This is a genomic window from Campylobacter sp. CFSAN093227 (assembly GCF_012897855.1).
Lineage (GTDB): Bacteria > Campylobacterota > Campylobacteria > Campylobacterales > Campylobacteraceae > Campylobacter_D > Campylobacter_D jejuni.
Genome location: NZ_CP040610.1, coordinates 1,434,234 through 1,549,576 on the forward strand (window position 1 = coordinate 1,434,234; position 115,343 = coordinate 1,549,576).

The window sequence follows — 115,343 nt, forward strand, 5'->3', positions numbered from 1 at the left end:
ATTTTACTATAGTTTCAACCTATGCAAGTTTTATACAATATTTAAAATTAGATTATTTTGGATATTTTAACATGGGATTTAGTGTTGCACATATGGCTTGTTATCTTTCCTTACATTTAAATCATAAAAACATCATTTTTATAGGACAGGATTTAGCTTATGCTGAAAATGGCAATTCTCATCCTGATGATTATCAAAATTCAGCTAGCTATGAAAGCAGAAGGTATCCGCATCTTTACACTCTTGCTTATGGCGGAAAAGAAAAAATCAAAACTCACCATGTCTGGCTTATGTTTAAACGAAATTTAGAGCAAGATGTGCAAAAAATACAAAAGTATTTAGATACTAAAATTTACAACTGCACCGAAGGTGGAGCAAGGATAGAAGGAACCATAGAAAAACCTTTTCTATGGGCTTGTGAGAATTTACTTCATAAAGATTTAAATAAACCTTTTGAAAAATTAGAACCTTTAAGTTTAAATAAACAAAATGAGTTTTTACTTAAGGCTTATTATAAAGTTTGTAAAAGTATTAAACATTGTAGAGATTTTAGTAATAAATTTATTAAAAGCTATGATAAAATAAAAAATTCTTTTATGAGTTTACAAAATTCTCAAAAAAATGAAATTTTTATTCAAGAAATTATTCAAGATATAGATAAAACCAAAACTCAAATCGATGAGCTTTATAATACTCAAAAAGATTTGATACAAATTTTAGGTCCCCTACTAACTCAATTTGAACTTAATCTTGCTAGAATTTATGTCTTAAATCCTAAAACCAAAGAAGATGCTTTTAATAAAAGTATTCTTTGGATAAAAGAACATTTAGAATTTATGGAATTAGTTTATGGACATATTAAAGCACAAGAAAATGCTTTGATTAAAAATATACTTCCTTTAGAAGAAAAACTTAAAGAAAGAAAATTAGATAAATGGATGGAAAGGGTGAGAAGGTGAGAGAAGAGCTTTTTTTAAAAAATACTCAAGCTTTGTTTGAGGTCGATGAGTTTTTAGCTTGTACACTAAGATCACTTAAATACTTAACTTTTGCACTTATCCAAGATGAAAATGGAATAAATTTTAAAAAAGATGATATTTTTCTTTATGAAAATCCCAATAAAGAGCTTTTAGAAAACCTTACTCTGTTTAAAACCGAATATAACAAATATCCTGTTTTGTTTTTTTATGGCTTTGGAAATGGAATGTTTTATAAAACTTTATGTAAAAACAAACAACATAAACACATTATCATTTTTGAAGACAATCTTGAAATTTTAACTTTAGCTTTTCATTTATTTGATTTTAGCGAAGAATTAAAAAAAGAACAACTAATACTTTTTTATACTCCAAATATTAATACAGCACAACTCACCACACTTTTTACTTATGAAATCATTCAAAAAAGTGTAAAAATTTTTAATCTTTTTATTCATAATGATTTTTATCAACAATTTTATAGCACTCAAATACAAAATATAAATACTCAACTGATAGAAATAATACGATTTATCGTTTTAAACAAAGGTAATGATCCACATGATTCTTTAGTTGGAATCAAACATACCCTAGATAATCTCCCTAAAATGTTAAATCATGGAATTTTTCAAGAATTTCTCAAAGAAAGAAGAGCTAAGGTTGAAAATGCTATCATTGTTTCTACAGGACCAAGTCTTATAAAACAACTTCCTTTATTAAAAAAGTATGCTAATAAAGCTACGATTTTTTGTGCAGATAGTGCTTATGTTATCCTTGGAAAATACGGTATAAAGCCTGATTATGTTTGCATGCTAGAACGTGATGATATAGTTTCTAAATGTTTTGATAATGATTTTGGCGATTTTAACAAAGGCATACTTTTCATACTTGCTTCTGTGGTTCACAAAGAAGTATTAGATTTTTTAGAAAAAGATCAAAGAACTTATATGCTTGTACATCGCCCTTTAAATTTTGCGGCTAGTTTAAAACTTGATGAATATGGATATCTTGGAGTAGGACACAGTGTTTCAAATATGATCTATGAACTAGCAGGAGCTTTAAGATTTGAAAATATCATTTTTATAGGACAGGATTTAGCTTATGGCGAGGATGGAAGTTCACATCCTAAAGAGCATATACATGGAAGTCAAGGTGAAGAAATCAGAGGAAAAAAATATACACTAGCTTATGGGGGAAAAGGCAAAGTAAGAACACAACTTACTTGGAATTTATTTCGTCAAGCTTTTGAAAAAGATATATTTTGGGCAAAAGAAAAACTCAATATCACCACCTACAACTGCACCGAAGGTGGAGCAAGGATAGAAGGAACCATAGAAAAACCTTTTCTATGGGCTTGTGAGAATTTACTTCATAAAGATTTAAATAAACCTTTTGATTTTCCAAAATTTCTAGATAAAAAACTAGCCAAAGAAAAATTAGAAAAAATAAAAAAATATCTCCAAAAAAGCATTTTAGAATCTAAAGAATTTATAAAAAAAACTCAAACTCAGCTTCAAAAGCTTAGATACACTTTAGAAAAAAATGACAAGAATTTTCAAACTCTTGAAAAAATCAAAAATGATCTTTTAAATCTTTTTAAAGAATTTAAAAAACTCAAGCTTTTTAATGAACTTTGTCAAGCTATTTATTTTCATAACGAATGCGAAATTTTAAAATTTGAAGTTTTAAACACAAATAAGCAAAAAGAAAATTTAATAGACTTTTTGAAAATACAACACAATTGGTTTATCCAAGGTTTAGGATATCTTGATACTCAAAACAAAACCATAGAAAAAAGTTTAGAAAATTGGAATTTTGACGATATAATCAAAAAATAATTAGGATTTCCAATGACCTTCACCCCTACCCAAAAAGAACTCTTTAACAAAAACATTGAGGCTTTAAGCAATATTCTTTTAAAAGAAAGTTTAAAAGAAATTAAATCAAGTAAATTTGAACTTATCTTAGGTAAAGATAATCTAGATATCAATTTAAAAGATACAAGTATAAAAAATAATGGGGGGGGGTATAATGAAAATTTACTTTATCAAGATCCCATTAAAGAATTGCAAACTATGCTAAATACTTATAATGACAAATACCTACTTTATCCTGTATTGTATTTTTATGGTTTTGGAAATGGAATTTTATTTAAAGCTTTATTGCAAAATAAAAATCATCAACATATTGTTGTTTTTGAAAAAGATATAGAAATCATTTGGATAATGTTTCATATCTTAGATTTTTCAAGTGAATTGCAAAGTGCAAGATTGATGGTTTTGGAAAATGATAAATTACAAGCTCAAGATTATACTGAACTTTGTTCTTCTAAACCTTTCTTTCAATTTTCTAGAATTTATTTTTTAGAACTGATGAGTCATTATTATGAAAGATTTCATGAAGATATTTTAGGATTGAATAAAAAATTAGCAGAAAATTTTAAAAATATCATTTTAAGAAATGGTAATGATCCTCTTGATGCTCTTCAAGGCATAGAACAATTTGTCTATAATCTTCCTCAAATGATTACCCATCCTAGTTATAAAGAATTACTTTCTAAAAGAAAGGGTATAAGTGATACAGCTATCATTGTTTCTACAGGACCATCTCTTACTAAACAATTGCCTTTATTAAAAAAATATGCTAATAAAGCTACAATTTTTTGTGCGGATTCTTCTTATCCTATTTTAGCTAAACATGGTATAAAGCCTGATTATGTTTGTATGTTGGAAAGAACAGAAATTACTGCTGAGTTTTTTAATCATGATTTTGGGGAATTTGATAAGGATATTGTATTTGTTTGCGCAGGGGTTATTCATCCAAAAACAATTGAATATTTAAAAAATAAAACTTTTATCATAACTCAAAAAGTTCTTGCCTTTCCATATTATATAAATCTTAAAAATTTTTGCTATGCTGCTGTAGGATTTAGTGTTGCACATACATTATCTTATCTAGCAACTTATCTAAGTCATAAAAACATCATTTTTATAGGACAGGATTTAGCTTATGCTGAAAATGGCAATTCTCATCCTGATGATTATCAAAATTCAGCTAATTATGAAAGTCAAATGTATGAACATATTTTAACTATAGCTTATGGAGGCAACGGAAAAGTTGAAACTCATAGTATATGGCTTTTATTTAAAAATTGGTTTGAAAATGAAATGATTCCAAATACTAGAAAAATGGGTATCACCACCTACAACTGTACCGAAGGTGGAGCAAGGATAGAAGGAACCATAGAAAAACCTTTTTTATGGGCTTGTGAGAATTTACTTCATAAAGATTTAAATAAACCTTTTGAAAAATTAGAACCTTTAAGTTTAAATAAACAAAATGAGTTTTTACTTAAGGCTTATTATAAAGTTTATCAAAGTATTAAACATTGTAGAGATTTTAGTAAAATACTCAGCAATGATTTTGAAAAAATACAAAGTGTATATTTGAGTTTAAATGAAAAAGAAGAGGATATCAATTTAGCTATTGAAAAAATAGATAAATTTAAAAATAAACTTGAAGATATAAAACAAATGCAAGATTTATATGAAATTTTACAACCTTTGCGTACTCAATTTGAACTTAATCTTGCTAGAATTTATGTTTTAAATCCTAAAACCAAAGAAGATGCTTTTAATAAAAGTATTCTTTGGATAAAAGAACATTTAGAATTTATGGAATTAGTTTATGGACATATTAAAGCACAAGAAAATGCTTTGATTAAAAATATACTTCCTTTAGAAGAAAAACTTAAAGAAAGAAAATTAGATAAATGGATGGAAAGGGTGAGAAGGTGAGAGAAGAAAATAATTTTAACAAAAATTTAAAAGCTTTAAGCGGTTTTGAGTATAACGACTTACGCAAAAAACTTGAGGATCTAAAAGAGCTTAGAGAATTTACTTTCACTCAAGGAAAAGATAATCTTGATATCAATATCATAAAAAAAAGAAATTTAAAAAAAATGTATCAAGATCCCATCAAAGAGCTTGAAAAAAATTTAGAATATTTTAAAGATTTTACACGCTATCCTGTGCTTTTTTTTTATGGTTTTGGAAATGGAATTTTATATAAAATTCTACTTCAAAATCAAGCACTTAAAAGAATAATCATCTTTGAAAAAGAATTAGAACTTATCTTTTTGGCTTTAAATTTCATAGATTTTAGCAAAGATTTAAGCTTAGGGCGACTCATTATTTTACATCATGATGATATTAATCTTCCTAAAATGGATAAAGTTTTTCGTTTGATAGGGGATTTGTTTTATCGTTCTTATAATCTACACATTGCTAATGATTTTTATGAACACTATAAAGAAGATATTTTAAAACTTAATAAACTCAACATGCAAATCATCAAAAATCACAATCTTATGCGTGGTAATGATCCTAAAGATGCCATGCAAGGTATAGAACAATTTGTTTATAATCTTCCTCAAATGATTACTCATCCTAGTTATAAAGAATTACTTTCTAAAAGAAAGGGTATAAGTGATACAGCTATCATTGTTTCTACAGGACCATCTCTTACTAAACAACTTCCTTTGTTAAAAAAATATGCTAATAAAGCTACAATTTTTTGTGCGGATTCTTCTTATCCTATTTTAGCTAAACATGGTATAAAGCCTGATTATGTTTGTATGTTGGAACGCGATGAAATAGTAGCTGAATGTTTTAACAATGATTTTAAAGATTTTGATAAAGACATCATTTTTCTAGTAGCTTCTTTGGTGCATAAAAAAACCATTTCTTATCTTAAAAAAAATAAAAGAAAATACATTTTAATCATAAAAGGCCAGCCTTTTGCGAGATGCTTGGGGCTAGACGATTATGGATATATTAACGCAGGCATGAGTGTATCTCATATGGCTTATGAACTGGCTGAAAATTTAGGACATAACAACATCATTCTCATAGGTCAGGATTTAGCTTATGCCAAAGATGGGCAAACACATTCTCAAGGTTTCATCCATGCTAATTTACACAATGGAGACTATGAAAGGGACTTAGATAGATTTAGCACTACAGCTTATGGAGGAAATGGAAAAGTTCAAAGTTCTGAAATTTGGACACTTTTTAGACAAATTTTTGAAAATTTCATTGCTTTTAGCAAAAGTAAAACTTATAATTGCACTGAAGGAGGTGCTAGGATAGAAAGCGCTATAGAAAAACCTTTTAAAGAACTTTGCGAAAATTTACTCGAAAATAAAAAAGATAAAAAATTTAAAAAATTACAAGTTTTAAATACTAAAGAACAAGTAAAACTCGGATTAAAAATCTATCAAAAAATTAAAAAAAATATGAATTTATCCTTAAATTTTAAAAAAGAGTGTAAAAAAGTTCAAAAACAAATTCACAATCTTACCCATGGAAAAAACAAGCTCTCTCTTGAACAAATAAACCAGAATATAGACAAAATCAAAGAAAAACTTTCAAATAAAAAATATCTCTTTTTACAAGAAATTTTAGGCCCTACTTTACATCATGAACAAAGTATATTAACGCCTTTATATCTTAAAGATATCAAAGATGAATCTGATAAACAAAATAAACTTTTTGCTTGGATTTATGCGCATGAATCTTTGATAGAAAATATCATAGAACTTTTAGAAGCTCAAGACAAAAGACTTAAAATCGCTATTTTACCTTTGCAAGACTTTTTAGAAAAGAAAAAAGCACTTTAAAAGCTTAGATGCATAAAAGCATCTAAGAAATTATTGAAGAAGTTTTAAAACATTTTGCTGCACTGCATTAGCCTGACTCATAGCATAAGAACCTGATTGCGCAAGGATGTTATATTTAGAAAAATTTGCACTTTCAGCTGCAAAGTCTACATCTCTTATGGTTGATTCTGCTGCTTTAACATTTACCTGAGTAACAGTGATGTTGTTTATAGTTGATGTAACTTGATTTTGCACTGAACCAATGTCGGCTCTGATTTGATCAAGATTTGTTATAGCCGTTTCAGCTATATCCATCACAGCCATAGCGCCTTTAAGTGTAGTTACACCTGCTGTTTCATCTTTTACACCAAGAGTATTCCCTGCTGAAGTTTTCATGGTTGCAAACTGAGAAAGATTTGATCCCGATGAAAAACCTGAACCTGCAGAAACATTATATACCGCAGAAAGTTGCGAAGCAGCTGAAATAGCTATAGTGTTTGCAAAACCTGTAGAATAATTTTTACCGCTACCTACAGAAAAACCTGAACCTGAAGAAAATCCACTTCCTTGGCTACTCATATAAGCGCTAACAGAAGAATAACCTCCTAAAATATTTCCTTTATTTGCGGAATTAAAGCCCATAGCATCAGCTACATTTGCATCGATTTGCCCTTTAGACTCTCTTAAAGAAACGGAAGCTTGAGAAATCATATTGCCTGTTCCAAAACCTATAGCAGAAAGATTTGTTCCACTGATTAAAATATCTTTACCATCATTTTTAACTAAAGATAAACGACCATAATTTTCCAGCATATTTGGATTGATAAAAGCACCTCTGCCTATATTACCTTCAATTTTAATCCCTCTTCCCTCTCTTGAAGTAAGTAAAAGCTTACCATTTTCATCGATAGAAGCTTCAACTCCGGTTGTATCTTTAACCGAATTGATTGCAGAAACCAAGGCTCCATTAGCATCACCATCTTTATATTCTATCTGACCGATTTTTACCCCATTGATAGCAAAATCTTCTGAAGTAGCTCCAGCCCTAACTGCTCCCATGCCTCGAGTCTCTACTGTAAAAGTAGCTCTAACACCGGTTTGATCAGCACTTTTATTGATCTCTTCTGCTAAAGCTCCAAGTCCTGTTCCAACTGAAGTTGAAATCACAACTTTTTGAAATTTAAAATCATCTATACCATTGTAATTTTTAAGGGTAAATTGCACTTCACCACCAACTGAAATCCTTGATCCTGTTTCAAAACGAGTTAAACCTATCTTAGAAGACTGGGTTGCTCCTATACTTGCTTTTACAGTTTGATTTGAACTCGCACCGATTTGAAATTCTTGATTGATAAAATTTCCACTTAAAAGTTGCTTACCGTTAAATGAAGTAGTATTTGCGATATTGTCAAGTTCTTCCATTAAACGGTTGATATCTGCTTGAAGCATGGTTCTTGTTTTTAAACTTTGTCCATCTTGAGCCGCTTGAGTTGCCTTAGTTTTGATTGTATCTAAGATTTTAAGTTGCTCATCCATAGCCTTATCAGCAGTTTGTAAAATACCTATAGCATCATTACCATTGTTTATAGCTTGACCTAAAGTAGCTGCTTGTGAACGCAAAGAATCTGCTATAGCCATCCCTGAAGCATCATCTGCTGCGGAGTTGATTCTAAGACCTGAACTAAGTCTGCTTAAAGACTTATCCAGCTCTCTAGCATTAACAACTGAATTTGCATGTGCGTTTAATGCACCGATGTTGGTGTTTATCCTAAAACCCATTTTAAATCCTTTCAAAATATTGCATCGAAAAGATTAAAGCAAGAAGTGTTCCAAGTTTAGTTTGATTAAAAAATTTTAGAGTTTAAAATAAAAAAGCCTAGTTTAAACTAGGCTTGGATTTGTATATATTGCAGCTTTTGTAAACTACTGTAGTAATCTTAAAACATTTTGCTGAACAGAATTAGCCTGTGCCATGGCATAAGAGCCACTTTGAGCTAAGATATTTGCTTTAGAGTAGTTTGCACTCTCAGCTGCAAAGTCTACATCACGGATTTGTGATTCTGCTGCTTTAACATTTACCTGAGTAACAGTGATGTTGTTTATAGTTGATGTAACTTGATTTTGCACTGAACCAATGTCGGCTCTGATTTGATCAAGATTTGTTATAGCCGTTTCAGCTATATCCATCACAGCCATAGCGCCTTTAAGTGTAGTTACACCTGCTGTTTCATCTTTTACACCAAGAGTATTCCCTGCTGAAGTTTTCATGGTTGCAAACTGAGAAAGATTTGATCCCGATGAAAAACCTGAACCTGCAGAAACATTATATACCGCAGAAAGTTGCGAAGCAGCTGAAATAGCTATAGTGTTTGCAAAACCTGTAGAATAATTTTTACCGCTACCTACAGAAAAACCTGAACCTGAAGAAAATCCACTTCCTTGGCTACTCATATAAGCGCTAACAGAAGAATAACCTCCTAAAATATTTCCTTTATTTGCGGAATTAAAGCCCATAGCATCAGCTACATTTGCATCGATTTGCCCTTTAGACTCTCTTAAAGAAACGGAAGCTTGAGAAATCATATTGCCTGTTCCAAAACCTATAGCAGAAAGATTTGTTCCACTGATTAAAATATCTTTACCATCATTTTTAACTAAAGATAAACGACCATAATTTTCCAGCATATTTGGATTGATAAAAGCACCTCTGCCTATATTACCTTCAATTTTAATCCCTCTTCCCTCTCTTGAAGTAAGTAAAAGCTTACCATTTTCATCGATAGAAGCTTCAACTCCGGTTGTATCTTTAACCGAATTGATTGCAGAAACCAAGGCTCCATTAGCATCACCATCTTTGTAATCTACTTTACCGATTTTTACCCCATTGATAGCAAAATCATCTGAAGTAGCTCCAGCCCTAACTGCTCCCATGCCTCGAGTCTCTACTGTAAAAGTAGCTCTAACACCTGTTTTATCAGCATTTTTATTGATCTCATCAGCTAAAGCTCCAAGTCCTGTTCCAACTGAAGTTGAAATCACAACTTTTTGAAATTTAAAATCATCTATACCATTGTAATTTTTAAGGGTAAATTGCACTTCACCACCAACTGAAATCCTTGATCCTGTTTCAAAACGAGTTAAACCTATCTTAGAAGACTGGGTTGCTCCTATACTTGCTTTTACAGTTTGATTTGAACTCGCACCGATTTGAAATTCTTGATTGATAAAATTTCCACTTAAAAGTTGCTTACCGTTAAATGAAGTAGTATTTGCGATATTGTCAAGTTCTTCCATTAAACGGTTGATATCTGCTTGAAGCATGGTTCTTGTTTTTAAACTTTGTCCATCTTGAGCCGCTTGAGTTGCCTTAGTTTTGATTGTATCTAAGATTTTAAGTTGCTCATCCATAGCCTTATCAGCAGTTTGTAAAATACCTAAAGCATCGTTACCATTAGATATAGCTTGACCTAAAGTATTAGCTTGAGATCTTAAACTATCTGCTATCGCCATCCCTGAAGCATCATCTGCTGCGGAGTTGATTCTAAGACCTGAACTAAGTCTGCTTAAAGAAGCATCTAAACTTTTACTATTTAAATCAGCGTTTGCTTTAGCATTTAAAGCTGCAACATTGGTGTTAATACGAAATCCCATTTTAAATCCTTTTAAAAAAATTCAAGCTCATCCATGAACTTGTTAAATGCTATATCGTGCAATCAAAAAAATATTTTATACTTTAGCAATAAAATTTCATACTTTTGACAAAGACTTGTATTTTTGTTCTAATTTTTCTATAAAATAAAGCAACCATTCATGGTAAGCTTTAATATAAGCTGTGATGAAATGCGTTTTATCTTGTATATGAAGTTTTAATACATCAGCAATCATTTTTCCACGATAAGCAAAAGCTCCTCTTAAAACTTCATCCTGTATAAACTCATCTTCATCTAAAGAGTGATTAAAATTTTCTATATTTTGATAGACTTTTTCTAAAAATTCTAAAGGCAAAAGAAAATCTTTACTGAGTATATTTTCTAAAATTTGTTTTAAAGCTAAGGCATCGTCTAAAAATCTTTTAGCATTATCTTGATCTTTTTGTATTTTTTCTTTGAATTTAACTAGGAGTTTATCACTTCTATTTTTAGTTAAACTTTTTGGAAGTTCAAATTGAGGTTTTTCTTTTGTAAGGAGTTTTTCACAACATTCTTTAAAGGAAAGTTCTTCAGTGAAATTAATCCTTGCTCCACCTTCAGTAGCATTGTAAAACTTTGCTTTTTGTTCATTGCAAGCAAAAAGATATTCAAGTTTTATACGATAATCATTCCAGGTTATATGAGTTAAAACTTCACCTTTACCTGCATAGGCAGGGACTTTAAGTTTATCTATATTTTCTTCACCACTAAATTTCTCTCCAAAATCAAAACCTTTTGAATGTGAATTTCCTTCTTCATCAAAGGCTAAATCTTGCCCTATCATAATAATATTTTTAAATCCTAAAGCTAAAGCTAAAGTATAAGAAAAATGACTTACATGAGTACCCGTATCAATATAACCAAAGTCATTAAGATTGAAGCGTTGATATAAAGCTTTATTTCTTAAAACAATCATACAATTTTCAGCATTTAAACTACGCACGATATTAGGATGCGTAGCACACTCAAGAGCAATGATGCTTTGTTTTAAATTTTCTTTATTTTGAAAAAATTTCATTGCTAGATCAGTAAAATCTAAATTCGTAACATAATCAGGTATTATGCCTTCTTTTTCAAGCATGCTTAAAGCCCCATCAGCACAAAAGATCACTGCTTTATCTTGATAAGCTTTAAGTAAAGGAAGTTGTTTAGCTAAACTAGGTCCTGCAGAAACTACTATAGCATTTTCGAATTTGTTTTTTCTTTCACTTAAGATTCTTTGAAAAGGAATGCTTTCAAGCATAGAAGGGATGTTTTGTAAAAACTGTCCATGTGTTAGCAAAGGTAAAAAACAAGTAATATCTGCATTCCTTATTGCTACACTTGCACTTTTAATACAAAGTTCATTTAAAGATAAAATAGAAGTTTCATAGTATTTAAGATAATAATGCGAGCTAATAAACATTTCATATAAACTTAAATACTCTAAAATACTTTGCTGATCAAAAATCATAGCAATTTGAATTTCTAAATCCTTTGCAACACAGTCAAATAATACAACCTTATAAACTTTCAACTCTTCACTCAAATCTATCGTACTTAAAGCTAGGATAAAAAGTTCTATTTCACTTTCAAATACAAAAAGATGTTTATAGTGTTTAGCTAAATTTTTAATCAGTAAAGCATTGCCTATACCATAAATACATATAAAAGGATATCTAGGAGTTTTTTCTAAAATACTTTGATAGAAAAAATTTAATTCTTCTTCTAAGTTTTCATACATGAAAACATTATGAGTTTTATCATAGATATTCAAATTTTCATCTATACTAAAACGAAAACAAGTTTTATTTTGTATGAATTTTAAAAGTTTATTTCCTAAGGGTTCATTTACCCCACTTAATAAAGCTTGTATGTTTTTTTCTAGCAAATTCATGGAAGTTCCTTAAAAGAATTGATGATAATATTTATTCTTTGCTCTAATTTTTCCATAAAATAAAGCAGCCATTCATGGTAAGCTTTGATATAGGCTGTGATAAAATGTGTTTCATCTTTTATATGAAGTTTCAATACATCAGCAATCATTTTTCCACGATAAGCAAAAGCTCCTCTTAAAACTTCATCCTGTATAAACTCATCTTCATCTAAAGAGTGATTAAAATTTTCTATATTTTGATAGACTTTTTCTAAAAATTCTAAAGGCAAAAGAAAATCTTTACTGAGTATATTTTCTAAAATTTGTTTTAAAGCTAAGGCATCGTCTAAAAATCTTTTAGCATTATCTTGATCTTTTTGTATTTTTTCTTTGAATTTAACTAGGAGTTTATCACTTCTATTTTTAGTTAAACTTTTTGGAAGTTCAAATTGAGGTTTTTCTTTTGTAAGGAGTTTTTCACAACATTCTTTAAAGGAAAGTTCTTCAGTGAAATTAATCCTTGCTCCACCTTCAGTAGCATTGTAAAACTTTGCTTTTTGTTCATTGCAAGCAAAAAGATATTCAAGTTTTATACGATAATCATTCCAGGTTATATGAGTTAAAACTTCACCTTTACCTGCATAGGCAGGGACTTTAAGTTTATCTATATTTTCTTCACCACTAAATTTCTCTCCAAAATCAAAACCTTTTGAATGTGAATTTCCTTCTTCATCAAAGGCTAAATCTTGCCCTATCATAATAATATTTTTAAATCCTAAAGCTAAAGCTAAAGTATAAGAAAAATGACTTACATGAGCACCTGTACCAATATAACCAAAGTCATTAAGATTGAAGCGTTGGCATAAAGGATCATCTCTTAAAATCACACTTTTATTATCTAAAAAATGAACCAAATTAGGATACGTAGCACATGAAAGTATATTTAAAGAAGTTTTATTTTCTTTATTTTGAAAAAATTTCATTGCTAGATCAGTAAAATCTAAATTCGTAACATAATCAGGCACTATACCTTCTTTTTCAAGCATACTTAAAGCCCCATCAGCACAAAAGATCACTGCTTTATCTTGACAAGCTTTAAGTAAAGGAAGTTGTTTAGCTAAACTAGGTCCTGCAGAAACTACTATAGCATTATCAAATTTGTTTTTTCTTTCATTTAAGATTCTTTGAAAAGGAATGCTTTCAAGCATAGAAGGGATGTTTTGTAAAAGATGAGAATAACACTCAAAAGAAAGATCAGAATTAGAACCTAAATTTCTTATCACAACTTTAATATTTTTCTCGCAAAGCTCGTCTGCTTTATGCCAAATATCCTCATAAAACTTTTTATAATAAACATTATTTACAAACATTTCATATAAACTTAAGTACTCAGATATATCTTTCATATCAAAAAGTATAAGCAGTTGAATATCTACTCTTTCTTCTTCGATATCCACAAGATAAATTTTTCCACTACAAAGCTCTTCACTCAAATCTATCGTACTTAAAGCTAGGATAAAAAGTTCTATTTCACTTTCAAATACAAAAAGATGTTTATAGTGTTTAGCTAAATTTTTAATCAGTAAAGCATTGCCTATACCATAAATACATATAAAAGGATATCTAGGAGTTTTTTCTAAAATACTTTGATAGAAAAAATTTATTTCTTCTTCTAAGTTTTCATACATGAAAACATTATGAGTTTTATCATAGATATTTAAATTTTCATCTATATTAAAACGAGAGCAAATTTTATTTTGTATGAAATTTAAAAGTTTATTTCCTAAGGGTTCATTTACCCCACTTAATAAAGCTTGTATGTTTTTTTCTAGTAGGTTCATTAGGTTTCCTTAAATTTTATCTATTTTTAGTGATATTTTGTCATCTTTTTCGCTAAATTGATACAACAAATCCTCACAAGGATAAGAGATACATTTTTCTTTATAATCTTTTTTTAGATTTTGTTTTATTTTTTCTAACATTAAAGGAAGTTCTTTTTTAATCAAAAGTTTTACTGGAATTCCCATGCCATGATTTAAGTTTTTAATAAATTTTCCATCAACTTGAGATTCTTTAGTAACAGAACACAAAGTTGCATCAAAGCCAAGTTTCTCAAGCTCTTCATAAAGCATAGTTTTTTCTTTTAAAGAAACATACTCATCATATAACGAATGATAACTTATAAAGCAAGTTTTTAAATATTTTGATTGTTCTAAAAGATGATCTTCCTCTAAAAGATTTCGAATTTTTCTTCTTGCGGGAGAAAAAAAACAAGGCGATGAAGAATTACTTGTCCAAAAAGTTTTTGTCGAACAATGTGTTTTAATATGATGAAAAAAATCAAAAGTAGCAAATTCGCTATACTGCATAAAATCTATTTCCTTTCCAAAACCTACAACTCTCCATAAAAACTTAGCGTATGCAGAATTATCCAACACTCCATCTATTAACCAAGGTGCAATCTTAGCCGCCAAATGTGCTAAATATCCCCCGTGAGAACTACCTATCATAATAACTGGTATACCCCCCCCCATAGTATCAAAAGGAGCATGTTTTTTAAGGTAAAGTGTGACATTTAAAAGATCTTGAGCTTGCATAATCCCAAAATTTTGATATTCGTTTTTTGCAGGTTGTAAACTCACATGTAAATTTAAAAAATAATTTGGTGTAAAATTACCTTTTTGCTTGCCTTCAACTATTTGATTATTTACAAAATGAAAAATCTCACTCATTTGTTTATAGTCTTGAATTTTATCAACATCATAAGGAAGCTTGATATCCGCAGCTTCACAACTTACTTTTAAAATAAGCTTGTCTATATCATCTAAATAAAAAGTTGATCCAGTTTGAGGACGATTACCAATACAATGATAATTTACTCCAACTACAGCAGTATTAAATTGCCTTACCATATAATCACCAACATATTGGATCGATGATATATCATCGCCCATACCTTGCACCACAAACACCAAGGCTTCAGGTGTTTTTTCATCATCATACCAAAGCTTAAATTCAAGCTTTGATTCTCTTTTTATATCAAGTTCTACATCATCACAAGAGTCAATCTCATAAGTTTTACTCACTATCATTACATTCCCCCTATTAAAAGATAAGTTTTACTCGCTAGGTTTTTAAAATTTTCATTCTTACTTAAGATCACACAAGCTTTATTACTAGAAGAGCTTGTAAAGTCTATATTTTCTAAATCTTCATGGCTTTGATTGGCTGCGTTAATGATAGCATTTTTACTTGCTTCATTGCTTGAAATTCCCATGAGTATAAAATCAGCTTTATTTATAAAAAGAAGTTTTAAGCATTCTTTATCATCGCCTACGCGAAAATTTACTTCTTTTGTGCCATTAAAATTGCCAAGATCGACATTTTCAACCCCACTTACATTACTCATCGTTTTTATAGAGCTTAAATGATCATTTTTTAAAGTATAAATACTTATATCATTAATCAAAGTTTTAAGGTTATTTAAAGACTTACTAACTTCAGCTTCATCCTTGCTTGAACTCATTTTTGGTAAAGCAATAGCGGCTAAAATTCCTAAAATAACAATCACAAAAACAAGTTCTAATATGGTAAAAGCTTTTTTCATCTATATCCTTGAAAAATTTTTATTTTTAGGGCTTAAAATATCTTCTTCTATGCTTACAAATTCCTTTTTTTCATAAGCATCAACCGCAGCTCTTGCTATCATCAAAGCATTATCAGAGCAGAATTTTAAAGGAGCTAGTTTTAAATTTGTATTATATTTTTGACATAAATTTTGCAAACGCGAACGCAAGTTAAGATTTGCACTAGCTCCACCTACAACGCCAAAATTTTTAAATTTATAAAGATTAAAAATTTTTTCTAATTTATCCATGATATGATCACAAGCTGTATTTTCAAAGGCATAAGCTATTTCTGCTTTTGTGTCTTCATTTAAATTTTCATGCTTTAAAATTTCCAAACGCACTGCATTTTTAAGCCCTGAAAAACTATAAGCGAGTTCTTTAGAATGCTTTAAAGGTATATTAAAAGAGATATTTTTAAGTTTGGCGTTTTTTGCTAAATTTTCTATGATGACCCCACCAGGATAACCTAAATTCATCATTTTAGCCACTTTATCAAAACTTTCTCCAAAGCTATCATCATTTGTACTTGCTAAAAGCTCTAAGCTTGCATCATCTTTAAGATAAAGCACCATGGTATGCCCACCACTAACAAGCAAAATTCCCATATCTAAAGAAATTTTTTCTTCCAAAAAAAGACTATAAATATGACCTTTAAGATGATTTATAGGGATTAAGGGTAAATTTAGCGCACTTGCTAAGGTTTTTGCCATAGAAATTCCACTGAGCAAAGAAACACTAAGTCCAGGTTCATTTGTCACAGCTATGGCACAAAGATTTTTAAAATGCTCTTTGCATTGCTTAAGTATCTTTGGTAAAGCCTCGCTATGAAGTCTTGCAGCAAGTTCAGGTACCACTCCCCCATAGATACTATGATCTAATTCTTGGGAAATTTTTTTATGAAATTTACATTCTAAGGTATTTTTATCAATGATAGCTATAGAACTATCATCACAAGAACTTTCTATAGCTAGGATAAGATTTTTCATTCAAATTCCACTAAAATAGAACCTAAGAATTTATCTTTTGATCTTGCCATTTTAAGAGTGTTTAAATCCAAATTTTTAGCATTTTTGATCAACTTGCTATTGGTATTTGCTTCTAAAAGTTGTTGCAAATTCGCCCCCCTTAACTCATAAAATTCCACTCTATAAATTTTACCTGCCATATCTAAAGAATATTGTGTTTGCATATTTTTTTTATGAACTAAAATACCACTTTCATCTTTTGAGTGATCAAAGCCTATGATATTTACGCGCACATTAGCTATCTTTGGAATAAGAAAATTCTCTTTTACTTTCACCTTGGTTCCAAAAGGAACGGTGGTTTCATTGCCATCAACTTGAAAAGTTACTTCATTAAAAGCATCGCTAAATTCTAAATACTCAGGATATAATCTTGTTTGAAAACGATTGCCATATTGGATATAAAAAGAATTTCCTTCTGCGATAACAGCCGTAAGTTCATTGCTTGTGTTATAATTTAACTCTTTATTTACCGGAAAAGGCACATAGTTGATAATCTTTCTTGGATTTTTTAAAGAAAGTAAAATTCTATCATTAAAAAGCTTCACTTCAAGCTCTCGGTTTATGGCTTTATCAACCCCTTGTGGAGTGAGTTCAAAATCTCTGCTAAATTCAATTCCTGCGGTTTTTAAATAATTTTCAATTGCCAAAAGATGATAATAAGCTCTTAAATTTACAGGCAGATTTTTACTTGCTTCATTTGCAAAAGCGGCTTTGTGATTTGAAATCACAAAATAAGTTAAAGCTTTAAGCATTTCCGTATCGCCAAGCTCTTGGGTTTTGGTGTTTTTAAGATGATAAGCATGCTTTGGATCAGCAAGTGAAGAATTGACACTATTTACGGTTTGAGTGGCGATATTTTCAAGATCAGGGTATTTGCTTGCATTGATTTCACTTGTGTCAATCACGCTTGAATTTCCCCAACGCTTAGGATTTTGCATCGCATCGATATAAGTAGGTTTATAAAAACCCCAACCATCGTGAAGATTGATCACCATACTAACTTCAGGAAGTAAAATAAGCTCTTTAATGCGTTGCACGGTTTTATAATCAGGATCCTTTGGGCTAATGCTTGCAAATTTACGGTTTAAATCCCCATTATTCCCACGCGAACGCTTGATAATGCTATCAAAAGCTAAATTTGGAGCCACTATAATCTTACCCTTGGTGATATTATAATCACTCAAAAGCAAACTTGCCGCATGAAATCCACCAGGCTCATCACCTTGAATTCCACCAAAAATTAAAACTGTATTATTATCATCTAGACTTTTTCCATTTTCTCCTACGCTAAAATCTAGCTCTAAAGCAAAAATGCTTGTTATAAAAAATAAAATTGTTAAAAAAATTTTCATTTTAACTCCTTAAATACTCTCTTGTTTTAAAATCATACTCAAAAACCTCTTCTATACTTGAAATTTTAGGCACTCCAAAATGATCAAGGGCTTTAAAAATGCATTTAGTGATATCTAAAAATCCACTTTTATTTTCTAAAAAATTATAAACACCAACTTCATTAGCAGCATTGATGATAACACCTAAATTTGGCTCTTTTAAAAATGTATTTTTAAGCTTAAAAATAGGATATTTTTTTGTGCTGATTGGATGAAATTTTAAAGCAGGTATTTTACTAAAATCAACAGCCTCTAAAATAGGCGTATCTTGTTTTTCAAATATAGCATCTGAAATAGCTAGTTTCATATCTGCTTTTGAAAAATACGCCGTGCTAGCTCCATTTTTAAATTCACACATTGCATGCACTAAAGATCTTGGTTCTATTAAAGCATCAATTTCTTTAAAATCATATAAATGATAAGCCTCTATAATCTCAAAAAGCTTATTTGCCATAGTCGCACTATCTATAGTGATCTTTGCTCCCATGTTCCAATTAGGATGTTTTAAAGCATCTTTGACACTGACTTGATTTAAATCTTTGATTTTATACTTATAAAAAGCTCCGCCGCTTGCTGTGATATAAAGTTTTGCTATATTTTTTTTACCTTCGAGTAAAAATTTTAAAGCTGCATGCTCACTATCAACGGGTAAAAATTTAGCCCCTTTCAAAAAACTCCCAGCTACTACAAGACTTTCTTTGTTAGCTAAAGCTATGTTTTTGCCAAGCTCTTTAGCCTTTAAAGTGCTTTTAAGTCCTGCAAAACCTACAATGGCATTGAGTAAAAGTTTGTCTTGACATTCTGTTAAAATTTGCTCTAAACCTTCTTGCCCTATAAAAACTCTATTGTGTTTAACTAAATGCTTATTTTTTGAATCTTTTATGGCAACAAATTTGGGTTTAAACCTTGCGATTTGCTCATTTAAAAGAGCGATGTTATCCCCACAAGCTAAAGCAGAAATGGGAATGTTTTTTAAAGCAGCAAGTTTAAGAGCATTTACTCCTATACTGCCCGTACTTCCAAAAAGTATCATAAAAGAGCAACCATCACAAAAGCAGCAATGATCACCGCATCGATCCTATCGAGCACGCCCCCATGACCAGGGATAAGATCTCCACTATCTTTTACACCTGCTTCTCTTTTAAAATAACTCTCAAGCAAATCTCCAATCACTGCAAAAATCGCTACAAAAAACGAACAAAGCAAAGAAAGCCAAAAACTATAAACAAAAACCCCCAAAATAGTTCCAATAACACTCGCACAAATCAAGCCACCTATAACACCTTCTAAGGTTTTGTTTGGACTTGTTGGAGAAAAAGGAGTTTTACCCATAAGTTTTCCGATAAAATACGCCCCACTATCACAAGCTGCAACGATAATGATAAGCCAAAAAAGTGCAAACATACCCTGATCTAAATACACTTGCCAAAGTGCTAAAATAGGCAAACTAGGATAAATATAAATAAGAGCTGGTTTTAAGGAAGCCTTTTTATAAACCAAATATCCAACGACTAATAACAAAGCTAAAATCCCAAAAAGCAAAGCTTTATGCGATAAACTTCCCAAAATAAAAGCTATAGCCAAAGGGATAATAGAGATATTTTCTAAAGCAAAAAGTTTTTTTGCTTCACTAAAAGATAGATACAATAAAACCGCAAAAACGATAAAATTGATAAAAAATTGATCAATCAACGCGATAATAATAATAGCCCCTATCATCACAAGAGCTGAAATAATTCTAGTTGTATTAAACATATTTTTCCTTATATACTAATATCTAAGCGATGAATGCTTTGTGCGTCTTTAAAATTTGGATCTTTAGACTCATCTTCTTCATTTTTCTCATCATCGCTGGTTTTAGCTTCTTGATTGTGTTTTTTCTTTTTTTCTTCTTGTTCGGCTTTTTCTTTGATCTCTTCTTTGATTTCATGAGTCTCATTGACTTTTTCAAGCTTGTTTAAAGTTTTTTCTTTTTCATTAAATTCAGCCATATTTAGCGTAGCTGCAAAACCTTCTTTTGCAAGCTCATTGCTTGCTTGTGTAGCTGGATAAGCCATATTCTGATTTATATAATTGATATTTCCTAAAGGGCTAACTGGCATTTTAATCCTTTGTGATATTAATACTTTTAAAATTTGTATAATTTACAAACGCCTTTTGCTGAACCTTGACAAAATTTTTTAAGGTATAATCGACCCAATACGAACCTTTCTTTAACTTAGAAAAGCTTACACAAAGCCTTGCAGCAAATTCTATCACATCGAGGCTGATTTTTTGCTTGTTTGATACAATCAAAGTATGTGCGCTAGGAATATCCCTTACATGAAGCCACAAATCATCTTTTTTAGCATTTTTAAGTAAAAATTCATTGCCTTTTTCATTTTTACCCACGCAAATTTTAAACTCGTTAAAATAAAAATTTGCCACAAGATCTTCTTGTTTATGATCTTGATTTTTTTTGCTATTTTTTTTAGGTAGTAAAATTTCAAGCTCTATCTCACTCTTAGCTTGAAGCAATAATTCTTTCAAACTCAAGGTAAAATCTAACTTTTCTTTTAAATTTTGTCTTTGTATGTTTAAATTTTTAGCTTTTTGTTCTAATTTTTTAGCATTTTTATAATATAAATTAGCGCTTTGCTTAGGATTAAATTCAAGCTTAAATTCAAGCTCTTTGCCTTCAAAATCATCAAGCTTAAATTCCCTTTCATAATCTTTTAAAACACTCAAATTTGCAAACAATACATCAGCCCTTTTTCTGTATTCTAAAGCTTTTAAGAGTAAAGAATTTTCTTCATCTAAACTAGAAAAAAGTTCTTGTAAATTTTGTATTTTTTTATCCACTTGTGCAAGTTTTAAATTTTTTATTTGTTTGATTTTACTCTCATAAATGCTTGTAAATTTGCGAGAAAAATAATCTGCAAAGTCTTTGATTTCCTCAAAATTTTCATCCATTTTATAAGGCTTTAAAGACTCTAAAATCACATTAGGTTTTACAACACGATAACTTTTATCAATGTGTCTTAAAGCCTCTATGATCAAATCTTTTTCATCTGTAAGAATAACATTGGTATTTTTACCCGTAAATTCAAAATAAATTTTGCTCTCATAGCTTTTATAAGCCTTATTAGCTTTTACACTAAAACATAAAATACGATTGCCTTCAAGGACTTTAACTTCCTTTATAAAAGCATTGCTAAAATACTTTTTAAGCATAAAATCAAAAGGTGCATTATAATTTTTTGCATTAAATTTAGCTGTATAAATCGCACTCATTGCACGAGTAAGATCAAAAATAAATCTTTCTCTATCAAAGCTTAATTCCAAAATATTGTCATTGATACGCTTGATAAAATCGATTTTTTTAAACCGAGAAAAAAAAGTTTGTAATTGTAAAAGTTCTGTGTATTTCATAAAAGAAATTATAAAATATTTTGGCGAATTTTGTGGTAGAATTACATTAAAAAGGAAATTTGTGCAGCTTAATGAGCTAAATTGCGTGATTTTATGTGGTGGTAAATCTAGCCGTATGGGACAAGATAAAAGCAAATTGATTCTTAAAAATCAAAATTTAACTCAATTTCAAGTAGATAAATTTTCTAAAATTTTTAAAAATGTCTATGTGAGCGCGAAAGAAGACAAATTTGAAAACCATTTTAGCTTGATAAAAGATTCTTTAGAATTTGAAGTTTACTCTCCTATGCTTGCGCTTTACTCTATACTTTCAAATTTTAAAAATGAATTTGTTTTTGTTTTAAGTGTAGATAGTCCTAAAGTAGGTGAAAATGAACTTTTAAAAATGCTTCCTTTTTTAGAACAAAACTATAAAATAATCATAGCAAAAACCCCTTTGCATAAACATCCCCTATGTGGCTTTTATCACAGCTCTTTAGCTCAAACTTGTAAAAATTTCTTAGAAAAAAATGAACAAAAAATAGGACTTTTATTTTCTGAGATTAAAACCAAATTTGTAGAATTTGAAGATGAAGATGCTTTTTTAAATCTTAATTTTTATGAAGAATATGAAAAATTTAAAAGCAAGTTAAAATGAGAAAAATTGCTTTATTTTTAAGCTTATGCGTTTTTATATGGGCTAGTGATTTACAACAAGCTTTAGAGTATGAAAAACAAGGCGATTATAAAAAAGCTATGGAAATTTACAAAAAACTCGCTTTAAAAAATTCATCTGTTTTGATTTCTCAAGAACAAAATAACTCAAGCGAAGCAACACAAATGCAAAATTCTATCACTATAAAAAAAGAAGAAAAACAAGACTTTTCTCGCTTAGCTTTGGCTAATTATCTTGGTGAAAATGAAAGTTTTAATCCCCTTGGCATTAGCTCTTATAAGATGAATTATTTTTTACCTTTTGCTTATAGTTTTAATTCTTTAGGAACAAATAATAATAAGAGTGAGGCGAAATTTCAACTTAGTGTTAAAAAAAGACTTTTTGAAAATTTACTAGGACTAGATGAAAAATATTATATAGCCTATACTCAAACTTCTTGGTGGCAAATTTATAAGCATTCTTCTCCTTTTAGAGAAACCAACTATCAACCAGAATTTTTTATAGATCTTCCTTTATATCTTAAAGATTATGAATTTTTTAACAATCTACGCGTAGGTATATTGCATGAAAGCAATGGCAAGGGAGATGAGAATTTACAATCTCGCTCATGGAATAGAATTTATGTATCTACTGCTATTTTATATAATAAATTTTTATTTGTTCCACGCCTTTGGTATAGAATTCCTGAAAACAAAAAAGATGATGATAATCCTGCCATCTTGCATTATATGGGAAATTTTGATGTGAATTTAGCGTATTTAGGTGATGATTATTTTATCAATCTTATGCTAAGAAATAATCTTAAATTCCACAATAATAAAGGCGCTATACAAGTTGATCTAGGATATGATATTTTTAATAACGGAATTTATTGGTATTTACAATACTTTAATGGCTATGGAGAAAGCCTTATAGACTATAACAAACACTTACAAAGACTTTCCACTGGATTTTTGATTTCTTACTAAAATATCCTTTGTAGTTTTATCATTTCTTAAAACAATTTTCATTACAATTTCATTTTTGATAATTATTATTACTATAAGGAAAGATTTGTTTTTTAAGCATATATTGAGTTTAAAAGTGCTTATAGCTTTACTTTTATTCTTTGGAATGATAAGTTTATTTATAGGAGTTATCAGTATCAATGTAAAAGATATCCTTAATCTTAACTCCACTCAACTAGAAATCATAACCCTTACAAGAATTCCTAGACTTATAGCGATTTTACTCACAGGAATGAGTCTTAGTATATGCGGGCTTATCATGCAACAACTCACGCAAAATAAATTCGTTTCTCCAACTACGGCAGGAACTATGGATTGTGCTAAATTTGGCATACTTATTTCTTTAATATTTTTTACTGGAGCATCTTTTTTCATTCAAGCTATCATTGCTTCTATATTTGCACTTTTGGGTTCTTTTATATTTATCCAAATTTTAAGAAAAATCAAACTCAAAGATGTGATTTTTGTACCTTTGATAGGCTTGATGTTTGGAGGCATTATTAGTGCTATAACCACTTTTTTTGCCTATGCTTTAAATTATATACAAAATATCCAAGGCTGGCTACAAGGCAGTATGGCAAATGTTATGCAGGGAAATTATGAATTACTTTACATTTCTTTGCCACTTTTTATACTTGCTTATTTTTTAGCTCACAAAATCACCATAGTTGGCATGGGTGAAGATATAGCTTTAAATCTTGGAATTTCTTATAATGGGATATTATTTTTAGGCTTGATGATTGTAAGCATTATCACTAGTTTAGTGATTGTAAGCGTTGGGATTATCCCTTTTTTAGGGCTAATTATCCCAAATTTAGTAGCTCTTTATCTAGGTGATAATCTTAGAAAAAATCTTATCTATATAGCACTTTGTGGAGCTTTGTTTTTACTTGTTTGCGATATCATTTCAAGACTTGTCATCTTTCCTTTTGAAATGCCTTTAAGCATCACTACAGGTGTTTTAGGATCTTTAATCTTTATCTTTCTTTTGCTAAAAAGGAAAGTTTATGCGTAAAAAAATGCTAATTTTAAGCTTTTTAACACTTGGTATGATAGGGATTTTTATACTTGTGGGTTTAAATGGCTTTGATGAGTATGCTTTAAAAAGTCGTTTTTTACAAATTGCAGCTATTATCATAGTAGCTATTTGTATCGCTGTTTCAACAGTGATTTTTCAAACTTTATGCAATAACAAAATTCTAACCCCTGCTATCATAGGATTAGATTCTTTATATATGTTGCTTCAAAGTGCTCTTATCTTTTCTTTTGGTGCGGCTAATTTAAGTGTTTATAAAAACGATATCAATTTTTTAATCACTCTAGTTTGTATGGTGGTTTTTTCACTAGGACTTTATAAAATTTTATTTAGTAGCGATAGAAGTATTTATCTTATCATGCTTTTAGGTTTAGTTTTTGGAACACTTTTTAGCACTTTAAGCTCTTTTTTTGAAGTGCTAATCGACCCTGATGAATTCATGGTAATACAAGGAAGAATGTTTGCTAGTTTTGATAATATTGCTTTTGATGTTTTAATTCTTGCTTATATTATTAGCTTTTTAAGTTTTATATGGATTTTTCGCTATATGAAATTTTTAGATCCTTTAAATTTAGGCAAAGATTTAGCGATAAATTTAGGGATAAATTATCAAAAAATTTCAAAACAATTAATGATTATCATAGCTATTTTAACTTCTATTAGCACCGCACTTGTAGGTCCTATAACCTTTTTAGGGCTTTTGGTGGTAAATATCACTTATGAACTATTTAAAACTGCAAAGCATAGTATTTTGCTAAGCGCTTGTATACTTATTAGTATTTTGGCTTTACTTGGAGGGGTGTTTTTTGTCTCTAGAGTTTTTGATTATAATGCCACTATAAGCGTGGTTATTAATTTCTTAGGTGGGATATATTTTATCTATCTTGTATTAAAGGGTAATAAATTATGATTAAACTAAAAAATATCACCAAATTTTATGATAATAAAGTCATTATTTCAGATCTTAGCCTTGATTTTCATAAAGGCAAAATCACTTCTATAATAGGAGCCAATGGCGCTGGAAAATCCACTCTTTTAGCTCTAGCAAGTCGTTTGATAAAACCTAGTAGTGGAGAAATTTATATCGATGGAATGAATTTAAAAAATTATAAAGAGCAAATCTTAGCACAAAAAATTTCCATTCTCAAACAACAAAACAATATCAATTTAAGATTAAAAGTTGAAGAATTAGTCGCTTTTGGGCGTTTTCCGCATTCTCAAGGAAGACTTAATACAAACGATAAAATCAAAATCAATGAAGCTTTAGAATACATGGAACTTAGCAACTTAAGAAATGAATTTTTAGATACATTAAGCGGGGGACAAAAGCAAAGAGTTTTTATAGCCATGATCATCGCTCAGGATACTGAATTTATAATGTTTGATGAACCTTTGAACAATCTTGATATGAAGCATAGCGTACAAATCATGCAACTAATGAAAAATTTAGTCAAAGACTTTAACAAAAGTATAGCTGTTGTATTACATGATATTAATTTTGCTTCGATTTATTCTGATGAAATCATAGCCTTAAAAGATGGGAAGCTTTTAAAACAAGGCTCAAAAGATGAAATCATCAATCAAGAAAATTTAAAACAAATTTATGATATGGATATACCCGTAAGTCAAATTAATGGTAAGAAAATTTGTATTTATTTTTAAAAAGGAGAAAATATGAAAAAATCTTTAGTTTTTGCATTTTTTGCATTTTTTTTAAGTCTAATCTTAACAGCTTGTAATTCAAACTCAAATGAAAACAACGCAAGTTCTACAACAAAAACCAACACTGCTACGGTGAAAGTTTTGCCTATTAGTATGAGCGATGAGGGTGATAGTTTTTTAGTGAAGGATAGTCTAGGAGAAAATAAAATCCCTAAAAATCCTTCTAAGGTAGTGATCTTAGATCTTGGAATTTTAGATACTTTTGATGCTTTAAAATTAAATGATAAAGTCGTTGGCGTTCCTGCTAAAAATTTACCAAAATACCTACAACAATTTAAAAACAAACCTAGTGTAGGTGGAGTACAACAAGTTGATTTTGAAGCCATTGATGCTTTAAAACCTGATCTTATCATCATTTCTGGACGCCAAAGTAAATTTTATGATAAGTTAAAAGAAATAGCTCCAACTTTATTTGTAGGTCTTGATAATGCAAATTTTTTAAGCTCTTTTGAAAACAATGTCTTAAGCGTTGCAAAACTTTATGGTTTAGAAAAAGAAGCTTTAGAAAAAATTTCAGATATTAAAAATGAAATTGAAAAAGCCAAAAGTATAGTTGATGAAGATAAAAAAGCTCTTATCATTCTTACAAATTCTAACAAAATTTCAGCCTTTGGTCCTCAATCTCGCTTTGGGATTATTCACGATGTTTTAGGGATTAATGCAGTAGATGAGAATATAAAAGTAGGCACACACGGAAAAAGTATCAACTCTGAATTTATATTAGAAAAAAATCCTGATTATATTTTTGTTGTTGATAGAAATGTCATCGTAGGCAACAAAGAACGCGCTCAAGGCATACTCGATAATGTGCTTGTCGCTAAAACCAAAGCAGCACAAAACAAAAAAATCATCTATCTTGATCCAGAATACTGGTATTTAGCAAGTGGAAATGGACTAGAGTCTTTAAAAACTATGATTTTAGAAATCAAAAACGCTGTAAAATAATATAACTTCGCAAGGGCTAGTCTCTTGCTTCGATACTTAATAAAATACTTGGGATTTTCAAGAAAGTTTTAGTGGCGGACAGAGAGGGATTTGAACCCTCGAGACCCGTTAAGATCTGCACCCTTAGCAGGGGTGTGGTTTCAGCCGCTCACCCATCTGTCCAATAAAGTAAAGTGTAATTATACAAAAAAATAAATAATACCTAGCTTAAAAAGCTAGGAAAAATCAAAGGCTAAGATAAGCCAAAAGCAAAGTTACAACAACCCCTACTCCAAGAACTGCAAATTGTTTACTTCTATCTTTTTTATTTGCAAACAAAGTAATCATAAGCCCTGAAATATAAAGCATAAATAAAGTAATACCAAAACCTACACTAAGCACAGAAAAATACCAAGCACCCTTATCTTTATGAAGCATAATCATATCTCCAAGCAAAGATCTTGTTTTTAAGGTAATATTGTATTCATTAGTAGAATTTTGAGTTATATTAGCACTATAATGAGTTCCACCTATTGTTATACCTTTATCTTTACTTTTAATTATATTTGTATTAGATGGCACTTTTAAACCATTTGTTTTTAAAAACTCTATTAAAGCTTCTCTTTCTTTACCACTTTCTATAACTTTTGACAATTGATACTGCTCAACTTTTAAGCCCACATCTTGATTAATACCAAAAATATACACTATACCCGTTAAAGCAAAAAGCAAAGCACAAGGCAAGAAGAACAAACTAAGATAGATATGAACCTGTCTAAACAATTTATTTTTATTGATCATTTTAACTCCTTTTTGATTATCAAAATTTGTGATATTTTGACAAAACAAAGTGAAGCAAAAGTGAATTTTAAATAAAAAGTTTATATTTTTTAAAATAAAAAAGAAAAAGCCCCATAATTTATAGGGCTTAAGAATTATTTTTTATCAATCACTTGATAATTATAAGGAGCGAGCTCTTTATCATGCTCTAAAAGTTCTTTTGGAGGATTACCATTAACATCTTTTTCATCTGCATAGTAACGCTCTCCAGCTTTATGATTATTAACATCTACTTTATAATAAAGCTCTCCTGGATTAAATTTTTGAATATCTTCAAAACCTAAATTTGAAGTTTTAAAATCTTTAATTCCATTTGCTGCGGCGATTTCTACAAGTTTAGTTTGTCCCATTCTTGCCATATCAACAGCTTGCAATAACATTCTTGAAGCTTCGCGAGGATTATGGAAACCAGTTGAGTTTTCAGCATTAACAAAATCTGCTCTCATTTGAGCTTTGCGATGAAGTTCTAAAACTTCTTTTAGTTCTTCGCTAATTTTTTTCGCATCAGCTTTTCCATCGCTTTGGAATTTTTCCATATTACCTAGTTCATCGCGTAGTTTTTTAGTATCCATAATCAAACTAACAATTGCATACTCTGCAGTTCTTTGATCATGCGCAACGCTATTTTGTATGTCAAGCACTTGAGCTTTTAAATAATCTTCGCTTTGTTTATGACAAGACTTGCAAGCAGAGTTAATATCTCTTAAAGGAGAGGTGATATTGTGTTGAGTAACCTTTTTAGCCCCTTCTCTAACATAAGGCATATGACAATCCACGCAACTTACTCCATTTGCAGCATGCACACCGCCACTATAAAGTTCACTTTCTGGGTGTTGAATTTTAATAATTTGTGCCCCTGTTAATTTATGAATAAAATCAGCTCCAAATACTCCACGAACTTTATCATAATAATCATCTAACATTTCAATTCTAAATGGTTGCCCTTTTTTCCACTCACTCCAAGGAAAAGTTAAAACTATACCATCGGTTTCAATCTCTTTAGCTTTATTACCATCTCTCCAAAATTCATACTCATCATAATTTTTCTGAGTTCCATTCCACCATTTTTTAGAACTATCATCTACAATAGTTTCACCCATTACTTTTACTTTTTCCCCTGTTGGTTTAAAATAGTATTCAACATGGCATTGAGAGCAAACTAAAGTTCTCATTTCTTCTCTTGTAGCTTTTACGCCTTGCACTGGATCTTTTTCATATCCTCTAGAAACTAAAGCATTAATAGCTGCTGGACGAGTAAGTCTTAAACTCATATCATTTGGATTGTGACAATCTGCACAAGTTACACCCATTCTTTTACCACCATGTGGACCTGCATGTTCAGGTGAATTTTCCACTATACCATCAACGGCTGGGATATTTTTAATCATAGTCCAATAATTTGTAGAGTTAAAAGCAGTAAAATCTCCTTTAGCAACATTTTTTATAAGCCATGGAGTCCATCCACTATGACAATTCATACAAGCTGCGGGCTGACCTTTAAAAGCAGCAAGGCCGTGAGCATTAAGAAAATCTTTGTTGTTTCTTGCTGTTTTCATTTGATCTACTTGAACCCAAAAATGCCCTCTTTCTTCATTGAAATCAAGACTAAAAGGATATCCTGCCCAAAGTATGGTTAATTGAGGAAAGCGAATTAATTTTGAATAAGCTAAATTACCACCAAATTCAGTAGCTTTAGGCTCTTCTTTTTCAACTGTTAAATACATTTTTAGCTGCTCTGGAAAAACCTTACCCCATTTTTCAAAATTTGGATCATCATCACTAAGCAAAGAAAAATCAGCATTTGCTGCAATGGCATTTTTATTTGCTTCATCTTCTTTTTTTTGATTGATATCATTATTTAGCCATAAAACTCCCACTATAAGTAAAACCAAAACAACAATACCCAAGCGTAAAATATTTTTTTTCATTCATCTTCTCCTTATTAAATTCCGTGTTTATGTCCAACATCTTTATGACAAGAAGCACAATTTAATGACTTGTCTGCATGTGGATTTGTTGTAGCATTGATAGCTGTTTGAGCAAAATCTGCATGACAGCGTATGCAGTTTTCTTGCACCATTTTTCTGCTTTTTTCAGTCGCACTCAAATTTGTAGGCAACTCATCAAGTTTAAAAGTAAAAGCATAAGCATGTCCTAAACCACTTTGCGCTTTAGCTATCCACTTAGCTACAAAATTATGTGGCAAATGACAATCCACACAAGTTGCTCTTGGTTCGCCTTTGACTTTTTGAGAGTGTGGTCCTGCCATGTATTCGTTATAAACTTCATTCATAATATGGCAGTTATTACAAGATTCACTTGCATTGCTTAAATAAGATGTGCCCTTAGCGTTATAAAAAGTATAAAACCCAACCGCAAAGAAAACAAAAAGCAAAACAAGAAAAATAGTAAAAAGATTCGAAGTTTTCTTCAAAATTTTCCTCCTTAAAATTATCATTTCTTAAAATCTTCAATGAAACAACAATGTCACAGAATTTCCCAGAAATAAATTTTTTAATTTTAACATAGATGAATTTAATATAATTTTAAAGATATATTTACTCTTAATTAACCTAAAAAATTTAAAACTTTTATTCAATAATTTCAAAATAAATGATAAAATACAACTAAAAAAGGAAAAATTAATGCAAACAAGTCCTGATATGTTTATCAATCGCGAACTTTCTTGGCTTCGCTTTAATTCTCGTGTTTTAGACCAATGTTCTAAAAATTTACCCTTGTTAGAAAAATTAAAATTTATAGCTATATATTGCACTAATTTAGATGAATTTTATATGATACGCGTCGCAGGCTTAAAACAACTTTTTTCAGCTGGAGTTAATGCAAGCAGTAGCGATGAAATGACACCGTTGCAACAATTAAAAGCCATACGCAAATACTTACACCAAGAAAAAGAGCTTTTGGAGCGTTATTTTAATGAAATCACAAGTGAATTAGAAAAAGAAAATCTTTTCATAAAACATTATGAGAATTTAGATGAAAATTTAAAACAAAAATGTGATGAGTATTTTTTCTCCAATATTTTTCCTGTTATTGTTCCAATAGCTGTTGATGCTACTCACCCTTTTCCGCATTTAAACAACTTATCTTTTTCACTAGCGGTTAAAATTTGCGATAAAGCGCATCCTGAACTTGTAAAATTTGGAATGATTAGAATTCCGAGAGTTTTACCTCGTTTTTATGAAGTAAGTGCAAATATTTATGTTCCTATAGAAAGTATAGTCCATCAACACGCAGAAGAAATTTTTCCAGGCTATAAACTCTTAGCTTCAGCAGCATTTAGAGTGACTAGAAATGCAGATATGGTAATAGAAGAGGAAGAAGCTGATGATTTTATGATGATTTTAGAACAAGGCTTAAAACTTCGCAGAAAAGGAGCTTTTGTAAGATTGCAAATTCAAAAAGATGCAGATGAGCAAATCGTAGAATTTCTTAATACTCACATGAAAATTTTTCATAAAGATGTTTATGAATATTCTATTTTACTCAATCTCCCTAGCCTTTGGCAAATCGCAGGAAATAAAACCTTTACGCATCTTTTAAGCCCACTTTACACGCCTAAAACTTTACCACCTTTTGATGAAAATTTATCTATTTTTGACGCTGTAGAAAAAGAAGATATACTCATCATACAACCTTTTGAAAGTTTTGATCCAGTTTATAAATTTATCAAAGAAGCAAGCAAAGATCCTGAAGTAATTTCCATAAGAATGACACTTTATAGAGTTGAAAAAAATTCCAATATAGTTCAAGCTTTAATTGATGCTGCAAATGATGGAAAACAAGTAACTGTGATGGTAGAATTAAAAGCACGCTTTGATGAAGAAAATAATCTTCATTGGGCGAAAGCTTTAGAAAATGCCGGAGCTCATGTTATTTATGGCATTACAGGTTTTAAAGTCCACGCTAAGGTTTCTCAAGTCATACGCAAACAAGGAGATAAACTTAAATTTTATATGCATTTAAGCACAGGAAATTATAATGCAAGCAGTGCTAAAATTTATACTGATGTGAGTTATTTTACAAGCAAAGCAGAATTTGCAAGAGATACGACAAGCTTTTTCCACATCTTATCGGGCTTTAGTAAAAATCGTCGCCTTCAAACTCTTTCAATGAGCCCAAATCAAATCAAAGAAAAAGTTTTAGAAATGATACGCATTGAAACAAGCAAGAAAAATGAAGGTGTGATTGTAGCTAAAATGAATTCTCTTGTGGATAGTGATATCATACAAGCGCTTTATGAAGCAAGTATGGAAGGAGTGCAAATCGATCTTATCATACGCGGAATTTGTTGCTTAAAACCTGATGAAGAATACAGCAAAAACATACGCGTTAGAAGCATCATAGGAAAATACTTAGAACATGCTAGAGTATTTTATTTTAAACATAGTGAGCCAAATTATTTTATATCGAGTGCAGATTGGATGCCAAGAAATTTAGAACGCCGTTTAGAACTTATGACTCCTATATATGATGAAAGAAGCAAAGCTAAATTAGCTCAATTTTTACGCTTGCAACTTAGTGATAATGTTTTAGCTTATAAGCTTAAAAATAATGGAGAATATGAAAAAATTCCTTCTTCTGAAAAAATCATAGATTCTCAACAAACCTTAGAAGAATATGTAAGTAAAATTTATAAAACACTTAAAAAAGATACAGATCAAAGTCGTGCAACGCACTTAGCTTCCAAACTTTTCAAAGAAAACTAAAAGTTTTTAGGGTTTTTTACTCTAAAGACTTATTTACTTGTTTGTTATAAAAAAGGGCTTTAAGATAAAGCCCTAGGAGATTTCCCATAGAAATAAACAATTATTTCTAAACTATAAAAAGATTTAGAAATGATTTTTAAGATTAAAATTTATACTTAAGTCCTACTTGACCACTTAAGTAAGTTTCATTTTTATTATCTACTTTACCTGCTAGTATTTGTTTAGCACCAAAGCCAAGATTCATACTGAGTTGATTTGTAAAATCTACATTACCCCCTACGATAATTTGTCCGTATGTTTTTTTCTTGTTGTTAGCTTCTACACTAGTAAAGAAAGCATTATTTACAGCTAGGTTAGCTGTGTAATCATCACCACTATTGATAACAAATTGTTCTATTTTTGGAGTTACAAAAATATAAGAGTTTTCATTCATATATTTTCTAAATTCAGCACCCACTTCAATACTTACAGAATTGTTTTTCATAGAATCAATATCTTTAGCAATAGCACCATTTTCTGTATGAGATGGAGTATAACTAAAATAATAATTTACTCCCGCAAAAGGTTTAATAAATAAAGTATTATCACTAAAGTCAAACACACGACCTGCATTAGCACTAAGTCCTAAGAATTTACTTGTATAATCTGAGTTATATGCACCATCTATTTGAACATTGTCTTGTTAAGTTGGAGAAACTTGAGCATAAGCTTTAAGATTAAGTTCCCATTGTGGAGCTATATTGATAGTAGAATACATACCTAATTGGAAGTTATCACTTTTTTGTTCTAGATTATTGTCTTTGATTTTAGCATTTGCATAAGTAAAATAAACACCCCATAAAACATCATCATTAGCTTGTTTATCTACACCTATAGTAGCACCATACATTGCACCACTATCTCCATCGATAATGTTAGCACCACCAAAAGCATTAGCCCAAACACTATTGGTATATTCATTTACATAGTTTGGTCTCATATCGCTATCTAAAGCAGCAAATTTAAGGCCATTCATTTTAGAAGCATAAGTTCCAAAAGGATTGTTTAACATTGCTACACGAGAACCTATAGAAACATCATTAGAAATATTCATAGTGGTATTTACTGCACTAGAAGCTGAATTTAGATTAGATACAGATTTACCTGTATTGTCTGTATCTTTTTTGATATCTAAAGCTAGTTTTACACCTTCTCTACTTGCTAAATCTGCTCCTATACTTCCTAATTGTTCTGTGATAGAACGAAGTGCTAGGATAGAAGCTTTATCATTAGAGTTAAGATTTCAATTTGAATTTTTATTTACTAAATCAATGTATTTTTCATCATCGATTTTACCGCCGTTTTTCTCAGCTTCTTCTAACATTGTTTGAAGTTCAGTTTTTTGTTTTTCAAGAGCTTCTTTGGCTTTTGCCCATTCTTCATCTTGATCGGAATCAAATTCATTTTCAAGCAATTTATCGATAGTATCTATATCTACTTGAAGTTGAACTAGCTTATCTTTAGCCGCTGCAGTAGCACCTCCATTGATCACTAAGCATTTATTGCCACCGCAGTTTTGAACGCTAAGTTTATAATCTACTAAGCCTTTTTCTCCATCGCCGTATTTATCTTCATCGCTAATATCTATTATAGTTCCTGCTTCCAAAGGATCTTTGCCTTGAACATCGGTTGAGATATAATCACTTGCGAATTTTAAAAGTAATGCACCCGCGTTATTATTTGATTTTTCTTCTAAGATATCTTTGTTAAAATCTTTAGCTTGAACTATTACTACATTATTTGCTTCTAAGTCTGTATAAGAGCGTTTCATAAGTCCAAAATTTGAATTTGTAAGATTTGCAGCTCCATTTACCTTAACAAAATTTCCATAAGTAGCAAAAAGAGTTTTATCGGCAGTAAAATTTCCATTTATAGTTAAACTACCATTAGCACTTTTTCCTTCAACTGTTCCATTATAAAGAATTATACCCGAGCCTTTTTTCATCCTCGGTAATGGCTTCATCTAATGAACTAGTCATAGTTAAATCTCCATTAATCACCGAAGGTGCAAAAGCTTGTAAAACTATATCTGTTGTTTTAACCTCTTTAGCAGTAGCGTTTAGATTTGTTACATAAGCAGGATGTTCGCTATTATTGTGTTTAAAGCTTAAAGTATTGTTTTTGCCGATACCAATGTTAAATCGATAATCAGCGCTATCATAATCATCGTTTGGTAAATCCCAAACACTCATTTTGATACTTAAATCTTGCCCTTTGTAATTATCAGGATTTTTGAGATTGATATCCTTACCATTTTCTTCAAAATAATTTCCTATATCTGAAGACTCTGTAAGATTGATTTCTTGCGCAAAAGCACCTGAATAAAGCAAAGTTGCTACACCTAAGCTTAGCAATATCTTGCTCGAAGCATTTTTCTTCATAAGTTTCTCCTTCAATAAATTTAAACTGAAGGAAAATTATACCCCCCCCCTAAAAATAAGCTTAAAAATAAAACTATAAATTTTTAATGAAAAATTATAAAACCTAATATATCAAAGTTTTAAGGGTAATAAATCGATCTTAACTTCATATAAAAAATTCTAAAAATTTGAAATAAACTTATGATTTACTTAAAATTAGCGTGATGGTGGAAGCGAGGGGAATCGAACCCCTGTCCAAAAATAATCCCACAAAGACCTCTACATGCTTAGCAAAGATGACTACTTCACCCTACTTCGCTCATCTTCCAAAACTCAAAAGCAAGGCTAAGACTTTATTTCACCTCAACGCTTGTCAAACGCAAGGCTACACTATCAAAGATGACCGAAAATTAAGCTAGATAGTATGACTTAAATTTCAGGCTCAACTGAACTTACGCAGCTTTAGCGTAAGCAGGAGCGAATTTAACGTTGTTTGCGTTTAATTTTATTTGGGCTTTTTACGCTTTGCCCAAAGCGACATGCCATCTAAGCAGACTTACTCCTGTCGAAGCCAAGTCGCTCCCTTATTTAGAAATAATATTTGGAACATTAACAATTAAAGGATTAAAAACCGCTAAAACAGAATCATCATTTTCATATGAACGACAATATTTTTCAAACTGATCACTCATCAAAAGCATCCAATCCGTAAATTCATCACTAGCAGGCCCATTAAAGCGATTTGCTTGCGCCATCATCTCTTCACAAAATACACAAAAATCAGTCACTTCTTCAAGATTTAAGCGTCTTGCTGCCCAAGCGGTATTGTGTGCTAAAGTTTCAAGCTCTTTTATGGCTTCTTTATAACGCACGCTATCGCTTCCAAGCTTGATGATTAAAGGTTCAAACCTATCGCACATGGTTCTAAAAAATTGTAAAAATTTTTCTATATCGTCAATTTCATAATCTAATTCTAATTTTGTTAAAATTCCCATTTTTAAACCATAATCATTAAAGTTTAATATAAATTCTAGCAAATTTTAGCTAAAATCTTATTTTAATTTTTCCAAAATATAAGCAAAGATATGGATAGAATAGTAGAAATAGAAAAATACTCCTTTGATGAAACTTACGAAACTTCGTTGCGTCCTTCAAATTTTGATGGTTATATAGGTCAAGAAAGCATTAAAAAAAATTTAAATATCTTTATAGCTGCAGCCAAAAAACGCAATGAATGTTTAGATCATATACTTTTTAGTGGTCCTGCAGGACTTGGAAAAACAACACTAGCTAATATCATCTCCTATGAAATGGGTGCAAATATCAAAACAACCGCCGCTCCTATGATAGAAAAAAGCGGAGATTTAGCCGCTATTTTAACCAATCTTAGCGAAGGAGATATACTTTTTATCGATGAAATTCATCGCTTAAGTCCTGCTATCGAAGAAGTGCTTTACCCTGCAATGGAGGATTACCGCCTTGATATTATCATAGGTAGTGGTCCAGCTGCTCAAACCATAAAAATCGATTTACCAAAATTTACTCTTATAGGGGCTACAACGCGTGCAGGTATGCTTAGCAATCCTTTACGTGATCGTTTTGGTATGCAATTTAGATTAGAATTTTACAAAGATAGCGAACTTGCCCTAATCTTGCAAAAAGCAGCTTTAAAACTTAATAAAACTTGCGAAGAAAAAGCCGCACTTGAGATCGCTAAAAGAAGTCGTTCAACTCCTAGAATAGCTCTAAGGCTTTTAAAAAGAGTTAGAGATTTTGCCGATGTTAATGATGAAGAGATTATCACAGAAAAAAGAGCTAATGAGGCCTTAAATTCTTTAGGAGTTAATGAGCTTGGTTTTGATGCGATGGATTTAAGATATCTTGAACTTTTAACCGCTGCCAAACAAAAACCTATCGGACTTGCAAGTATTGCTGCGGCTTTAAGTGAAGATGAAAATACCATAGAAGATGTAATCGAGCCTTATTTACTAGCTAATGGCTATATAGAACGCACTGCAAAAGGGCGTATAGCAAGTGCAAAAAGTTATAGTGCTTTAAAACTAAACTATGAAAAAACTTTATTTGAGGAGTAAATTTTGCAAAATGGAAAATTCTTTCTTATAAGCTTTATTTTAGTTATTTTATTTCTTTTACTTTACCTTTTTAAAGGTTTTTTACTTGTAATTATCATAGCTAGTTTAATGGCGGTAGCTACCTCAAACATCAATGCAAAATTTTTAAATCTTACTAAAGGACATAAATTTTTAGCTTCCATTCTTACAACAGCTTGTATGGTTTTGCTTTTCTTTGCACCTTTTGTTTATGCTATGATAGAACTTGCCAAAGCTTTAAAGAATTTTGATATTAATTTAGTTACACAAACACTTGATTATGTCAAAAACTATCAATTCACCTTGCCTGAAAGCTTTAATTTTTTAGAACCTAAAATTAAAGAATTTTTAGCTTCTATAGATTTAAATAGTATTTCTAAACAAATTCTAAGTTATGCTTCAAGTTTTACAAAATCAGGAGCTAAATTTCTTATAGATATGGTTTTAATTTGTGTGTTTTATTTCTTTGCAAATCTATATGGAACAGAACTTGTTATCTATCTTAAATCCATCATTCCTATTGATAAAAAAGAACTCGATGATGTTTTAAGCGAAGTGGGTAATGTTATGGCTGTTGTGCTTTACTCTATGGTAATTGTAGCAATATTTCAAGGTGCACTTTTTGGTTTAATCACAATATTTTATGGTTATGATGGAATTTTAATGGGAGTAATTTTTGCTGTAAGTTCTCTCATACCTGCTATAGGAGGAGCTTTAATTTATGTGCCTGTAAGTCTTTATGAATTTGCCTCAAACAATCTTAACTCAGCTCTTGTTATTTTTATTTATTCTGTAATTGTAATTTCTTTTATAGCAGATACTTTAATCAAACCTTTAATCATCAAATGGATCAACAAAAAACTTGTAAAAACTCCCACTAAAATCAACGAACTTTTAATTTTCTTGGCCATGATAGCAGGAATTTCAACCTTTGGTTTTTGGGGTATTATACTAGGTCCTGCGATTTTAACTTTTTTTGTATCAACTTTAAGAATGTATGTGATTTTAAAAGATAAGAATTTAATTTAACTTGCCTTAAAAAAGGCAAGTTTTATGTTCTAGGCTTTTGGGCCTATCATTTTAGTAGGATCAACAAATTTATTGAAATCTTCTTCGCTAACCAAACCAAGCTCCATTGCGCTTTCTTTTAAAGAAATACCTTTTTTATGGGCATTTTTGGCTACTTTAGCAGCGTTTTCATAACCTATGTATGGGTTTAGAGCGGTAACTAGCATTAAAGAATTATGAAGATTATGATCGATTTTTGCACGATTTGGTTCTATGCCTACAGCACAATGGATATTGAATGAATGCATAGAATCAGCTAACAAATCAAGACTTTGCAAGAAATTATAAATAATCACAGGCTTAAACACATTAAGTTCAAAATTTCCTTGACTTGCTGCAAATCCGATAGCTGCATCATTTCCCATCACTTGTACAGCAACCATAGTAACAGCTTCACACTGGGTAGGATTTACCTTACCTGGCATAATCGAACTTCCTGGCTCATTTTCAGGGATGATAAGCTCACCAAGACCGCATCTTGGGCCTGAAGCTAACCATCTTATATCATTTGCAATTTTCATTAAATTTGCAGCCAAACCCTTCATAGCTCCATGAGTAAAATTGATCGCATCATGACTTGTTAAAGCATGAAATTTATTTGGACTTGAAACAAATTTCGTACCTATAAGTTGAGTTAGCTCTTCACTTACTTTTTGGCTTAATTCTGGATGCGCATTAAGCCCTGTTCCTACTGCGGTTCCTCCTATGGCAAGTTCTCTTAAAGTTGGTAAAGAAGCGATGATTTGCTCTTTTGAATGCAAAAGCATAGAAAGATATCCACTAAATTCTTGTGCTAGAGTAAGTGGAGTAGCATCTTGTAAATGCGTGCGTCCTATCTTGATAATACTATCAAATTCTTTTACTTTTTTTTCAAAAGTTGCAATAAGCTCATCAAGCGCAGGGATAAGCTTTTTCTCTACTTGCTCAACCGCAACGATACTCATAGCTGTTGGAAAAGTATCATTTGAACTTTGACTCATATTAACATGATCATTTGGATGTACAAGCTTTTCTTTGCGAAAATCCCCGCCCATGATTTCAGTGGCACGATTTGCAATAACTTCATTCATATTCATATTGCTTTGTGTGCCTGAACCTGTTTGCCAAATCGCAAGTGGAAAATTATCATCAAATTTACCTGCGATAATCTCATCGCAAGCTTGAACTATAGCATTTTTCTTAGCATCATCAAGTTTGCCAAGTTTGTTATTGACCAAAGCTAAAGATTTTTTAAGATTTGCAAAAGCATAGATTAAAACCTTTGGCATTTTCTCGCAACCGATTTTGAAATTTTCAAAACTTCTTTCAGTTTGAGCTCCCCAATATTTGTTATTTGGGACCTTAACTTCACCCATGGTATCATGTTCAACTCTGTATTCCATAATTTTTTCCTTTGATTAAAATTTTATTTATTATAAGCTAAAAAAATAAATACTTTCAAAAACGTTTTCCTACTGAACTCATTAAATGCAATTCATAGGCATTATGAGAAAATCTATTCATTAACATAAACTGCCAAAATACATTGTTTTTATATAAAAATTCTGAATTAAAACCTTGACTTAAAATATTATCTTTTAATTTATATTTTTGAATAAAAGTAATAGGAAAATCAACAAAACTAGCCTTATTTTCTAAAGTTCTTCCATAAATTCTTTTTTCAAAAATTACAAAAGTAGAAAAAGAAGCTTGATAATCATCTTGCTCTATATTTTTAGCAAGATTAAAACCTAAATTTGCATTTATGCTATGATGTTTTAAACTTTCATAATTTTTAGCAAAAGGACTTTTATTTTCTTTAAAATCTTCTTGATAAAAAAAACTATGTGTAAAATACATTAAAGGATTAAAAATAAAATCTTGACCTAAAATAATATCTTTAGTTACACCAAGCTGGACTGAAGTTTGCAATGTTTTATATTTGCCTTCAATTGGCTGCTCTACTACAAAACGATTAAGAGTATTAAATCCTACACCTATACCTAATCCACTTAATATTTTTATAAAATCTAAATCATGGTTATAATTAAGCAATAAATCCATGTTATAACTCTTCAAATCACTACCATTATTAAAATTAAATTTAGCGCTAGAAAGAGATAAAGCATAAGCTAAAAAGCCTGATGAGAAATTTTCTCCTAAAGAGATATTAGCACCTGTTTTTTGACCTGAAAAATCTTTATCTTTATAGTATTTATAACTTGGAGTAAGATGCCAAAAATATTCTTCATTGCTAAAAATTCTAGGTAAATAAGTACTAGCAAGTAAGATATTATTGTTTTGTGCAAAATTATTAATATTAAGAGGATGAAGGGTAAATAACATATTATTTTGCATTAAATTAGATTGATTATGATTACTAAAAGTGCTTAAATACCCTGAACCTTCTATTCTATTTAATTTAGTCTTTACATCTATTCCATTATCTAAAGAAGCAAAAAATTCCTGATAAGTCTGACTCAAGTCTGCCCTAGATCGCAATTGTCTTAAAGCATTTCCCAAGCTTGTATTAGGAATTTCGTAAGCATTTGGCTTTAAATTAGGTTTTATTAAGGTTTTATTAATACTCACTAAATCATCACTTAAAACAAAATCAAAATTTAAAGCATAGGTATTTTGTATCAAAACATGATTAAAAGATGATAAACTTTTTTCCAAATCTCCTAAATTAATTTTCACTGGCTTATTTAAGATATAGTATTTAGGTAAAGGAATATATTCTAAATTCCCGCTCTTAATATCATAAGTTTTTGCAATCAGTTTAGAATTTTTATAATTACCAAAATCAAGTTGCAATTTAGAGTCAACTCCTTCTTGAGTATAAGTTCCTTGCACGGTTAAATCATTCAAATCTTCATTTCCAGGTCTAACTATGCCTTTATTGTTTAAATTTTGCCCTACAATACCATTACCGCTTAATATTGCTTTTTGTTCTACATAAGCATTATTTTTAACTTTTCCTTTAAGCTTTAATTCTCCTTGTTTGATTAAAGTTGCACCCTCATAAGTATTTTGACCACTGATAATCAAAATACCTTCACCTTCTTTAGATAATCCTATGTTAAGATTAGCTAAATGTGTAGGTTTATTAATAGCACTTGATAAATGAGTACTTTCATCCCATTTTCTTTGACTAATATCATTAGAAAATTCAGCATCATAACCTGCAGTGTTTATAGTATAATAAGCTGTATTAGGTTCTTGCTCATATTTTAATACATCCTGATCACTGAGTCTGTTTGCATCTAAAATACTCAGTCCTTTTAACGCCTTTTGTGCATCTAAAATTCCTTGTCCAAATAATTCTTCTTTCTCAACTCTAACTACTCCATTAATAGAACTAATAGTAGAAGTATTAAGTTTTTGTGACTGCGCACTATCTCTATTATCCCAAATATAATCACTATAATCAATCCATTGTCCATTAACTTGAACTTGTATTCCATTGTAAAGCTGTTTTAAATCCCGTTTTATTTCATCTTCTATCCTAGGCGGATCTTGCGAAATATACACAATAAGAAATTTAGGTTGATTTGTTCCATCGGTTACTTGTTTAACAGTAAATTTTGGAGCCTTATAATTTTTATTTGCTGTACTTAACAGTATATCAGCAATTTGCTTACCATCCAAAAAGGGGAAATTTTGCTTGACCAGTGCCGCTGTTCCACTTACCATAGGTGCTGCCATAGAAGTTCCACTTTTTTTTGTAAACTTATCATTAGTGCTTGAATCAACATTATTAATATTTACTCCAGCAGCAACTAAAGAAAAATTCGTAGCTCCCTTAAAACCATTACTAAAATCAGCCAAACCTTGACTTTTAATTATTAAAGTCCCATCTGATTCTAAAGTAATCTCATTTGCATCCAAAGCTCCAACAGCCAACCAAGCTCTTAAAGATTCATCATAACTTGGTAAAATCGCATGCAAAGCAGGGCTAAGAATTCCTTCATTACCAGCAGCAAATACATTTAATACTCCCTTGTCCTTGCTAAGCCTCATCATATCATTAGCAACCTTATCTGCTTTCATAACATATTCCAAAGGAGTATTACAGATATTATAGCTTGTCCCTTGATTAGTTTGAGTACAATCTACTAATCCAGAATTTGAAGCCTTAAGATTAAAATAAGGATAAAAATTAATACCCCAGCTATTATTAATAATACTCACATCTTTGAAAAAATTATAAATATCAGGAATTTGAGTGTAAGAGCCATTTGGAAACACCCCAGCTCCATAAAATTTTGCCCCATAAGCCACTCCATAAGGTTTGCTATCGCCTATCTTTGCTCCAACAGCTATACCTGCTACATGACTTCCGTGTGTTGATTTTTTCAAATCAGGTATAAGCTGTTTCCCAGCTGTATCAGTAGGATAAGTAGACTTTAAAATCTTATCCTTTAAACTAATATGATCTTGATTAAAAGCATCATCGGCTACACCTATTATAATAGTATCTCCACTATACCCTAGCTTATGTACTTTATCAATATGATGAAGTTCAAATTCGCTTAAAGCAAAAAGTTTACAAACTAAAGTTAAACAAAAAAATTTTTTCATTTCTATTCTACCGTTACGCTTTTAGCCAAATTTCTTGGCATATCCACATCATTGCCAAGTCTTATGGAAATTTCCATCGCCAAAAGTTGAGTAATGACCATCATTTCAAAAAATTCACACATATAATGATCTTGCTCATTGGTTTTTATAAAATCATCACTTAAATCAAATTCTAAAGGTGAAATGCTAAGCACTGTAGAATCCCTAGCAATAAGCTCTTCAACATTTGATTTTGTTTTTTCATAAAGCATGTGCTTTGGCATTAAAGCTATAGTATAAAGCTTAGAATCAGCCAAAGCAATAGGGCCATGTTTCATCTCTCCTGCAGGATAACCCTCAGCGTGAAGATAAGATAATTCTTTAAGTTTCAAAGCTCCTTCTAAAGCCAAAGGATAAAACACATCTCTGCCTATAAAGAAAAAGCCATGTCCATCTAAATAACGCTTGGATAAACGATGAATTTTTTCATGTAAAGCCTGTTTTACACTCACGCAATTTGGAGTATGCAAAAGTGCTTTAATTTCAGCAGAAACATTTAAATTTCTTTTTTGTGCCATAAAAATAGCAAGCATCCAAAGTGTTAAAACCTGAGTAGCAAAAGCTTTAGTTGAAGCAACTCCTTTTTCTATGCCCGCACGAGTTAAAAGACTTAGATGTGCTAAACGCACTATATTAGAATTATCCACATTGCAAATTGCAAAAGTCTTAGCACCCTGCTCTTTTGCAATCTTTAAAGCCTCTAAAGTGTCTGCTGTTTCTCCACTTTGAGAAATAACGATAAATAAAGAATCTTTTTTTATAATTGCTTCACGGTATCGAAATTCACTTGCAATTTCTACTTTAGCTTTAACTTTAGCAATTCTTTCAAACAAATAAGCACTTGCCATTGCAGCATGATAGCTTGTTCCACAAGCACAAAGCGTGATTTCATCTACTTGACTTAAATCTTCATTGTTTAGCTCATCAAAAACGACTTCATCGCCTTGAATACGCCCCATTAAAACTTCACTCATCACGCGACTTTGTTCATAAATTTCTTTTTCCATAAAAAAACGAAAGCCGTCTTTTTTTGCATAAGCCTTATCGCCTGAAAGCTTAGAAAAATAAAGTGATTTTAAAATATCATTTTCATAAACGACAAGCTCATCTTTACTCGCGTATCCCAAGCTTAAATCTTCAAGATACATTACCTCATCACAACTTCCTATCAAAGGCGCATCACCTGAAGAAAAATACCATTCTTTATTTGCATTTTTACCGATAATCAAAGGAGCAGCATTTTTTGCAAAATACACATGATTGGGATCTTTTTTTGTTACTAACAAAGCAGCAAAAGCACCGCGAAGTTCTTTGATGGTTTTTTGCCAAGCTTCAAAAACTCCCAAATTTCTTGCATATAATTCAAAAAGCTGGACAATAACTTCTGTATCGGTTTGACTTAAAAAACTCACGCCTTCTTTTTCAAGTTTATCTTTGATTTCTTTATAATTTTCTATAATACCATTGTGAATCACACAAGAATACTGTCCTAAATGAGGATGTGCGTTGATTTCAGTAGGCTTACCATGAGTTGCCCATCTTGTATGACCTATAGCAAAACCATAACCTTGACTTTCAAAATCCGTGCATTTATTCGCCAAATTTTCAAGCTTTCCTACAGCTTTAAAAAAACTGAGCTCTCCTTCTTGCATCACTGCCATACCCGCACTATCATAGCCACGATATTCCAATTCTTTAAGTCCATTTAGTATAATTTGTTTTTTTTCATTATTTCCTATATAACCTACGATTCCACACATTTTTTTACTCACTTATTAATAAATTAACTAACTTTTGCTCGCTATGTTCTAATTTTTCATTCTTTTGAAAAATAAAAATATTACGCGTCCTTTGTCTTATGGTTTGAATTTTTGCTGCACATAAAACAAGTTCAAGTTCATTAAAAACATTCATCAAATACGCCATTAAACCCTGCTGATCTTTCGTATTAAGACCTAATTTGGCATACATTTTAGAATAGTTTAAGTCTAATTTTAACTCATCTTTTTTAATGATTGGCTTTTTAATTTTTTTCAAATTAAAACCAGAAAGATTTGAATTTAAAAGCTCGCAAAGTTTTAGTTTTTGCTCATCACTGATAATATTATCATATTCAAATCTTAAATAAATTTTATTATCAAAAAGTTCAAAAAAATTCATGAAAATAAGATTTAAATTTGTTAAAGAACTTAAAATAATGGCAATATTAAAATGAAGTGGTGCAACAATTTGCAAACTAAGATTTGTTTCATTATTAAACCAAAATTTAAAATCATTTTCTTTGGCTAATTTAGAAATCATAACAATATCTTCAAAAGTATTTTTTATAATAAAAAGATTTGATTTGATATGTATGATTTTATCTTGCAAAATTTCATCTTGCTCTAAAAAAATCTTACTTCTTTTAAGTGTTAATTCTTTTTTTACTCTTCTTGCGCTTTCTTCAAGTAGATTTTCATCTTCAAAACCTTGTTTTGCATTTTCTAAAAGTTTATCAAGAACTCTAAAATAAAAAGCATTATAATTTAAAGCCTTAGCCTTTAGCCAAGTTAAAGTATATAAAAGCTCTAAATTTTCTAAATTTTCTAGCTTAGAAACCAAGCTACTTACAACAATAGGATTGTATATATCTTCTTTTTCTACAAGATCTTTTAAGGCATTATTGTTTTTAAATATCTTAAGACCCCATTCTAAAATTTCATTCTTTAAATCAAATTTAGAGCAATACGCTCTATATATGCCTGCTAAAGAAATTTCATTTTCACTTTCTATAGCGCTTAAAAGTATCACAAGCTTTAAAATCATTTTTTCATCGGTTTTAAGTTTTTGGAGTATCTCAAGCTCATCTTCGTATTTTTCAAATTCACTTAACATAAGAAAAACTTGCTCATCAAAACTATAATTTCCTTCTTCATCGCTTAAAAAACGAACTGTCCAAAAAGGCTTACATAAATCTTTTAAAATTCCACTATCAAGCAAAAGTTTTAAAACACAAAAACTATGCCTTTTATAAAAAATTTTCTCAAAAAGTATTAAAGCTTTTTCTATATCTTTTTTACCGTATTTCAATCTTCTTAGGGCAAAAACCAAGTTAAGATCGAAAATAACATGTTTATCTTCAAGTTTTAATAAGTATTCTAAAACTTCCACAAGAGTTTTAAATTTATATTCTTGTTTAAGAGTATGATTTAATCCATCTTGAATTTGCTTTGCTAAAAAGTGTGTATAAAAACCTATAGTATGCATACTTTGCAAAGCCTTTTGAACCAACAACTCATTTGCTCCAAAATGTTTTTTAGCTTTTTTATACATTAATTCACTCAAATCATGAACATTAATAAGTAAAAATTCATCCTCATCTTTAGCACTTAATAAATTCATCGCTGATTTTAAAGAAAGTAAAAAATCTCCAGCTAAACGCAACTCGCTTAAATTTTTTTCATCTATAAAATTTAAAGCATAATTTTTTGGAGAAGTCTTAAAAAGAACAAGCAAACTCTCTAAGGATCTTAAATGATTTAATCCGCCAAAATCTTTTAAGATATTAAATTCTTGCTTTATAAATGGAATATCAAATTCTTTAAAATTTTCTAGCAAAAGCTTGGCAAAATCATTTTTATTTTCTTTTAAAATACTCTCAAATTTTGTCTTAATCCCTTTAAATAAAATCCTAGAACCACATATGAAACGAGTTTGTATTATAGAAGTCTTAAGCTCATTGCTAGCATTATAAAGTCCATTAAATTCTAAGATAACCGAATCAATTTGCAAATGCGCATCATTTAAAATTTCGATAAAAGCCTTAATCATAGGTTTTAAATGAAAAGCCTTAATATCTTTATAAACAAAAATCAAAGAAATACTTTCATTAAAACAAAGACTATTATTTGCATATGCTTTGCTTGCTAAAACACAAAAAGGGATATTATCACTTGGAGGTGAAAAATCATCAAAATAATCTTTAAGAACTATATCATAAGCTTTTTTTATGAAATTATCCATATTTTTAGAATGATATAAGCTAAACGCCCCTTGCTTAAGAAAAAATTTTCTACAACTTTGGGTATAGGAACTAAGATTTTTTTTAAAAATTTCTAATTCTTTATTTAACAAAATTTCTACTCTCTTTAAAATTTTAATATTTTAATAATAATCTTAACAAAAATATCTTTTATTTTGGCTTTTTCTATAAACTCTTTTTCAGTAAGCAAAAATTATAATGCTTTATTTAAAAACAGCAAAAGAGTAAAATTAAAATGAAAAATTTAATCACCAAACTAGAAAATGAAGAAAGATTAAACCAAGAAGAAGCCAATGCACTTTGGGATCTAGATCTTTTTACCTTAGGCAAATACGCTCACAAAAAACGCACTAAACTTCATGGAAAAAAAGTCTATTTTAATATCAATCGCCATATCAACCCAACTAATATCTGTGCAGATACCTGTAAATTTTGCGCCTTTTCAGCGCACCGAAAAAATCCTAATCCTTATTTGATGACTCATGAAGAAATCATGAAAATCGTCGATGAAACTGTAAAACGAGAAACCAAAGAAGTGCATATCGTTTCAGCTCACAACAAAGATACAACTTGGCAATGGTATTTAGAAATTTTTAAAATGATAAAAGAAAAATATCCTAATCTTCATGTAAAAGCTATGACTGCTGCTGAAATTGATTTTTTACATCGTCGTTTTAAAATGAGTTATGAAGAAGTGATAGAAAAAATGCTTGAATACGGCGTTGATTCCATGCCAGGCGGCGGAGCTGAAATTTTTGATGAAGAAGTGCGTAAGAAAATTTGTCATGGAAAAGTTAGCAGTGAAAATTGGCTTAAAATTCATAAACTTTGGCATGAAAAAAGCAAGCAAAGTAATGCTACCATGCTTTTTGGACATATAGAAGAAAGACATCACAGGATCGATCATATGTTAAGACTGCGTGATCTTCAAGATCAAACCGGTGGATTCAATGCTTTTATCCCTCTAGTTTGGCAAAGGGATAATAGCTTTATACAAACTGATAAAATCATGGATAGTGAAGAAATTTTAAAAACCATTGCCATTTCTCGTTTAGTGCTTGATAATATCAAAAATATCAAAGCTTACTGGGCAACAATGACTTTAAATTTAGCCATGGTAGCACAAGAATTTGGAGCTAATGATTTAGACGGCACTATAGAAAAAGAAAGTATACAAAGTGCAGGTGGTGCAAAGTCCGCCAAAGGCACAAGTTTAAAAACTTTTATCGATATGATAAAAACTTCAAATCTTATTCCTGTAGAACGCGATAGTTTATACAATGAGCTAAAAACCTACTAAGGAGAAAAAATGAGCTTTTTTAAACTCAAAGAAAACAATACGAGTTTTAAAACCGAAGTTATAGCAGGACTTACTACTTTTTTAGCTATGGTTTACATTATCCCCGTAAATTCTAGCATAGTAGGAAATACAGGAATGCCTATAGAAGCTTTAATCACCGCAACAGCTTTAATTACCATAGTTGCAAGTGCTTTTAATGCTTTTTTTGCCAATACTCCTGTAGCTATGAGTGTAGGAATGGGTTTAAATGCTTATTTTACCTTTGCGGTTTGTTTAGGTCAAAACATAGCTTGGCAAAGTGCCTTAGGAGCTGTTTTTATTTCAAGTATTATTTTTCTCATACTTTCTTTTACGCATTTTCGCCTTTGGGTAATCCGCAATATCCCAAAAGATTTACGCCTTGCAATTTGTGCGGGCATAGGTTGTTTTATTGCATTTTTAGGCTTAAGTCAAATGGGTGTGATAATGCATAATAAAGATACCTTAGTCAGCATAGGAAATTTCAAAAGCCCTCATGTGCTTTTTGGAATTTTTACTCTAGCTTTAATCATCTTTTTTTGGGCTATAAAACTTCGCGGAGCTTTTATTTTGGGGGTATTAGCAAGCTCTATTATTGCTTGGATTTTCCATTTAGACAATGCAAGTTTTCCTGTGCAAATCTTTTCTTGGCCAAATTTTAGCATGGAAAATGGTTTAGGAGCCATCTTTTTACAACTTGACATCAAAAGCGCCTTAAATATTACTATGATACCTATAATTCTTACTTTTTTTATCACTCAACTTTTTGATAGCATAGGAACTATCACAGGTGTGGGTGAAAGAGGAAAGATTTTTGATGATCCCAAAAATGGAGAAAAAAAACTAAGCAAAACCTTAATGGCAGATGCAACAGGATCAGCCTTAGGAGCTATGACAGGCACTTCTACAGTTACAGCCTTTGTTGAAAGCACTACAGGGGTTGAAAGCGGAGGAAGAACTGGGCTTACAGCTTTAGTTGTAGCTATTTGTTTTGCTTTTACACTTTTTTTACTGCCACTTTTTAAAGCCATTCCTGCAAACGCAATATACCCCGTACTTGTAATGGTTGGAATTTTAATGTTTATGGAAGTTAAAAATATAGATTTTAAAGATAGTGCTATAGCTGTAGCAAGCTTTTTTACTATCATCATGATGCCTTTTACTTACTCCATCACCACAGGTTTTGCTTTTGGTTTTCTTTCTTATTTACTTGTAAGAATTTTTAAACGCGAATGGGATAAAATCAATCTTGGCATTATAGTTTTAAGTTTATTATCTTTGGGTAATTTTTTACTTATGGCACTACAATAAATAAGGATATATAATGATATTTTACTCCTATGAAGAATTTAAAGAAGATGTAAAAATTCTTGCTAAAGAAATTAAAGAAGATTTTAACCCTGATGCACTTTTAGCTATAGCAAGAGGGGGGATGAGTTTAGGACACTCTTTAGCAGTGGCTTTAAAAACGCGTCAACTTTTTGCTTTAAACTCAATTCATTACGATAATACGAAAAAACTTGATACTATTGAAATTTTTAACATTCCTGATTTAAGCAAGCACAAAAAAATTCTACTCATTGATGATATAGTAGATAGTGGAGAAAGTTTAGCAGAAATAAAAAAAGTTTTGCTTGAAAAATTTCCTCATATAGAACTTAAAATTACAACCATTTTTTACAAAAAAACCGCTCTTTTAGAGCCTGATTTTAAAGTAAAAGAAGCTACTGAATGGGTGGATTTTTACTGGGATATAAACCTTGATTAAAAATTTGCTATAATTTTACTTTTAAAATTTTTAGGAGTTTTTGCTTGAGAATAAAATTTATATCTTTTATTTTAATTTTTTTTGCTATTTTTGCTTTTGCTAAAGAACAAAATTTAGATGATTTCGAACAAGAATACCAAAACTATCAAGTAAACGATCCACTTTCAGGATATAACAAAGCTATGACAAGTTTTAATGTGGCTTTGTATGATTATGGTTTGCGTCCCGTTCTTAAGGGCTATAACACTATCACTCCTGAATTTATAAGATTAGGGGTAAGAAATTTCTTTGATAATTTACTTGCTCCTTTGCGTTTTGTAGGCAATATTTTGCAGTTTAAATTTGAAGAAGCGGGAGAAGAATTTAAAAGATTTACCGCCAATACCATTATGGGCTTTGGTGGACTTATGGATGTGGCATCAAAAATGGGTCTTAAAAAACATCCCGCGGACTTAGGAACCGTTTTGGCTCACTGGGGTGTAGGAAGCGGTTTTCATATTGTCTTACCTATACTCGGCCCTAGTAATCTTAGAGATACTCTTGCTTTACCTGCAACTTGGTATGCAAGTTTTACTGCTTACATTGATCCTACTTGGGCAAGTATAGCTATAAGTGCTTATGGATTTGGTAATGAACTTAGTTTTAGACTTGATGAAATTGATGAAATTTATCACAACACGCCTAATTTATATCCATTCTTGCGTGATGCTTACGAGCAAAGACGCAATGAACTTAGCAAATAAAGGAAAATAATGAAAAAAATATTTTTAATCTTGACTTTATTTTTTAATGCTTTTGCCTTACAACTAGATGAAATTTCTAGCACTATGCAAAAAAACATTGATGCAAGCTTAAAACTTTTACAAGATAACAAAGAAGACAAAAAACAAGCTGCTAATGGAATTTTTAAACTTTTTGATAGCATAATAGATTATAAACTCATGGCGAAACTCAGTCTTTCGAAAAATTATTCTAAATTAACCCCAAAAGAACAAGAAAAATTTACCACAGCCTTTGAAACAAGTCTTAAAAAAAGTTTTACCGATAAACTCAGTCTTTATAAAGATCAGGTTTTAAAGGTCAAAAATGGTGAGTTAAAAAATGAAAAACGCTATTTTTTAACCACTTCTATGGTAGTAGATGGGGAAGAAAAAAATATCATTTTCAAATTTTACAATGATAATAACAACTGGCTTATTTATGATGTAGATGTTTTAGGTGTGAGTATAGTACAAACTTATAGATCACAATTTGGAGATATTTTAGCCAACCAAGGCTTTGATGCCCTACTTCAAAAACTTGAAAGTATTGTCATAGAATAATGTTTGCAAAGCTTTTAAAGTTTTTTATTTCTCGTCCAAAAAGTACTTTTTTTGGAACGTTGTTTATATGCCTGTTTTTAAGCTTTTTTGCTTTTAAGCTTAGCGTAGATGCAAGTGCTGAAAGTTTACTTTTAGAAGATGATGCAGATTTAAAAACTTTTAGAGAAATTTCAAAACATTATAAAAGTGATAATTTTTTACTTTTAGCCTTCAAACCCTATGATGAAAAACCTTTTTCAAATGAAAATTTAGCCAAATTAAAAAAACTTCATGAAGAATTAGAAAAAGCCCCTTTAGTAGAACGCGTTTTTAGTATCATCAATGCCCCTTTGCTTCAAAGTTCGCAAAATACGGATTTAAAAGAACTTTTAAAAAATATCCCAAATATAGAAAGCCAAGATATAAACCGCACAAAAGCCCAAAATGAAATTTTAAATAGTCCCTTTTATAAAAATAATATCATCTCAAAAGATGGAAAAGTAACAGGGCTTATTATTTACTTAAAGCCTGATACAGTTTATAATAATCTTATAGAAAAACGCGATCTTGCTACCGATGAAAAAGAAAAAGATCAAATTCGTCTTGCCATAAAAGAACATCAAGACAAGCAAAAAGTTATCACGAAACAAAGTCTAGATACTATTAAAAGCATAGTTCGAAATTATGAAAAAAATAAAGATACGCTCTACCTTGGTGGCGTAAGCATGATCGCTGATGATATGATAGCTTATATAAAATCTGATCTTGTGCTTTATGGTGTTTCTCTTGTATTTTTACTAGGACTTGCACTTTATTATTTTTTCCGCTCATGGCGCTTTGTTTTTTTACCTCTTTTTATTTGTTTTATAAGCTTAAGTGCGGCTAGTGGAGTTTTTGCGCTTTTAAATTTTCAAATCACGGTTATTTCATCAAATTACGTTGCTTTGGTTTTAATTATCACCTTAAGTGTAGTTGTTCATTTGATCACGCATTTTATCGAAAGCACCCAAAATCATCCCAAAGCTAAAGTTGAGCGCATAGTGCTTGAAACCTTACTAGCGAAAGCAAATCCTAGCCTTTATGCCATTGTTACAACGATGATAGGATTTTTTTCTTTAATCCTATCAAATATCGAACCTATCATAAAACTTGGCATTATGATGAGTATAGGTATAGGTTTAGCTCTTATCTTTAGTTATTTGTTTTTAGCAAGTATCTTAGTTCTTTTAAAACCAAAAAATTATCATAAAAAAGAGTTTAAATTTAATCTTTTAGCCTTTTGCGCCAAAACCGCTCTTGATCCTAAAAAGCGTCGCATGATTTATGAAATTTCAGTTCTTGCTATAATCTTAGCTTTAATAGGCATTTCAAAACTCAGAGTTGAAAATTCTTTTGTCAATTATTTCAAAGATGGCAGTGAAATCAAAAAAGGACTTTTGGTTATTGATAAAAATCTAGGTGGAACCTTGCCTTTAGAAGTCATCATTCGTTTTCCAAATAATAAAAACGATCAAAATACAAGCAATACTCTTGATAGTTTTGAAAGCGAATTTGAAAATTTAGCCACACAAGAAACTTATTGGTTTGACTCTAAAAAAACACGCATTGCAAAAAAAGTTCATGAATTTTTAGAAAATAAAGAATTTGTAGGCTCGATTTTAAGTCTTAATAGTCTTTTAACCCTAGGGAAAAATATCAACGATGGAAAAGAGTTAGATGATTTTGCTCTTGCGTTTTTAAATGAGAATTTACCTGCTAAATTTAAACAAGACTTACTTTCACCTTTTGTAAGTATAGAGAATAACGAGTTAAGATTTAGTATGCGTATTGTTGATTCTGATCCGAATTTAAGACGTAATGAATTTTTAATAGATCTTAAAAAACAGCTCAACGAGCTTGTAAAAAATGATGGAGTAGAAGTTCAAATCACAGGTATAATGGTACTTTATAATAATATGCTCCAAAGTCTTTTTTCATCGCAATTTGATACTCTTATATTTGTAATTTTAGCTATTTTTATACTTTTTATCATTGTTTTTAGAGATTTAAAATTTTCAGTTGCGGCTATATTGGTAAATGTTATTCCTTTAAGTGTGGTTTTTGCTCTTATGGGGCTTTTAGGTATTCCTTTGGATATGATGAGTATTACTATAGCTGCTATTGCTATAGGTATAGGCGTTGATGATGCTATACATTATATTTATCGTTTTAGGGAAGAAATTAAAAACAAAAGCCTAGAAGAAGCCATTATGATTTCTCACCTTAGTATAGGTTCGGCACTTTATTATACCACAATTAGCATAGTTTTAGGTTTTAGTGTTATGATGAGTAGTAATTTCATTCCAACGATTTATTTTGGAATTTTAACCGTTTTTGTAATGATTTTGCTTTTAAGTGGAAGTTTGTTCTTATTACCAAGCTTTTTAATCACTATTTATTCTAAGAAAACCAAGTTTCCAAACCAACATAAAGAGCATATATTAAAACAATAATAGCTATATATTTTAAAAAATTTTTCATTTTTATCCTTTTGTTAAAATCTTTAAAATGATTTTTGCAAGCTCTAAAGCTTTAAAACGATGAGAGATGTTATTCTTCTCATCCACGCTAAGCTGGGCTAAGGTTTTATCAAAACCCTTTGGAATAAAAAGGCTATCATAGCCAAAACCATTTTCACCTTTTTCTGTATCTATTACTTTTCCATGCATGGTTCCATGCGTACTAAATTCCCCCATCAAACCTACCATAGCAATAGCAGCAACATAATGCGCCTTACTTTGTTTAAAACCTTTTTTTATCATTTCATTTACAAGCTTATCACGATTACTTTTATCATCGCCCTTACTGCTAAATCGAGCAGAATAAATTCCTGGATTTCCTTCTAAAACATCTACACAAATACCACTATCATCACTTAAAACGATAAAATCTTTTTTTTGCTTTTCATCCAAAGCATTAAAAACCGCTCTTGCTTTAATCAAAGCATTTTCTTTAAAAGTTTTTCCATTTTCTTCAATCTCAAAAGGCGTTAAAACTTCATCAAAAGCATAAATTTCAAAATCTTTTAAAATTTCTTTAAGTTCTAAAACCTTATGCTTATTACTCGTAGCTAGGATAATCTTCATAACAAAAGCTCCAAAATAATATCAAAACAAAAATATGATTTTATAAAATTTATCCTTGTGTGTAGCTTTTAAATATCAAATGATAAAGCGATGTTAATCAATGCTTAATCCATTTCATAGTAAAATTATCCTAATTTAAATTTCAAATTTAATAGGAAATTGATAATGCTAAATAATGTCTTACCCTTATCTTTCATAGTTGGAACAAGGTTTTTTGGGCTTTTTATAGTTTTGCCAGTTTTAAGTCTTTATGCTTTAAAACTTGAAGGTGCTAATGAATTTTTAGTGGGACTTTTAGTTGGTGTTTATGCCTTAACCCAAATGATTTTACAAATGCCTTTTGGGATTTTAAGTGATAAAATTGGTCGTAAAAAAACCATGCTCATTGGACTGATTATTTTTATAATAGGCTCTTTAATCTGCTCTTTTGCGGAAAATATCTACACCATGCTTTTAGGAAGAATGCTCCAAGGTGCAGGGGCCATTGGAGCAGTAGCTACGGCAATGATAAGTGATTTTATCACAGAAGAAAATCGTGGTAAAGCCATGGCGGTAATGGGTTCTTTTATAGGACTTAGTTTTGCAGCTTCTATGGTAATCTCTCCTTTAATGAGTGTAAAATGGGGTTTATCTAGCCTTTTTGATCTTAGTGTAGCTTTGTCTCTTTTATGTATAATTTTACTTTATACTGTTGTACCTAAAGAAAATAAAATCACTCATGAAAATGAAAAAACTCCTTTTTTTCATCTTATTAAACAAAAAAATTTAGCCCTTATGAATCTTACTAATTTCATGCAAAAAATGCTTATGAGTATAGCATTTTTAAGCATTCCTATTATTCTAGTAAAACATTTAGGCTTTGCTTCTGATAAACTTTGGATTGTTTATAGCGCTTCTATGGTGGCAGGTTTTATCGCTATGGGCTTTGCTGGAAGTTTAGGCGAAAAAAGAGGTTTAGCTAAACAAATTTTACTCTTAGGAATTGTTTTTTTCATACTTGCTTATCTTTTTTTTACTTTTAGTAATTCTATAGATTTTTTTATCATAGCAGTTGTGATTTTTTTTATAGGTTTTAATTTACACGAGCCTATTATGCAAAGTTGTGCATCAAAATTTTGTAAAGTTCATGAAAAAGGCGCAGCATTAGGGTTGTTTAATGCTTTTGGATATGGTGGAAGTTTTATAGGTGGTATTATCGGAGGGATATTTTTACATCTAGATGCCTTAAATCTTTTAGCTATTATTTTAGTAATTTTAGCTCTAATTTGGCTTGTGGCATTATTTTTCTTAAAAAATCCAGCTGATTTTAAAAACCTTTATCTACCTTTAGAAACACCTTTAAATTTCAGTACTTTTAGTGAAAATTTAGGGGTTGTAGATATTTATAAAAACTCTAAAAATCTTGTTGTTAAATTTGATAGCAAACTTACAAATAAAGAAGAATTAGAAGGCAAAATTAAGATCTAATTTTGCCCCGCAAAACCCATTGCTTTTATCATCACTTTTGCCTTGCAATCTGCACAGCAATAAAGTGTTTTGATTTTATTTTCATCATTACCAAATTTAGGTTTCATTAAATTGGCTATTTTTTCTACAGCTTTTTTGGTGGCAAATTCTTTACCACATTCTATACAGGCAAAAAGCTCATCTTTTGCCATGGTTTGATATTCAAAATAAGAAGCTCTAAACTCCATTCCACTACGAACTAATTTTAAAGTATCTTTTTCGGCACAACTTAACTCACAATACCCACAAGTCGTGCAAAGAGAGGCATTAAATTTCAAAGCATTTTCTTGTTTATCAGCGATTAAAGCTCCTACATTACAGGCACCCACACAAGAAAGACAAAGCGTACAGGTGTTAGGATTAATTTCTACCTTACCATAACGCAACCATTCACCACTTTCTATACTGCCAAAATCTTCATTTTTTATCATTTCCTGCATTCTTTTGGCAAAATTTTCTCTTGTAGTTAAGGTGTTATTATGAAAATCATATTTTAAATCTTGTATGAATTCTTGCTCTTTTAAAACATTTTGCAATTCTTTTTCATCTTTAGCAACAAAAATAGCTTTTTTTTGAAATTTTCTCTCAAAAAAAGTATTTAAAAGTACAATAGCCTCATTGCTACCACGAGATACAAAATCCGTATAAAAAACCAAATTTGCTCCACTATTTTGCAAAAGCGTTAAAAAATGCATAGAAGAAAGCCATTTTTCACCCTCTATCATAAAGGGTAAAACATCTTTTGGTAAAGCAAGATTTAAATTTTCTAAAGACATTTTTTTGGGAATAATTAAAATTTTTTTATCTTTATAAAACTCACAAAGGGTAAAAAAACTTTCTCTTGGCATAGGAGCATAATCAAGCGATCCGCTAGGACACACGCTAATACATCCTCCACAACCCAAACAATCCACTTGAGAAAATTCCAAATGCTTTTTTTCATCATCTTTTAAAATCGCCACAGTAGGACAAATTTCAGCACATTTTGCACAATGCTCACTGCGTCTTTCGTGGTATTGACACACGCTAGCATTATAGCTAATATAAGTTTTATAATGATATTTTGGACTTTTGCTTTGCAAAAACTCTAACAATACTTCAAGATTTTCAAAATTTAAAAGATTATAACATCCACTTTGTCTTGTAAAATCTTTACGCACAACGCTTAAATCCTTAGCTTTAAAAAGCAAAAAATCAAAATCTATTTCCACTTCTTCGCCTTGATTTTTAACCACAGCACAAAGTTCCCCTACACTTCCAAAAACAGCTAAAATTTCTGCACTGCTTAAAGCAATAACCTTAAATCCATGTTCTTTTAAAAACTCTACGGCTTGAGTATCGCTATCTACTAAAATCAAACGATTTTGCACTTCTTTGCTTTGTTCTAAATCAAGCCCCAAATCATAAACGCTAGCTCTTGCTTTATAAAGCGTTAAAACATTTTTACTTTGCTCTAAAATTTCATCTTGAGAATTTTTAAGATAAAAATTAATCTCAGGGGCATAAATTTGTGCTTTTTGATTTTTATCATTGCAAATTAATGCTTCTTTATCATTTGCCTGATCTAAAATTTCAATAGCATCAGGCAAAGGGATTAAAACATCATTTTTTATATAAACAAAATCTTGCATTGTCTTCCTTAATCTCTTTAAAACATCATTTTATAAATTCTATGTTAAAATAACCAAATATTTTCTTAAGGCTTAAGATGAACAAATTTAGAACTTTTCCACAGATTAACACTCTTATTGAAGATGAGAGTTTAAAATCCTATCCTTTTTATATCAAAGCATTTTTTTGTAAAAAAGTTGTCGCAAAACTAAAAGAAAATTTTTCCCAAGATGAAATTTCTAAAGATAAACTACTTTTAGAAATCAAAAAAGAAATCAAAACTTTTTACCGCAAAGATTTACAAAGTGTGATTAATGCAAGCGGAGTGGTTATACACACAAACCTTGGCAGAAGTGTAATCCATGAAGAACTTTATGAAGCGTGTAAAGATATCATTTGTAATTATTCTAATGTAGAGTTTGATTTAGAAAATGGAAAAAGAGGCTCTCGCTATGCTTTGGTATTGGAAAAACTTAAAATGCTTTTTGAATGCGAAGATGCTTTAGTAGTCAATAACAACGCTGCAGCAGTTTTTTTAGTGCTTAATTCTCTTTGTTATGATAAGGAAGTCATAAGCTCAAGAGGAGAACTTATAGAAATTGGCGGAAGTTTTCGTGTGCCTGAAGTGATAAAAGCTGCAGGTGTAAAGCTTTGCGAAGTTGGAACTAGCAACAAAACACACTTAAAAGACTATGAACAAGCTATCAGTGAAAATACCGCTCTAATTTTAAAAACCCACAAGTCTAATTTCGCTCTTATGGGTTTTCATAGTGAAGCAAATATAAAAGATCTACATGAACTAGCAAAAGAAAAAGGGCTTTTGAGTTATTATGATCTAGGTTCTGGCTGGTGTGAAAATTTAAATGAAAAGCTGATTAAAAATGAACCTAAAATCAAAAAACTCGTACAAGAATGTGATATTTTAAGTTTTAGTGGAGATAAACTTTTTGGTAGTGTGCAAGCAGGCATTATACTTGGAAAAAAAGAACTCATAGAAAAACTTAAACAAAATCAACTTTTAAGAATGCTAAGAGTGGATAAATTAACCCTATCTTTTTTAAATGAAAGCTTAAAAGCTTATTTACAAAAAGATTATGAAAAAATTATTACCTTAAAACTTTTAAATGATGACTTATCCTTTATAGAAGAAAAAGCTTTAAGAGTGCAAAAAGAATTAAAATTTCAAACCCAACTCAAAAAAAGCAAAAGTTTAGTAGGAGGAGGTTCTATGCCTGATAAAAGTTTAGATACTTATATACTAACTTTTCAAGGAGATGCTTTAAAACTACAAACTCGATTTAGAAAAGAAAATATCATAGGACGCATTGAAAATGATGAATTTGTTCTTGATTTTAGAACTATACGAGAAAATGAACTTCAAAAACTTATTCTTACAATTAATCAAATGGAAAACTTATGAAATCTGTTATTATAGGAACCGCAGGACATATTGATCATGGAAAAACTTCACTCATTAAAGCTTTAAATGGTTTTGAAGGCGATAGTTTAAAAGAAGAACAAGAAAGACAAATCACCATTAATTTAAGTTTTTCAAATCTTAAATTAAAAGATAAAAACATTTCTTTTATCGATGTTCCAGGACATAAAGATTTGGTTAAAACTATGGTAAGTGGAGCTTTTGGCTTTAGTGTTTGTTTATTTGTCGTAGATATTAACGAGGGTTTAAAAGAACAAAGTTTAGAACATTTAGAAATTTTAAAAATTCTTGATATTAAAAATATCATTTTAGTGCTTAGCAAATGTGATCTTTGTGAAAATATAGAGCAAAAAAGTGTAGAAATTTTAGAAGAGTTAAAAAATTTAGATTATCCCATTTTAAAAGTATTTCACACCAGTATAAAAAATAATCAAGGCATAGAAGAATTAAAAAATTATCTTTATACCATAGAAAACAAAGAAAACGATGAAGAACTGATTTTTCATTATTATATCGATAGAGTTTTTTCTCTAAAAGGCATAGGAACTGTCGTTACAGGCAGTCTTAATGAAGGAAGCATCACTTTAAATGAAAAAATCATCTGTTTAGACACTCAAAAAGAACTCATTGTTAAAAATATACAAAACCACGATACCAATCTAGAGCAAATCAAAGCTTGTAACCGTGTGGCTTTAAGTTTAAATTGTGATTATAAAGAGTTGAAAAAAGGTTATTTGCTAAGCAAAAAAGGTTATTTTAAAGCCTTTAAAGAATGCGATGCTTTAGTTAAAGCAAAAAATTTACAAAATAGCAAAATGATTTTTTGCGTGGGTTCAAGACAAATAGAATGCAAAATAAATATATTAAAAAAACTAGAAAATGATGAATTTTTTGTGCATTTTAGTTTTGATAAAAATGTATTTTTAAGTTTTGATGAGGCTTTTATTTTATTACAAAACAATCGTGTTATAGGCGGTGGTAAGGTTTTAAATCCTTTAAGCGAACCTTTAAAAAAAGAACAAAAAAATAAATTTTTAATGTTTTTGAAAAATAAAGATTTTAAAGCGGCTTTTTCTTTCTTAAAAGACGCACACAAATACGGCTTTGGCTTGCTTTCAAGTTATCAGAGATTTAAACTTTCTCATCAAAAAGCATTGAAATTAGCAAAAGAATTAAATCAAGTATTTGTTGATGAAAAAAATCTTAATGTATATCATTTACAAAGTCTAGAAGAAATTAAAAATTTCATCAAATTCATACTTGAAAAAAATCCTTATGCCATGCTTTCAGCACATTCTTTAGCTTTAAGGATTACTTGGGCAAGTGAAAATTTTTGCGAACTCGGGCTTAAAGAGATGTCAAATTTATTGGATTTTCAAAATGGAATTTATTTTAAAAAAGGCATAGATTTTGAAAAACTTCGAGAAAAAAATAATAATCAATTATATGAAATTTTAAAAAAACAAGGTATTAAACCCGAAGCTCCTTATAATCTTTATGATTTTTTAGAACTTGATAGAAAAAGCGGAGATAATATACTCAAAAAACTTACCCAAAAAGGCTTAGTTGTAAGACTTTCACACAATCTTTTTATAGAAAAACAAGCTCTTGAAAAACTTATGCAAGAATGTTTAAATTTATTAAAAAATCAAAATCTTGATGTGCAAAGTATGAAAGAATATTTTAATCTTTCAAGAAAATATGCTATTGCTTATTTAGAATACTTAGACAAATTTCCTCAAGTAAGCAAAGAAGCTGAAAAAAGATTTTTAACAAACATTTAGAAAATCATTATAGAATTAAACATAATTTATTTAAAGGATTTATAAACTATGAAAAAATTAAGTTTAATTCTTGCCTGTTCAGCATCTTTGTTTGCTGCAAGTAATTCAGAAATTAGTGATTTTTATTCAAAAAGCATTAAAGCACAATTTCCAAATACTACCGTTAGTGTATCAAATCGTCAAAAGGTTGGTAATACGGGTTTTGAAAGTGTTATTGTAAGCGTTGAATTAAATGGACAAAAACAAGAAAACATTCTTTTTACAAAAGATAGTCTTATTACCCCTGATCTTATCGACTTGAAAACGGGAATTTCTTATGCTCAAGAATATGAAATGAAAAAATTTCAAGAAGCAAGAGAAAATTTTACAAAAAATGCTAAAGCTGTAGCACAAAAAGAAACCATGGTAATAGCTTTGGGAGATAAAAATAAACCTGCAATTTATGTTTTTTCAGATCCTGAATGCCCTTATTGTAGAGAACATTTAGCTCAAATTGATGATGAACTTAAAAACTATCAAGTTAATTATATTTTAACTCCAGTACATGGAAAATCTGCTTTTGAAAAATCCGCTCTAATCTACAAGGAAGCAAAAAAAGCAAAAAATGATAAAGAAAAAATCGCAATTTTAAACAAATACTATGATGCAAATATCAAAAATTATCCAAAAGTAAGTGATGCAGAATTAAAAGAAGTTTTTTCCTTATATGAAAAATATCGCTCATTAGGTCTTAGCGCTACTCCAACTATTATTAAATAAACCTAATGTCTAAAATTACTTTAATTTTAAGCTTTTTTATAGCACTCTTTATGAGTGCTTGCACCAATGCAACTTTCATACAAAGCTTTATTCAAACAAGCAATGAAGGCATTTTTATCAGATCACAAAAACAACAAAGTTTTAAAATTTCCTTTCAAAATCCTAGCCAACTTCGAACTACTTTGGATAGAGATTTGGCTTTAAAACTTAAAAATTTAGGCTTAAAAGAAGTAAAAGAGAATGCAGATTATTAAATTTTAATCAATCTTGTAGATATGAAAAAGCATTCTTATGCCCAAAAAATCACAACTTCAGCAAGATTTTTTTATGATTTTGATCCTTTGGAAAGTGATGGAGAATGGATGGTAGAAAACTACTATACTATGCAAGTTAATTTACAAATCAACTCTAAAAATCACAATTCTCAAAAAACAAGTCTTCTTGCTAGAACAGCTTATCTTGGAAATAAAGAACGCTGTCAATTATCTTTAGAAAATAAAATTATAAATCAAATAGTGAGTTTTTTTTATTTTTAAGAAAAGACAATCAAGAGTATAAAAACTCTTGATTTTAAGAATTATTAAGCAAAATAAGGTTTGATTTGTTCTATCCAAGCATCAATTCTTGATTCAGTTTGATCCTCTTGATTATCATTGTCAAGAGCAAGTCCAACAAATTTACCATCTACAACCGCATCACTTGCTTCAAATGTATAACCATCAGTTGAAACTTCTCCTACCAAATTTGCACCTGCATCTTTTAAATTTTGAGCTAATTTACCCATGCCACCACAAAAAGTGTCAGAATAACTTTCACTATCACCCATACCAAATACAGCTACAGTTTTTCCACCAAGACTAAGCCCTGAAAAATCAAAACCATCCCAATCATCTTGTAAATCACCACTTCCCCAAGTTGAAGTTCCACAAATTAATTTATCGTAAGAATTCATTTTAGCTGCATCAATATCTGAGATATTAAAAACATCACTAATTCCAAGTTTTGAAGCAATTGTATTAGCCGCTCCTTCTGTATTTCCCATAGCACTACCATAGATTACTGCTACTGACATTATTTTCTCCTTATAATTTGTTTGATATTTTATACGGAACTAATTTTAACATAGTTTTGTTTAAATCACACAAAAAATGTTTTATTTCAATAAAATGTGTGAAATTTTTGTTACGCGGACAAACAATATAAAATTTTTCAAAATTGTTTTCTTTTATTAAATTCAATAATTCATGAATTTCATTTTCAATTTTTAAATTATATGTATTAATCTCTTTGCAAAGTGGTAAAATTGCAAATTTCTTATCTATTATAATAAGATCACCATCTTGATCTATATTTTTTTCATTATTTTGAAAAGAAACCTTATCATAAACATAAGAGCTAAATAAAATTTGCGCATCAAAACAAATGCCATAAAGATAAATTCTTAAAAGTCTTAAAAAATCGACATTCTTAGATATTTTAGTATTAAAAATCAAGCTTTTTCTTTTTTGAAAGCAAAAAGCGTATGCATTAAGCTCGATATTTATATTTTGAATCTTACCAAATGAAACATGCATTATATCATGTAAAAAATTTTCAAATATCATTTTTAAACTCTTGGTATTTTTTGCATATAAAAGAGGAATTTTTAGATCGCTATCAACGCTCGCATTATATTGAGTTAAAAAAGTCAACATAAGCTCTTGATTGTTTAAATAATGATAAATTTGTGGTATAAATTCTCGCTTATCATCAAATCCAAATAACATCTTTAACCTTTATAGCAAGAAAATTCTTTATTAAGATTAAAAATTTTACAATATTCACAATACACACAACTTACACTTCTTTTTGCACAAACTAATGGAATTTTACGCTTTTTAGCTTCATTTTTGATTTTTTTCATAGTATTATGATTTAAAAAGCTTGTTAACATTACTATACATTCTGTATCACAAGGAATCGGCTTGCGATTAACTCTATTTTCATTACGCGCATCCCAGTGTTCTATTTTTTTAGCACCTAAATCATGTAAAACAGCTCTAATAGGAGTGATTTCATCTGCACCAATAACCAAAACTGACATAAATTCTCCTTTGTGATTTTTAAAATATATTTTGATAATTATTATTATAATATAAAAAAACTAAATTTATTTTGAAATTTATTATCAATAAAATGCAATTATTCAGTTAATTTTAATTTTTAATAGATATAATTTACCAATTAATAAAATTTATTATTTAGGAGAAAACAATGAAAAAATTAACTAACGATTTTGGAAACATTATAGCCGATAACCAAAATTCATTAAGTGCAGGCGCAAAAGGACCTTTGCTTATGCAAGATTATCTTTTGCTTGAAAAACTTGCTCATCAAAATAGAGAAAGAATTCCAGAAAGAACCGTTCATGCCAAGGGAAGTGGGGCTTATGGAGAAATAAAAATCACCGCTGATTTATCTGCTTATACTAAGGCAAAAATATTTCAAAAAGGAGAAATAACTCCTCTTTTCCTACGCTTTTCTACTGTTGCAGGTGAAGCAGGTGCAGCAGATGCTGAGCGTGATGTACGTGGATTTGCCATTAAATTTTACACCAAAGAAGGAAACTGGGATTTAGTAGGAAATAATACTCCAACTTTTTTTATCCGTGATGCGTATAAATTTCCTGATTTCATTCATACTCAAAAAAGAGATCCAAGAACTCATCTAAGAAGTAATAATGCTGCTTGGGATTTTTGGAGTTTATGTCCTGAAAGTTTACATCAAGTAACCATTCTTATGAGCGATAGAGGAATTCCTGCAAGTTATCGTCATATGCATGGATTTGGAAGCCATACTTATAGTTTTATTAATGATAAAAATGAAAGATTTTGGGTGAAATTCCATTTTAAAACCCAACAAGGGATTAAAAATCTTACCAACCAAGAAGCTGCCGAGCTTATAGCAAAAGATAGAGAAAGTCATCAAAGAGATCTCTATAATGCTATAGAAAATAAAGATTTTCCAAAATGGAAAGTTCAAGTTCAAATTCTTGCTGAAAAAGATATAGAAAAACTTGGATTTAATCCTTTTGATTTAACAAAAATTTGGCCTCATAGTCTTGTGCCTTTGATGGATATAGGCGAAATGATTCTAAACAAAAATCCTCAAAATTATTTTAATGAAGTTGAACAAGCTGCCTTTAGTCCAAGCAATATCGTTCCTGGAATTGGCTTTAGCCCTGATAAAATGTTGCAAGCTAGAATTTTTTCATATCCTGATGCACAAAGATATAGAATAGGAACTAATTATCATCTTTTACCAGTAAATCGTGCAAAAAGCGAAGTGAATACTTACAATGTCGCTGGTGCTATGAATTTTGATAGTTATAAAAATGATGCTGCTTATTATGAACCAAACAGCTATGATAATAGCCCAAAAGAAGACAAAAGCTATCTTGAACCTGATTTAGTCTTAGAAGGCGTAGCACAAAGATATGCTCCACTAGATAATGACTTTTATACTCAACCAAGAGCTTTATTTAATCTTATGAATGATGATCAAAAAACTCAACTTTTTCATAATATCGCCACTTCTATGGAGGGAGTTGATGAAAAAATTATCACTAGAGCTTTAGAACATTTTGAAAAAATTTCACCTGATTATGCAAAAGGAATTAAAAAAGCTTTAGAAAAATAATTTTTACTTGCCACTTTTGGTGGCAAACTAAAGATTATAATAATTAAGGAAAAACAATGACAACTCTTAGTTTAGAAGAAGAAAAAAGATTTGAAGAGCTTTGCAAAATGGCTTTTAATTTTGCAAGAAATAATGAATGTGAAAATCTTAAAATCATGATAGAAGCAGGTTTAAATGTAAATTTAAAAACTCATAAAGGCAATAGCTTGCTTATGCTTGCAGCTTATAATAATTCTTATGAAAGCGCTAAAATGCTTTTAGAAAAAGGTGCAAAAGTAGATGAAAAAAACGATCGTGGACAAACCCCATTAGCGGGAGTTTGTTTTAAAGGATACTTACCTATGTGTGAACTTTTAGTTAAATATGGAGCAAATATTGATGAAAACAATGGTTTAGGAATGACACCTTATACTTTTGCTATTATGTTTGGACGCAAAGATGTGGCAGAATTTTTACTCAAAAAATCTAAAAATAATTTTTTAAAGAAAATAAGCCTAAAAATACTAAAATTTATCAAAAAATTTTAGTTATTTTTTAAATTTCTTCAGATACCTATAGACACTAGGTTCTGAAATTTTTAAAAATTTTGCTACGATAGGAACCGCCCCTTTTATATTAAAAATACCTTTTTCATATAGCTTTTCAGCAATTTCTTCTTTTTGAGTAATGCTTAATTGATAATCAGAATTTAAATAACTAGAATCTACGCTTTGAACTAAAATATCCTCTATCGAGTGACTTAATGTTTCTATACTTGAATCATTTTGAGAAAAACTAATATTTCCTAAAATATCACCCATATCTCCAATTTTTTCTAAATCAATCATCTTGCATATTAAATCTCTCATAATGCTAGTATCATGATTGATACACAAAATACCTACTAATTTGTCATGATTTTTAATAAAAAAAGTAGATCCTCTAATTAATTTTGATTTTCCAACAAGAGCCTTATAATCACATAAAAAATCTTTTTCTAAATATTTTTTATTTTGCATAAGCTCACTTGCAAAAGCAGTCAAGGGAGAATCTAAACTTCTTCCACTAATGTGACTGTTAGCAATTGCTGCAATATAGGCCCCATCTTCAGTAATTACATGAAAAACTATCTCATATTGCTCACCTAAAACTTCTCCTAAAAAATATGTCAACTTTATAAATTGTTGTTTTTGTCCCTCATCCATAAAACTGCCTTCAATAAAAAATTAATATAATATTAAATTCTACTCTTTATACTTTAAAACATTTCTTAAAAATAAAATTTTATTATTATGATAATAAACTATTGACAAATTATTATTGTAGTGATAAAATGCATTCTGCTTAATCTATATTTAACAAAGGAGAATTCATGTCAAACTATCCAAAAGCTATTGGTCCATACTCAGCTTACAGAGAAGCAAATGGACTTTTATTTATATCAGGACAACTTCCTATCAACCCTGATTCAGGCGAAATAGAAAGCCATGATATCAAAGAACAAACCAAACAATCTTTGAAAAATATCGGTGCTATTTTAGAAGAAAATGGTATCAGTTATGATAAAGTGATTAAAACCACTTGCTTTTTAGCTGATATTAATGATTTTATAGCATTTAATGAAATTTATGCTGAATTTTTTAAAGATCCTTATCCAGCAAGAAGTGCTTTTGCGGTAAAAGATCTGCCAAAAAAAGCTAAAGTAGAGATAGAGATTATCGCTCAAAAAGGCTAAAATATGCTAGGTATTGTTTTATCTCTATTTAGCATTTTTTTACTTGTTTTTATGCTTTATAAAAAAATCAATGCTCACATGGCATTGCTTTTAAGTGGTTTACTTTTACTTTCCTTAGCTGCTATTTTTGGACTTTCTCCACACATTGTCGCTAAAGGTTCTTTAAATTTAGGTTTTTTTGATATTTTTCAAGTTTTTAATCAAACCATGTCAAGTACATTAGCAGGGCTTGGACTTACACTTATGACTATAGCAGGTTTTTCTGCTTATATGGATCATGTAGGGGCTTCTTATGCACTTTTTAAAGTTTTTGAAAAACCTTTAAAAGCTGTAAAATCTCCTTATGTTTTACTCATAGTTGCTTATTTTATCGTGCAATTTTTAGTTCTTTTTATCCCTTCTCACGCAGGCTTGGCACTTTTACTTATGGTTACTATGTATCCTATACTTGTACGCTCTGGTGTTTCAAAGCTTTCTGCCTTAAGCGTGATTGCTATTTGTCAATATATCAATCATGGACCTGGGAGTGGAAATGTGATCATGGCGTCAAAAGTAGCTGAAGTTGATCCTGCAATTTATTTTGTTCATTATCAACTCCCTACGACTTTACCTATCATTATAGCTGTAGGTATTGCAATATATCTTTGCAATAAATTTTTTGACAAAAAAGATAATTTTGTCTTCAATGCACAAGAAATTGAAAAAGAACTAAATGAAAATGAAGGCAAAGAAAAAGAACTTAAAAAACCTCCTAGAATTTATGCGATTTTACCTATAATTCCTTTGGTTTTAATCCTAGGATTTAGTTCAGTACTCGATAGCATCTTGGTTTTAATGGGAATAAATAGTGCCCAAGAAGTCAAAGCAGCTGCTAGTACCGCAATTAAAATGAATGTTCCAGTAGCAATGGTGATTTCAACTTTTGTGGCTATTATTTTTGAAATGATACGCTATAAAAGCATAGTAGAAACTCTTAATTCTATTATGATTTTCTTTAAAGGAATGGGACATTTATTTGTTATCACAGTTTCACTCATCGTTTGTGGTCAAGTATTTGCAAGTGGTCTTTTATCTGTAGGTTTTGTAGATACTTTAATAGAATTTTGCAAAAATGCAGGATTTGGAGTTTTGGCTATTATTATCGCTGTTTCAATCTTACTTGCGGTTTGTGCTTTCTTAATGGGTTCAGGAAATGCGGCATTTTTTAGCTTTGCTCCACTTATCCCAAATATAGCAAAACACTTTGGAGTTGAAACTATCACTATGATAGCACCGATTCAAATCATGACGGGCTTTGGAAGATGTGTTAGTCTATTGCACCAGCGATCTTAGCTATCTCAGCTATTGCAAGAGTAAGTCCTTTTGCCGTGGTTAAAAGAACAGCTATTCCTATGCTTGTAGCGGCTATTGTAAATGTTATTATGACTTATATCTATCTTTAAAAAGGAGAAAAAATGAACTCAAAAACTAAACTTATTCATTGTGGCAGAGGCGATCAAGGCGCTGAAGTAAGATCAGTCAATCCTACACTTATGCGTGCATCAACCATACTTTTTAAAGATCACGCAACTTGGCAAAAATACAGAGAATTAAGAAAAACAGATCGTGTTTTAAGTTATGGAGCTAGAGGAACAACAACCAATTTTGAACTTGAAAAACTTATTTGCACTCTAGAGGGTGGTTATAGAGCACAACTTTTCCCAACAGGACTTGCAGCATTGGCTATGGTGCTTTTAAACTATGCAAGCAAAGATACACATTTTTTAATCACTGATGCAATTTATGGGCCTGTAAGAACGATTTGCGAATTATTTTTAGAAAAAATGGGCATTGAAATTGATTTTTTAAAAGCTGATGCAAGTGATGTAGAAGAAAAAATCAAACCTAATACCAAGCTTATCTTATGCGAAAGTCCAGGTTCTATACTTTATGAAATCATAGATTTACCAAAACTTTGCAAAATTGCCCATGCGCATAATATCCCTGTAGCTATTGACAATACTTATTCTAGTGGATATTTTCTAAATCCTTTAGAACTTGGAGTGGATATTTCAGTTATCGCCGCTACAAAATATCTTAGTGGACACTCTGATGTAACCATGGGTATAGTAGTAATCAACGAAAAAGAATGGAAAAATTTTGACAAACTTCCAGAAGCTTTAGGCTTTACAACAAGCCCTGATGATGCTTACTTAGTACTTCGTGGTATGAGAACACTAGATGTAAGAATGAAAGCTCATGAAAAAAGTGCTGATGAAATTGTAGAGTTTTTACAAAGCAGAAAAGAAATTAAAACAATTTTCTATCCAAAACTCAAATCCCACTCAAATCATGAAATTTTCATGCGTGATCATAAAGGTGCAAATGGTATGATTACCATAGAATTTGCAGAAGGTTATAACAAAGAGGATGCTATTAAATTTGTAGATAAACTAGAATACTTTTCAATTGGTGCTAGCTGGGGTGGATATGAAAGCTTAGCCACCGTAACTACTCCGCCTAGAACTGCAACAGACCTAAGTGCAAGAGGACCATTTGTAAGATTTCATATAGGTCTTGAAGATACTAAAGATTTAATTGCTGATTTAACACAAGCTTTTGATAGTATTAAAAAATAAGGAGATAAGATGACAGGAATTAGTGTATTTGATCATAGATTACTAGCAGACTCATGGAGCACGCAGGAAATGCGTGCTATTTTTTGCGAACAAAACCGCATACAAAAATGGCTCGATGTTGAAGCAGCTTTAGCAAAAGCACAAGCAAAACTTAAAATTATCGCTAAAAAAGCAGCTGATGAGATCGCAAAAAAGCTCATTATAAATTTATGGATATGGACTTTATCTTTGCTGAATTTAAAAAAACCAAACACCCTTTAGTTCCTACTGTAAGAGGATTAGAAAAAGCTTGCGATAATAATTTAGGCGAATATGTACATTTTGGAGTAACCACTCAAGATATCATCGATACAGGACTGGTTTTACAATTTAAAGAAGCAATGACTCTTGTAAAAAGCGAATTAAAAGCTATCGCAAAAGCCTTAGCGAAACTAGCTAAAACCCATAAAAACACTGCTATGATGGGAAGAACTTTAGCACTTCAAGCTTTGCCTATTACTTTTGGACATAAAGTGGCTATTTGGTTAAGCGAACTTGAGCGTCATTTTGAAAGAATACTTGAGCTTGAAAAAAGACTTTATGTAGGCAGTATAGTAGGTGCTGTAGGAACTAAAGCAAGTTTAAGTAATGAGTGCAATGAAGTAGAAAAACTCACTTTAGAAAATTTAGGACTTGATGTGCCTAATATTTCTTGGCAGAGCGCACGTGATCGCTTTATAGAACTTGGTTTTGTACTAGGCAATATCAACGCAACCTTTAACAAAATCGCTCATGAAATTTTAATCCTTTCGTATAATGAAATTGATGAAGTTGCTGAACCTTTTGGCAAAGGACAAGTAGGATCAAGCACTATGCCACACAAAAGAAATCCTGCAGTAAGCGAAAATGCAGTTACAGTAAGCAATGCCTTTAAAGCAAATTTAGCCATTTTAAGTGATATTGAAAGACATGAACATGAAAGAGATGGTCAAGTTTGGAAAATGGAATGGAAGCTTTTACCTGAAATGTTTTTAATGCTTTCTGTGGTTTTAGCAAATATGAAATTCGCTCTTAGTGATTTAGAAGTAAAAAAAGACAAAATGCTTAAAAATTTAAATACTCTTAATGGTTTTGTTTTAGCAGAGCGTGTTATGTTTGCATTAAGCGATCATTATGGAAAACAACACGCCCATGAGATTGTTTATGAAAATGCTATGCTAGGTATCGAAAAACAAAAAACCTTTAAAGAAGTTTTACTTGCAGATAAAAGAGTATCTAAGGTATTGAAAGAAAAAGAAATCGATGCTTTGCTTGATGCAACAACCTATGTAGGATATGCACCAAAACTTGTAGATGAATTTTTGGAAAAAATCAAAAATAGTGCTATTTTAAAATAGGAAAAATCATGTTCTATAGTGAAATTTTAGCGGATTTTATTTTCAATCTTAAATATGAAAATATCCCTAATACAGTTGTTCAAAGAACTAAAGAACTTATGCTTGATAGCCTTGGAACAGCTATAGCAGCAAGCAAAGAAGAATGTGTTTTAAATGCTTTTAAAGCTTTTGAAAATTTAAGCACAGAAAAAAATACTCTTATTTGGGTAAATGATCAAAAATTAGATCCTATATACGCAGCCATGCTAGATGGCATTGCTTCTCATGCGTTAGATTTTGACGATACACATACAGAAGCGTTTTGCATGCAAGTGCAATTTTAACTCCACTTTGTTTAAGTTATGGTTTTCATGTTAGCAAAGATACGAAAAAAATCATCAAAGCTTTTATAGTAGGCTGGGAAATTGCAGCTAGAGTAGGCATTGCAAGCAAAGGTACTTTTCATAAGCGTGGTTTTCATACCACTGCTATTGCAGGAATTTTTGGAAGCGTAAGTGCAAGTGCAATCTTGCTAGATCTTAACAAAGAACAAATCATCAATGCTTTAGGACTTGCAGGAAGTTTTGCATATTGCCAATGCTATTAAAAACGGTATTATAGTAGCTCATTTTGCTAAAAACCATATGAGTGGACCTTTGAGTATTTTTGAAGGTAGGAATAATATCTTTAAATGTTTTGGCATAGAAGAAGAATGCGATAAAACAGAACTTGGCAAAGCCTTAGGAGAAATTTGGCAAACTATGCAAGTTTCAATCAAGCCTTATCCAAGTTGTCATTTTGCTCATGGGCTTATTGATTGTGCTATTGCTTTAAAAAATGATGGCTTAAAAGCTGATGAAATTAAAAGTATTCATTGTTTTGTAGATGAAGTTCCTATTTCTTTTATCTGCGATCCTTTGGAAGCAAAATACACTCCAAATAGTGCTTATGAAGCTAAATTTTCCATGCCTTTTTTAATGGCTCTAGGATTCTTTGATGGTAAAATCACTCTTGAATCTTATGAAAATTTAAAGCGTGAAGAAGTACTAGAATTTGCTAAAAAAATCAGTTACAAAAAAAGAAAATCTCAAGGCTTTCCAAAATATTTTCCAGGGCATTTAGAAGCCAGTTTGCAAGATGGACGCACAATCCAAAAAGATGTTTTTATAAATAAAGGTAATTTTGATAATCCATTAAGTTTTGAAGAATTAAAAGCTAAATTTTTAGCCAATGCACAAATTTACCTTGATAATGCTAAAGCTAACAAAATTCTAGATCAAATCATCAATCTAGAAAATTTAAACCACTTTTCTTTTTAAATATTAATCCTTCTTTTTATAAGAAGGATAATTTCATTACATTTTTTTATTATAATATTTATTATTAATTTAGGAATTACAATGACTTTAGATAATTAAAAGATGGACAAAAGGCTATTATTGTCAATTTAAGTGCTCAAAAAGAACTCAAAAATAGACTTTTAAGCTTTGGATTTATCAAAAATAAAAACTTGAAAAAAATTCACTCCTCTTTAAAAAATGCCACCATAATGGTAGAGCTTGATGCAAGTTGTGTTATCCTAAGATCTGATGAAGCTAAAACCATAGAAGTGAATCTTATATGAAAAAAATCAAAATAGCCCTTGTAGGTCAGCCTAATGTAGGCAAAAGTCTTCTTAATTAATGCGCTTTGCAAAGCCAATATGAAAGTAGGAAATTTTAGCGGAGTTACTATAGAAAAAGCAAGCGCAAAAACTTTTTATAAAAACTATGAATTTGAAGTTATTGATTTGCCAGGAACTTATTCTTTAGATGGATATAGCGAAGAAGAAAAAATCACACGTCATTTTTTAAATCAAAATGACTATGATGTTATTGTTAATGTTTTAGATGCTACCAATTTAGAACGCAATCTTATCCTTAGCGTAGAACTTTTAAGCCTTAATAAAAAAATGCTTTTAGCTTTAAATATGTGCGATGAAGCCAAAAAAGAAGGTATAGAGCTTGACTTCTGTTTTAAGCCAAGAATTTCAAAGTCAAGTTGTTGAAATTTCAGCAAAAACAAAAGAAATTTAGAACTTTTGCTGCAAAAAATTATTATTTTATTTGAAAGTAAATTTATTCCAAGATCTCAATTTTATACTCCACTTTGTGAAAAAAGCCCAGAGAAAGAAGATTTATTATATTTTATTAATAAACTTTCAAAAAAATTATCACACACAAAAAAGAAGAAAGAAATTTAACTAAAAAAATCGATGCCTTACTTATCCATAAATTCTTTGGCTTACCTATATTTTTATTTTTAATGTGGCTTTTATTTCAACTCACCTTTAGCTTAGGGCAAATTCCTATGGATTATATAGAATCAGGCTTTAATGCCTTAGGTGAACTTGTTAAAAACAATATTTCTAATACCTTCATCGCTTCAGCTTTAGCTGATGGGATTATCGCAGGTGTTGGTGCTGTGATACTTTTTTTACCTAATATAATGATTTTATTTTTAGGCATAGCTCTTTTAGAAACCACAGGCTATATGTCAAGAATAGCTTTTTTACTTGATGGGATTTTACATAAATTTGGTTTGCATGGTAAAAGTTTTATTCCGCTAATCACTGGTTTTGGTTGTTCGGTACCTGCTTTTATGGCTACACGCACTCTTAAGAACAAAAGAGATAGACTTTTAACTCTTTTTGTGATCAATTTTATGAGTTGCGGAGCAAGACTTCCTGTATATGTGCTTTTTATCGGTGCTTTTTTTCCAAGTGAAAAAGCAGGAAATTATCTTTTTGGAATTTATATTTTAGGTGCGATTTTGGGACTTTGTGCTGCAAAATTTTTAAGAATGACAGCATTTCGTGGACTTGATGAACCTTTTGTTATGGAAATGCCAAAATATCGTATGCCAAATTGGCATTTAGTTTGGTTTATGGTTTATAATAAAGCCAAAATGTATCTTAAAAAAGCAGGAACTTTCATACTTTTGGCCTCTTTGCTCATATGGTTTGCTAGCAATTTTCCAAAAAGTGAAGAAAATTTAAATGATTTTAATGCTCAAGAAAGAGCTATAGAACAAAGTTATTTAGGACAATTTGGCAAAGGCATAGAACCTATTTTTAAACCCCTTGAGTTAGATTGGAAATTAAGCGTATCTTTAATCAGTGGTTTGGCTGCTAAAGAAGTGATGATCTCAACTATGGGCGTGCTTTATTCACTAGGAAAAGATGTAGATGAAACAAATAATGATTTAAAAGGAATTATCGCTAAAAACATACCTATACCAAGTGCAGTGGCTTTTATTTTATTTGTAATGATTTATAATCCCTGCTTTGCAGCAACTATAGTTTTTTCAAAAGAAAGTGGAAAGCTAAAATATACTCTCTTTCTCTTTCTTTTTACCTGCACAAGTGCTTATATAGTAGCTTTTATAGGGCTTCATATTGCTAAAATTTTATTAAATTAACTTGCTTTTAATGATGAAATTTTAGTAATATTATCTTCAAAAGCTTTTAAAATACTATAAGCAATACCTTCAAAATCAAGCCCACCGCAAAGATAGATTAAAGTCATACGAAAAGATTTACTCACATCAAGCTTTGGTTTTTCAGCATTCATATTTAACTTAAAATCATAAGGACTTGCATGTTTAAAAGCATAATTTTTTGCCGCAATTAAAAAATCATTCTTATCTTTTAAAAATGCGCCTTTAACCAAAATAAAACTCATCTCAAGATATTTCCAAAAATCTTTTGAAGGCATAGGAATTTCATCAAAATTTTGTTCTATAAAAGCATAGTTTTTCTCAAAGGATTTTTTATAATTTTCTACAAGCGAAGCACCTAATTTATTTTTAGCTATATTTTGTAAAATAAGTTTTATATTGCTTTCAAATTCAAAACCTATTTGTTCTAAAATTTTAATTTGCTCTTCTAGAAAAAATTCTTGTTTTAACTCTTCATTGCAAAGTTTAGCGTAAGAAAAAATATTTGCCATAGGTTTTTCATAATTCCCAAACTCATCCCAAAAATTTTTCTCACTACAGGCTATACAACCATGTCCTGCAGCCACTGGCCAAGAAGTTTTAGCATTAAATTTCACTTTAGGACAGTTGTTGTAAGTATAAGGTCCTTTACAACCTATCTTAAATAAACAAGCTCCATTCTTTGCAGCTTCATCGTCAAAATGTTCAGCAAAAATCCCACTTTCAAATTTCGCCTTTCTTTCACATATATCATGCAAACATTTACCATAAGCCCACACAGGACGATTTTGCTCATCAAGTTCAGGCAAAACTCCAAATAAAGCAAAAAAACTTAAAGTCGCAATGATATTTATATCACTTGGAGGACAACCCGGAATATTTACTACTTTCTGACTTAAAACTTCGCTAATACCACAAGTTTTACTAGGATTTGGATAAGCAGCCTGAATACCACCATAACTTGAACAAGTACCCACTGCAAAGATAGCCTTGGCTTTAGCGGCTAGTTTTTCTAAAATTTCATAGCCACTCTCTCCTTGCGCTCCTATAGTAAGAAAAAAGGTATCAATGGCTGCAACACCACCTTCAACCGCTAAAATAAAATCTTCTTCTAAAACATACTCTAAAAGCTCTTCAGCCTTAGTGCCATTTGCCGCCATTAAAGTTTCATGATATTCTAAAGAAAAAAAATCAAAAATAAGCTCATCAAAACTTGGCAACTCAGAACGCAACAAACTCTCGCTACACCCTGTACATTCACAAAGATGAAGCCATACTAACTTTGTTTTAGGTGCGATTTGAAAAAATCTTTGAGCAAGAGCTGGAATTTCATTGCCTAAAGATAAATGCCTAGCAAGAATTTTTACACTTTCTTCATTGATAACCTTATCCTCTTTTAAAGTAGAATTCTCAAGTTTTTTAATGCGATCTTCAAGTATATTTTTTAATTCTTCATTGCTAAGCTTTGCCATTTTTTATCCTTTTTGATTATCCCAACAAAGAACAGTTTGCCCTTCTTCATTTTTTTCAACATCGCCCATACCCATGATGTTATATCCTGCATCAACATAATGTATTTCACCTGTAACACCATTTGCTAAATCACTAAGTAAATACATAGCCGAATTGCCTACATCTTCTATACTAACATTGCGTTTTAAAGGAGAATTGATTTCATTGTATTTTAAAATCATTCTAAAATCCCCTATTCCACTTGCTGCCAAAGTTTTAATAGGACCTGCTGAAATAGCATTAACACGAATTCCTTTTACCCCTAAATCTCTTGCCAAATAACGCACAGAACTTTCAAGTGCAGCTTTTGCTACACCCATAACATTATAATGAGGTACATATTTAACCCCACCAAGATAACTTAAAGTCAAAATCGAACCCTTATCTTTTAAAATAGGCAAAAGCGAACGTGTTAAAGAAAGTAAAGAATACACAGAAGTTTGCATAGCTATATCAAAAGCTTCTTTTGAAGTTTCTAAAAAAGAATTTTCTAAAGCTTCTTTTGGAGCAAAAGCAACCGCATGCACTACAAAATCAATCTCGCCTAAATCTTTTTTGATTTTTTCAGCGATAGAATCTAAATGCTCGTTATTATTTACATCAAGCTCATAAACAAAATTAGAATTAAACTCTTGTGCTATAGGTTCTACGCGTTTTTTTAAAGCATCATTTAAAAAAGTAAAAGCAAGCTCGGCTCCTTGATCAAAACATGCTTTTGCTATGCCATAAGCGATAGATTTATTATTCGCAACCCCTACAATAAGGCCTTTTTTACCCTTCATAATCATCTTTTATCCTTTGATTAATTTTATAAAATTTTCTACTTTTAAAGCTGCAGAGCCTATCAAAACTCCACCACAATGATTTACACTTAAAATTTCTTTGATATTATTTTCATTCACACTTCCACCATAAAGCAAAGGTACCTTGGTTAAACTCGCTAAAAATTCAAGCACTTTAGCGATATCTGTACTTTGTGCGCTCACTCCCGTTCCTATAGAATAAATAGGCTCATAAGCGATGATGAGTTTTTCATAATTTAAATCAATAATTTCAAGTTGTTTTTTTAAAAACTCTAAAGTCTTGCCTGAATTTTTTGTATCTAAATTTTCACCTATACAAAAAACAATTTTATAACCATGCTCTTTAGCAAAATCAAATTTAGCCTTAATAAATTCTTCATCTCCTAAAGCTCTTCTTTCAGAATGCCCGATTAAAACACATTTGATCCCAAATTCGTCCAAATGCTCTTTTCCAAGCTCGCCTGTAAAAGCACCATTAACACAAGGATAAAAATTTTGCGCTCCTTGTATGAAGTTATTTTCATTTTCTAAAAATGCTACACTAGGTGGGAAAACGATAATATCATCACATTTTGCTCCCATGGTTTTATTTAAAATTTCAGCATAAATTTTAAAGCTTGCTCTTGTGTGATTGCATTTTAAATTTGCAGCAAAGATCATTCATTTTCCTTAGATCTTAAAGCTTTTACGCCTGGAAGTTCTTTACCTTCTATAAGTTCAAGAGAAGCACCACCTCCAGTGGAAATAAAAGTCATTTCATCTGCATCACCTGCACGCGCAACCACATCAGCCGTATCACCGCCTCCAACAACAGAAGTTGCATGTCCTTCGCTGATATAATGACTCATTTTAATGCTACCTTTTGAAAATTTATCAATTTCAAAAACACCCATAGGTCCATTCCACCAAATCGTTTGCGCATCAGAAATCACCTCTTTAAAAAGCCTCACACTTGCAGGTCCTATATCTAAACCCATCCAACCATTTGGAATTTCTTGCACTGGAACAAATTTCATCGGCGCATCTTGTGAGCACGTAGGAGCAGCTACAACGTCTACTGGAAGATAAATTTTCACTCCTAAATTTTTACCCTTGGTAAGAATTTTATTAGCTTCTTCTAAAAGTTCTTCTTCTAAAAGTGAATTTCCTATATCATAACCTAAGGCTTTTAAAAAAGTAAATGCCATACCTCCACCTATGATTAATTTATCTACCTTTGGTAATAAATTTGTCAATGCTTGAAGTTTTCCACTTACCTTTGAACCTCCAACAACAGCGATAAAAGGACGTGCTGGATGTTTGATAAGATTGCTTGCAAAATCAATTTCTTTTTGGAGTAAAAATCCTGCACCTTTGTGTTTTTCATCAAAGAATTTAGTAATCGCCTCCACGCTAGAATGTGCTCTATGGCATACTCCAAAAGCATCATTGATATAAACTTGAACCATAGAAGCAAGTTCTTTGGCTAAATTTTCATCATTTTTAGTTTCGCCTTTTTCAAAACGCAAATTTTCAAGAAGTAAAATTTCGCCCGCTTTTAAATTCATAGCTTTGGTTTTTGCATCTTCGCCGATAACATCTTTTGCCATAATAATTTCTTTATCTAAAAGTCTAGCAAGACGCTTAGCCACAGGTTCTAAAGAATATTTAGAGCTAATTTCTTTTGGACGCCCTAAATGAGAGGCTAAAATCACACTACAACCATTATCCAAACAATATCTTATCGTAGGAATAGCTGATCTTATGCGTCTATCATCAGTGATATTTAAAAAATCATCTTGAGGAACATTAAAATCACATCTTATAAAAACTTTTTTCTTAGCTAAATCAATGTCTTTTATAGAAATAATATCACTCATGATTAAGCCTTATTTGCAATATATACTGCCATATCTACTAGACGACTTGAATAACCCCATTCATTATCATACCAAGCAATTACCTTGATAAAATCATCCGCAATCACTTGAGTTAAATCACTTGCTACAATAGCTCCATAAGAACAAGTGATAAAATCGCTTGAAACTCTTTCATCATCATCTACCATTAAAATGCCTTTTAAATTTGTAGTTGCAGCTTTTCTAAAAGCTTCATTGATTTCATCTTTGCTGACTTTACGGCTTAGTTGTGCAGTTAAATCCACGCTTGATACATCAATCACTGGCACACGCATACTTTGTCCGTGAAGCTTGCCATTAAGTTCAGGCATAACAAGTTTCATAGCTTTTGCTGCGCCTGTAGAAGTTGGAATGATATTTTGCGCTGCGGCACGAGAACGGCGTTTATCTTTGGCCTTAGCATCAATAATACTTTGTCCATTTGTATAAGCATGTATTGTTGTCATAAGTCCTTTTTCTATACCAAAATTATCTTGTAAAACACGACAAACAGGACCTAAACAATTTGTTGTACAACTTGCATTAGAAATAATGCTTTCACCCTTGTAAAGTTCTGAATTTACTCCTAAAACATAAGTAGGAGTATCATCTTTTGCAGGAGCACTCATGATCACTTTTTGTACTCCCATATCTATAAATTCTTGACATTTTGCCATAGTTAAATGCGCTCCTGTGCACTCTAAAACAATTTGTGCGCCGTGTTTTGCAAAGTCAAGATCTTTTACATTGCGACTTTTAAATACTTTGATTTTTTTACCATTTACCACCAAATCATCGCCTTCACTATCAACACTGCCTTTAAATTCACCATGTACTGTATCGTATTTAAAAAGGTATTTTGTAAGTTCAATATCCGTAGTATCATTTATCGCCACAAGCTCAATATCATTTCTTTCTAAGATGATTCTTGCAACACATCTGCCTATGCGTCCAAAACCATTTATAGCAACTTTTACAGCCATTTAATTTCCTTTTGCAAAATATAATGCTAATATTCTACAAAAAAAAGGTTAAAATTTTAATGAAGATAGCACTTTTTGGTGGCAGTTTTGATCCACCGCATAATGGTCATAATAGCGTTGTTTTAGAGGCTTTGGAAAAATTAGATATTGATAAACTTATTATTATGCCTACTTATATCAATCCTTTTAAACAAAGTTTTAGTGCTGATGAAAAGCAAAGATTCTTATGGGTTAAAAAACTTTGGGGACATTTGCCAAAAGTTGAAATTTGCGATTTTGAAATCAGGCAAAAACGCCCTGTTCCTAGCATAGAAAGTGTTAAGTATCTTTATAAGCTTTATAATCCTAGTAAATTTTATCTTTTAATTGGCGCAGATCATTTAGAAAAACTTCATCTTTGGCATGATTTTGAAAAACTCAATTCTTTAGTAGAATTTGTTATTGCCAATCGCAATGATATAGGAATTCCTAAGAATTTCAAAGATTTAAAAACCAATAAAAAAATCGCTTCTTCTTTCATACGCGACACTTTAAATACAAATGAGGTTTGTGAAGAAATTAAAGATGAAGTAAAAAAATATTATGAAAAATTACAAAAAAATTGATACAATTTCAAAAATTAAAGGACAATAATGCAAGAAAGAATAGATTTAATCGTTAAAATTTTAGATGAAAAAAAAGCTGAAAATATCAAAACCATTGACATGAGCGAGCAAGAATACTTTGTAAAATATGTCATTATTGCAGCTACTTTAGGAGAAAGACACGCTCTATCCTTGATCGATGAGCTTAAAACACAACTTAAAGCCAAAGGTGAGGAATTTTTAAACATAGATAGTAGCGAAGAATGGAGCGTGATTGATCTTGGCGATATTTTAATCCATCTTTTAACACCAGAACACAGAGGAATTTATAATATAGAAGAATTACTAGAAAACCTTAAAAAAGGCAGGGTTTAAAAAGGCTAAAATTTAATTAGCCTTTTTAATTTTTAGAGATTATCGATATATTCTTCAATCTCTTTTTTAATTTTCTCTTTTTGCTCTTTTAAAGCTTTTTTCTTAGCCTTATACTCAACCTTGCTCATATAGTCTTTTTGATCATGTAAAGCATCGAGTTCTTTTTCGATTTTTTCCACTTCTTGTTCTTTAAGTTTTTTAGCTTCTAACTTTTTATCATAAAACATAGGATCTTTAGCACAATCATTTTGTACTTGTTTTAAAGCAAGCTCTAAGCTTAAAGTTCTAGCTGTATCATTATGCGCTTTAGAAAAACTGATTTCTTTATTGATACGATCGATTTTTCTATCACATTCACTTGCACCAAAAGCAAAAGCACATAGTGTAAGTAGAATAAGTATTTTTTTCATTTTTAATTCCTTTTTAAAATAAATTAAATCGCGGAATATTATCTCATCAATTCTTAAATCTAGCTTTTATATCATTAAACAAAGTAAATACCATACTTTCAAGCTCTTTTGCTCTTTCTAAAGATGTTGCCTCAAAGCGTGTGATAAGATAAGGGCTGGTATTAGATGCACGAAGTAAAGCCCATCCATCGCCAAAATCTATCCTAGCTCCATCAATTTCACAAAGACTTTTAACACCTTTTAAAGCTCCTTTTTCAATCTCTTTTTGAAATTCTTCCACAAGTTTGAATTTTTCTTCTTCATTTACAGGAATTTTAATTTCAGGTGTAGTATAAAGTTTTGGTAAAGCTTTAATCATACTTTCTAGATCAAAACCTTTATAAACAAGCTCCAAGGCTCTTAAAAATGCATAAATTCCATCATCATAACCAAAATATCTATGTTTAAAGAAAATATGCCCACTCACTTCAGCAGCTAAATCAATATCTTTTTCTTTCATCATTTTTTTGATATTAGAATGTCCTGTTTTTCCCATAAAAATAGTTCCAAATTTAGCCACTTCATCAAAAAGATTTTTAGAACATTTTACCTCACCTAAAATGCGTGGATTAGGGATATCTTTAGCAAACAAATAACAAAGCTCATCCCCACAAAATACATGAGTTTTACTCAAAGCAACCATTCTATCAGCATCCCCATCAAAAGCAAAAGCTAAAGAATAATCTTGATTTTGATTTAAAAATTCTCTAATCGCACTTAAGTTTTCTTCTTCTGTAGGATCTGGAGCATGGTTTGGAAACTGTCCATCAGGCTCTGCAAACATTACATGAGCTTTTAAATTTAAAGCCTTGATTAAAGGCTCTATCACCACTCCAGCCGCACCATTTGTGCAATCAACACCAAATTTATAATTAAAATCCTTTAAAAAGCTAAATTGCTCGCACATAAATTTCACATAAAGGTTTAAAATATCGTATTTTTCTACTTCTAAATTTTCTTCAATATCATCATCTAAATGCTTATAAACTTCTTTTGAAAACTCTTTTAATTCTACACCAAAAAAACTTTCTTTATTAATAGTAATTTTAAAACCATTATAATCTTTTGGGTTATGAGAGCCTGTTATCATAACATTTGCATCAAATTTCAAGCCCTCATAAAGACTAAAATATCCCAATGGAGTTGGCGCAAGCCCTATATCATAGATTTTTATTCCCGCTTTGTTAAGTCCGCTAATTAGATAATTAAAAAGCTCATTTGCACTATATCTTGCATCATAGCCCACACTTACATTTTTACAGCCTTTATTTAGCATGGTTTGTCCCAAGCAAAAACCTATAGCTTTAACGCTTTTTTCATTCAGTTCTTTGCCATAAAGTCCTCTTATATCATATTCTCTAAAAATCACATCTAACATTTTTTTCCTTCAAATTCATCTCTTCTTTAACCTAAATTTATCGTTTTTCTAAAGCAAATTTGGATAGAAAAGAAATTTTTGCTACAATTTTACATTAATTTCACTAAATGAAGGAAAATTTATGGATGAAGAATTAGAAAACGAAGAAACGAAAAAGAAAAAAGGCGGTTCACTTGTAATTATTATTGTTATTTTACTTTTTGTTTTACTTCTTAGTATTATGGGAGTAATTGCTTGGCTTATTTCAAGCAGTTCAAGTGATGAAAGTGAAGTCAAAGAAGCCCCAAAAGAAGAGGCAAAAACTGATAAACCTAAAGTTTCAGCTCCTACTCAGCGAGGTAGTGATTTTGCTAATATAGGTCCTATGTATCCACTTGATCCTTTTACCCTAAATTTACTTAGCGATAGCGGCTCAAGATATGTAAAATGCACTATAGAACTAGAACAAAATAGCGAACTTTTAAAACCTGAACTTGATAAAAAAGTCCCAGTGATTCGTGATATTATTATTCGTACATTAACAGCTAAAACCTTTGAAGAAGTAAGTACACAAAAAGGCAAAGAACGTTTAAAAGATGAGCTAGTTGGAAAAATCAATGAAATTTTAACCGATGGCTTTATTAAAAATGTTTATTTTACGGATTTTGTAGTTTCTTAAATGCGCGTAGGCTGTGATATCATCGCCATTTCTAGGATAGAAAAAATTCATTCTAGACATGGCAAAAATTTTTTGGATAAATTTTTAAGCCCAAAAGAACAAATACTCATTAAAAATCCAGCAACTCTAGCAGGTCTTTGGGCTGCTAAAGAAGCCGCTAGCAAGGCTTTGGGTGTTGGAATTTGTGAATTATGCAGTTTTTTTGATATTGAAATATCAAAAGATGAAAAAAACGCACCTAAATTAAAATATTCTCAAAAAATTACAAAAGATTTTAATATCACTCAAACTTCCCTAAGTATTTCTCATGATAATGGTTTTGCTATAGCCATAGTGGCTATAGTTTGATTATTTTCCTATAGTTTGCTTGTCTAAATTTCTTGAAAGTATGAAATCCACCACAGGTTGTTCTCTTTTGTTTGCTCTTTTGCAATGATCTTTTTGAAAAAAATCTGTGATTTTTATAACAATCCTTGCCCATTTTTTGCGATTTCTTTCACGCCACGCATGAGAAGAAACGCTCTCCCAAGCATAGCCATTAAACAAGCTTGCATTTACGAAATGATCTAAGGCTCTAACACCCTGTCTTGCTCGTGCGGTATTAAAAAAAATTCCTATAATCACGATAAAAAGATATCCTAAAACTGCTAAAGGTACTATTGCACAAAGCAGAATAGTCCCTGCTAATTTTTCTTTTAAGCTTCCTTTTAAGGTGCGTTTTACACGACGACGAAAATTGGCGCGAATTTTAGTTCTAACTCTTTTCATAGCTTTCTTTTGCTAAATTTTATCCTCATACCATTAGCCGAACGCACTGTTAAACGCCCTACTACATCAGGTACAAAACCTTCTTCAAGTTCTAGTTTGTAAGTTTTTAAAATATTAGCCAAAATCAAAATCGCTTCTTGCATAGCAAAACCTTGTCCTATACAAATTCTTTCCCCTACCCCAAAAGGCAAATAAGCATCTTTTTTGTACTCTCCTTCAAAACGAGAAGGATTAAATCCATGCGGATTTGTCCAAAATTCTTTATGTCTGTGTATCAGCCAAGGAGCAATCACCACCCCAGAACCTTTTTTAATAAGCTTATCTCTAACTTGAGTATCTTTTTTTGCCTCTCTTGCAAAAAACCCAACAGGAGGATAAAGTCTTAAAGATTCTTTAAAAATATTTGTTAAGTATTTAAACTGTCTTAAATGCGAAATTTCAATGACTCCACCCTGTAAAACCTGAGTAATCTCCTCGTAAGCTTTTTCTTGCTCCTTAGGATAAAGACTGAGTAAATAAAGCGTCCATGTCAAAGAACTTGCTGTGGTTTCATGTCCTGCTAAAAAAAGCATAGCCACTTGATCTAAAATTTCCTCAAAAGAAAAACGCTTATTTGTATCAGCATCCACTACTAAAAGCAAAGATCCTAAAATATCTTCAAATTCTGCATTATCTGCCATATCATATCTTGGTTTTATGATATCACTTAAAACCTGTCTGATCACATCTCCGGCCTTAGCACGCTTACAATCTCCTAACACATAAGAAAGCCATTTTGGAAAACGAAACATACGACGCATGGCTGTATGCACGCTTTGCTCTTGAAAAGTCACAAATGCGTTTAAGATTTTTTTACCTTTTTCCTCATCGAGTTTTGAAGACATAATGGTGCGAAAAATCACATCAGCGGTAATAAAAGTCATAGCTTCATCTACTTCGATAACAGCATGATTTGGATACTTGCTAAAACGATCCATCATATCTGCCACAGCTTCACTCATAAGATTAAACACTTTATTGATACGAGTCATTTCAAAACTTGGACGCAAAAGCTCTCTTTGTTTTTTCCAAACTTCACCATTTGTAGTAAAAATACTCTCCCCTAAAAGCGGACTTAAAAGCTCATGTAAAAATGCACTTTTAGGAAATTCTCTAACCTCATCAACCATCATTCTTTTAACTTCTTTAGTGTCATTTATGACATAAAGATCAAAATTTGGCATCTTCACATAGCCTGTTTGCATTTTATAACTACGCTCATAAAGCCCGTCAAGCCAAGATCTACGCTTTAACAAAAAAGTTAAAAGCGTAGAAGCTTTATTTTTATAAGGTTTTGGAAAAAAGGGGCATTCACTCATATTTTTACCTTTTCTTCTAAAAATTTAGGCATTATGATGAAAGAAAAAAAATCATAATCACCTTTAACACTAATACTATAAAGATATAAAAAGTGCGCTTTGTTTTTATCTCTTTTTATTTTTTTATACTCATGTTTTTCATATAAAGTGTGAAATTTAGCACTTAAAAATGGGGGTGTAAATTTAGCATTTACGCCACTCGTGCGGAAAAAATCCACTTGAGGAAAACATGCTCCATCAATAATCGATGTATAATCATACCATTTTAAATCAAACCTTGAAACAAATTCAAGCTTCTTTCTAAATTCATCCGCTTTTTTTTGATAACTCACTAAAGGAATGCATTCTCCTAGAGTAAGAATTTTTAACTTATGAAGTAAAGATAAATCTAAATTTTGTCTTAAAATACACTCCAAAACTTCTATACAAACTATAGTTCCAACACTATGTGCTACTAAAACAAGTTCATAATCTTGTTTATTTTCATTTTGTTTTAGCTTATCTACTATGGTATTCGCAAAAAGCTTGATTCTTTCTTGCATAGTGCCTGTTTTTTTATCTTGCCAAGTAGCACAAAAAGCACAAATTCTTGCTATCCAAAATACAGCTAATTTCTTACCTAATTTAAATAAAAAATGATTTAGTAAAAATCCTAAAAAACATCCTATGATGATAGCTAAAGAAAAATGCATATAATTTTGCAAAAAAGCAAAACTTCCAAAAGCCACAACCAAAGAAAATAGTAAAGAAAATAACACATAAAAAAAAGGATAATAACCTGTGATAAGTTGATAAATCGACTCTTTGCCAAATTTGATAAAAAGCCCTGTGATAGTATAAATTCTAAAAAAACTATAACAATCTGCCAAAGCATCTTTATAATTTTCTGACCAATTTTTCTTAACAATATCATTCCATGTTAAAAAATGATATGTAGTTTGTACTCCTTCGCAAGAAATTTGAAAAAAAGGAAATTGCTCATTTTTTTCAATTTTACTTAAATCAACTTTAATGTTAAAAGCATGAGAATAATCTTTTAGGTTTTTTTTAAATAAATCATAATAAAATCTATAACTTTTAGGATCATATCCTGCTATATAAAATACTTCCCTATCCATACAATAATTTCTTTTTGCTTTTAATTATAACAACTTTGCTTTAAAAGCTCTCTTAATCAAAGCTTTTTAGTCTTATTTGTCTAAAAAGAAATTTTTATAAAAATTGCCGTTGAATTGATTAGTTTGTAAAAGATATTTTTTAAAATTACATACCAAAACAGGATTGGGTTTATAAGCATGAGCTTCACGCCAAAAAAATTGAAGTTTTTTTGGATAAGATAAGCCTTCAAAATCATAAAAAGCATTGCCACAAACCTTAGTCGGACAGCCTTCTAAAATAGCACTAAGGCCTACTGTTGAATTTATAGTAATACAACCCAAAGCCTTTCTTAAAAGAACTGGCAAGTGGGTATCATGAACATATAAAACCCTTCCTTCTACATGATATTTTTGACTTAAATCATTTATGAGTTTAGAATAATTCTTATAGCCCCTATCCATGGGATGGTGTTTAAAAACTAGATAAGATTTAGCTCTTGCATGGTTTGCAAAAGAAAGTATGGTTTCCTCTATAAAGTGCTCTATGCTTTTTTTGTAATGATATTTAATTTGCGTATCGCTATAAACTTGTAAAATCGCCAAAAAGTACTTTTTTTCTAAATTATAAATCTTTTCATTTAGTTTTTTTTCTGTAATCTTATAAAGATACTTTCTATACAATGATCTAAACCAAAATAAAAATTCAAAAGGATATAAAGTGCGATGATGAAGTTTGTTGTTAAAAAATGGAGCCAAAATAAAAGCAAACAACCAATACAAAAAAGCATCAAAAGCCATAAATTTAAATCCACCTGGAATTTCTTTTATGCTTTCTTTGGTAAAAATATTTTGAGAAAGATAAAAATTTTTATCACGCGGTAAAGAAGAATTTGCATTCACTCCATCTTTTTCCAAAGTAATACAATAAGGCCTTAAATATCCTTCTTCAAAAATCCATATTTCAATTCCTAATTCTTTAGCCACTTTAATAGCCTTAGTATGTATAATGCGACAATCATTATACATTAAAATAGCATCGATTTTTTTGCTTTGAAAAAAATCTCTATAGAAATTTTCAAGATCTTTTTCATCGCACTTACACCTCGTTCCACTAGGATAGAAAAAAAAATCTCCACCGTTAAAATTGAGTTTAAAAACTTTGGTTTGTTTTTTTTTCATTTTTATTGCAAGATGATGAAAAAAATTTCCCACAGGCCCTTGCAAGAGTAAAACATTTTTACCGCTAAATTCTTTTTTAATTTTAGTGCTAAATCTCATTTCTTTGCTAAAAATTCATAAAATCTTCTTATTTTTCTAAGCATAAAAGTTTTAAAATCTATTGCCAATTTTATATATTTTTTTGAAAAATAAGCTTTTTGTAAATTTAGCATTATATCTAAACAAACTTCAATTTCACATAAAGTTTTTGTTTTAGGATTTATATATCTTGGATATGCTATCAAAGCACCTGCTACAAGCTCTTCTAGGCTTAGTTTTCTTGTTCTTCTTTCGCATCTATATTTATCTTTTGTTAAACCCCAGCCCGCATAAAAAGGCATACCATAAGTAAAAACTTTTTTAGCTCTTAAAAGAGCATCAAAACCACTTGTAGAAGTAATAGTGTGAATTTCATCAGCAATTTTTATAGCGCTATCAATACTGCAATCTTTTACAATCTCATCACAAAATTCCAAGATGAGTGTTTCATCTTTTAAACCTACACGGTTGCCACTTAACACATCAGGATGAGGCTTAAAGATGATATAAGCATCTTGATTTTTAGAACGCACCTCCTTAAGCAAATCAAGAGTAGATAAGCCAAAACCCCCTAAAATCATCGAAGCATCATCTTCAACTTGAGCAGGGATTAAAATAATTTTTTGCCCTGTTTTGGCATTGATTTTTAAGTCTTCATGCTTTAAGCCATTATATTTTGAAAAGCGGTTCTCAAGTAAGATTTTTATAATATTTTTTGCCCTATTTAGCATATTTTCATCAAAAATTTCGTTTTGCAAAAGCTCTTCTAATTTACTTGCTTTATTTGGATCTATGTAAAGTCCTTTATCATCAACAATTAAAGAAAAAGGGCGCGTAAGATCAGAACCTAAAGAGATTGAGCGAATAAATCCATCTTCAACTAAAGAAATTTTGGGAGTAAAATGGAGCAAATTCTCATCTTGCGCTTTTTTTATAAGAGTAGTTTTAAGAGCGTTATAATCTATCCTTTTACCCCAAATGAAAAATTTATCATTTTCTTTTAATTGTATATTCTTTAAACAATCTAAGAAATCTAGAAATATGATTTCATTGTTTTTAGCTATAAAAAAAGGTTTTACAAATTTCCTTTTCCATTTTGAAAATCCAAAGAAAAAAAGTCTATTAGAATTTGCCTTTTCTATATCTTTATATTTTGCTAAAGTTTGAATAGTATCAAAAATATTACTTTTTTGATTTAAATAAGGATTAAAATACTCAGCATAAAGTATATAAGCAACATAGAAAACTTCTTCTAAACTTCTTTTTTGCATCCTTCTTTTACACTCTAATTTATCTTTTGTTAGACCCCAACCTGCATAAAAAGGCATACCATAACAAATACATTCACATTCTTGCATCAAAGCTTCAAAACCCATACCAGAAGTTTTGGTATAAACCTTATCAAAAAACTCAAGCAAGGCTACGGGATTAAAATTTTCAGTGATTAAAATACATTCTTTAGGTAAGGAATTTATATCTAAATCACTTTGTTTTTTACCGCTTAAAACATCAGGATGGATTTTTATATAAATTTTAGATTTAGGATTTTCTTTTATGGCATCTTTTATCATATCGACGGTTTTAAAACCTTTAGCAAGCCCAAATTCAAGTGAGGCATCATTGGCCGTTTGGGTGATGATTAAAACCCTTTTTTCATCTTTTTGAAAATAATCATCTGGAATATCAAGATTGTTATTATACTTGCTAATTTTATATTTTTTGATAAGCTCTATAGCTTTTTTAGCTTGCTTGATTTCTTCATCTTTAAATTCATAAGTATTTAAAAGATTTTCAAGCTTTGAAGGTGCTGTTGCATCATAATAAATGCCTATATCATCTTTAACCATAGAAAAACTTGGGCTATTTTCAACCCCTAAGTTTAATGAGCGGATAAATCCATCTTCTAAAAGTATGAATTTAGCCTTATATTTTTTAGCTAAATTTATAGCTTTTAAACCTGATTTTTTGCGTCCCCAGCCAAGGAAAAGATCATCTTTATTTATTTTTGAATTTTTCTTATACAAAGAAATGGTGTAAAAATTTCTAACATTAGCAATAAGTTTTTTTGATATTGAGTAATGCTTCACAATGCCAATTTCTTTATTATAAGTTCAACTTTTTCTTCTAAATTATTTCGACAAGAATTATTGATCACTAAATCAGCCTCTGGTTTATCAAATTCTATATCAACACCAACTACATTATCAATTTCTTTATTTAAAGCCTTAGTATAAAGCCCTTTTTGATCTCTTTGTATTAATTCATGCATATCGCATTCTATATAAATTTCATAATAATTTTTTAATTGCTTTCTATTGTAATCATAAATCTCATTAAACATTGAAATCGTAGTGACAATAACCATCATACCTTGATCGTTTAAAAATTTTGCAAATTTAGCTCTTTTCAAAGCCATATCTATGCGACCTTGTCTATCGTATGCATAATGTCCTAATATTTCTCTTAACTCATCTCCATCGAGATAAATAAGGTTTTTATATTTTAGTTTTAATTTCTCATACAAAGCTTGACCTATAGTTGTTTTTCCACTTCCAGCTAAACCAGTAAGCCAAATAATATAAGGACTATTTATCAATTTGCACCTCTAAATCACTCATAAAATCAATTTCACACCAATTGCCATCAATTTCCACTGCTTTTGCGTTGTTGTATTTTTCAATTAAAGCTTGCAAAAAACTTGTCATGTACATATTTTCAAAATTTTTATTATCATATAAAATATCTCGATCAAGCATTCCATAAAAAGCAATAACTTCGGAAAGAAATTGATAAGAAAATTTAAAAAGTCCTATATATTGAGCTTCTATCTCATCATAGGCATTAGCTTTTTTTCCAAGTTCTATAATATAACCATTTGTCATCTTTAATGTTTCAGCATCTTCTAAAGGATTTGCAAAGCGTTTGCTCCAAAGCTTACGCCAAGACTTATCAACTACTATAGCAAGTTCTTCTTTAGCATTTATAAGCTTTTGCACGCAATCTTGAAAATAAACAATATCCGCATAAGAAATAATCAAATCTTGTTTTTCTTTGATGCATTTTAACATAAAATCTTTAGCACAAAAAAAAGTATGAACCATATTGGTTTTATCATATTTTGAATTAATAAAAAAATGCTCAATATCATATTTATTAAGATAATTTTTTAGCACATCGTTTAAATATCCACCCACGACAGCTATTTCATTTATACCTGCTGATTTTAAAGCTTCGATTTCATAATCTATTATTTTTTTATTCTTATACTCAACCATACATTTTGGTTGATCTTTTGTTAAAGGCATCAGCCTTGATCCAAAACCTGCTGCTAAGATAATTGCATTCATATTATTCCTTGATTAAACTAAACCACTCTTTTAAAATTTGAATATTATTAAGCCCATTTTCTCTTTCAATATGCCACATTATACCAAAAATATTTTCATACTTATGTTTAAAAGCTTCTATGGTATTATCTTCTGCTAAGCAAAGTTCTACAAGATCTTCGCCTAATTTTTCAATAGCAAAATTATGAAAAGAATTGCTTATAAATTTTTCTTTTGAGAAAAATACTTCATGTTTGCCTATATGATTTTCACAAGGACTTATATGGCTGTTAAAATAATGAGCTATCATCTGAGCCCCTCTGCAAATTCCTAAAAGTGGTATTTTTTCTTCTAAACAAATTTCTATAACTTGCTTTTCATATAAATCCCTCTTTTTAGATAAAACATTAGGACTATAAAAACTTAAATCATTGCCACCGCTTAATATCACAGCTTTTATTAGATGTTTATAATGAGAAAAATCTATTTCATAGCTAAGAGGAAGAGGAGTAAAATTTTTAAATAAATCTTTATTAAATAATTTTCCCCAATCCAAAGCCAAACATTCTCTTTCTTCATGATAACTTTCGTTGCAAATAAGCCTTTGAGTAATACCTATAAACAAAATATTTGCTCACTTTCACATTCTATATTTATTTTTTTAGCTTTTAAATATTTTTCAAAATTTTCTTCTCCAACTCCTATAACAGCAGGCATTCCAAGTTCTGAGGCACGAATGGCCATATGTGAATTAGCACCCCCATAACATGTAATAAGTCCTGCTATATTTTTTGTAAATAAATAATCATATCCAGGATCTGCTGCATAAATTAAAACAATCTTTCCTTCTAAATCTTTATCATTTTCCTTCGCCGTAAATGCAGTGATGTTCTTTTGTGTAATGAAATTTGGAATAATACTATGATTATAAAAAGAAAAAATTTCATCGGCATTGCAAAGTAAAGAAGGAAGTTTTATAGCTTGTGTAAGTTCATATTCTTTTTTATTGCGATTAATTTCTTCTACAAACTGCTCTTTTGGATTTATAGAATAAAGACTAGAATAAAGATTTAAAATGCTTTTTATATCAAGATGAGCCAAATCTTCTTTTTCAATACCATAATATTTGCCTAATTCTTCTATATAAACTATAGCCTTAGAAAGCAATCTAGTGAATTCAAATTTAACGAGCTCTCTACCCTCGATAGCCTGCTTTAAAAAATCAAAAAATTCACAAGCATTAATCTCTAGTCCATGTTCTCTAAGTAAGGCATTTAAAGCTTTTGTCTTTTCTTCTGAAAAAACAAAAGCTTTATCTTGTAAATAAACTTTACTATCTTTTTGATCCACATCAAAATAAAGCTCAAAATCTTCATCATACCTTGGCGATAAAATATTATAAGTTCCTGCTCTTAAATGTCCAAAATCTTTCAAAAATTGATCTTTGTTGTGAAAATTAAGATGGTTTGTTTGTTTGCTTAAATTTTTACTCACTGTATTGAGTGAATTTAAAAAATCATCTTTTTCCTCTTTAGTTATAAAATCAATCTCAACTAAAGAATTTAAAAGTTGCATTGCTACAAATGCAGCCCTAGCCACTCCCGCAAAAGGCAAGGTTCCATAACGCTTGCATTCTTCAATAAGCCAATAAATTTTATCAATTAAAGAAAAATTAGAATTAATAATACCATCATATCTTTCTTTTAGCTTATAAGCTTTTTGTATATCTTTTAAATAAAGCCCTGATCTAGGATTAATAATCTTATTTGTAAGTTCTAATAATGAAAATTCTAATCTTTTGATTTCATTTTCATTAAAACCATGATTTAAAAGTTCTTCTAATTTTTTAGAACTATTAAAGTCATAACAAGAATAAACAATATTAAATTCAATCTTATCGTGCAATTCATGATTTTTATTAAGCTTATCTAAGTAAAAATTGACAAGTTTTTGTGCGATATTTTCATCTAATTTTTTTGGTATAAAAGAATTAAAAGATAATCTTACATCCACATAAGGAATGCCTAAAAAAGAATGGATTAAAGGATGGGATCTTAGATCTCTATAACCATAATTATCTCTTTGATACGCCCAGATATTATCCGTAATGATTTCTTTATATAAACTAAAAGCTAAACGCTTAGGTCTTAACCCTATGATTTCAGCTGGATTCCAATCAGGCATTACCCCAAAAATGGCTTTATCTCCCAAAACTCTAGATCTTGATTCTTTTAAAGACTCAAAACGTTTATAAAATCTATATAAAGCTTCTTTTGGTAAAGAATGAAATAAATTATTTTTTTCATGCATAACCAAAGGACGCACTTGTAAGCAAAAAAGTTCTTCCTTATCATCTTGAATAGCAAATGCAAATTCAACATCTAAAAAATGACAATCATATAAAACTTCTAATTCTTTTATAAGTTCTATAATTTTTTGAAGTCTAATATCTTTAAATTCTAAATAATTTCTGTAATGATAGTAAGTTTTTGCACTCTTACTGCTTCCATCTGTAATAGAGCTATTTGAACCATTTTCATCATATTGAAGACAAAAATAAGGGGAAAAATTATCTTTATCAACGCTAAAACCAACTCCACAAAGAGTAATGTTTTCAAGCATAGGTTGAACTAAAATTTCATCACTTTTTGATGGCATAGAATTGGCAACTTCATATAAAGCTTTTAATAACTCATCTTTAGAATCAGCTTTAATATTTGCCAAAGAAAGAAAAGCACCTGCATTGGAGTTTTTCATGCTATCTTCACTTAAAGAAGAACTTCTTATAATGAGTCTATTAGCCTTTAAGGTTTGAATGTCCTGTAAAACTTTATCTTCATTTGATATTAATTCTTCAAGCGAAGTTAAAACCAAAGGTAGAACTTTTGCTTTTTTTAATTTTGTTTGTAAATTTTTTAAATTTTGTGCTTTGGTTTTAAATTTTAACTCCGCCATGTTTTTCCTTAGTTTTATATTTTTTTAGCACTCCAACAACGAGTGGTATATTTTATGCTAAATTCCTTAGGAAGTCTTTGTGAAATTTTATCACTAATTTTATTAAAAAGTTCATTTCCTTCATCAGTCTCCAAATCCCAATAAGGATTTTTAACACTTTTCCATGCATTAATATAATTTTCAATGCTTTGATGAAAATAAAAATCCTCTTCAATATAAACAATATTATCAAAAAGATCCTTTCGACTCTCTATAATTGGTCTTTGATCTTCTCTTCTTGTTCCCCTTGTATAATTTGGTACAAATTCTACAATAGTATCTTCAGCTATTTTTTGCACAGGATCGTTTAAATCCCTGTGATTCCACATACAAGAAAAATATCCCTCTGATTTTAATAAGCGATGAGCTTCCTCTAAGGCTTCATTTCTATCCATTACATTAAAACTACTACCAAAAGTCACCCAATCAAATTCACTATTTTGGAGTGTTGAGTTTAAGCCTGTTGCTCTAACCCAGTCAATCTTTTGATCCTTGGTTCTTTCTATCCCGATCTCACGCATCGCATCATTTGGTTCTACAGATACTACCCTACATCCTCTTTCTAAAAGCATAATGCTTAAATTTCCAGTTCCTGCACCGATATCAGCGACTTTAATATCTTTTTTTCCAACTAAACTAATAAGCATATCTATAGTTTTTGGAGCATAATTTGGTCTATAGCTATAAAATTTAGCATGCTTGGTATAATCCCACACTTGTTCTACTAGTTTTTGCATTTTATTTCCTTTTTTTCATCTTTAACAAGCTTGATGAAAAAAAGGAGGTATTTTATGCTTTTCTAGCTGTCCATGCTCTTATTTTATAAGGAATCTCTATACTTTGCATATGAGAAATTTTAGCTTCTATCATCTCTAAAATTTCCTTCCATCTTTTTTCACCTGCTTGTGCTTGTATATCATTTACAGAATGCCAAGCTCCAAGATAACGCTCTTTATCCCAAAACTCTTTATAGTCACACTCCATAAAAAAGCAGTCTGTGAAATCTCCTGTTGAAACAAGAATTTCTTCCCATTTTTTAACATTTTGAGTGCCACTGCTTACACGAGCAAGCTCTGGAACAATATGTTTAATCTCCTTTTCGATTTCATCAAAAACCGAACCCTCTACAATGTGGCGAGGATTCCAAATCGCGGTGAAATACCCCCCCCCTGTCAATATACGATTAAATTCTGGGAGAGATTTTTTAGGATCTGTCCAATGAAAAGAACTAGCCATGATGACCCAATCAGCTTGATTATTGCTCATGCAGGTTTCTTCACCACTCCCTTTATGCCAAGAAATATTTGATAAATTTTGTGTAAATTTTTGTCCTTCTTTGCGCATATTATCATTTGGTTCCACAGCATTGATTTGACATCCAAACATTTCTCCTAACATCTTAGTAAGTTTTCCAGTACCAGCTCCTACTTCAACAATATTTAAATCTTTTAAATTTTTATTTTTGTCATTGATACAAACTACAAGTTTTTCAAGTAAAAACGGACTATAAGCAGGTCTATTATGATAATGCTTTGCAACCTCTGTAAAATCCCCTTGTTTCATATTGATTCCTTTCTCTAATTTTAAACACAATTATATCTTTTTTTTATTAATTTACAAATCTTTCTCCTAAATATCGTCATCCAACTCCTTACACATCTTTTCAAATTCTTGATAGTATTTCCAAGAAGCTACTATATCTGGACGATGTTGTTTAATATGAACAAGTTCTTTATCTAATTTGTTCTTGTATTTCATTAAAATATCAGGATTTATTCTCATAAAATTTAAAATTTCGCATTCATTAATTATTTTTTTTCTTTCTTCTTTATAAAACTCCTCTAAATTAAATATGAATTTTTTAAAATAATTTATTACTTTAATATTTATGTCTTGGTTGCAATGTAAATATTTAGCATTATTTTTGCTTAAATATATATTAACTCCAATATCTTGCAATAAAAATGGACTATCTATAAAATATTTCGTATAATCCAAATATTCATCTGAAGATAATTTATATTTTGTAACTTCAAATTCTATTCTATTTCCTTCATACTCCATATAAAATGTCTTTGGAAAAAACAAATAATCAACATGATTATCAGACGAATTTAACTTTGAACTAAACAAAACAGAAGACTCTGGCGGATTAAAATGAAGTATTTGAGACAACCGAGTTAAAGTTTTGAAAGAATTTTCAGGCATAATATCAATCATATCTAAATAATATATTTTCTTAATTACATTTTGCAATTCTTTAATTTTAATATTTAGAATATAAAAATTTCCATATTTATCATCTGCATATTCTTTAACGGTATTCAAGGTTGGCTTACCATTCTCATCTGGATATGCGTAAGGGACTTGAATATTAAAAATTTTCTCTATAGGATAATTATCTATATCTATATAATTGCAAATTTTATCTTTAGGATGTTTTAAATTTCCATAATGATTTACAATAGGTCTTAAAACTGATATGGGATCTCTCATAACACAAATTGCAGGAATTTTCTTTTGAATCAAATTATAAAACTTAATTCCAAAATTGATACTATACTTATTTAAACATCCAGCAAGAATAATTGCATTATAAGCCTTTGAGTTCACAAGCATACGATAAGAATCTATATACTGAAATAACGGATCTCCCCAATGTCTATTAACATTGATGTCACATAACCTTAAGTATCTTGTCATAGCAGTTGTTCCAGCACCATGAACCAACAAAAACACAAATTCATAATTATCAGGTAAAGGTAGATTCATTTCCCAAGCAAGTTCAGCTGGTATGTTTTTATAGTTTATTTTTTCTTTTTCATCATTTAGTTTTTTAGGATCAAATAATGAAGGGTAAGGATGGTTTTCTTTTTTATATTTTTCATTAAAATCATTTGATAATAGCCATTCTTCTATAAGATCAAAATTTTGTATAAAATAATTAAAATTATAGAAAATATTATCAAGTATAGGTTGATAATCTTGATGAATTTTTAATATATTTTGTATTCTTGAAAATTCTTTTAAAAAGAGTTGTTTATTTTTAGAAATTACTTTAACGATATTTGGGCTTAATTTCGCAAAATCATTAAAAATTTCTTTAAATATTTTAAATTCTTTATTGGCTTTTTTAATATTTTTAGCTAATTTAAACATACTTCCTTTATGTAAATTTTGAAAAGTTTGCATAAGAACTTCACCAAGCATATAAGACAAATGAAATTTATATTTTAAAGCCTGCTCATAATCACTGCATGTTTCTAAATTTGGATATTTGAGTTGAGGAAAAACTTGTATGGTTTGTTGATAAATTTTTTGTTCTTTTTTGTGTTGTTTGTTTATTTGATAAAGTTTTTTAAATAATGCTATATACCCCCCCCCATACTTATAATTATTTCTTTGATGACTAAAGTCAATCATAACTTTGCCTAATTTATAAGCTAAATGATTTTTTATTCTTTCTATGGCTGAGTTTGGGTTATGCATAAGGGGCATCCTTTAAATAAAGTCAAATGGTAAAATGTTAATTTTATATTGAAATTAATCTTTCGTAATCTTCTGGAGTTCCGCAAAATATAATTTCATCTAATGAAATTTTATGATATTTTATATGTAAGCCTTTTTTTATAAGATAATTATACATAGGAGCTATATACAATTCTCCCTTGCTGAAATCATTTTCAGCCTTCATTCTATCAAAAATTTCTTTAAAATCTTTTATTTTTTTAAAATAATAAAGTCCGCTGCTGCAAAGATTTGAAATTCTTTCTTTTTCTACAGTTTTAATCACATTGTCATTTTCATCAGCTAAAACAAAACTCCATTGTTCCCCATCTGCCTCAAACACCTCTAAATAGCCATCAATTTTACAAAAATCCAAAGTAGTAGGTAGAGAAAAATTTGGTCTAAAGGTATCAATGTTAAAAATTAAAATACTCTCATCATCTTTAATATTTGCCCTTTCTAATCCAAGTCTTACCGTATGAGCTTGACCTAAAGTTTCTTGTTCTAATCTTACACTTTCGTAAGATTTTATTCCTAGTTTTTCACATTCTTCTTTTATAAAATCACTAGTATTCTCAATATCTCTATGCACAAAAAGAAAATTAAAATCTTTAAAATATTTTTTAAAACTATTTACAGCATGAAAAAATACACTATTTCCTTTTAAATCAAGCATATATTTAGGTTTATCATAGCCTGCCTTTGCAAAACGACTACTTAGTCCTGCCATAGGAAAAATTATAATCATTTGCTCTCCTTAAAAAATTTATCATAAAGCATAAAAACATTTACTAAAAAAGCCATTTGTTTTTTTTTAAAATCATTATGTAAAGGCAACATAGATAAAAACAAATGCAAAGTCAAAGCTTTAATATTATCATCTATATTAAATATATTTAAAAATTCTTTTTGAATATCCAAAATATTTTTATCTTCTTCTATAAAAAACTCTATATTATCGCTATTAACTTTACACTCAAAAAATCCTGCAATAATAAAATCATAAAGCCCAAAAACAGAATGAACTAATTTTGCAAAATCATATTTTTTATCTCCATAAGGAGTAATTTTTCCACTAAAATCAAATCCTCTTGGATCAAAGGTTTTTATAGTACCAGCTCTAAAATCATACATAATATTTGAAAAACAAAAATCTCCATGTATTAATGAAAATTCATTTATATCGTTCATATAAAAATCAAGCTTATCTACTAAAGTCAAAATACTTGGATAAGATTTTGAATTGATAACAATATTTTTGCGCAAATCAATTCCGCTTTGTTTACTAAATTCTTGCAATCTTTTTAAAGTTTTTTCCTTGCAATTAAAATTTATATCTTTATCATTCCTTTTAAAAGAATGCAACTTATCTAAAAATTCTTTTAAAGATTTAAATATTCTTTTCCAAACATAACTAGGTAATTTTCCAAAAACATATAATTCTGCCAAAGTATTATTGCAAAGATATTCTATTTCATAACTATCCTCATAAGTTATAACTTTAGGAGTATAAATAAATAGTTCTTTAGGCAAATTATCAAACCAATTAATCTCTGCTTTTATTTTTTCTTGCCAAGAAGAAGACTTTTTTATATAGCCATTTGAAATATCTATATTGTTAAAATTTCTTTGTGTGCTTACAGCTTTTTTAGAGTGGAAATAACTTGTTATAAGACCAAAATCAAGCCAAGTATCATTTTTTATAATATCAAAAGCATAAGCTTTAGAATAAGATTTTATACCGTCTACAAAAGAATAACTACTTTCAACTATACATTTTATCAAAAACTGAGGATGAGAAAAACTATAAGCTCCTGCTAAAATCAAATCATCTTCTATTGTTTTTAACGGTGTATGAAATTCATTATCCAAATAAGCCCAATCATAATTTTCCTTAACTTTTGCAACCTGTAAAGAATTTTCTTTGAATGCAAGTTCTTTGAAAAAAGTATCCCCGTGTAAAATATAAAGTTTTTCATCAAAAGCACAACAAACATTTAAACAATAAACCACAGATTCACCTAAAGATAAATTATTTGGCACAAATAAAATTTCAACATTAAGTTCTTTTAATTTTTTCTCATCAAATTTACTTAACTTAAAATCGCTAGGTAAAGATAAAAAAACTTTTTGATTAAAATTTTTAAAAAGCTCTATTTGATATTCATACAATCTTTTATTACCAAGCGGTAGAAAAGATGGAGGAATTTTTCCAAATTCTAAAGTAAAATCAGAAGATGAATATTTCGCAGAAGTTATGAGTATCATTTATTACCGCCATCTTTATGGGGATTTTCTTTTTTTAAAAGTTCTTTAATTTGCTCATAATTTAAACTTGTAAATTCAGACGGACGAATGGCTTTATCATCAACATAAAATCCTTCATACCCACACCAAGGTTTACCTATGATTATCTCATCATACGGTACATCATGTTTTTTAAGCCAAGAAATAATGATAGGCAAAGTATGAAATTTAATTTTTTCAAGATCGCCATTAAATGTACGCATGTTACGACTTGTGAAAATATTGATTTTAAAGCCTTGTTTTTTATACTCTTTTAAAGTTTGAATTAAATCAAAATTTGGCTTTTTATCAATATAATCAACATTCTCTTCATCAATTGTTAAAGTTCCATCCAAATCAATAAGTAGAGTTTTCATGATTTTACACTTAGTTTTTTATAATTTCATATTTATTTTCTATACAAAAAGAACAATATTAACATATTTTATATAATATATGGAAAAATCTAAAAGAATTTTATAAAAAAGGAAAATTATGCACTGTCCATTATGTCAAAACAAAAACAATCAAAAAGAACTTTTTAAGACTTTAAATGCTTTTACTTCAACTGTAAAGTTTGATACTAAACAATTTATTAACAACCTTGATGATAGCAATAGTAGCTGCGGGGGGGGGTATTGTAAAGGTAACAATATTATAACTCTAGTGCAATGTCAAAATTGTGGCTATGTATTTAATTCTACATTTGACTTAAATAAAATCTCACAAGAATATCAAAACAAAACCTACCTTTCTAGAAAAATAGTATCAAAAGCTATGAATAATACGACAAAATTAATCAAAGAAAATTTGTTAAAATATATCAACAAAAACAGTACTTGCTTAGAAATCGCTCCAGGAAGCGGAGATATGGTAAATGCTCTCATACATGATATAAAATTTATGTACACCATTGACCCATCTTTAATTTCTTTAGAAATGGAAAATATAAATAATCTTAAACATATACAAGGGTTTTTTAATTTTAATACATTAAAAACAACATTAAAAGATAAAATTGATTTAATAATTTTTAGACATTTATTAGAACATATTAATACTCCATTTCATTTCTTAAGCGATGTTGCAAAACTACTGAAAAATGATGGATTAGTATATATAGAAATTCCAAATTTTTCAAAATCGGTTCAATACTCTAGGTTTTATGATATTTATAATGATCATTGTGGATACTACTCAAAAAACACAATTATTAATGTGATGTTAAAACTTAATTTTACTTTACTAGAAGATATAATTTTACATAATGGCGATATATTAGGCTTAATTTTTAAAAAAGAGTTATCTAAACCACAAAATACCATATATCCAATAGAATTATTTGATAATACTGCCGAGAAATTTAGTTTAAACATTCAAAAATTAAATAATTTATTAAATAACTATAACTCTATAGGAATCTATGGAGCTGGTTCTCAAGGTTGCTCTTTGCCTTGCTATATCAATCAAGCAAATTGTATTAAAATTAAAAAATGTTTTGATCTTGATGCAAGAAAACATGGGATGTATTTGCAAAATTCTTCAATTATCATTCAAGAACCAAATATAGAAAATTTTAAAGACCTTAAAGCCATTATCATAGCAGCGCCTTTATATGAAGAAGAAATTATAAAATCTTTGAAAGAAAAAGGATATAAAGGAGATATTATTACCATGGAAAAAGAAATTTTTATTATAAAATAAAAAATACTCGAACTAAAAAGAACGCCTAATCCAATTTCCTCTTCAATCTAGGCACATCTTTGAATATAAATTTGATATACCCACCTTTATACCAATTTTTGCTTGCTTTAATAAAAGCTTCACCTAATTTATATGAAAAATAATTCTTAATTTTTAATGCCTCTTCATAATCAGAACAATCTTCCAAAGGAGGTAAAACTAACTCTGGATTTATTTTTCTTCTTTGAATATAATCAAGCTGTTCTTTTTGATGCTTGTATCGTATATAGAATAAGACAAAAGGCATTTTTATATATCCCCATATACTTTTTGAATTATCTATTATGGCTTGACCTAATTTATATGCTAAGTGATTTTGTATTTTTGTTTTTGCTAAATTACTGTGATTTTTAGAAATTATTTTATATTTCTTAGCAATTAAATCAAAAAAATCAATAATTTTACCAATCTGAACTTCATTAAATATCTTATTTTTTTGAATATGCCAAATATCTTTATTTAGTTCATTCTTTACATCTGGAAAACTTATATTATCAAATAAAAAATTATTAAGATATGAAAATTTTATATTCATTTTCACTACTCTTAGTTTTAAAAAATCTACCCATTGGCTTAAAAAATAATGCGATAAAAATCCATTTCCTGGACTCATACAAGTTTGCGGAAAATTTTTAAGAAATGTATTAAAATAAGGATTTTCTTTATTTTCTTTAGCATATGCCCAAGTTTTCATATAAATTTCCATTGCATTTCTTCTACCTATTTGCAAACTTCCATCTAGACCACAAAAATACCTTGCATCATAGATATCATTTAACTCTAATAAATGCAAGTCTTCAATTTTTATATCATTCTTTTCTATAACATAATCAGGTCTAACACGTATAATAAAATCATATTTAAAATTATTTTGCTTTTCATATTCTTCCATACTTTTATAAACTTGGTAGATTCCATAATATATTTTAGAATCATTTTTTAATTCCCCTAAACGATTAACAACTTTAGAATATGATTCTAAAGTCACTTTTTTTATTTTATTATTTAAAATCAATATATCTTTAATAGAAATTGTTTTATTCAATTCTTTTGAAATTACATTAAAAACATTCGGAAATTTCTTAGAAAAATCGATATTAGACATTATGAGTTCAGGAGGACATCTATGAAGCATAGGATGAAAAAATCTTCTAATCCATCCTATACCATTTCCACCAGAACCTGGCCATAGATTTTCCATATTCCAAGAGTATATAAAAACATCAATATTGCCAAGATGAGAGAAAGAATCAATTAACGCTTTAATACTATCACGCCAACCAGGTCTTAACTGCCCATTTAGACATAAAGCTATCCTACTTCCTGAATAAGATTTTTTTTGATAAAAATATTCTCCTGCAATAACTCTTAATTTATCATAATACAATCTTCCACCTAAAGTATTTAAAAAATTACTGTATATAATTTCTAGCATAATAAAATAAATTCCATCTCTAAAAAAAATATTACTTGAATTGATGTAAAAAAAATCTATTGAATTTTTTAAAAAAAAAGACTGTAAGATTAAATCTTGAGAATTTCTTACTTCATTTAAAATTTTTAAAAATAGTTGGCAATCTTCATAATTTATAATATCTAAACGAGAAGATAAAAATCCTATATATGAAGTCTTATATTTACCAGATAAGAAATTCTCATTTATAGACTTTTGCTTTAAACATAAAGACATAAAATCATATAAGTCTTTAGAATCAATACCTAAAAATAATGATAATTTATTAATATAATCAAAATTTTGTAATAAAAAATCATATTTCCCTAATTTATATACTAAAAGTAGATATTCATCAGATAAATTTTCTTTATTTAAAAATTTGTCAATAAATTCATAACTCCAATTATCTATAGCTTTTTTAACTAAACTGTCCACATTATTTATATTTAACATTTTATAATCTCTACATTACTATTAATGTTTCTTATAATATCCTTTTCTATCTCATCATTATAAATACCAGCATTTAAAATAACTAAACAATTATCATTATGTTTTAAATTTTTTGGACATTCAACCATAAAGCTAGTACCATATAGTCTTTTTCCTTGTTTATTTAAGTCATTGTCTAAAATATTCACAATTTTATTGGTTTTTAACCCTTTAAAAACTAGGTACTGGGAGAATAAATGCGCCCCAAAAAGATAGACTTTTTTAGTAGTATTTTCTAGAACTTTATTTAACTCAACAATTTTTTCTCGATAATATTCTTTCATATCCAAAAATAATTTTTTATTTTCTTCGTACTGATTTTTCAAAGTTGCTTTCTCATTATTAATACTTTCATCTTTACAAATACAATAAAAAATACTATGTTCCTTAAAATATTTTTTATCAAGAATTTTAAATTTGTATTTATGCAACAAAAATTCTAAAACACATTCACTTAGAAGTATAGTATGCTCAAAATTAAAACAATTGGGAAATTTATTTCTAAGCCATTTTTGCATATTTGGTAAAGAAAATATCATTTTATCACCATTTGCTAAAATAAAAGAAATTTCTTCTAAAAATTTACATGGATCATAAATATGTTCAAAGGTATGACTATGAACAATAGTATCAAATTTTTTATTATTAAAAATTTCCTTACAAAAAAATCCATCTATATAGTCAACATTTTCATATTTATTTTTAGAATTTGGTTCAACTATAGTCCAATTTAAATCCAATAAATTTAAGCAATTCTGTGAAAGCTTTCCATGTCCTCCGCCTATTTCTAAAATACTTTTAGGATTATTTTCTACAATAAAATCTGCGAATTTTTTATGATGTTCTTCCCAAAGTTCTCCAATCGTTCCAGAATTATGTCCATTTTTATACAATAATTCTAGTGGAATAAGATTTTTAAGTTGAATTACGCCATATTTTGAAATAGCCCATTCTTGTTCACAAATCAAATCATCTTTCAAATCAGTTTCAACACAGCCGCAAAATAAAGGAAATGTATCTTTAGATAAAAACTCTAATTCTGTATTGCTAATAACACATTTTTTTCGCGAAATATATTTTATACTATTCATATAATGCACCTTCTATGCATTTTTTACAAATAGGATTCTTGGCATAATCGCATTTTTTATGCAATTCTCTTAATTGTTTTATTTTAGCATGACTCCAAAAATATTTTAAGATATTCCCATCTTCTATCTGATTTTCTCTTAAAAAATCATAAATATTCCCCAATGGCATCTCTTCACCATAAAAATTACAACAAGGGAGAACTTTCCCTTCTGCTGTAAATACTAATAATTTATATGGCTGAGAACATTGAAATTTCTTTTTTCTTTCAGTTGTCCTACTAAATAATTCTTGTGTACTTTTCGGCGGCTTAACCATTTCTTGAACACCTATCATATCTACTTTATTTTTCCAAAAATCAATAAAATTATCTAATTCATGTTCATTAATTTCTGTACGAACAAAGTTTACCCTTACTAGAGGAGTTAAACTTTTCATCTCTTTTTTTAACTCCACTAAAGTTAAAATATTAGAAAGAACTTGATTATAATTTCCACCAGGTCTAATTTTTTTGTAAAGTTTTTCAGAGTTTGCATCAATAGAAATTTGAATTCTATCTAGACCCACTGCTATAAGAGACTTTATTCTTTCCTTGTTAAGAAGCATACCATTTGTTGAAAAATAAATATCTTGAACACCTTTGTTTTTTGCATAAAAAATAAAATCCTCCAAATCATCTCTTAAAAGTGGCTCGTTTAAATAGTTTAATCTTACAGCCTCTAGCCCATATTTTACTCCTTCGTCAATAATTTTACAAAATAATTCAAACGGAAATTTATATTGCTTTTTTTCACTATTTAACTCGACAGATAATGGACACATTGGACATCTAAGATTACAAGTAGCATTAAGTTCAAAATCAATCTGAATAGGAAAATTTTGAATTATCTCTAATCTGGAAAGTTTCTCATATCTTTCTCTATAATCGTTCCATTTCCTTTCATTTTTAATTTTACAAAGATCATTTATTTTTTCACTCCCAACAATTCCTGTAAATGAAGTTATATTTCTTTTCAATTCGCTAGTCATAATTATCTCCCTTTGTTAAGATATCATCTTAATTTATAAACATTTTAACAAATTTTACATTAAAAAATCTATTATTACAATTTCTTATGCTTTGTGAAAATTTAAAAAATTTCTTATTTCACCCCTTCTTCCCAAACTCTCTCTTCAACCTAGGCACATCTTTGAATATAAATTTGATATACCCCCCCCCCATACCAATTTTTATTAGCCTGCATTAAAGCTTCGCCTAGTTTATAAGTAAAACATTCTTTTTCTTTTAAAGCTTCATTATAATCGGGATAAGTTTCTAAAGGAGGTAAAGCTAAATTTGGATTTTCTTTTATTTTTTCTTCATAGGCTTTTTGTTCAAATTTATGTTTGTCTTTTATATAAGATAATACATAAGGCATTCTTATATATCCTAATATACTTTTTGAATTAGCGATTAAAGCTTGTCCTAGTTTATAGGACAGATGGTTTTGAATACGAGCTTTAGCTGAATTAGCTTGAATAAAAGTAATTTTAGGATTTATTATGCTCATTTTTATACCCAAAGATTTAGCAAGTTTTTTACTTTCTAATTTTTTAATAATCAAATCTTGTTCTAGATTAGCTAATTCTAAACGTTGTTTTTTAATAGGAAAAGAATTAAGTTCATTTTGTAGGGTTGTTTTTTCTTGATTTAAAGTAGAGATGATATTATCTTTTTCTTTGATTTGTTTTTGCAAAGGAGCTAATTTAACTGGATCCATTCTAAAATTATATTCTTCTATAGCTGTTTTATAATCCTCTACTGGAGGAACTAAATAAGTAAAATCATATTCTTTATCAATTGTAATATTTTCATTTTGTATAAGTTTAATTTCTTCACTAAAGTCAAATTTTCCATTTTGATCAGCTAATAGAAAAGCGGATACGTCGATGTAATTTAACGTATTTTTCTTATTTTCGGAAAAAACTACCATAAAAGAATTTTCTGTTGCAGGTTTATTTGTTTCAAATTGAATATAAGTATTCTTATCAATTATAAAATGTTTTTTTATATCTAAAAAAGTATTATAGCATGCTGCTGCTTTTACAATACAACATGTATCATTAGTTATTGCAATATTTCCGTAACTTTGTCTTTTTTTCATCCAATTTTTTATTTTTAATTCTTCATTATATGTGTGCATCCCTATTAAAATGAAATTACTATACTTTGTTGGAAATTTCAATTTAGTATTTAATTCTATTCTATATGTTTGACATTCTTGAAACAATGGATGTTTTTTTAAAGAGTATTGTAAATTACCTTCGATTAAATCCAAATCAAGAGGTGTTAAATACAAAAATAGAGGATTGTGTTGTTTTATATTTATTTTTGATTTTTTGAAATTTTCTATATTGGTTACTATATTTTTTCCAAGATTATACATAATTGTAGAAATTTGATGAGTTGGATCTGGATGAGATAAGAAAAAATTTAAAATTTCTCTACTTTCGTAATAACTATGCATATCTATACTATTAAATCCATATTTATTACACAACAACTTATGAATATTTCTTATATATTTTTCAACTTCATTCTTGTGAGTATTTACCAACAAAAGATTTAAAACTTTTTCATTAATTTTATATAATTCTTCATATAGCCAACAAGTATTTCTAATACACTCTTCAAAACCAATATCATCAAATACAACCCTATCAACATCTGCTAAGTTACATTCTAAAATCACTAAATCTGCTTCTTTTATACGTTGTTTATATTTCAATATTGTATAAATTTTACTAGAAGCAATTGACCCACCTATTGATAAATTATCGAAATCAACATTACTTTGACTTAAACCAGCTCTAAGTCCGCCAGGTAATATAGAATTGCTTGCACCCATTATTAAAATTTTATTTTTTCTCATTACATTTTCCCATATTGATAATTTGTTATACTTTTTAAGTATAATTATATCTCATATATAATAAAATATAAATTATTTAATCAAACACACAACAAAGGATTTGTTAGATGAAAAATAAAATTCAACAACATATTATACAAACACTTCGATCATCAGCAGATGAATATGAAGTAGATGAATTAAAAATAGCAGATGAACATACAAAATTATATAATGGTTTTGGTGGTTGTTTAGACTCGCTAGCTCTAGTAAATTTAGTTGCTGATTTGGAAGAACTTTTAAGTAGAGAATTTAATAAAGAAATCATTTTAGCAGATGAAAAAATGATGAGTGCAAGAAATTCTCCATTTAAAGACGTTGAAAGCTTGACCAATTATATAGTTAAAAAACTCCAAGAGCAAGAATGATGCAAAAAATTATCATTATCACAGGAACTAGAAAAGGCATAGGCAAAGAATTAAGTGAATATTATTTAGCAAAAAATCATATAGTTTGTGGTTGCTCAAGAGGTAAAGCAAGTATAAATCATAAAAATTATAGACATTTTGAATTAGATGTTTGCGATGAAAAAACTGTAGTTTCTATGGTAAGAAGTATAAAAAAAGAATTTGGAAAAATTGATATTTTAATTAATAATGCTGGCATAGCAGCTATGAATCATATATTAACCACTCCATTTAAAAGCTTAGATAATATTTTTAAAACTAATGTCTATGGTAGTTTTTTGTTTATAAGAGAAGTTTCAAAGATTATGAGTCAAACCTATAAAAAAGAACAAGTTGCTATGCCTTATAGGATTGTAAATTTTTCTACTGTTGCAGTTGCTTTAAGGTTGGAAGGGGAAGCTATATATGCTGCATCAAAAGCAGCTATTTGCAATTTAACTCAAGTTTGTGCTAAAGAATTAAGTTCATTTGGCATTACTTGCAATGCCATAGGACCTACCCCAGTTCCTACTGATTTAATTAAAAATGTCCCAAAAGATAAAATACAAGATTTGCTTAATAAACAAGCTATAAAAAGATTCGGAAATTTTCAAGACCTTGCTAATGTGATTGATTTTTTTATTAATGAAAAAAGTGATTTTATAACAGGGCAGATAATATATCTAGGTGGAGTAAATGGATAAATTTAAAAATATCTTTTTAAATAAAGTTTTTAATAAAAATCAAGAGCAATATGCTTTAATCTATGAAGAACAAAAATATACTTACAATGATTTGTATAATAACATCATCAATAAAATCAATTTATTAACAAAGCTTAAAGATATAAATATTGTGGGTATTACAGGAGATTATGATTTTGAAAGTATAAGTTTATTTTTAGCATGTATTGAGCTTAATAAAATAATCATTCCATTTATCAATGAAAGTGAGATTGACAACAAACTTGCCGAAGTTAATTGCGATATTTTATTTAAAAACAATCAATACGAGCTACAGAAAAAACATTGTAACAATCATGATTTAATCCAAAAACTCATAGATGATAACAAACCTGGTTTAATTTTATTTTCAAGTGGCAGCACAGGTAAACCTAAAGCTATGGTGCATAATCTTGATAAGATTTTAAATGCCTATCTTAATAAAAAATCAAAAAAACTTAATATTTTATTGTTTTTAATGTTTGATCATATAGGTGGTTTAAATACTTTGTTTAACTGTCTTAGTATGAATGCTTGTGCAATTGCTATAAAGGAAAGAAAAAATATTGAAACTCTAGCTCAAACCATAGAAAAATATCAAATTTCACTCTTGCCTGCTTCACCTTCTTTACTTAGTTTAATGTTGGTAGCAAATGTAATTGAAAAATATAATTTAAGCTCTTTAAAGATTATTAGCTATGGCACAGAAAAAATGCCAGAAGCTTTGCTTGTAAAATTAAAACAAACTTTTCCAAAAGTTAAATTTCATCAAACCTTTGGTACAAGCGAAGTAGGCATAGCTCAAACAAAAAGCTTCGGAAATTACTTTAAATTGGAAAATATAGCATATAAAATTATCAACAACGAGCTATTTTTAAAAAGCAATATGCAAAGTTTGGGTTATTTAAATGCTGATAACTCTGTTTTTACAAATGATGGATATTTTGCTACTGGCGATTTGGTTGAAGTGATTAATGAAAATGGTGAAGAATATATTAAAATTATCGGAAGAAACAAAGAAGTTATTAATGTTGGCGGAGAAAAAGTATTACCCCAAGAAGTAGAGGGTATATTAATGCAAATACCATTTATACAAGATTGTTTAGTCTATGGACAAAATAATCCTCTAACGGGCCAAAGTGTCTGTGTAAAGATTGTATTAGAACAAAATGAAAATCCTGCTAATTTAGAAGCCAAAAAGGAAATAAGACTATTTTGCAAAGATAAACTAGCTAGCTATAAAATACCAACCAAAGTAGAGATTGTTCAAAAGTTAGAAATCAGCGAACGGTTTAAAAAAATAAGAAATTCTTAACTCTTTCTTATTTTTTGTAAATTTCACCCCTTCTTCCCAAACTCTCTCTTCAACCTAGGCACATCTTTGAATATAAATTTGATATACCCCCCCCCCATACCAATTTTTATTAGCCTGCATTAAAGCTTCGCCTAGTTTATAAGTAAAACATTCTTTTTCTTTTAAAGCTTCATTATAATCGGGATAAGTTTCTAAAGGAGGTAAAGCTAAATTTGGATTTTCTTTTATTTTTTCTTCATAGGCTTTTTGTTCAAATTTATGTTTGTCTTTTATATAAGATAATACATAAGGCATTCTTATATATCCTAATATACTTTTTGAATTAGCGATTAAAGCTTGTCCTAGTTTATAGGACAGATGGTTTTGAATACGAGCTTTAGCTGAATTAGCTTGAATAAAAGTAATTTTAGGATTTATTATGCTCATTTTTATACCCAAAGATTTAGCAAGTTTTTTACTTTCTAATTTTTTAATAATCAAATCTTGTTCTAGATTAGCTAATTCTAAACGTTGTTTTTTAATAGGAAAAGAATTAAGTTCATTTTGTAGGGTTGTTTTTTCTTGATTTAAAGTAGAGATGATATTATCTTTTTCTTTGATTTGTTTTTGCAAAGGAGCTAATTTAACTGGATCCATTCTAAAATTATATTCTTCTATAGCTGTTTTATAATCCTCTACTGGAGGAACTAAATAAGTAAAATCATATTCTTTATCAATTGTAATATTTTCATTTTGTATAAGTTTAATTTCTTCACTAAAGTCAAATTTTCCATTTTGATCAGCTAATAGAAAAGCGGATACACCAAAAAAATTTAAAACATTGATTTTATTATTAATTAAAAGAGTGCCTGCTGAATTTTCGGTATGAGGTAAATTGTTATAATTAAAGAAAATATATGATTGCTTATCAATTATAAAATTAGTTTCATAAAATCCAAAACAATAATTATAAGCTGCTGCATTCTTAACTATACTTTTTTTTAGATTTTGTATAACTATGCTAGAATAAGTTTTTCTAATCTGATCATTAGTTTTAGCATATTTTACCTTATTCCATACATGTATTGCACATATATAATAATTAATGAAAGTATGTGGAAATTGTAATTTTATATCATTTTTTAAATAATATACTTTTTCTCTATGTTGTAAATCTTTTTCCTCTGTTAAAATTATATCTTCTTTATCGCATATAAACATATCTGGGGTACAAATAGAAAAGTTGGGGTTAATTTTACACATATTCAGCATTCTAGGAGGATAAAAATTCTCTATATTATGTGCAATATTTTTTCCAAGATTATACATAATTGTAGAAATTTGATGAGCTGGATCTGGATGCGATAAATAAAAATAATGGATATTTTTATTTATATAAAAGTCATGAACACTTATAAAATTAAATCCGTATTTTTGACAACATTGTTTGTGTGCAGAATGAATAATATTGGCGAGTTTATTATGTTGATTAAAAAAATGTTGTTCAAATAATAATAAATCAACTACTTTGATATTTAAAAAAAATAATTCCTCAAATAACCAGTTAATATTTCTATAAGACTGCTCAATAGTCATATTTTGACAGATAACTTCATATAAATCTACTATATTAGTTTCCACAATTATTAAATCAGCTTCTTTGATTATTTTAATATTTTCTTGCTTATGTAATGTATATATTTTCGATAATGCAGAACTTCCACCTAAAGACAAATTATACAATGTGATATTTTCTTGCCTTAAGCCAAGTTGCAAACCATTAAAAACCAACGAATTGCTTGCGCCCAATAAAACAATTTTTTTCATAAATAATTCCTTAAATATTATAATTTATTTTTTAATTTTTAAAATTAATTTAGTTTATAGAATTATTGCCATCATCAAGCAAAACTACATTTTTATTGTTCATTTTTAAACCTTTCGTAATCACTAGGCACACCAATATCTATAAAATAATCATTAAAAATTTCAGCTCTAGTCTTTAATTTTTCACAATTTTCTTGTAAAAACTCTTCAAAAGAAAATTTTTTCTCTAAATCAAATTCATTAAAAATATCTTTAGTTAAAAGATAAATTCCACCATTGATTAAACTTTGCTTTTTAAATATTTTTTCCTCAAAAGAAATCACAAAACCTTGCTCATTAACATTTACTGTGCCATATCTATCAAAATCATTCATTTGTTTTAAAGCAAGGCAAATTTTACTTCCATTTAGCTTTAATTTGCTTAAATCTATGCCAAAAAAAGTATCGCCATTTAAAACATAAACTTCATTTTTTATAAATTTCAAAGCCTCTTTTATAGCTCCACCCGTTCCTAGAGGCTCTTTTTCTATACCGTATTTTATTTTTATGCCTAAAAACTCATCTTTAAAATACTCTTTTATCACTTCATATTTGTATGATACCGCTAAGATAACTTCTTTTATGCCTTGCTTTTTAAGATACTCAAAAATAAATTCTAAAAAAGGCTTATCATTTATCGGTGCCATAGGCTTTGGAATGTCTTTTATAACACTTTTAAGCCTTGTTCCTAAGCCGCCACAAAGTATTATTGCTTGCAAGAAAAACCTTTGCCGAAAAGCTCTTCTTCAACGATAGCACAAATAATATGTCCTATTAAAATATGCGCTTCTTGAATTCTTGGAGTGCAAGTTGAAGGCACTTTGATACAATAATCACAAAGCTCATTCATAACCCCGCCATTAGCTCCGCTTAAGCCTATGCTTATGATTTCTTTTTGCTTGCAAAGCTCTAAAGCCTTTAAAATATTTTTACTATTTCCACTTGTAGAAATTCCTATAAAAACATCTCCCTTAACTCCTTGAGCTTGCACTTGTCTTGCAAACAAATTTTCATAACCATAATCATTGCTAATAGCAGTTAATATACTCGTGTCCGTTGAAAGTGCAATACTTGCGATCCCTGGTCTATCAAAATAAAATCTACTTACAAATTCCCCTGCAATATGCTGTGCATCTGCTGCGCTACCACCATTTCCTGCAAGTAAAGTTTTGTTACCATTTTTATAAGCTTTTATGACTTCTAATGAAGCATTCTTAATAAGAGTTATTAAATTCTCATCTTTTAAAATTTGCTCTTTTGCTAAAATAGAATCTGTAAAATGTTCTTTTATATAGGAATTTAAATTCTCCATGATTTAACCCCCTCTTTTGTAAATGAAAAATCTTGCACATAACCTTGCTCTTTGCTTAAAGCTTTGATTAAGTTGTATTTTTTTGTAGGATCCACAAAGAAAAACATAAATCCACCTGCTCCTGCTCCACTAGTTTTGCCACTATAAGCTCCATTATCTATAGCTAGTTTATAAATTCTTTCAAGCTCATCATTGCTAACGATTTCTGAAATGATTTTTTTTGACTGCCAAGACTTGCCTAAAATTTGTGCCAAAGCATCAAAATCCGCCTTAAACAAAGCTTCTTTCATCTTTATAGCATCTTGTTTTATAGCGTGCATAGCTTCAAGGGATTTTTCATCTCCGAGCTTTCCTTTTTTATGTTCTTCTATATCTTTTGCTTCTCTTGTAATATTTGTAAAATAAAGCACAGTTCTAGCTTCAAGCTCACTAGCTATCCAGTTTTTAATACGCAAAGGATTAACAATGACTCTTTTATTATCATAAAATTCCATAAAATTAAAGCCACCAAAAGTTGCGGCGTATTGATCTTGTGCTCCGCCTACTATGCCTAAATCTTCTCTTTCTATCTCATAAGCAAGCTTAGCGATTTCATATTCTCCTAAAGGTAGATTAAGCCATTCTGCAAAGGCTTTTATAACCCCTACAACCAAAGTTGAACTTCCGCCCAAACCACTACCACTTGGTACATCTGAGTATGTATGCAAAGAAAAACTTAAAGGTTTTTTTGTAAAATCTTTTACAATGCGATTATAAATACTTTTAAAAATATCTAATTTTCCATCATCTCCTAAGAATTCTTTACTTTCGTACTCAGAGTAAGAATTTGTATCAGGAGAATCAAAAATGATTTTTCCATCTTCTCTTTCGATCAAAGTACAATGTATGTATAAAGATATAGTCGCATTTAAAACATAACCTGTGTATTTATCACAATATAAATTTATATCAGTCCCCCCACCTGCTAAACCAAGGCGGAGAGGAGTTTGCGTGCGTATGGTTTTCATCTATTTAAAGGAATCCTTCCTTTTTTTATCTCATCTCTCCAATGATTTAACAAATCCTCAAACATTTTTCTAGCTGCAATTTCTGGCTTCCAGTTAATAAAACTTTTGATTTTTGTGTTATCAAACATTTGATAATCCGCATCAATAGGACGTAGTCTTTCTTCATCTTGTTCTACTTTAATATCTTTTCTTATAGAAAAACCTAAAAGTATATCAATAACCTCAGGGAGCTTAAAAGCCTCTTCTCCTGCTATATTAAAAGCTTCCCCACAAGGAACTTTTCCTTTTTCACTTTCAAGAGAAAGTAGATAATAAGCCCTTATAGCATCACGACAATCTTGAAAGGTTCTTACACTCGAAAGATTTCCAACCTTAACAACAGGCTCTTGATAACCCGCTTCAATCAAAGCAATTTGTTTTGCAACTGTACTTTCAAAAAACACATCAGAACGTCTTGGACCACTATGTGTTCCCATTCTTGTAACAAAGGTGCGAATGTTATAAGCTTCACCATAAAATCTTCCCAAATAATCAGCGCCGATTTTGCTTATACTATAAGGACTTGCACCGTGAAAAGCTGTTTCTTCATTAAGTTTAATCCCTACTTTTGCTTTACCATAAACTTCACTTGAAGAGCAGATATGCACTACAGGGTCATATCCATCTTTTGCCTTTAAAATTCTAATGTTTTCCAAAATGTTTGCTGTGCCTATGATATTTGTTTGTAATGTTTCTATAGGTATGTCAAAAGAAGTTTTTGGGTAAGACTGTGCGGCCAAATGAAAGATCACATCCGGTCTTTGACTCTCAAAAAGTTTTTGAAGACTAGAGTAATCATTTAAATCTGCATAAAAAATACTGATTCTATCTTTTTTATTGATCCTATCACTTAAATGATAGATATTGTCCATAGGTTCTTGCCAACGCATCATACCTATAACATCATAATCCGTATTTTCTAGCAAAAAATCTGCCATTTGCGAGCCAACTTGCCCTGTAAATCCTGTGATTAATGCTGTTTTTTTCATAAACTATCCAATACTTTTTTAAATAAATTAATTTGATTACTAATACTAAATTGGTGATTACCCACAAAAAATCCTTTTTCATGAATATATTTTGCATTTTTTAATTCCTGATGAATTTCATAGTCAAAATACTTAATCACCTCATTTTGCGTAAAATCTCCAGTAGCTATAGGACGGTATTCTATATCATTTTCTTCTAGTTTTTTAATAATATCTTTTCTTTGCAATTTCGAATTTGGTTTAATTACCAATGAAAATCCAAACCACGAACTACTTCCGATTTCTTTTTGTGTAATAAATTCAGGGTGATTTTTAAAATATTCACAAAACAGTTTAGCATTTTCTCTACGATGTTTTAAAAACATAGGTAATTTTTTAAGCTGTTCTATACCTATAGCCCCGCTCATTTCCACAGGGCGCACATTATATCCTGGCAATACAAAACGAAATGATTCACTAAACCAATCATCGCTTTTATTTACTACTAAATTTTCTTTTGGAAGATTTCTAGTCCAACCATGCGCTCTTAAACATAATAATATATGATACAACTCCTCATCATCCGTAACAACAAAACCACCT

At 29.7% G+C, this 115,343-nt stretch carries 94 protein-coding genes, 1 tRNA gene, 1 other RNA gene and 8 pseudogenes (2 of these 104 cut by a window edge); 41 read left to right on the forward strand and 63 right to left on the reverse strand.

Annotation, left to right across the window (positions count from 1 at the left end; translation table 11 throughout):
- The 4 genes in view from FBF06_RS07515 to FBF06_RS07530 are tightly spaced (at most 12 nt apart) and all read left to right on the forward strand, a layout consistent with a single transcriptional unit that may run on beyond the window.
- Nucleotides 1-959: the final stretch of a motility associated factor glycosyltransferase family protein gene (locus FBF06_RS07515; RefSeq protein WP_168977647.1), read on the forward strand. It extends 982 nt beyond the left edge of the window; only the last 959 of its 1,941 coding nucleotides appear in the window; its start codon lies off the left edge, out of view; it ends in the stop codon at nucleotides 957-959.
- Entirely contained in the window at nucleotides 956-2,815 is a 1,860-nt protein-coding gene (locus tag FBF06_RS07520) for a motility associated factor glycosyltransferase family protein (RefSeq protein WP_168977608.1), read from the forward strand. Before FBF06_RS07515 ends, FBF06_RS07520 begins: the two co-directional genes overlap by 4 nt.
- A 12-nt stretch (nucleotides 2,816-2,827) precedes the next feature.
- Entirely contained in the window at nucleotides 2,828-4,774 is a 1,947-nt protein-coding gene (locus FBF06_RS07525; RefSeq protein WP_168977609.1) for a motility associated factor glycosyltransferase family protein, read from the forward strand.
- Nucleotides 4,771-6,657: a motility associated factor glycosyltransferase family protein gene (locus FBF06_RS07530; protein WP_079862490.1), complete on the forward strand. Its 1,887-nt coding sequence runs from the start codon at nucleotides 4,771-4,773 to the stop codon at nucleotides 6,655-6,657. Before FBF06_RS07525 ends, FBF06_RS07530 begins: the two co-directional genes overlap by 4 nt.
- Nucleotides 6,658-6,687: 30 nt before the next feature.
- Here FBF06_RS07530 and FBF06_RS07535 read toward each other — a convergent pair whose 3' ends face one another.
- From FBF06_RS07535 to FBF06_RS07590, 12 genes are all read right to left on the reverse strand, one after another.
- The gene (locus tag FBF06_RS07535) at nucleotides 6,688-8,415 is read right to left on the reverse strand and encodes a flagellin A (protein WP_071450893.1); all 1,728 of its coding nucleotides are present in this window, start codon (nucleotides 8,413-8,415) and stop codon (nucleotides 6,688-6,690) included.
- A 144-nt stretch (nucleotides 8,416-8,559) separates the two neighbouring features.
- Complete coding sequence (locus FBF06_RS07540) at nucleotides 8,560-10,287, reverse strand: flagellin (protein ID WP_168977610.1); 1,728 nt, start codon at nucleotides 10,285-10,287, stop codon at nucleotides 8,560-8,562.
- A 96-nt stretch (nucleotides 10,288-10,383) separates the two neighbouring features.
- Nucleotides 10,384-12,201, reverse strand: a complete 1,818-nt coding sequence (locus FBF06_RS07545; protein ID WP_168977611.1) for a motility associated factor glycosyltransferase family protein — start codon at nucleotides 12,199-12,201, stop codon at nucleotides 10,384-10,386.
- Nucleotides 12,198-14,021 (reverse strand): motility associated factor glycosyltransferase family protein, encoded by a 1,824-nt coding sequence (locus FBF06_RS07550; protein WP_168977612.1) that lies wholly within the window; start codon nucleotides 14,019-14,021, stop codon nucleotides 12,198-12,200. Before FBF06_RS07550 ends, FBF06_RS07545 begins: the two co-directional genes overlap by 4 nt.
- Before the next feature lie 9 nt (nucleotides 14,022-14,030).
- Nucleotides 14,031-15,272: a DUF2920 family protein gene (locus FBF06_RS07555; RefSeq protein ID WP_168977613.1), complete on the reverse strand. Its 1,242-nt coding sequence runs from the start codon at nucleotides 15,270-15,272 to the stop codon at nucleotides 14,031-14,033.
- On the reverse strand, nucleotides 15,272-15,787 hold the full coding sequence (locus FBF06_RS07560) for a prepilin-type N-terminal cleavage/methylation domain-containing protein (RefSeq protein WP_002875272.1): 516 nt from the start codon (nucleotides 15,785-15,787) through the stop codon (nucleotides 15,272-15,274). The genes FBF06_RS07555 and FBF06_RS07560 overlap by 1 nt, the downstream gene beginning before the upstream one ends.
- Nucleotides 15,788-16,795: a tRNA (adenosine(37)-N6)-threonylcarbamoyltransferase complex transferase subunit TsaD gene (tsaD, locus tag FBF06_RS07565; RefSeq protein ID WP_168977614.1), complete on the reverse strand. Its 1,008-nt coding sequence runs from the start codon at nucleotides 16,793-16,795 to the stop codon at nucleotides 15,788-15,790.
- Complete coding sequence (locus tag FBF06_RS07570; protein ID WP_168977615.1) at nucleotides 16,792-18,186, reverse strand: M99 family carboxypeptidase catalytic domain-containing protein; 1,395 nt, start codon at nucleotides 18,184-18,186, stop codon at nucleotides 16,792-16,794. The genes tsaD and FBF06_RS07570 overlap by 4 nt, the downstream gene beginning before the upstream one ends.
- Nucleotide 18,187: 1 nt before the next feature.
- The gene (dxr, locus tag FBF06_RS07575; protein ID WP_100649657.1) at nucleotides 18,188-19,258 is read right to left on the reverse strand and encodes a 1-deoxy-D-xylulose-5-phosphate reductoisomerase; all 1,071 of its coding nucleotides are present in this window, start codon (nucleotides 19,256-19,258) and stop codon (nucleotides 18,188-18,190) included.
- Complete coding sequence (locus FBF06_RS07580) at nucleotides 19,255-19,980, reverse strand: phosphatidate cytidylyltransferase (RefSeq protein ID WP_002834214.1); 726 nt, start codon at nucleotides 19,978-19,980, stop codon at nucleotides 19,255-19,257. The genes dxr and FBF06_RS07580 overlap by 4 nt, the downstream gene beginning before the upstream one ends.
- A gap of 8 nt (nucleotides 19,981-19,988) precedes the next feature.
- Nucleotides 19,989-20,327, reverse strand: a complete 339-nt coding sequence (locus FBF06_RS07585; protein ID WP_002852397.1) for a hypothetical protein — start codon at nucleotides 20,325-20,327, stop codon at nucleotides 19,989-19,991.
- Nucleotide 20,328: 1 nt separating this feature from the next.
- Entirely contained in the window at nucleotides 20,329-21,636 is a 1,308-nt protein-coding gene (locus FBF06_RS07590) for an NFACT family protein (protein ID WP_002864240.1), read from the reverse strand.
- 61 nt (nucleotides 21,637-21,697) lie between these two features.
- Between FBF06_RS07590 and FBF06_RS07595 the strand changes: the two genes are divergently transcribed.
- From FBF06_RS07595 to ceuB, 6 genes are all read left to right on the forward strand, one after another.
- Nucleotides 21,698-22,273 (forward strand): molybdenum cofactor guanylyltransferase, encoded by a 576-nt coding sequence (locus FBF06_RS07595; RefSeq protein WP_002867312.1) that lies wholly within the window; start codon nucleotides 21,698-21,700, stop codon nucleotides 22,271-22,273.
- Nucleotides 22,270-23,259 carry a phospholipase A gene (locus tag FBF06_RS07600; RefSeq protein WP_002867311.1) on the forward strand — a complete coding sequence of 330 codons (990 nt, stop codon included), beginning with the start codon at nucleotides 22,270-22,272 and terminating at the stop codon, nucleotides 23,257-23,259. Before FBF06_RS07595 ends, FBF06_RS07600 begins: the two co-directional genes overlap by 4 nt.
- 85 nt (nucleotides 23,260-23,344) lie before the next feature.
- Nucleotides 23,345-24,313 (forward strand): ABC transporter permease, encoded by a 969-nt coding sequence (locus tag FBF06_RS07605; RefSeq protein WP_063668012.1) that lies wholly within the window; start codon nucleotides 23,345-23,347, stop codon nucleotides 24,311-24,313.
- Complete coding sequence (locus FBF06_RS07610) at nucleotides 24,306-25,244, forward strand: iron chelate uptake ABC transporter family permease subunit (protein ID WP_002867309.1); 939 nt, start codon at nucleotides 24,306-24,308, stop codon at nucleotides 25,242-25,244. The genes FBF06_RS07605 and FBF06_RS07610 overlap by 8 nt, the downstream gene beginning before the upstream one ends.
- Nucleotides 25,241-25,996: an ABC transporter ATP-binding protein gene (locus FBF06_RS07615; RefSeq protein WP_002896069.1), complete on the forward strand. Its 756-nt coding sequence runs from the start codon at nucleotides 25,241-25,243 to the stop codon at nucleotides 25,994-25,996. Before FBF06_RS07610 ends, FBF06_RS07615 begins: the two co-directional genes overlap by 4 nt.
- 12 nt (nucleotides 25,997-26,008) lie before the next feature.
- The gene (ceuB, locus tag FBF06_RS07620) at nucleotides 26,009-27,001 is read left to right on the forward strand and encodes an enterochelin ABC transporter substrate-binding protein CeuB (protein WP_002867307.1); all 993 of its coding nucleotides are present in this window, start codon (nucleotides 26,009-26,011) and stop codon (nucleotides 26,999-27,001) included.
- Between the two features lie 72 nt (nucleotides 27,002-27,073).
- On the opposite strand, the gene FBF06_RS07625 is transcribed toward ceuB, so the two are convergent.
- The 4 genes from FBF06_RS07625 to nrfH form a co-directional block, all read right to left on the reverse strand.
- Nucleotides 27,074-27,163: transfer RNA gene (locus FBF06_RS07625), tRNA-Ser, on the reverse strand.
- 63 nt (nucleotides 27,164-27,226) lie between these two features.
- Complete coding sequence (locus FBF06_RS07630) at nucleotides 27,227-27,781, reverse strand: membrane protein (protein ID WP_043012925.1); 555 nt, start codon at nucleotides 27,779-27,781, stop codon at nucleotides 27,227-27,229.
- A gap of 134 nt (nucleotides 27,782-27,915) precedes the next feature.
- Nucleotides 27,916-29,748 carry an ammonia-forming cytochrome c nitrite reductase subunit c552 gene (locus FBF06_RS07635; protein ID WP_032590540.1) on the reverse strand — a complete coding sequence of 611 codons (1,833 nt, stop codon included), beginning with the start codon at nucleotides 29,746-29,748 and terminating at the stop codon, nucleotides 27,916-27,918.
- A 14-nt stretch (nucleotides 29,749-29,762) separates the two neighbouring features.
- The gene (gene nrfH, locus FBF06_RS07640) at nucleotides 29,763-30,278 is read right to left on the reverse strand and encodes a cytochrome c nitrite reductase small subunit (RefSeq protein WP_010891930.1); all 516 of its coding nucleotides are present in this window, start codon (nucleotides 30,276-30,278) and stop codon (nucleotides 29,763-29,765) included.
- Between the two features lie 163 nt (nucleotides 30,279-30,441).
- On the opposite strand from nrfH, the gene FBF06_RS07645 reads away from it, so the two are divergent.
- Nucleotides 30,442-32,550 carry an RNA degradosome polyphosphate kinase gene (locus FBF06_RS07645; RefSeq protein WP_228589086.1) on the forward strand — a complete coding sequence of 703 codons (2,109 nt, stop codon included), beginning with the start codon at nucleotides 30,442-30,444 and terminating at the stop codon, nucleotides 32,548-32,550.
- Between the two features lie 142 nt (nucleotides 32,551-32,692).
- Here the strand turns inward: FBF06_RS07645 and FBF06_RS10050 are convergent.
- From FBF06_RS10050 to FBF06_RS07670, 5 genes and pseudogenes are all read right to left on the reverse strand, one after another.
- Nucleotides 32,693-33,643 (reverse strand): annotated as a pseudogene (locus tag FBF06_RS10050) (autotransporter outer membrane beta-barrel domain-containing protein).
- 189 nt (nucleotides 33,644-33,832) lie between these two features.
- Nucleotides 33,833-34,534 carry a hypothetical protein gene (locus FBF06_RS10055; protein WP_002902430.1) on the reverse strand — a complete coding sequence of 234 codons (702 nt, stop codon included), beginning with the start codon at nucleotides 34,532-34,534 and terminating at the stop codon, nucleotides 33,833-33,835.
- The gene (locus FBF06_RS10060) at nucleotides 34,503-34,970 is read right to left on the reverse strand and encodes a hypothetical protein (protein WP_002860417.1); all 468 of its coding nucleotides are present in this window, start codon (nucleotides 34,968-34,970) and stop codon (nucleotides 34,503-34,505) included. The genes FBF06_RS10055 and FBF06_RS10060 overlap by 32 nt, the downstream gene beginning before the upstream one ends.
- Before the next feature lie 204 nt (nucleotides 34,971-35,174).
- Nucleotides 35,175-35,533: a transfer-messenger RNA gene (gene ssrA, locus FBF06_RS07665) on the reverse strand.
- Nucleotides 35,534-35,944: a hypothetical protein gene (locus FBF06_RS07670; protein WP_002783915.1), complete on the reverse strand. Its 411-nt coding sequence runs from the start codon at nucleotides 35,942-35,944 to the stop codon at nucleotides 35,534-35,536.
- 90 nt (nucleotides 35,945-36,034) lie between these two features.
- Here FBF06_RS07670 and ruvB point away from each other — a divergent pair, with 90 nt between their 5' ends.
- Nucleotides 36,035-37,042 carry a Holliday junction branch migration DNA helicase RuvB gene (ruvB, locus tag FBF06_RS07675; protein WP_002859650.1) on the forward strand — a complete coding sequence of 336 codons (1,008 nt, stop codon included), beginning with the start codon at nucleotides 36,035-36,037 and terminating at the stop codon, nucleotides 37,040-37,042.
- Between the two features lie 3 nt (nucleotides 37,043-37,045).
- Nucleotides 37,046-38,089, forward strand: a complete 1,044-nt coding sequence (locus FBF06_RS07680) for an AI-2E family transporter (RefSeq protein ID WP_002859651.1) — start codon at nucleotides 37,046-37,048, stop codon at nucleotides 38,087-38,089.
- Between the two features lie 29 nt (nucleotides 38,090-38,118).
- Here FBF06_RS07680 and fumC read toward each other — a convergent pair whose 3' ends face one another.
- The 4 genes from fumC to FBF06_RS07700 are packed head-to-tail and all read right to left on the reverse strand — an operon-like array spanning nucleotide 38,119 to nucleotide 46,843.
- On the reverse strand, nucleotides 38,119-39,510 hold the full coding sequence (fumC, locus tag FBF06_RS07685) for a class II fumarate hydratase (RefSeq protein ID WP_070317228.1): 1,392 nt from the start codon (nucleotides 39,508-39,510) through the stop codon (nucleotides 38,119-38,121).
- A gap of 55 nt (nucleotides 39,511-39,565) precedes the next feature.
- Entirely contained in the window at nucleotides 39,566-42,691 is a 3,126-nt protein-coding gene (locus FBF06_RS07690) for a S8 family serine peptidase (protein WP_052796149.1), read from the reverse strand.
- A gap of 2 nt (nucleotides 42,692-42,693) precedes the next feature.
- The gene (gene glmS, locus FBF06_RS07695) at nucleotides 42,694-44,490 is read right to left on the reverse strand and encodes a glutamine--fructose-6-phosphate transaminase (isomerizing) (RefSeq protein WP_168977648.1); all 1,797 of its coding nucleotides are present in this window, start codon (nucleotides 44,488-44,490) and stop codon (nucleotides 42,694-42,696) included.
- 4 nt (nucleotides 44,491-44,494) lie between these two features.
- Nucleotides 44,495-46,843: a nucleotidyltransferase gene (locus FBF06_RS07700; RefSeq protein ID WP_002868467.1), complete on the reverse strand. Its 2,349-nt coding sequence runs from the start codon at nucleotides 46,841-46,843 to the stop codon at nucleotides 44,495-44,497.
- 143 nt (nucleotides 46,844-46,986) lie between these two features.
- On the opposite strand from FBF06_RS07700, the gene mqnE reads away from it, so the two are divergent.
- The 6 genes from mqnE to FBF06_RS07730 are packed head-to-tail and all read left to right on the forward strand — an operon-like array spanning nucleotide 46,987 to nucleotide 53,630.
- Entirely contained in the window at nucleotides 46,987-48,051 is a 1,065-nt protein-coding gene (gene mqnE, locus FBF06_RS07705) for an aminofutalosine synthase MqnE (RefSeq protein WP_002856525.1), read from the forward strand.
- A gap of 9 nt (nucleotides 48,052-48,060) precedes the next feature.
- Nucleotides 48,061-49,380, forward strand: coding sequence for an NCS2 family permease (locus FBF06_RS07710; RefSeq protein WP_002856518.1), 1,320 nt, complete (start codon nucleotides 48,061-48,063; stop codon nucleotides 49,378-49,380).
- 13 nt (nucleotides 49,381-49,393) lie between these two features.
- Nucleotides 49,394-49,837: a phosphoribosyltransferase family protein gene (locus FBF06_RS07715; protein WP_002852389.1), complete on the forward strand. Its 444-nt coding sequence runs from the start codon at nucleotides 49,394-49,396 to the stop codon at nucleotides 49,835-49,837.
- Nucleotides 49,838-49,881: 44 nt separating this feature from the next.
- Entirely contained in the window at nucleotides 49,882-50,580 is a 699-nt protein-coding gene (locus FBF06_RS07720; RefSeq protein ID WP_002859657.1) for a VacJ family lipoprotein, read from the forward strand.
- A 9-nt stretch (nucleotides 50,581-50,589) separates the two neighbouring features.
- Complete coding sequence (locus FBF06_RS07725; protein ID WP_002852394.1) at nucleotides 50,590-51,159, forward strand: phospholipid-binding protein MlaC; 570 nt, start codon at nucleotides 50,590-50,592, stop codon at nucleotides 51,157-51,159.
- Entirely contained in the window at nucleotides 51,159-53,630 is a 2,472-nt protein-coding gene (locus FBF06_RS07730; RefSeq protein ID WP_168977616.1) for an RND family transporter, read from the forward strand. The genes FBF06_RS07725 and FBF06_RS07730 overlap by 1 nt, the downstream gene beginning before the upstream one ends.
- Before the next feature lie 30 nt (nucleotides 53,631-53,660).
- On the opposite strand, the gene rdgB is transcribed toward FBF06_RS07730, so the two are convergent.
- Nucleotides 53,661-54,263 carry an RdgB/HAM1 family non-canonical purine NTP pyrophosphatase gene (rdgB, locus tag FBF06_RS07735; protein WP_002884160.1) on the reverse strand — a complete coding sequence of 201 codons (603 nt, stop codon included), beginning with the start codon at nucleotides 54,261-54,263 and terminating at the stop codon, nucleotides 53,661-53,663.
- Between the two features lie 165 nt (nucleotides 54,264-54,428).
- Between rdgB and FBF06_RS07740 the strand changes: the two genes are divergently transcribed.
- Nucleotides 54,429-55,730: an MFS transporter gene (locus FBF06_RS07740; protein ID WP_002884159.1), complete on the forward strand. Its 1,302-nt coding sequence runs from the start codon at nucleotides 54,429-54,431 to the stop codon at nucleotides 55,728-55,730.
- Here FBF06_RS07740 and FBF06_RS07745 read toward each other — a convergent pair.
- Nucleotides 55,727-57,400 carry a 4Fe-4S dicluster domain-containing protein gene (locus tag FBF06_RS07745; RefSeq protein ID WP_002918081.1) on the reverse strand — a complete coding sequence of 558 codons (1,674 nt, stop codon included), beginning with the start codon at nucleotides 57,398-57,400 and terminating at the stop codon, nucleotides 55,727-55,729. The two genes, FBF06_RS07740 and FBF06_RS07745, sit on opposite strands and share 4 nt — an antisense overlap.
- 77 nt (nucleotides 57,401-57,477) lie before the next feature.
- Here FBF06_RS07745 and selA point away from each other — a divergent pair, with 77 nt between their 5' ends.
- The 4 genes and pseudogenes from selA (at nucleotide 57,478) to FBF06_RS07765 (ending at nucleotide 61,897) form a co-directional block, all read left to right on the forward strand.
- On the forward strand, nucleotides 57,478-58,800 hold the full coding sequence (gene selA, locus FBF06_RS07750) for an L-seryl-tRNA(Sec) selenium transferase (RefSeq protein WP_002856163.1): 1,323 nt from the start codon (nucleotides 57,478-57,480) through the stop codon (nucleotides 58,798-58,800).
- Nucleotides 58,797-60,602, forward strand: a complete 1,806-nt coding sequence (gene selB / locus FBF06_RS07755; protein WP_002864227.1) for a selenocysteine-specific translation elongation factor — start codon at nucleotides 58,797-58,799, stop codon at nucleotides 60,600-60,602. Before selA ends, selB begins: the two co-directional genes overlap by 4 nt.
- Nucleotides 60,603-60,650: 48 nt before the next feature.
- Nucleotides 60,651-61,361 (forward strand): DsbA family protein, encoded by a 711-nt coding sequence (locus tag FBF06_RS07760; RefSeq protein ID WP_002868471.1) that lies wholly within the window; start codon nucleotides 60,651-60,653, stop codon nucleotides 61,359-61,361.
- Nucleotides 61,362-61,366: 5 nt separating this feature from the next.
- Nucleotides 61,367-61,897, forward strand: a pseudogene (locus FBF06_RS07765) (hypothetical protein).
- A gap of 44 nt (nucleotides 61,898-61,941) precedes the next feature.
- Here the strand turns inward: FBF06_RS07765 and fldA are convergent.
- Genes fldA through FBF06_RS07780 form a run of 3 tightly spaced genes read right to left on the reverse strand, consistent with a single transcriptional unit; the run spans nucleotide 61,942 to nucleotide 63,444 of the window.
- A complete protein-coding gene (gene fldA, locus FBF06_RS07770; RefSeq protein WP_002859666.1) occupies nucleotides 61,942-62,433 on the reverse strand; it encodes a flavodoxin FldA in 492 nt (163 codons plus the stop codon).
- A gap of 10 nt (nucleotides 62,434-62,443) precedes the next feature.
- Complete coding sequence (locus FBF06_RS07775) at nucleotides 62,444-63,127, reverse strand: hypothetical protein (protein WP_002923870.1); 684 nt, start codon at nucleotides 63,125-63,127, stop codon at nucleotides 62,444-62,446.
- 2 nt (nucleotides 63,128-63,129) lie between these two features.
- Complete coding sequence (locus FBF06_RS07780) at nucleotides 63,130-63,444, reverse strand: DUF2325 domain-containing protein (protein WP_002855637.1); 315 nt, start codon at nucleotides 63,442-63,444, stop codon at nucleotides 63,130-63,132.
- Nucleotides 63,445-63,614: 170 nt separating this feature from the next.
- On the opposite strand from FBF06_RS07780, the gene FBF06_RS07785 reads away from it, so the two are divergent.
- A complete protein-coding gene (locus FBF06_RS07785) occupies nucleotides 63,615-65,039 on the forward strand; it encodes a catalase (protein WP_002864222.1) in 1,425 nt (474 codons plus the stop codon).
- Nucleotides 65,040-65,095: 56 nt separating this feature from the next.
- Nucleotides 65,096-65,566, forward strand: coding sequence for a Cj1386 family hemin-binding protein (locus FBF06_RS07790; protein ID WP_002864221.1), 471 nt, complete (start codon nucleotides 65,096-65,098; stop codon nucleotides 65,564-65,566).
- Here the strand turns inward: FBF06_RS07790 and FBF06_RS07795 are convergent, their stop codons facing one another.
- Entirely contained in the window at nucleotides 65,567-66,223 is a 657-nt protein-coding gene (locus FBF06_RS07795) for a transcriptional regulator (RefSeq protein ID WP_002858310.1), read from the reverse strand.
- Between the two features lie 167 nt (nucleotides 66,224-66,390).
- On the opposite strand from FBF06_RS07795, the gene FBF06_RS07800 reads away from it, so the two are divergent.
- From FBF06_RS07800 to feoB, 7 genes and pseudogenes are all read left to right on the forward strand, one after another.
- The gene (locus FBF06_RS07800; protein ID WP_002862060.1) at nucleotides 66,391-66,753 is read left to right on the forward strand and encodes a RidA family protein; all 363 of its coding nucleotides are present in this window, start codon (nucleotides 66,391-66,393) and stop codon (nucleotides 66,751-66,753) included.
- Nucleotides 66,754-66,756: 3 nt separating this feature from the next.
- Nucleotides 66,757-68,195 (forward strand): annotated as a pseudogene (dcuC, locus tag FBF06_RS07805) (C4-dicarboxylate transporter DcuC).
- A 12-nt stretch (nucleotides 68,196-68,207) separates the two neighbouring features.
- On the forward strand, nucleotides 68,208-69,371 hold the full coding sequence (locus tag FBF06_RS07810; RefSeq protein ID WP_002901821.1) for a PLP-dependent aspartate aminotransferase family protein: 1,164 nt from the start codon (nucleotides 68,208-68,210) through the stop codon (nucleotides 69,369-69,371).
- A gap of 9 nt (nucleotides 69,372-69,380) precedes the next feature.
- Nucleotides 69,381-70,747 (forward strand): annotated as a pseudogene (gene purB / locus FBF06_RS07815) (adenylosuccinate lyase).
- Between the two features lie 8 nt (nucleotides 70,748-70,755).
- A pseudogene (locus tag FBF06_RS07820) lies at nucleotides 70,756-72,045 on the forward strand (MmgE/PrpD family protein).
- 95 nt (nucleotides 72,046-72,140) lie between these two features.
- Nucleotides 72,141-72,350 (forward strand): annotated as a pseudogene (locus FBF06_RS07825) (FeoA domain-containing protein); the annotation flags it as partial.
- Nucleotides 72,347-74,185: pseudogene (gene feoB, locus FBF06_RS07830) on the forward strand (ferrous iron transport protein B). The pseudogenes FBF06_RS07825 and feoB, both read left to right, overlap by 4 nt.
- Here the strand turns inward: feoB and FBF06_RS07835 are convergent.
- The 5 genes from FBF06_RS07835 to gap are packed head-to-tail and all read right to left on the reverse strand — an operon-like array spanning nucleotide 74,182 to nucleotide 79,378.
- Nucleotides 74,182-75,675 carry a hydrogenase small subunit gene (locus FBF06_RS07835; RefSeq protein WP_168977617.1) on the reverse strand — a complete coding sequence of 498 codons (1,494 nt, stop codon included), beginning with the start codon at nucleotides 75,673-75,675 and terminating at the stop codon, nucleotides 74,182-74,184. The pseudogene feoB and the gene FBF06_RS07835 overlap by 4 nt on opposite strands.
- 3 nt (nucleotides 75,676-75,678) lie before the next feature.
- Nucleotides 75,679-76,503, reverse strand: coding sequence for an enoyl-ACP reductase FabI (gene fabI, locus FBF06_RS07840; RefSeq protein ID WP_002923484.1), 825 nt, complete (start codon nucleotides 76,501-76,503; stop codon nucleotides 75,679-75,681).
- Between the two features lie 3 nt (nucleotides 76,504-76,506).
- Complete coding sequence (locus FBF06_RS07845) at nucleotides 76,507-77,178, reverse strand: triose-phosphate isomerase (RefSeq protein WP_002859678.1); 672 nt, start codon at nucleotides 77,176-77,178, stop codon at nucleotides 76,507-76,509.
- A complete protein-coding gene (locus tag FBF06_RS07850; protein WP_011049975.1) occupies nucleotides 77,175-78,377 on the reverse strand; it encodes a phosphoglycerate kinase in 1,203 nt (400 codons plus the stop codon). Before FBF06_RS07850 ends, FBF06_RS07845 begins: the two co-directional genes overlap by 4 nt.
- Nucleotides 78,378-78,379: 2 nt before the next feature.
- Complete coding sequence (gene gap, locus FBF06_RS07855; RefSeq protein ID WP_002868484.1) at nucleotides 78,380-79,378, reverse strand: type I glyceraldehyde-3-phosphate dehydrogenase; 999 nt, start codon at nucleotides 79,376-79,378, stop codon at nucleotides 78,380-78,382.
- A 59-nt stretch (nucleotides 79,379-79,437) separates the two neighbouring features.
- Between gap and nadD the strand changes: the two genes are divergently transcribed.
- Nucleotides 79,438-79,983, forward strand: a complete 546-nt coding sequence (gene nadD, locus FBF06_RS07860) for a nicotinate (nicotinamide) nucleotide adenylyltransferase (protein WP_002780449.1) — start codon at nucleotides 79,438-79,440, stop codon at nucleotides 79,981-79,983.
- 27 nt (nucleotides 79,984-80,010) lie between these two features.
- Nucleotides 80,011-80,337 (forward strand): ribosome silencing factor, encoded by a 327-nt coding sequence (rsfS, locus tag FBF06_RS07865; RefSeq protein ID WP_002825802.1) that lies wholly within the window; start codon nucleotides 80,011-80,013, stop codon nucleotides 80,335-80,337.
- A gap of 32 nt (nucleotides 80,338-80,369) precedes the next feature.
- On the opposite strand, the gene FBF06_RS07870 is transcribed toward rsfS, so the two are convergent.
- Together FBF06_RS07870 and pgmL are read right to left on the reverse strand one after the other, a co-directional pair.
- Entirely contained in the window at nucleotides 80,370-80,747 is a 378-nt protein-coding gene (locus tag FBF06_RS07870; RefSeq protein WP_052796160.1) for a DUF1090 family protein, read from the reverse strand.
- Nucleotides 80,748-80,793: 46 nt separating this feature from the next.
- Nucleotides 80,794-82,183 (reverse strand): annotated as a pseudogene (pgmL, locus tag FBF06_RS07875) (phosphoglucosamine mutase PgmL).
- Nucleotides 82,184-82,285: 102 nt separating this feature from the next.
- Between pgmL and fliL the strand changes: the two are divergent.
- Nucleotides 82,286-82,822 (forward strand): flagellar basal body-associated protein FliL, encoded by a 537-nt coding sequence (gene fliL, locus FBF06_RS07880; RefSeq protein ID WP_002868488.1) that lies wholly within the window; start codon nucleotides 82,286-82,288, stop codon nucleotides 82,820-82,822.
- Nucleotides 82,823-83,170, forward strand: a complete 348-nt coding sequence (gene acpS, locus FBF06_RS07885) for a holo-ACP synthase (RefSeq protein ID WP_002825806.1) — start codon at nucleotides 82,823-82,825, stop codon at nucleotides 83,168-83,170.
- Here the strand turns inward: acpS and FBF06_RS07890 are convergent, their stop codons facing one another.
- From FBF06_RS07890 to FBF06_RS07960, 15 genes are all read right to left on the reverse strand, one after another.
- Nucleotides 83,171-83,590: a hypothetical protein gene (locus tag FBF06_RS07890; RefSeq protein ID WP_002780440.1), complete on the reverse strand. Its 420-nt coding sequence runs from the start codon at nucleotides 83,588-83,590 to the stop codon at nucleotides 83,171-83,173.
- Nucleotides 83,587-84,948, reverse strand: a complete 1,362-nt coding sequence (locus FBF06_RS07895) for a cytochrome P450 (RefSeq protein ID WP_002860383.1) — start codon at nucleotides 84,946-84,948, stop codon at nucleotides 83,587-83,589. The genes FBF06_RS07890 and FBF06_RS07895 overlap by 4 nt, the downstream gene beginning before the upstream one ends.
- Nucleotides 84,945-86,066: a hypothetical protein gene (locus FBF06_RS07900; RefSeq protein WP_002890766.1), complete on the reverse strand. Its 1,122-nt coding sequence runs from the start codon at nucleotides 86,064-86,066 to the stop codon at nucleotides 84,945-84,947. Before FBF06_RS07900 ends, FBF06_RS07895 begins: the two co-directional genes overlap by 4 nt.
- A gap of 72 nt (nucleotides 86,067-86,138) precedes the next feature.
- A complete protein-coding gene (gene kpsS, locus FBF06_RS07905; RefSeq protein ID WP_002890768.1) occupies nucleotides 86,139-87,323 on the reverse strand; it encodes a capsule polysaccharide modification protein KpsS in 1,185 nt (394 codons plus the stop codon).
- Nucleotides 87,320-89,389 carry a capsular polysaccharide biosynthesis protein gene (locus FBF06_RS07910; RefSeq protein WP_038401662.1) on the reverse strand — a complete coding sequence of 690 codons (2,070 nt, stop codon included), beginning with the start codon at nucleotides 89,387-89,389 and terminating at the stop codon, nucleotides 87,320-87,322. Before FBF06_RS07910 ends, kpsS begins: the two co-directional genes overlap by 4 nt.
- Nucleotides 89,386-89,898: a cytidine diphosphoramidate kinase gene (locus tag FBF06_RS07915; protein ID WP_002818256.1), complete on the reverse strand. Its 513-nt coding sequence runs from the start codon at nucleotides 89,896-89,898 to the stop codon at nucleotides 89,386-89,388. Before FBF06_RS07915 ends, FBF06_RS07910 begins: the two co-directional genes overlap by 4 nt.
- Nucleotides 89,888-90,649, reverse strand: a complete 762-nt coding sequence (locus FBF06_RS07920) for a CTP:phosphoglutamine cytidylyltransferase (protein ID WP_168977619.1) — start codon at nucleotides 90,647-90,649, stop codon at nucleotides 89,888-89,890. The genes FBF06_RS07915 and FBF06_RS07920 overlap by 11 nt, the downstream gene beginning before the upstream one ends.
- 1 nt (nucleotide 90,650) lies before the next feature.
- The gene (locus tag FBF06_RS07925) at nucleotides 90,651-91,253 is read right to left on the reverse strand and encodes a gamma-glutamyl-CDP-amidate hydrolase (protein ID WP_057042301.1); all 603 of its coding nucleotides are present in this window, start codon (nucleotides 91,251-91,253) and stop codon (nucleotides 90,651-90,653) included.
- Nucleotides 91,244-93,583 (reverse strand): PEP-utilizing enzyme, encoded by a 2,340-nt coding sequence (locus tag FBF06_RS07930; RefSeq protein ID WP_002874665.1) that lies wholly within the window; start codon nucleotides 93,581-93,583, stop codon nucleotides 91,244-91,246. The genes FBF06_RS07925 and FBF06_RS07930 overlap by 10 nt, the downstream gene beginning before the upstream one ends.
- A gap of 14 nt (nucleotides 93,584-93,597) precedes the next feature.
- Nucleotides 93,598-94,359 carry a class I SAM-dependent methyltransferase gene (locus tag FBF06_RS07935; protein ID WP_002825818.1) on the reverse strand — a complete coding sequence of 254 codons (762 nt, stop codon included), beginning with the start codon at nucleotides 94,357-94,359 and terminating at the stop codon, nucleotides 93,598-93,600.
- 52 nt (nucleotides 94,360-94,411) lie between these two features.
- Nucleotides 94,412-95,185, reverse strand: a complete 774-nt coding sequence (locus FBF06_RS07940) for a class I SAM-dependent methyltransferase (protein WP_002890773.1) — start codon at nucleotides 95,183-95,185, stop codon at nucleotides 94,412-94,414.
- Nucleotides 95,186-95,251: 66 nt separating this feature from the next.
- Entirely contained in the window at nucleotides 95,252-97,111 is a 1,860-nt protein-coding gene (locus FBF06_RS07945; protein ID WP_002890774.1) for a DUF2972 domain-containing protein, read from the reverse strand.
- Nucleotides 97,112-97,154: 43 nt separating this feature from the next.
- Entirely contained in the window at nucleotides 97,155-97,877 is a 723-nt protein-coding gene (locus FBF06_RS07950) for a glycosyltransferase family 2 protein (RefSeq protein WP_002890776.1), read from the reverse strand.
- The gene (locus tag FBF06_RS07955) at nucleotides 97,874-99,397 is read right to left on the reverse strand and encodes a hypothetical protein (protein ID WP_002890778.1); all 1,524 of its coding nucleotides are present in this window, start codon (nucleotides 99,395-99,397) and stop codon (nucleotides 97,874-97,876) included. The genes FBF06_RS07950 and FBF06_RS07955 overlap by 4 nt, the downstream gene beginning before the upstream one ends.
- Nucleotides 99,394-99,792 (reverse strand): HAD-IIIC family phosphatase, encoded by a 399-nt coding sequence (locus tag FBF06_RS07960; RefSeq protein ID WP_002890780.1) that lies wholly within the window; start codon nucleotides 99,790-99,792, stop codon nucleotides 99,394-99,396. Before FBF06_RS07960 ends, FBF06_RS07955 begins: the two co-directional genes overlap by 4 nt.
- 118 nt (nucleotides 99,793-99,910) lie before the next feature.
- Here FBF06_RS07960 and FBF06_RS07965 point away from each other — a divergent pair, with 118 nt between their 5' ends.
- On the forward strand, nucleotides 99,911-101,119 hold the full coding sequence (locus FBF06_RS07965; RefSeq protein WP_052805553.1) for a class I SAM-dependent methyltransferase: 1,209 nt from the start codon (nucleotides 99,911-99,913) through the stop codon (nucleotides 101,117-101,119).
- 25 nt (nucleotides 101,120-101,144) lie between these two features.
- Here the strand turns inward: FBF06_RS07965 and FBF06_RS07970 are convergent, their stop codons facing one another.
- The 4 genes from FBF06_RS07970 to FBF06_RS09895 form a co-directional block, all read right to left on the reverse strand.
- Nucleotides 101,145-103,067, reverse strand: coding sequence for a sugar transferase (locus FBF06_RS07970; RefSeq protein WP_168977620.1), 1,923 nt, complete (start codon nucleotides 103,065-103,067; stop codon nucleotides 101,145-101,147).
- Nucleotides 103,061-104,197, reverse strand: coding sequence for a methyltransferase domain-containing protein (locus FBF06_RS07975; RefSeq protein ID WP_002891092.1), 1,137 nt, complete (start codon nucleotides 104,195-104,197; stop codon nucleotides 103,061-103,063). Before FBF06_RS07975 ends, FBF06_RS07970 begins: the two co-directional genes overlap by 7 nt.
- Nucleotides 104,190-105,224 carry a radical SAM protein gene (locus FBF06_RS07980; protein WP_002891091.1) on the reverse strand — a complete coding sequence of 345 codons (1,035 nt, stop codon included), beginning with the start codon at nucleotides 105,222-105,224 and terminating at the stop codon, nucleotides 104,190-104,192. The genes FBF06_RS07975 and FBF06_RS07980 overlap by 8 nt, the downstream gene beginning before the upstream one ends.
- A gap of 149 nt (nucleotides 105,225-105,373) precedes the next feature.
- On the reverse strand, nucleotides 105,374-107,107 hold the full coding sequence (locus tag FBF06_RS09895) for a hypothetical protein (RefSeq protein ID WP_248276707.1): 1,734 nt from the start codon (nucleotides 107,105-107,107) through the stop codon (nucleotides 105,374-105,376).
- A gap of 107 nt (nucleotides 107,108-107,214) precedes the next feature.
- Here FBF06_RS09895 and FBF06_RS07990 point away from each other — a divergent pair, with 107 nt between their 5' ends.
- From FBF06_RS07990 to FBF06_RS08000, 3 genes are read left to right on the forward strand one after another with little or no spacing between them, the layout of a single operon-like run.
- Nucleotides 107,215-107,514, forward strand: a complete 300-nt coding sequence (locus FBF06_RS07990; RefSeq protein WP_002891079.1) for a hypothetical protein — start codon at nucleotides 107,215-107,217, stop codon at nucleotides 107,512-107,514.
- Nucleotides 107,514-108,236: an SDR family oxidoreductase gene (locus FBF06_RS07995; RefSeq protein ID WP_032599106.1), complete on the forward strand. Its 723-nt coding sequence runs from the start codon at nucleotides 107,514-107,516 to the stop codon at nucleotides 108,234-108,236. The genes FBF06_RS07990 and FBF06_RS07995 overlap by 1 nt, the downstream gene beginning before the upstream one ends.
- Nucleotides 108,229-109,569, forward strand: coding sequence for a fatty acid--CoA ligase family protein (locus tag FBF06_RS08000; RefSeq protein ID WP_002891082.1), 1,341 nt, complete (start codon nucleotides 108,229-108,231; stop codon nucleotides 109,567-109,569). The genes FBF06_RS07995 and FBF06_RS08000 overlap by 8 nt, the downstream gene beginning before the upstream one ends.
- A gap of 54 nt (nucleotides 109,570-109,623) precedes the next feature.
- Here the strand turns inward: FBF06_RS08000 and FBF06_RS09900 are convergent, their stop codons facing one another.
- The 6 genes from FBF06_RS09900 to FBF06_RS08035 all read right to left on the reverse strand — a co-directional run.
- Nucleotides 109,624-111,375 (reverse strand): hypothetical protein, encoded by a 1,752-nt coding sequence (locus FBF06_RS09900; RefSeq protein ID WP_248276708.1) that lies wholly within the window; start codon nucleotides 111,373-111,375, stop codon nucleotides 109,624-109,626.
- A gap of 92 nt (nucleotides 111,376-111,467) precedes the next feature.
- Nucleotides 111,468-112,133, reverse strand: coding sequence for a nucleotidyltransferase family protein (locus FBF06_RS08015; protein WP_002890917.1), 666 nt, complete (start codon nucleotides 112,131-112,133; stop codon nucleotides 111,468-111,470).
- A complete protein-coding gene (gene gmhA2 / locus FBF06_RS08020; protein ID WP_168977621.1) occupies nucleotides 112,121-112,726 on the reverse strand; it encodes a D-sedoheptulose 7-phosphate isomerase in 606 nt (201 codons plus the stop codon). Before gmhA2 ends, FBF06_RS08015 begins: the two co-directional genes overlap by 13 nt.
- A complete protein-coding gene (gene hddA / locus FBF06_RS08025) occupies nucleotides 112,714-113,733 on the reverse strand; it encodes a D-glycero-D-manno-heptose 7-phosphate kinase (RefSeq protein ID WP_168977622.1) in 1,020 nt (339 codons plus the stop codon). The genes gmhA2 and hddA overlap by 13 nt, the downstream gene beginning before the upstream one ends.
- The gene (locus FBF06_RS08030) at nucleotides 113,730-114,761 is read right to left on the reverse strand and encodes a GDP-mannose 4,6-dehydratase (RefSeq protein WP_168977623.1); all 1,032 of its coding nucleotides are present in this window, start codon (nucleotides 114,759-114,761) and stop codon (nucleotides 113,730-113,732) included. Before FBF06_RS08030 ends, hddA begins: the two co-directional genes overlap by 4 nt.
- Nucleotides 114,758-115,343, reverse strand: the 3' portion of a protein-coding gene (locus FBF06_RS08035; RefSeq protein ID WP_002901029.1) for a DegT/DnrJ/EryC1/StrS family aminotransferase. Its footprint extends 578 nt past the window's final position; the window shows 586 of its 1,164 coding nt (coding positions 579-1,164); the start codon falls outside the window, past its right edge — the gene reads right to left on this strand; it ends in the stop codon at nucleotides 114,758-114,760. The genes FBF06_RS08030 and FBF06_RS08035 overlap by 4 nt, the downstream gene beginning before the upstream one ends.

Coding starts and splice junctions, on each gene's coding strand:
- FBF06_RS07690 (WP_052796149.1), bottom strand. CDS start 42,691: ATGAAAAAATTTTTTTGTTTAACTTTAGTTTGTAAACTTTTTGCTTTA.
- FBF06_RS07745 (WP_002918081.1), bottom strand. CDS start 57,400: ATGCAAGATTTTGTTTATATAAAAAATGATGTTTTAATCCCTTTGCCT.
- FBF06_RS07970 (WP_168977620.1), bottom strand. CDS start 103,067: ATGTTAAATATAAATAATGTGGACAGTTTAGTTAAAAAAGCTATAGAT.
- FBF06_RS07570 (WP_168977615.1), bottom strand. CDS start 18,186: ATGAAAATTTTTTTAACAATTTTATTTTTTATAACAAGCATTTTTGCT.
- selB (WP_002864227.1), top strand. CDS start 58,797: ATGAAATCTGTTATTATAGGAACCGCAGGACATATTGATCATGGAAAA.
- kpsS (WP_002890768.1), bottom strand. CDS start 87,323: ATGAGATTTAGCACTAAAATTAAAAAAGAATTTAGCGGTAAAAATGTT.
- FBF06_RS09900 (WP_248276708.1), bottom strand. CDS start 111,375: ATGAAAAAAATTGTTTTATTGGGCGCAAGCAATTCGTTGGTTTTTAAT.
- FBF06_RS07610 (WP_002867309.1), top strand. CDS start 24,306: ATGCGTAAAAAAATGCTAATTTTAAGCTTTTTAACACTTGGTATGATA.
- FBF06_RS07780 (WP_002855637.1), bottom strand. CDS start 63,444: ATGTCAGTTTTGGTTATTGGTGCAGATGAAATCACTCCTATTAGAGCT.
- selA (WP_002856163.1), top strand. CDS start 57,478: ATGAACAAATTTAGAACTTTTCCACAGATTAACACTCTTATTGAAGAT.
- FBF06_RS07585 (WP_002852397.1), bottom strand. CDS start 20,327: ATGCCAGTTAGCCCTTTAGGAAATATCAATTATATAAATCAGAATATG.
- FBF06_RS07560 (WP_002875272.1), bottom strand. CDS start 15,787: ATGAAAAAAGCTTTTACCATATTAGAACTTGTTTTTGTGATTGTTATT.
- FBF06_RS07945 (WP_002890774.1), bottom strand. CDS start 97,111: ATGCATAACCCAAACTCAGCCATAGAAAGAATAAAAAATCATTTAGCT.
- FBF06_RS07540 (WP_168977610.1), bottom strand. CDS start 10,287: ATGGGATTTCGTATTAACACCAATGTTGCAGCTTTAAATGCTAAAGCA.
- fldA (WP_002859666.1), bottom strand. CDS start 62,433: ATGTCAGTAGCAGTAATCTATGGTAGTGCTATGGGAAATACAGAAGGA.
- FBF06_RS07835 (WP_168977617.1), bottom strand. CDS start 75,675: ATGGCAAAGCTTAGCAATGAAGAATTAAAAAATATACTTGAAGATCGC.
- FBF06_RS08000 (WP_002891082.1), top strand. CDS start 108,229: ATGGATAAATTTAAAAATATCTTTTTAAATAAAGTTTTTAATAAAAAT.
- FBF06_RS07550 (WP_168977612.1), bottom strand. CDS start 14,021: ATGAACCTACTAGAAAAAAACATACAAGCTTTATTAAGTGGGGTAAAT.
- FBF06_RS07635 (WP_032590540.1), bottom strand. CDS start 29,748: ATGAAAAAAAATATTTTACGCTTGGGTATTGTTGTTTTGGTTTTACTT.
- gmhA2 (WP_168977621.1), bottom strand. CDS start 112,726: ATGGAGAATTTAAATTCCTATATAAAAGAACATTTTACAGATTCTATT.
- FBF06_RS07850 (WP_011049975.1), bottom strand. CDS start 78,377: ATGAGTGATATTATTTCTATAAAAGACATTGATTTAGCTAAGAAAAAA.
- FBF06_RS07935 (WP_002825818.1), bottom strand. CDS start 94,359: ATGCAAAAACTAGTAGAACAAGTGTGGGATTATACCAAGCATGCTAAA.
- FBF06_RS07670 (WP_002783915.1), bottom strand. CDS start 35,944: ATGGGAATTTTAACAAAATTAGAATTAGATTATGAAATTGACGATATA.
- FBF06_RS07870 (WP_052796160.1), bottom strand. CDS start 80,747: ATGAAAAAAATACTTATTCTACTTACACTATGTGCTTTTGCTTTTGGT.
- gap (WP_002868484.1), bottom strand. CDS start 79,378: ATGGCTGTAAAAGTTGCTATAAATGGTTTTGGACGCATAGGCAGATGT.
- ceuB (WP_002867307.1), top strand. CDS start 26,009: ATGAAAAAATCTTTAGTTTTTGCATTTTTTGCATTTTTTTTAAGTCTA.
- FBF06_RS07590 (WP_002864240.1), bottom strand. CDS start 21,636: ATGAAATACACAGAACTTTTACAATTACAAACTTTTTTTTCTCGGTTT.
- dxr (WP_100649657.1), bottom strand. CDS start 19,258: ATGATACTTTTTGGAAGTACGGGCAGTATAGGAGTAAATGCTCTTAAA.
- FBF06_RS07725 (WP_002852394.1), top strand. CDS start 50,590: ATGAAAAAAATATTTTTAATCTTGACTTTATTTTTTAATGCTTTTGCC.
- fabI (WP_002923484.1), bottom strand. CDS start 76,503: ATGATTATGAAGGGTAAAAAAGGCCTTATTGTAGGGGTTGCGAATAAT.
- FBF06_RS07990 (WP_002891079.1), top strand. CDS start 107,215: ATGAAAAATAAAATTCAACAACATATTATACAAACACTTCGATCATCA.
- FBF06_RS07785 (WP_002864222.1), top strand. CDS start 63,615: ATGAAAAAATTAACTAACGATTTTGGAAACATTATAGCCGATAACCAA.
- FBF06_RS07845 (WP_002859678.1), bottom strand. CDS start 77,178: ATGATCTTTGCTGCAAATTTAAAATGCAATCACACAAGAGCAAGCTTT.
- FBF06_RS07710 (WP_002856518.1), top strand. CDS start 48,061: ATGAGCTTTTTTAAACTCAAAGAAAACAATACGAGTTTTAAAACCGAA.
- glmS (WP_168977648.1), bottom strand. CDS start 44,490: ATGTGTGGAATCGTAGGTTATATAGGAAATAATGAAAAAAAACAAATT.
- FBF06_RS07630 (WP_043012925.1), bottom strand. CDS start 27,781: ATGATCAATAAAAATAAATTGTTTAGACAGGTTCATATCTATCTTAGT.
- FBF06_RS07930 (WP_002874665.1), bottom strand. CDS start 93,583: ATGGCGGAGTTAAAATTTAAAACCAAAGCACAAAATTTAAAAAATTTA.
- fumC (WP_070317228.1), bottom strand. CDS start 39,510: ATGGAATACAGAGTTGAACATGATACCATGGGTGAAGTTAAGGTCCCA.
- mqnE (WP_002856525.1), top strand. CDS start 46,987: ATGAAAAATTTAATCACCAAACTAGAAAATGAAGAAAGATTAAACCAA.
- FBF06_RS07965 (WP_052805553.1), top strand. CDS start 99,911: ATGCACTGTCCATTATGTCAAAACAAAAACAATCAAAAAGAACTTTTT.
- rsfS (WP_002825802.1), top strand. CDS start 80,011: ATGCAAGAAAGAATAGATTTAATCGTTAAAATTTTAGATGAAAAAAAA.
- FBF06_RS08030 (WP_168977623.1), bottom strand. CDS start 114,761: ATGAAAAAAACAGCATTAATCACAGGATTTACAGGGCAAGTTGGCTCG.
- FBF06_RS07995 (WP_032599106.1), top strand. CDS start 107,514: ATGCAAAAAATTATCATTATCACAGGAACTAGAAAAGGCATAGGCAAA.
- FBF06_RS07920 (WP_168977619.1), bottom strand. CDS start 90,649: ATGAATGCAATTATCTTAGCAGCAGGTTTTGGATCAAGGCTGATGCCT.
- FBF06_RS10055 (WP_002902430.1), bottom strand. CDS start 34,534: ATGAAAAAAGGCTCGGGTATAATTCTTTATAATGGAACAGTTGAAGGA.
- FBF06_RS07810 (WP_002901821.1), top strand. CDS start 68,208: ATGAACTCAAAAACTAAACTTATTCATTGTGGCAGAGGCGATCAAGGC.
- hddA (WP_168977622.1), bottom strand. CDS start 113,733: ATGAAAACCATACGCACGCAAACTCCTCTCCGCCTTGGTTTAGCAGGT.
- FBF06_RS10060 (WP_002860417.1), bottom strand. CDS start 34,970: ATGAAGAAAAATGCTTCGAGCAAGATATTGCTAAGCTTAGGTGTAGCA.
- FBF06_RS07535 (WP_071450893.1), bottom strand. CDS start 8,415: ATGGGTTTTAGGATAAACACCAACATCGGTGCATTAAACGCACATGCA.
- ruvB (WP_002859650.1), top strand. CDS start 36,035: ATGGATAGAATAGTAGAAATAGAAAAATACTCCTTTGATGAAACTTAC.
- FBF06_RS07545 (WP_168977611.1), bottom strand. CDS start 12,201: ATGAATTTGCTAGAAAAAAACATACAAGCTTTATTAAGTGGGGTAAAT.
- nrfH (WP_010891930.1), bottom strand. CDS start 30,278: ATGATAATTTTAAGGAGGAAAATTTTGAAGAAAACTTCGAATCTTTTT.
- FBF06_RS07715 (WP_002852389.1), top strand. CDS start 49,394: ATGATATTTTACTCCTATGAAGAATTTAAAGAAGATGTAAAAATTCTT.
- FBF06_RS07760 (WP_002868471.1), top strand. CDS start 60,651: ATGAAAAAATTAAGTTTAATTCTTGCCTGTTCAGCATCTTTGTTTGCT.
- FBF06_RS07950 (WP_002890776.1), bottom strand. CDS start 97,877: ATGATTATAATTTTTCCTATGGCAGGACTAAGTAGTCGTTTTGCAAAG.
- FBF06_RS07730 (WP_168977616.1), top strand. CDS start 51,159: ATGTTTGCAAAGCTTTTAAAGTTTTTTATTTCTCGTCCAAAAAGTACT.
- FBF06_RS07940 (WP_002890773.1), bottom strand. CDS start 95,185: ATGAAACAAGGGGATTTTACAGAGGTTGCAAAGCATTATCATAATAGA.
- FBF06_RS07975 (WP_002891092.1), bottom strand. CDS start 104,197: ATGAATAGTATAAAATATATTTCGCGAAAAAAATGTGTTATTAGCAAT.
- FBF06_RS07600 (WP_002867311.1), top strand. CDS start 22,270: ATGAGAAAAATTGCTTTATTTTTAAGCTTATGCGTTTTTATATGGGCT.
- FBF06_RS07955 (WP_002890778.1), bottom strand. CDS start 99,397: ATGATACTCATAACTTCTGCGAAATATTCATCTTCTGATTTTACTTTA.
- FBF06_RS09895 (WP_248276707.1), bottom strand. CDS start 107,107: ATGAGAAAAAATAAAATTTTAATAATGGGTGCAAGCAATTCTATATTA.
- FBF06_RS07775 (WP_002923870.1), bottom strand. CDS start 63,127: ATGTTATTTGGATTTGATGATAAGCGAGAATTTATACCACAAATTTAT.
- FBF06_RS07895 (WP_002860383.1), bottom strand. CDS start 84,948: ATGAGTGAATGCCCCTTTTTTCCAAAACCTTATAAAAATAAAGCTTCT.
- rdgB (WP_002884160.1), bottom strand. CDS start 54,263: ATGAAGATTATCCTAGCTACGAGTAATAAGCATAAGGTTTTAGAACTT.
- FBF06_RS07795 (WP_002858310.1), bottom strand. CDS start 66,223: ATGGATGAGGGACAAAAACAACAATTTATAAAGTTGACATATTTTTTA.
- FBF06_RS07555 (WP_168977613.1), bottom strand. CDS start 15,272: ATGATAGTGAGTAAAACTTATGAGATTGACTCTTGTGATGATGTAGAA.
- FBF06_RS07790 (WP_002864221.1), top strand. CDS start 65,096: ATGACAACTCTTAGTTTAGAAGAAGAAAAAAGATTTGAAGAGCTTTGC.
- tsaD (WP_168977614.1), bottom strand. CDS start 16,795: ATGAAAAATCTTATCCTAGCTATAGAAAGTTCTTGTGATGATAGTTCT.
- FBF06_RS07960 (WP_002890780.1), bottom strand. CDS start 99,792: ATGAAAACTCTACTTATTGATTTGGATGGAACTTTAACAATTGATGAA.
- FBF06_RS07740 (WP_002884159.1), top strand. CDS start 54,429: ATGCTAAATAATGTCTTACCCTTATCTTTCATAGTTGGAACAAGGTTT.
- FBF06_RS07890 (WP_002780440.1), bottom strand. CDS start 83,590: ATGAAAAGAGTTAGAACTAAAATTCGCGCCAATTTTCGTCGTCGTGTA.
- FBF06_RS07580 (WP_002834214.1), bottom strand. CDS start 19,980: ATGTTTAATACAACTAGAATTATTTCAGCTCTTGTGATGATAGGGGCT.
- FBF06_RS07615 (WP_002896069.1), top strand. CDS start 25,241: ATGATTAAACTAAAAAATATCACCAAATTTTATGATAATAAAGTCATT.
- FBF06_RS07900 (WP_002890766.1), bottom strand. CDS start 86,066: ATGGATAGGGAAGTATTTTATATAGCAGGATATGATCCTAAAAGTTAT.
- FBF06_RS07525 (WP_168977609.1), top strand. CDS start 2,828: ATGACCTTCACCCCTACCCAAAAAGAACTCTTTAACAAAAACATTGAG.
- nadD (WP_002780449.1), top strand. CDS start 79,438: ATGAAGATAGCACTTTTTGGTGGCAGTTTTGATCCACCGCATAATGGT.
- fliL (WP_002868488.1), top strand. CDS start 82,286: ATGGATGAAGAATTAGAAAACGAAGAAACGAAAAAGAAAAAAGGCGGT.
- FBF06_RS07800 (WP_002862060.1), top strand. CDS start 66,391: ATGTCAAACTATCCAAAAGCTATTGGTCCATACTCAGCTTACAGAGAA.
- acpS (WP_002825806.1), top strand. CDS start 82,823: ATGCGCGTAGGCTGTGATATCATCGCCATTTCTAGGATAGAAAAAATT.
- FBF06_RS07980 (WP_002891091.1), bottom strand. CDS start 105,224: ATGACTAGCGAATTGAAAAGAAATATAACTTCATTTACAGGAATTGTT.